The sequence below is a fragment of the Nocardiopsis alborubida genome, assembly GCF_012396365.1.
Lineage (GTDB): Bacteria > Actinomycetota > Actinomycetes > Streptosporangiales > Streptosporangiaceae > Nocardiopsis > Nocardiopsis alborubida.
Genome location: NZ_JAAXPG010000007.1, coordinates 109,882 through 219,921, shown reverse-complemented (window position 1 = coordinate 219,921; position 110,040 = coordinate 109,882). Strand labels below are relative to the sequence as shown.

Sequence of the window (110,040 nt, the reverse complement as noted above, 5' to 3'; positions counted from 1 at the left end):
GGCGCCGCGGCGGCCAGCACGGAGCGCGCACTGCGCCTGCGCTGCAACTGGCTGCCGGACTCCGCGGCACAGGGGTGAGGGCTGCCCGGCCGGGCGGCGGGTTCGGGCGGGGGCCCACCGCCGCGGTACGCGGCGGCCGCCGACCGGGAGCCGGGCGCGGGCCGCGTGAGCGGCTAGTCTCCCTCGCCGTTGGCCTTCTTGCCGGTGTTCAGGCCGAAGGCGACACCGAAGCACAGACCCAGGGCCACACCCAGTGCCAGGTTGTCCATGAGCATGCCGAAGGAGACGCCGAAGCAGACGCCGAGCGCCAGTCCCAGTCCGAGGTTGTTCTTCTTGTCCATATATCCCCTTTGTGGCCTTGTGTCGGTTCTTGGACGCGGGGACGCCGTCCACGGTTCCCCGCTGACGGGACTCCGGTTCACTGCGGTGGCTCCAGGGGTGCGGCGACGTGTTTGCGGGCGCTGTCGTAGATGATCTGGCTGCGGAAGCTGGCCACCTCGCGGCGCTGGGTGAGCCGGTCGATGAGGAAGCTGTGCAGCGCGTCCAGGGAGGGCACGGACACGTGCACCAGGAAGTCCTGCTCCCCCGCCACGACGTAGACGGCCAGCACCTCCGGCAGGGCGAACATCGCACCCTTGAAGCCCTCGATGACCTGGCGGCTGGGCGGGCGCAGCTGCACCGACACGAAGGCCTCCACCTCCCGGTTGAGCGCGGCCGGGTCGATGTCGGCGTGGTAGCCCCGGATGACCCCGCGCCGGTGCAGCAGACGCACGCGCTCCAGACAGGTGGAGGGGGCCACACCGAGCTTGTGTGCGAGGGCGCGGTTGGTCTGCCGCGCGTCCTGCTGGAGTTCGCGCACGATCGCCGAATCAAGTTCGTCCATGGCCTCCACGGTAGCCCCTTGCTCGAATAGTGTTCGGTGATGGGACCACGAGTGCGCTCGTATGCCTAGATTCTGCACCGTTCACAAGGCATATGAACGGGGTAACCATGGGGATGTCCACCAAGATCGTCGTCGTCCTGCGCGAGGGCCTGGAGCCCGCGCTGGCCGCCAACGCGGGGGTGGTGCTCGGCCTGGCGCTGGGCGGACGAATGGAGAACTCGCTGGCCGCGGACGGCAAGGACGCGGGCGGCGGGGTGCACGCCGGGCTCAACCCGCACCCGGTGCCGACCCTGGTGGCCTCGGCGGAGCAGCTGCGCGAGCTCAAGGCCGGGGCCGACGAACGGGACCTGACGGTGGTGGGCTTCAACGAGGTGGCCCGCCGCTCCCGCGACTACGTGGAGTACCTGGACGCCCTCGCGGTCACCGAGCCGCAGGACGTGGAGTACGTGGGGGTGGCCGTCTTCGGGGCGCGCAACGCCGTCAACAAGCTCACCGGGAAGCTGGCGCTGATGCGCTGAGGGCCGCCGGTTCCCACGTGACGGGGGAAGGGGCGCGGGCAGGGGAGCCCGCGCCCCCTCACTTCGCGGGGGGAGGGCGGTGCCGGGCGGGACCACCGGCGGCCGCGTGTGCCTGTCGTGTCCGTGCGGCCGGGGAACCCGTGGAGTCCGGCGGACGGTCGGGGCCCGCAGGAGGGCGCGCTTTCCGAGATGATCACGCGCCCCCGGTGAGCTCCTCCAGCTCCCGGTAGGAGGCCACGGTGCGCAGCTGCTGATCGGTGAGGCGGTTGAGCCGGGCCTTGGCCGCCCGCGCCTGCGCCCCGGTCGGCAGGAAGCCCCGGTGGATCTCGGGCAGCCCCAGTTCCCAGCCGCACACCACCGTGGCCGGGTAGCGGTACCACTGGCGCACGACCACCGAGCCGACCCGGATCGCGTGTTCGTTGCCCGGGGGCACGGCCGGTCGGTCGACTTCCCTGCCCAGGTAGCGGTGTCCGTCGGCCAGGTCACAGGGCCCGCAGCCCCGTTCACCCGAGCCCAGCGCCCGCCCGCACCCGGGGCACACCAGGCGGTCCATGGCCGCGTCCACCACCCGCCAGGGGAACTGTCCGGGGTCGGAGAGCACGAGTTCGGCCAGATCGCGTTCCGCGTCGCTGCTCGGCTCGGCGTCCCACTCGGCGCACGCCTCGGCCCAGGCGCGTCCGGTCTCCGCGCGGATGAGGTCCATCGTCTCGGCCAGCTCCCGGCTGCGCCAGCCGTCGCGGGCGGGTGTCATACCTCGGACGCTAACCCGGCGCACGTGGTCGACGCGACGGGTTTTCCGGCTCGCGCGGGTGTTGGGGCGAGAAGGACTGCTACAGGATCTGACGGAAGAGGTCACAGAGCGTGCCCTCCGGCGACCTGTAGAACCTGTCCGGTGACCCACCGTGCCTGGTGGGAGGCCAGGTACACCACCGCGTCAGCGATGTCCTCCGGCTCACCGACCCTGCCCATCGGCACGAGCTCCTCCACCTGAGCCAGGAGGTCTTCGTCTATCCAGCCGGTCTGAACAGGCCCCGGGGCGACGGCGTTCACCCGGATGCCTCGGGCCGCCAGGTCCAGGGCGGTGGACCTGGTGAGCGCTTCCAGCGCACCCTTGGACGTCCCGTAGCCGGTCTGGCCGGGGAAGGCCCGTGCGGCGTCGGTGGTGATGTTGACGACGCACAACGGGTCGTCTCCACGGTGGAGCCGTGCCGCCTCGGAGGTGAGGAGCGCGGGAGCGATGGCGTTCACCCGGTAGTGACGGTCCAACGACGCGGGGGTCAGAGTGTCGATGGTGTCCGGCGTCTCGCAGTGGGCGGCGTTGTTGACGAGGACGTTGACCGTGCCGACCCGGGCTGCGACGTCACGCACCAGTCGTGATGCCGCCTCCGGTTCGGACAGGTCGGCGCTGACGGCGAAGGAGCCGTTGCCGAGTTCCTCCGCGAGCTTGTCCGCCTCCTCTGCGGCGGGAGTGATGTGCGCCCATTCAGTGTTCGTTGGAGCGGGCGGGTCCTGGGCGAGGTAGTGGATCGCAACGCGTGCCCCCTGGACTGCGAAAGCGCGGCTGATCGCCGCGCCGATGTTGCCGGAACCGCCAGTCACCAGGACGTTTCGGCCGTCAAGGCGAGTATCGATCATCGTGTCTCCGTAGTGGTTGTGCCATCCGGATGCGCGGACGACGGCTGTGAGCGCTCGTCGTGCGGGCGGAGGCCCACGGGCAGGGTCGGGAGAGGCGTACCACGGACGAGATGGCGAAGGCCGCGCGTGAGGAGCGCGGAGGCAGGCAACGAACACAAGCGTCCTGATCCGGGGCAGGGTTCACCCCACGGGGCTGCACGCCGCGCACGTGGGGACCGACACTCTCAGGAACGCATGCGGGCAGGGTACACAAGCCGCCCCTGTTCAACGAGTTGTTCTACGCGGGGTCAGCCGCTCTGGTGGGGGCCGCACAGGGCCGTCGCGGCGGCGTTGGGCGCTTCCCGGTCCTCGACGCCGGAGCGGGAACGCGATCGCGAGGAACCCAGGTGACCGAGAAGACTCCGCGGAGCACCGCCCCCCTCAGAGCTGGAAGGTGTCGCCTGGCATATCAGCAGCTTCGGTGACGGTGGCGGCGGCAGCTGCGTCGAGGCCGGTCCCCTCAACGACGGTTCCGGGCGGGTCGCGGTCCGCCACGGCCACTTCCCCAACGGCACCGCCATCGTCTGCACCCGCGCTGGATGGGAGGCCTTCACCCGGGGCGTCCGCTCCGGGGAGTTCGACTTCCACCAGTAACGGACGTTCCCTCCCCCGGCGTGACCACTATCGGGAACCGCGTTCGGGGCCGAAGGTCCACACGCGTCCCGTGTTGCGGCCGTCCCTGCGGGTCGGCTCTCCCAGGAGCGCGGTGAGACCGTTCTCGACGCGGGCCAGCAGATCCCGTCCGAACACGCACAGGGTGTTCTCCCAAGGGTGCCCGAACGTGCCCATCCGCAGGTCACGTGTGGTGTAGATGTAGTAGTCCCCGTCAGGGAAAACCTGGCCGGGGACCTCGGGTTGACCGGGGCCGCCGACACGACGCGGGTCGAACCGGTAGCCCGTGTGGTTCCAGTCCAACCAGTACAGGGACTCGTCGGAGCGTGCGAGGGCGAGCACCTCGGGAACGACGACCTGTTCCAGTTCAGGGCCGTCGGGCCTGTCCAGGAACCAGGTGGCCGAATCCACGGGTTCACGGATCCCGGGATACACCTCGATGCTGGGATTGAAGGAGAACCGCTCGTAGAAGCGGTCCCATAGGTCGTCGTGGTCGGGATCGAACAGAAGCTGCCGCACCGGGCGCTCCACGGCCGGAGCCCCCGCCGGGGACCAGTGGTAGGAGCGGACGGTCGTCACCTCATGGAAGCCCGAACCGAGGTACATCCGCCGCAGCTCACCATCCGCTTCGGCGGTGACGAAGCGAATTCCGGCGTTGACCCATCCCCAAGTGAGAGGTCGCGTCGCGCGGGTCCACTTCACCATGTCGCTGAGCAGAGCTGGACACGGAGCGGTCATACCCTCCACCGTGGCGAACGGGGTGCCGGTGAGGGCCTGGAACCAGGCCACGGCGTGAACGTGCTCTGCCTCCACCAGCTTCAGTGAAACTTCCTGGAACCGTATCCCGTCCCTCATCTGCTCGAGGAGCGGACGCTTGTGCGGTTCGCCCGCCTCGGCCAGACGCAGCGCCTGCGCGTCGTAGTGACGGGTTCCGGCGAGGAGAAGGTGCCCCGGAGGCGGGTCCACGTCGGGAATGGCGTCCAGCGGAGCGACCAGGACCGAGCGCTCCCACTCGGGAGTGAATCCGGCTGCGAGCAGGGCTTCGGCCAGGCCCGGACTGTCGTGGGAGTGCACACGCCATTCGACCGGTTCCGTCCTCCTGTCGGCCTCCTTCTGCTGGCCTCGGACAAGATCGGCCAGGTCGGTGCCCCTGATGTCGGTGTGGTCGATCACCACGTGTGTACCGTGATGTGCGCTCACCAGCGGCCCCTTGCGTTCCACGACCACTCCGAGCGGTGGATGTTCGGGGACGTGTCCGCGTACGTGGGTGTCGTAGGCGGCCAGTAGCTCGCCGGGGTCCACAGCCACGCGTTCGCTGGTCACGGCTGCACCTCGGTCACCGCATAGCCCGGCACGGACGGCCGGCGGACCGTCAACACCACCGACTCCTCCTCCGAGATCCAGGAGTGATCGGTTCCGCGCCCCCACACGACGTAGTCCCCCTGGTGTTCCAGGACGACGTCACGGTCGGGAAGCTCGACGCGGAAGCGCCCGCCGATGAGTACCAGGAGAGCGGTCCGCTGCTCACCCTCCACCCACTGCTTCCTCGTGTCCCCACGGGGGTGGACGCCCCATTTGATCTCCACCGATTCGCTGTGTCGGGGGTCATCGGCGTCCTTGAAGTGCCCGAGAAGCCATCCCCGGTCCAGTGCCGCGTCCTTGCCCGCATTACCCACGTACACACCGTTGTTCACACGGATGGACGCTAGCAGTCACTCCGGTTGTGGGAGCGTCCCGCTCGGGGAGTTCGGCTTCCACCAGTAGGCAGCACCCTCGACCCTGATACGGCCTCTGGCGGGGACCGTGCTCGGGGCCGAAGGTCCACACGCGTCCCGTGTCGCTGCCGTTCCCTGTGCTCCGGAAACCGCCCACCTCCGCTGTCCGTGCCGGTTCGACCAGTACGGGCAGCGGAGGCGGTGAGGTCGCATCAAGCGACGGCGGTTCCCTCGAGTTCGACCATCAGGGTGGGGACCGCCAGCCGCGTCACCCCGAGCATCGTGGTGGTCGGCGCGACCCCGGCCGCGCCCAACCGCGACGCCAGCACGCCGTAGTGCTGGAAGAGCAGGTCGACGTCGGTGGTGTAGACGTTGAGCCGGACCAGGTTCACGAGGGACATGCCGGCCTCGCCGAGGACGGCCTCCAGGTTCTCCAGGCTCAGCGCCAACTGCGCCGCCATGTCATCGGCGTGCCGGGGCTCGCCGTCACCGCTCATCGCGGTCTGCCCGGAGCAGTACAGGGTCCGGGTGTTGCCAGAGACGGTCTCGCCCTGGTTGTAACCCATCCCCACCGACCACGTCCACGGGTTGACCACCGTTCGCTCCATCGCCACATCAGCTCCGTCCGGTTCATCGACAGGCACGTACGTCCATCGGCTCGGCAGCCGCGTTCTTCGACGTCGTGCTGACAAGCCTCCCGGCAAACCACGACATCCTGTGTCATGTATTCCGGTAGGTTTTTCGTATGCGCGCTGACCGGCTGGTCTCACTGGTTCTGCTGCTGCGCCAGCACGGCCGGCTGTCCGCGGCCGCGCTGGCCCGCGAGCTGGAGGTGTCCACCCGCACCGTGCTGCGCGACATCGAGGCGCTGTCCACGGCCGGTGTCCCGGTCTACGCCGAACGCGGGCGGCACGGCGGTTTCGCGTTGCTACCCGGTTTCCAGACGGAGCTCACCGGCTTGAACCACGACGAGGCGCTCGCCCTGCTGGTCGCCGGATCGCGGCGAGGCGCGCAGGCGTTCGGCCTCGGGGCGGCGCTGGCCTCGGCCATGCGCAAGGTGGTCGACGCCCTGCCCGAAGCTGATCGGACCACCGCGGCCGGCGCCGCCCAGCGGTTGCTCATCGACCCGGAGACCGATCTCCTCTCGCGTCGACCGACCGTCGAGGAGGTTCCCGACACCGTGGTGGCCGCGGTCCGGCGCGCGGTGTTCGCCGGGCACAGACTGCGCATCCACTACGCGGCTGTGGATCAGGACCCGAAGTGGCGCACCGTGGACCCGGTCGGCCTGGTCACCGTACGGGAGCAGGGCTACCTGCTGGCCACGAGGTCGGGCCAGGACCGCACCTACAGGCTGTCCCGGGTCCTGGCCGCCGAGGAACTCCCCGAACCCGCGCAGCGGCCGGACCGGGTCGACCTGGACCGGGTCTGGCAGGAGCGCAGCACGCGGTTCCGGACCGGCGGCGACCAGGTCACCGTGCTGGCGCGGGCGGCATCGGAACGGCGGGAGGAGCTGGTGGGTACCGCGTTGGCCGGCCGCGCCGAAGAAGCCGATGCGGACGGCTGGCTGCGGCTGGAGCTGACCTTCCAGGACGCGAGACACGCCGAATGGGCACTGTGGCAGCTCGCCACGGACGCGGAGGTCCTGGACCCCCAGTGGTTGCGCACCTCCCTGCGCGACCGCGCCGTCGCGATCGCCACCTGCTACGGAGTCTCGTTCTGACCGGCCGACCCGCGGTGGGGAGGGTCCGGCGGGATTCCGCCGGACCCTCCCGCCACGTCGGCCGGCGGGGTCAGCCGCCGTCGTGTGCGGCCGACTGACCGACCAGGCGTGACGCGGACGACCCCGGGGCCAATGTGAGCCGCTCCCACGAGGCGACGTCGCGCTGGAGCTGACGGTCGTGGGTGGCGAGCACCACCGCCGCCCCGGTGGCCCCGAGCCCCTCGGTGAGCTCGTCGACGAGGGCGATCGAGAGGTGGTTCGTCGGCTCGTCCAGCAGCAGCACGTGCGGCCGGGACGCCAGCGCCAGGGCCAGGTCGAGCCTGCGCTGCTGCCCCATGGACAGCTCACGCAACGGCTTGTTGGCGTCCGCCGACGAGAGCAGCCCCAGAGAACTCAGTGGGACCGCCTCGCCCTCCCGGAGGACTCCCCCGCTGACGAGCCGCCCCAGGTGGGCGGCGAACACCTCCCGCGCGCGGCGCGGACCCGCCTGCGGCGACTCCTGCGTCAGCAGCTGCACCCGGGCGGTGCGCGCGGTGCGCACACCGCCGCCGGTCGGCTCGATCCGCCCGGCGAGCACCGCCAGCAGCGTCGACTTGCCCGCCCCGTTGGCCCCGGTGACCACCAGCCGCGAACCGGAGTCGAGGGCGACCGTGACCGGCTGGTCCAGACGCCCCGCGACGGTGACCTCGTCGGCCCGGACCAGGGTCACGCCGGGCAGCGCCGACAGCTCCGGCATCCGGAACCGCAGCGGGGGCGGCGGCATGGTGACCGCGTGCGCCTCCAGGTCGTCGCGCCGCCGGTGGACGGAGCGCACGAGCCCGGGGGCGCGGGTCGCCCGCTGGTGCTTGCCGGTGCCCTTGTCCGGTCGCCAGCCGCTGACCAGCCGGTTCTGCGCCTCGGACAGGTCCTGGGTGAGGCGGGCGTGCTCGGCCTGCTGCTGCTCGTACTCGGCCGCCCAGCGTTCGCGTTCGGCGCGCCGTCCCTCCTGGTACCCGGCGAAACCCCCGCCGTAGACGCGGGGCCCGCCGTCGCGGCTCGGGTCGAGGTCGAGCATCGTCGTGGCCACGTCCGAGAGCAGGGCGCGGTCGTGGCTGACGAGCACCACGCCGTTGCCGTGCCCGCGCAGTTGGGCGGTCAGGAAGTCGAGCCCGGCGGCGTCGAGGTGGTTCGTGGGCTCGTCCAACAGAAGGAAGTCGTGCGAGGCGCCCAGCAGACAGGCCAGCCGTACGCGGTAGCGCTGGCCCACCGAGAGCTCCGCCAGCGGCCGCGACCGGTCGGTGACGGCGCCCAGGTTCTCCAGGGCGAGGTCGACGCGCCGGTCGGCGTCCCAGGCGTCCAGCACCTCGGCGGCGTTCAGGGCCGCCGCGTACTCCTCGGCGGCCAGGGGATCGCCCTCGGCCAGCCCTTCTGCGCTGGCGTCGAGCGCGGCCAGGGCCGCGCGGGCGTCGGCGAGTTCGATGTCGACCAGGTCCCCGACGGTGCGGCCGCCGGTCGCCCGCATCTCCTGTTCGGCGACGCCGAGGGTGCCGATGCGCCGCACGGTCCCGGCGTCGGGTTCGAGCGCACCGGCGAGGATGTGCAGCAGCGTGGACTTGCCGCGGCCGTTCTCGCCCACGACTCCCCAGCGGGATCGTGGTGTGACGGTCATGTCGACGCCGGAGAGGACCGTGCGGCCGCCGCGGTCGATGTGGATTCCGCTGGCGGTCAGTTGTGCCCGCTCACCGGCGGGCAGCACGGGTTTGGGGTTGAGGGTTGCCACTGTTCCTCCGAACAGAGCTCCGCCCGGCGCGATGGCGGCGGGGTGTGCGGGAGCTCTTCGAGCTGACGGAAAGACCCGGAAGCGGGTCGGTGTACACGTCGGGCACCCGCGGCCACGTGGAGGTGGGGCGGGAGCTCAGGCTCGGATCAGAGGTACAGAGGTAGATGCACGAGTCCACGGTAGCAAACCGGTCAGCGCGAACGGAAAGGGTTTACCGCGGGCGCCCGTTCCGCGTCCCGCATGGCGGCGCTGTCCGGGGCTTCACCGTCCAGCGGATGGCCGCGGAGCTCCGCGACCGCGAGGGCCTGCCCCGTCCTCCGCGCCCGGCTCTTCGGGGAAGCGCCGTCTGGAAGAAGACGGGTTCCTGGAGGGCGACGACGCTCCTGTGTAAACGTCATACCGTCCTGGTAGGACTTTCCGGTCGACCTTGTGTACCGCAGAGGGAGCAGAAGACCGTGGCCGCTGCCAGCCAGTCCACCAACAAGCGAACAGTCGAGCGCTACATCGACGGGTTCAACAAGTCCGACCACGAGCAGATCCTGTCGTGCCTGACCGACGACATCGAGTGGACCGTGTTCGGCCACTACCGGATCACCGGCAAGGAAGCCTACGACGCCAACATCGAGGGACCCGACCCGGTCGGCGTTCCCCCGAAGGTGAGGGTCACGAGGATGGTCGAGGAGGACGGCGTCATCATGGCGGAGATGACCCTTGAAGCGCTCCAGAAGGACGGCAGCGTGATGCGCGCCGCGATGGGCGAGGTGTTCGTGATGCGCGACGGGCTGATCCGCGAGCGCCGGGCCTACGTCGTGCCGCTGACCGAGAACGACTACAAGTGAGGGATCGCCGCGTCGGAGGACCAGCTGCGCCCGCCTCGCGGTAGCGGGCCGAGCCCCGGATTCGTGCGTCAGAAGGTGAAGGCGCCCCACAGCTATGCCCATATGCGGGCCCGCGGTTCCACCACGGGATCCCGGGTGGGCCTCCAGCCCCCGTTCTCCTCATGTGTTTGCTTACCCGGAACGCCGAAGGAGGGCAAAGCGTCTAAAGGTGGACACAAGGAAGGGGTCGTCTGTGAACGGCAAACATCGCGCGTCGGGTACGGGGGTCGCGCTCGGTCTCGCCCTCGGAATCGTCCTGGGCACGGTCTTCGACAACCTGGCGCTGGGGATCGTGTTCGGGGCTCTCCTGGGAGCCGCGGCCGGAGCGACGGGCGGGGCGCTCGGCTCGAAGCGCTCGAACGGCTGAACCCGGGAAGGCTTCCCCTCCGTGTGCGGCCTGAGACCGCTCCTCGGTTCTTCACGGCGTCGGGAGGACTGGACGCCGGTGGCGCCCTGGCGGCGACACAGCGCTGACCGGCACGAGGGCGGAACCGCTGTGCGCGGTGTTCGGCACCGATCGGAACGGCGCCCTGTGATCCTCGGCCACGATGGGGTGTCAGCTGTTGGTTCGGGTTCCTGTCCGGTCTCCGGGAAGGGGCGGGTGGCACGTGAACGGCTAGTGCCACCACGCCCCTGACCATCACGGTCACCAGGAGCGCGGTTCACCACAGTGGTTCCGCATACCACGGATTCGGGTGCTGAAACCCGTGGATAAGAGTGCTGGAACAGGCATTCCAGGTGTCGCAGTCTGTCTTACCCACCAGGGAGATCATGCTGTCCGCAGCGTGCTGACATGTCCTCCTTTGTTCTTAAAGAGGCCCCTGAACAGCTGGAATGCCAGGTGGGCGTACATGGTGACCGAATCCTTCGTGTGGGCATGCGTCTGGCACGGGAAATGCCCGTCGCAAAACGAAAGGATGTGCTCATGCCTGTTCCCGCTGAGGAGATGGGATACCTGTCCGAGGAGGACTGGCAGAAGCTGGCCAGGACGCTCAACGCCAACCCCGAACGCCTCAAGAGCGAGTACAGCGAGGCCATCTCCGCGCACCTGCGCAACCCCCAGCCCGTGGTGTTGAAGGAGCAGCGCAACGCCCCGGCCCCGCCCAACGCACCCTCCTTCGACTTCAGCAGGACCTTCGAGGCGACCATCGTCCCGGGCGTGCTGGCTCTGCGGGTCGTGGTCTCGGCCTCGACCGGCAACAACTGGTCCGCCCACGTCAAGGTCAGCGCGCTGGTCTTCGGCACGGAGCTGGGCAGCGTCGAGGCCAACCTCTCCGCGGTCAACCCCTACGTCGAGATCCACCCCAGCGTCCTGCTGGCCAAGGCCGACCTGAGGATCGGCTTCTCCGGTGAGCGGCTGTGCTTCTTCGTGCAGGGACAGGCCTGCTACTGGGCGCTGAGCTGGCACTGCACTTCGGTGGACGCCCACAACCTGTTCTGCCTGCGCTCCTGAGGCGCAGGCCCGGACCGGGGGAGCACAGGCGTTCCTGTGCTCTTCCAGTCCGGGCCCGGCCGTGGAAGCGTCCTGCCTGCGCCGGGTCGCCGTAGCGGCGGTCGGGGCGGGGCGCCGGCGGCCCCCGCGTGGAGAAGGCGCCGTGCGGGGGCCGCTTGTGAGTCCCTGCAGCGGCGGACGTCCTCACCCCCGGCCGGTGGCGTACAGGTACAGCAGCGCGTTCATGGAGGTGCCGCTCACCAGCTGGCGCCGCCTGACCAGCTCGGGGACCCGGTCCAGCGCCACCCACTCCACGCGCTCGGCCTCCCAGGGGTCCTGGGGCTCGCCGACCCTCTCGGCCGTTTCGGCGACGAAGATGTGGTGCTCGCTGTCGGTCAGCCCACTGGAGGGTTGGGTGTAGACCAGCGGGCGCAGCGGCCCCGGCCGCCACCCGGTCTCCTCCAGCACCTCGCGCGCGGCCGCCCGCTCGGGGTCCTCCCCCGGCTGCACACCGCCCATGGGGATCTCGTAACCCCAGGTGTCGGTGATGAACCGGTGCCGCCACAGCAGCAGAGCCCGGCCCTGCGCGTCGAGCACCACGGCACCGGCGCCGGGCGGTCTGCGGACGAGCCGGTGGTCGAACCGGTGCCCGTCTGGCAGTTCGACGTCCGCGGCCCGCACGTCGATCCACGGATCGGTGTACAGGGGCTTCTCGGAGTGGACGGTCCAGCGCACGAGCGGCCCTTTCCGTTGGCGGGGAGCGGAACCACCAGACTCGCATGCCCCCGCGTCCGCGTGGGGCTGGCGTCACCGAGCCGCAAAGCGACCCCATCGACCTGCACGGCTCCTCGCGCGCGAAGCCGTCGTCATCGCCCTGTCCGCGTCCACCGGCCGCAGCGCGGCGGGACTGTGCGGGTCTCCCTGTCCGGCGACCGCTGTGGTCCAGGCGCGCCCGGACCGGACTGTTGTCACGGTCACGTTCGCGCTGGTCCCGCCGGCGGCGGCGCACCGGCGATGCGGAAAACGGGCCCATACCGCCTGACCAGGGGGTTGCCTGGGCTTGGTGTTGTCTTTCCCACCCGCCCCAAGTGGTTTCAAACACTTTTCAAAGCCCTGACCAGCGCATACGTTGCACGGGTGAACTTTATGCGATCGATACCCAAGCTGACGTTTACCGCGACCTCCAGCCTGCTCATCACCGGCGGGCTCCTCCTGGCCGGACCGGGCGCCGCCGCCGCGGACACGCCCTCGGACAAGGAGCTCGCCGCCACCCTCAACGACAAGCTGAACGACGACATGGCCGGTCACATGACCGAGGAGCACGTCGAGAACGCCCGCGCGATGGTCGATGCGGCTAAGGACCGCGACCTGGGCGAGGACGCCGCCGCCGTGGCGGTGGCCACCTCCATCGTCGAGACCCACCTGGACAACCTCGACTGGGGCGACCGCGACAGCGTCGGCCTGTTCCAGCAGCGCGACCACTACGGCTCGCATGAGGACCGGCTCGACCCCACCTGGGCCACCAACGCCTTCTTCGACGAGCTTGAGCGCGTCCACCCCGACGGCAGCTGGGACGACGACCCGATGGGCCAGGTCGCCCAGGACGTCCAGCGCTCGGCCTACCCCGACCGGTACCAGCACCAGGTCGACGACGCCGAGACCATCGTGGACCACCTCTGGTAACAGACCGTTCCTGAACTGACAGTGGAGCGTGCGAACCCCGCTCTCGCATGCTCATCCGGCGGAGGCCTCGCGCAGGTACACGCTCAGCCCCTCGGCGTGGGCGTCGACGGTGGCGGTGAAGCGCTCGTCGTCCGCGTACAGCTGCCCCAGTCCCCGGTGGATGCAGGTGGTGCAGTCGTAGAACCAGCGGGTGATGTAGGCGCGGTGCCGCTCGGCCAGGTCCATCACGGCGGGGCTGTCGGGAGCCTGACCGTCGTTCATGGCCCCGGCCAGGGCCAGGTAGATCTCCTCGCCCTCGGCGTTGATCCGCTCCCAGTCGGCCTTGGTGTAGGAGCTCGCCCTGCGCTGGGACCGGGTGTAGGCCTCGCTGCCGCCCCAGCGCTGGCGGGCCTCCTCGGAGTGGGCGTCCACGTCGAAGTCGCCGAAGAGTTCGAGGCGTTCGGCGGCGGTCAGGTTGAGTTGCATGGTGTCGGCCTCCATCAGGCGTTCGATGCCGCGCGCCATCGTGCGCAGGCGTTCGATGCGTTCGGTCACCAGCCGGTGCTGACGGGCCAGGTGGGCGCGGGTGTCGGCGGCGGGGTCGTCGAGCAGGACAGCGATCCGGTCCAGGCCGAAGCCCAGTTCCCGGTAGGTCAGGATCTGCCGGAGCCGTTCGAGGTCCCCGTCGCTGTAGCTGCGGTAGCCCGACGGGGTGCGTCCGGCGGGAACGAGCAGTCCGATCCGGTCGTAGTGGTGCAGGGTCCGGACGGTCTGTCCGCTCATCCGGGCGACCTCGCCGACGGTGTGTCCCATCTGTCCTGGTGCTTCCTCGCTGGTGGTGACGTGTGCCCGAAGCTAGGGCCTGACGCCGCGTCAGGGTCAACCACTTTCCTCGGCCGTGATCGCCACGGGAGGTCTGCGGCGGTCCTCCGTTGGCTCTCCCCGGCATGAACGCGGTCCAGGCGGTGTCCGAATGCTCCGACGTCCCCCCCGTGCCGAAGCGCGCACTCTCGGGTGGGGCGTCGCTGGGGCCGCCGAACGGGATCTCCAGGAAGGTGCGGGAGCGCGGCGTCCGGTGGCGTCCCGCCCTGATTGCGCCTGCGCGTCCTCCACCTGATCCTACCCATCGGTAACATATGGGCATGAGCCCTGACCCCACCACTGACGGCTTCCGGTTCGACCGGGACACCCGTGTCGAGAAGCTGGCCGACGGCGAGTTCGCCGCCACCCTCACCGACGCCTGGACCACCTTCACCTCCCACCCCAACGGGGGCTACGTCCTGGGCGCCGCCCTCAACGCGCTGCGCCAGAACCTGAGCCAGCCCGACCCCCTGGCCGTCTCGGCGTTCTTCCTGCGCCCCGCGGCCCCCGGCGAGGCCACCGCGCGCACCGAGGTGGTGCGCGAGGGACGCCGCACCGCCACCGGCCAGGTCCGCCTGGAGCAGGGCGGCAAGGAGATCGTGCGCGCCACCGCCACCTACGGCGACCTGTCCCCCGACCCCTCGGCCCGGGTCCTGGCCCTGGACGAGCCCCCGCACCTGCCCGCCCCCGAGGACTGCCCGGTCCCGCCCGAGTTCGACAACCCCGAGGGCCTGGGCATCGCGCGCAGCGTCGAGTACCGCTACCCCGGGCGGCCGGGCTGGCTGGACGGCCGCAAGGACGGCCGCCCGCACGCCGAGTTCTGGATGCGCTTCGCCGACGGGCGCGAGCCCGACACCCACGCGCTGGTCTCGATGGTGGACTTCGCTCCCCCGGCCGTGCTGGAGATCGGCGAGTTCGCCACGATCACCGTCGAGCTGAGCGTGCACGTGCGCGCCAGGCCCGCCCCGGGGTGGCTGGCCTGCCGGGTGTTCACCAAGCACGTCTCCGGCGGCCTGCACGAGGAGGACATGGAGATCTGGGACGGCACGGGCACCCTGGTCGCCCAGTGCCGCCAGCTGGCCATGCTCCTGTAGCCGCCGTCCCCCACACGGCGAAGGACCCGCGGGGCCCCGGCGAGACACGAAAGCCCCCGCGCGACGCTTGAATTCCAGCGGCCGTTGCACGGGGGCTTTTCGCTGCCTTTTTCGGTTTTCCCTTCAAGTGCTTGTGCCACATGGTGAGTTGGCGCGTTTCCCGCCTTCGGGGTGGTTCGAAATTTCATAAGAGACATGGAGGATCGCACCGCGAAGATGGGAAGTGCGCAGCATGTTCGGTTGCGCATCGGTGGATGCGCGACGAAAGGAAAACAAATAATGGCACGCGGGTCGATGAAAACTCTCGGAACCCTGGCGGCCGCCGCGGGCCGGCCGGGCGCCGGGTGTTCGGTGGGTGACGGAAAGGACGCGGCGTGACCACGGCGGCTCCCGCGCAACGGAGGTGTCGCGCGGGAGCCGTTTTCTCCGCCTGCTTTCGTCGCCGCGATTCCCGGTGCCGAGGAGGGGGCCGGATTCGGCGGGACCGGTGGCCGGGCCGCTGACCCCCGCCTCTCCCGCGCCCGGGTCAGACCACCGCGCGGAAGTGCGTGGTCAGGCGCTGGTCCTCGTCCAGGATGTGGAAGGCCACCCCCGGAGGCTGGTCGCGGTTGGCCGCGGGCTCGCCCTCCCAGGGCATGCGCAGCGTCCACGTCACGCCGGGCGCCAACAGCAGGGGCCGCCCGGCGAAGGTGGTCGCCCCGCCGGTGTGGGCGTGCCCGACCAGGATCCCCGCCACCCGGGGGTGGGCCCGCAGCAGTCCGGCCAGGTCGTCGGCGTTGTCCAGCCGCATGGAGTCGGGCAGCGGGTGGTGGACCCGCACGGGCGGGTGGTGCAGGGCCAGCAGGGCGGGCCGGTCGTCGGGCAGGGCGCCCAGCGTCTCGTTGATCCACACCAGGGTGGCCGTGTCCAGGTGGCCGCCGTCCTTGCCCGGAAGCGTCGAGTCGCAGGCCAGCACCGCCGCACCGCCCACCTCGTACACCTGGTTGAACGGTGCGGCGGACGGCTCCTGCCCCAGCAGCGACCCGCGCATCCGCTCGCGGTCGTCGTGGTTTCCGGGGCAGACCAGCACCGGGAAGGGCAGGTCCAGCAGCCGGGCCGCCTCGCGGTACTCCTCGGCGCTGGCGTGGTCGGCGATGTCGCCGGTGACCAGGAGCGCGTCCGGTGCCTGGGCGAGGCCGCGCAGGTACTCCACGGTCCGGGCGGCGCGCCCGGTGGTGCGGTCGGTCCCGTCCAGGTGCAGGTCACTGATGTGGGCGAGCAGGAGCGTCATGGCCGTCCTTCGTCGGTCGCGGGTGCGTCACGCCCTCCGGGACCGCGCGGACCTGCCGGTTCCGCCGCCGGGAGTGCGCGGAACCCGTGTGACCGGGAACCCCCTCGGCTCCCGGTCCGCGCCCGCCCCAGGCCGTTGACCGGCCGTTTCCCGTCGGGTGAGACGAGGCTATTGCGCACGCCGCGAGCGGGACAGGGTGGTTGTCCATCCTCGGTCGGCGGCCGCGCTCCCGGAAACCGGGCGACCACAACAATCTCTGTGTTCAAAACGACCAGAAGATTTACCGGCCGGCAAACCGTGGGTCATGCTCTCGAAACCGGTGCGGATGCGACCGGCGCCACGGAGCGGTGTAACGGCCGCCACGCTCCCGCCTCGGGCGGTCCGTCGGCCCGCGAGCGCCCGCCCGCACCGCGGACCGGCAGCAACGGAGAGAGCCACCCCATGAGTATCCAGCGCATTCTGCGCGTCGGCGGCGCGGTCGCCGCGGCCGTCGTCATCGGCGCCGCGGCGGTCAACGCCTCGTCAACCGGCGGCGACGGCGCCGAGGCCGTACGCAGCCGACTGACCACGATCGTGCCCGCCGCGCCCGGCGGCGGCTGGGACCTGGTGGGGCGCGAGGCGCAGAACGCCTTCCGCGAGGGGGAGATCGTCGCCAACAACCAGGTGGTCAACGTTCCCGGCGCGGGCGGCACCATCGGCCTGGCCCAGGCGGTCCGCCAGGAGGGCCGGGCCAACATGCTGATGGTGACCGGCACGGTCATGATCGGCAGCATCATCGTCAACAACTCCTCGCACGACCTGCAGGACGTCACCCCCATCGCCCGGCTGGCCGACGACTACGAGGTGGTCGTGGTCCCCGACGACTCCCCGTACCAGGACATGGGCGACCTGGCCGAGGCCTGGCGCGAGGACCCGGGCGGGATGGCGATCGGCGGCGGATCCCTGGGCGGCACCGACCACCTGCTGGCCGGGCTGGTCGCCTCCGACGTCGGCGTCGACCCCCAGGACGTCAACTACATCGCCTTCTCCGGCGGCGGTGAGGCGCTGACCTCGCTGCTGTCGGGCAGTGTCGACGTCGGCATCAGCGGCTACAACGAGTTCAGCGACCAGATCGAGGCGGGCAACGTGCGCGCCCTGGGCGTCTCCGCGCACGAGCGCGTCGAGGGCATCGACGTCCCCACCCTGGCCGAGCAGGACATCGACGCGGTCCTGCCCAACTGGCGGGGGTTCGTGGCCCCGGCCGGCATCACCGAGGAGGAGCGCGCCGAGCTGACCGCGATCGTCACCGAGATGCACGACACCCCCGAGTGGACGCAGACCCTGGAGCGCAACCGCTGGGACGACACCTTCCAGACCGGCGAGGAGTTCGAGGAGTTCCTCGCCCTGGAGACCGAGCGCATCACCACCATCACCGAGGAACTGGGCCTGTCTTGAGTACCGACGCCACCACCCCCACCCGGGCGACGGAGCCCGCCGCCCCGCCGCCCCGCCCCTCCTGGTGGCGGGGCAGGTCCGAGCTACTGGTCGCCGCCCTGGTGCTGGGCATCGCCGGGTTCATCGCCGTGCAGACCGCCGCCATGCCGGTGCCGCCGGGCACCGAACCGCCCGGTCCGCGCTTCTTCCCCACCCTGGTCGCGATCTTCATGGGCGTCACGGGCACCGCCCTGGCCGTGCAGGTCCTCCTGCGCCCGGCCCGCACCGCCGAGGCGCCGGCCACCGGGGAGAACGCCGACGCCGCCACCGCCGACACCGACGGGAGCGCCCCGGCCGGTGAGGCGGGGCCCGTGCGCATCGACTGGCGCTGCCTGGGGATCGTCGTCGCCTCGCTGACGGTGTTCATCCTGCTGCTCCAGCCGGTGGGCTGGCTGCTGTCCGCGGCGCTGCTGTTCTTCGGCGTGGCCTACGCCCTGGGCAGCCGCCGGTACCTGTTCGACGCCGTGCTGTCGCTGGTGTTCTCCTCCGTCATCCAGCTCGCCTTCGTCGCCGGTCTGGGCCTGAACCTGCCGGCCGGAATCCTCGGGGGCATCTTCTAAATGGACGTTCTCACCAACCTCATGGCGGGGTTCGCCAACGCGCTGAGCCCCGAGTACCTCTTCCTGGCGCTGCTGGGCGTCATGCTCGGCACGGCCGTGGGCGTGGTACCCGGCCTGGGCTCCTCCATGGCCGTCGCGCTCCTGCTGCCGATCACCTTCCACCTCGACCCCACCGGCGCGTTCATCATGTTCGCCGGTGTGTACTACGGCGGGCTGTTCGGTGACTCCACCGCCGCCATCCTGATGAACACGCCGGGGCAGGCCTCGGCCATCGCCACCGCCATCGAGGGCCACAAGATGGCCAAGCGCGGGCGGGCACCGCAGGCGCTGGCCACGGCGGCGATCGGCGCGTTCATCGGCGCGATCGTGTCCACGGCTCTGGTGGCGTTCTTCTCACCGGTCATCGTGCAGCTGGCGCTGCAGTTCGGCCCCGCCGAGTACTTCGCGCTCACCGTCTTCGCGTTCGTGGCCACCTCCGCGGTGGTCTCGGACTCGGCCGTGCGCGGCCTGATCGCCCTGGGTATCGGCCTGGCCATCTCGATGGTGGGCATCGACGGCCTCAGCGGCGCCGAGCGCTTCACCCTGGGTGTGCCCCAGCTCTTCGAGGGCTTCAGCATCATCACGGTGACCGTGGCGCTGCTGGCGATCGGCGAGGTGCTGCACGTGGCCGCCACCGCCCACGCGGGCGACGCGGCCAGCGGCGGCCTGCGGCGCACCGGCACTCCCTGGCTGAGCCGACGCGACCTGCGGCGCACCCTTCCGGCCTGGATGCGCGGAACCCTGTTCGGTCTGCCGTTCGGGTCCATCCCGGCCGGTGGATCGGAGATCCCGACCTTCCTGGCCTTCGGCAGCGAGCGCAAGCTCGCCGCGCGGCGGGCCCGGCGCGGCAAGGGCGAGGACGAGTTCGGCAACGGCGCCATCGAGGGCGTGGCCGCGCCGGAGGCGGCCGCCAGCGCCACCGCCGGAACCGCGATGGGCACCCTGCTGGGTCTGGGCCTGCCCACGTCGGCGACCGCCGCGATCATGCTGGCCGCGTTCCAGCAGTACGGCATGCAGCCCGGTCCGCTGCTGTTCGAGCGCGACGGCGACCTGGTCTGGGCGCTGCTGGCCAGCCTGTTCATCGGCAGCGTCATGCTGCTCATCCTGAACCTGCCCTTCGCGCCGCTGTGGGCGAAGCTGCTGCTGGTCCCCAAGCCGTACATGTACGCCGGGATCGCCGTGTTCTCGTCCCTGGGCGTGTACGCGGCCGCGTCCTCCATGGTGGACCTGTGGCTGATGCTGATCCTGGGCCTGGTGGCTCTGCTGATGCGTCGCTTCGACATCCCGCTGGCCCCGGTGCTGATCGCGGTCGTCCTCGGACCGGTGGCCGAGACGGAGCTGCGCCGCGCCCTGGCCGTGGGGCAGGGCGAGGTGTCGGTGCTCGTGGACAGCGGGATCACCCTGGGCATCTACGGGCTGCTGCTGACGATCGGCCTGATCGTGGCCGTCGGCCGACTGCGCGCCCGGCGGGCCGCGCGTAAGGACCACACCCCGGTGGAGGCGGGCCGCGGCTGACCCCGGCCAGGCCCCCTCGGGCGCGGCGGCACGGACCACTCCCCCGTGCCGCCGCGCCGTTCCTGTTCATGCCCGTGCCCGGTCGGCAGCCGACCGGTGTCCTTCCGGGTCCGCGCGCCCGGCGAGGGGCACCGCCTCCGAACAGGCCTCGTACCGTCCCCGTATCGGGGCGGGGCCGGAACCGCGGCCGGCTCCGGCCTCAGGGAGTTCCGCGGGTCGTGGCCGCGGGCTCGTCCTCCCGTGGGCGCACGCCCGCGATCGCGATGTCCAGCAGGCGGCCCGCCTGCGCTTCGTCGGGGTGGTCCTCGGTGGCGAGCGAGATGGCGCTGACGAGCGCGACCAGGTCCTCGGCGCGCACATCGGGGCGCACCGCCCGTGCCCGACGGGCGTGCTCCAGGAGTTCACCGGCCGCGACGGTGATCGTCGCCGCGCAGCCGCCGTCGCGCTCCAGCAGGTCGGCGTCGCGGCCGTCCCGCAGCAGCGAGGCGGCCAGACCGCGGCTGGACTCGGCGTAGGCGTTGAGGTCCCGCAGCCAGGCGAAGAGGGCGGGTCCGGGCCCGCTGGTGCGGGCGTGCTCCCGCGCCCTCGCGCAGAGCGCTTCGACGCGGTCGTGGAAGACCGCCTCCAGCAGGCGTCGGCGGGAGGGGAAGTGCCGGTGCAGGGTCGCCGATCCCACCCCGGCCCGGCGGGCGATCTCCTCCAGCGAGGCATCGACGCCGTGGGCCGCGAACGCCTCCTCGGCCCTGGCGACGATGCGTTCGTAGTTGCGCCGGGCGTCGGCGCGCAAGGGCTTCCGCACCGCGCTCTCGACCACCGTGACCTCCTGCGCTTGCTAAGTGGGGCTCCTCTCCGGTTATCTTAGCGGAACGAAGTGGGGGGCCACCCCACTTTCTTGTCGAGAGACCGGGGAGAACGACCATGCGCGCTGTGCGGTACGACCGATTCGGCCCGCCCGAGGTGTTGCGCGTCGACGAGGTGCCCACGCCGAGCCCGGGAGAGGGCGAGGTGCTCGTCGAGGTGCACGCCGCGAGCGTGGACGCGGCTGAGCTCGCCTTCCGCTCGGGCAGGATGCGCGGGGTCACCCGCGCACGGTTCCCCCGGAGCGTGGGCGTCGACTTCACGGGCCGCGTCGCGTCCGTGGGCGCCGGAGTGCGCGCCTGGCGGGCGGGGGACGCGGTGTGGGGGCTCATGCCGCACTTCGTCTTCGGGTCCGTCGCCGACCACGTCGTCGTCCCCGAGCGGCGGCTCGCCAGCGCGCCCGGGAACCTCGGCCTCCTGGAGGCCGCCGCCCTTCCGGGGGCGGGCACCACCGCCCTGACCGCGCTGACGGACAAGGCCCGCCTCGCGCCCGGTGAACGGCTCCTGGTCCGCGGCGCCACCGGAGGCGTCGGCAACGTCGCGGTGCAGCTGGGCAAGGCGCTCGGCGCCGAGGTCACCGCCCTCGCCGGGGCCCGCAACCTCGACTGGATCCGGGGACTCGGCGCCGACGAGGCCCTGGACTACCGCACGACCCGGCCGCAGGACCTCGGCCGCTTCGACGTCATCGTCGACCTGGTCGGCACCGACCTCGGCGCCTACCAGGCGCGGCTGCACCGGCGCGGGCGCATGGTCGCGCTCGCCTTCGACCCGGACCGCGTCCTCAGATCCCTGCTCGGCACCGGGCTCCGGGCCGCCGTGCGGCCCGGCCGGACCAAGCTCTTCAGCAACAACCCGTCGGCGGAGCGCATCGCCGAACTCACCCGGGCCGTCGAGGAGGGGAGGATCCGCCCCATGGTCGACACGGTCCTCCCGATGGCCGACATCGCGGAGGCCCACCGCAGACTGGAGGCGGGCGGCGTCCGCGGGAAGTACGTCATCGACGTGCGGCGCCCCTAGCGGCGACGCGGCGGGCCGCGCCCGTCGGCGGCGGTGGAGCTAGGACGGTTCCTTCGCGGGGCGGGTCCGCCCACGGCCGTCCGCGCGGGCCCCGGTCCCCCGTGCGGCGCGGCGCCGCCGCAGCACGCCCTGGCGGGGCGAGAACAGGTAGGCCAGGGTGAAGGCCGCCGACTGGGCCAGCACGATCGCCCCGCCGGTGGACACGTTCAGGTGGAAGCTGAGGAACACCCCCGCCGCGGCCGCCGCCGCGGCCACCGCCGCGGAGATGACCAGCATCCGCTCGAAGCGGTCGGTGAGCAGGTAGGCGGTCGCCCCGGGGACGATGACCATGGCCACGACCAGGATGATCCCCACCGCCTGGAGGGCCACCACCACCGTGACCGACAGCAGTCCCAGCAGCAGGGTCTCCAGCAGCCGGGGGTTGATGCCCACCGCGTGCGCGTGCACCGGGTCGAAGGCGTACAGGGTCAGGTCGCGGTGCTTGTACCAGACCACCGCCAGCACCACCCCGGCCAGGACGAGCACCTGCCAGATGTCGGTGTCGGACACCCCCAGCACGTTGCCGAACAGGATGTGCCCCAGGTCGGTCTGGCTGGGCACGCGCGAGACCAGGACCAGGCCCAGGGCGAACATGGCCGTGAAGACCACGCCGATGACGGCGTCCTCCTTGACCCGGGAGGTGCGGTTGACCACCCCGATCAGGGCGACCGACCCGGCGCCGAAGACCAGCGCGCCCACGGCGAAGGGCAGACCGAACAGGTAGGACAGCACCACCCCGGGCAGGACGGCGTGGGAGACGGCGTCGCCCATCAGCGACCAGCCCACCAGCGTCATCCAGCACGACAGGACGGCGCACGCCACCCCGGCGACCACGCTGACCAGCAGGGCGCGGCGGACGAAGTCGAAGCCCAGGGGCACCGTGAACCACTCCGCGACCGCGGTCAGCGCGTCCATGCCGTTCCCTCCTCGTCGGTGTGGATCCCGAAGGCCTCCATGAGGGTCTCCGGGCGCAGGACCTCCTCGGGGGCGCCGTGCGCGACGACGCGCCGCTGGAGCAGCACCGCCTCGTCGCACAGGGCGGGCACCTGGGCCAGGTCGTGGGTGGAAACCAGCAGGGTGTGGCCCTCGCCGCGCAGTTGCAGCAGCAGTTCGGTGATGCGCCCCTCCGAGCGCTTGTCGATCCCGGCGAAGGGCTCGTCGAGCAGGAGCACGTCGGCGCCTTGGGCGATGGCGCGGGCCACGAAGGCGCGTTTGCGCTGGCCGCCGGAGAGCGCGCCGATCTGGCGGTCGGCCAGGTCGCCCAGGTGGGTGCGGTCCAGGGCGTGCTCGACCGCCTCCCGGTCGGCGGGGCGGGGGCGTCGCCGCTGTCCCATGCGCCCGTAGCGGCCCATCATCACCACGTCGCGCACGCGTACCGGGAAGGCCCAGTCGACCTGCTCGGACTGGGGCACGTAGCCCACCAGCCCGCGGCGGCGGGCGGCGGCCCCGGTGTGTCCGAGGATCCGCACCCGACCCCCGTCGGTCGGGACGAGGCCGAGCACGGTCTTGAACAGGGTGGACTTGCCCGACCCGTTGGTGCCCAGCAGGCCGCAGACGCGGCCGGGGGCCACGGACAGGCTCACGCCGTCCAGTGCCAGGACGTCGCCGTAGCGGACGGTGGCGTCGGTGACCTCGATGGCGGCGTTCACCGATCCTCCCCCCGCAGCCCGGCCACGATGGCCTCGGCGTCGTGGCGCAGCAGGTCCAGGTAGGTGGGGACGGGGCCGCCCTCCTCGGACAGGGAGTCGACGTAGAGGGTCCGGCCCATGGCGGCGCCGGTCTCGCGCGCCACCGAGCGCTGGGAGCCGTCGTTGACGGTGCTCTCGCAGAAGACGGCGGGCACCTGGTTGTCGCGGACGAACTCGGTGACGGCGGCGGTCTGCCGGGGGGTGCCCTGGGTCTCGGCGTTGACCGGCCACAGGTACATCTCGGTCAGTCCAGCGTCGCGTGCCAGGTAGGAGAAGGCGCCCTCACAGGTGACCAGGGCCCGGGAGCTGTCGGGGACCCCGGCGAGTTCGTCCTCCAGGTAGTCGCCGACCTCGCTGATCTCGTCCTTGTAGGCCTCGGCCGCCTCGGCGTAGACCTGCTCGCCCCCGGGGTCGAGTTCGGTGAGGGCGTCGCGGATGTTGTCGACGTAGACGGGGGCGTTGTCGGGGGACATCCAGGCGTGGGGGTTGGGCTGGCCCTCGTACTCCCCCGCGGAGACGGGGATGGTCTCGACGCCGTCGCTGAGCACGGCGGTGGGGGCCTGCACGCGTTCGGTGAACTGGCTGAACCAGGCCTCCAGACCGAGCCCGTTCTCCAGGATCAGGTCGGCGTCCTGGCCGCGGACGAGGTCGTCGGGGGTGGGTTCGTAGCCGTGGATCTCGGCTCCGGGCCGGGTGAGCGAGGCGACCTCCACGCGCCCGTCGGCGACGTTGCGTGCCATGTCCGCCAGAACGGTGAACGTGGTCAGGACCAGGAGCCGTCCGTCGTCGCGCTCCTGTCCGGCGGAGGAGGAGCAGGCGGTCAGGCCCAGGACAAGGGCGAGGGAGGCGGCGGGGAGCCTCGCCGACCAGGAATGTGAAGAAGCCTCATCTTGAAAGTTCGGCACGCCTAACTTTTTATCACAACAGGGCCAAACTACACATCGCGGCGTGCGCGTCGCGATCGCGGGTCATCGGCCGGGGACCCGGATCCCGCACCCTGGGCGCCGCGCCACCCGTGTGGTCGGAGCCGACGCACCGGCGCGGCGGGCCCCGTGGACCTCGCTACCCGGACGGAGGGCACGGACACGCGACCGCGTCGGGCCGTCCGACCGATCACTGACGAGCGCGCTGCTCAGTCTCCAGGTCGGCCAGGGCCGCCCGGGCCGCGGCGCTCCAGCGCGGCGACCCGGCCCCGGCGGCCACGCGCAGGGCCAGCCGGTAGTGCTCCGCGGCCCGCTCCCGGCACCCGAGCGCGCGGTCGAGGTCGCCGAGCTGGTACGCGACCGGCCCCAGGGTCACCAGGCCGCTGCCCGCACCGGCCAGCTCCCCCGCGGCGGGTGAGAGCAGGCGGTGGGCGCGCTCCATCGCGGAGCGGTCGCCGACGGCGGTGGCGGCCCGGGCGGCCAGGCAGGTCAGAACCTCCCTGAGCAGGCCGGGCGGCGCGTCGGGCGGCGGGGGCGCGGACTCCGGGGAGGCCAGGGCGTCGGCCCAGGCGAGGTAGGGCCCCCAGTCCTGGCGCGGGTCCACCGGTACGGGCTCGTCGCCCTGGAGGCGCAGGCACAGCAGCGCCAGGGGCAGGACGCCCTGTTCCACCCCCGGCATGCCGGTGTCGGCGAGCCGCACGCTCGCGGCCCGGTAGGCGGCCTCGGCCTCCTCGGCGGATCCCCGCACGGCCGTGCGCAGCGCCTCGTACCACCGGGTGAACACCCCCACCAGCGGAATCCCGTGGCGCGAGCCCAGCCGGTCGGCGCTGACCGCGTGGGCGTCGGCGGCGCCGAAGTCGGCGAGCGCGGAGTACGCCTGGACCAGGACGAGGTGGCCGAGCACCTCGAAGGTCACCAGGCCGTGACGGGAGGCCAGATCGACCAGCTCCGCACCGATCTCCACGCGGCGCGGGGCCCGCCCCGCGTCCTGGAAGGACTGCATGAAGCGGGCGTTGAGCGCCAGGCACAGCAGAGCCGGGTCGCCGAGCCCGCGGGCGGACTCCTCGGCCTGGCGGGCGGCGTCCGGCCCCCGTCCGGTGGCGGTCCCGCGCAGTTCCAGGGCCAGGGCGCACAGCAGGCGGGCGCGCTGCTCCCGACGGTCCTCGGGCAGGGCGGCCAGGGTGCGCTCGGCGGCTCCGGCCACCTGGCGGGCCAGCGCCTCGTCGTCGTTGCGCGGCCACAGGGCTGGCACGTCGAAGGCGGTGATGACCTGCGCCGTCAGCTCCACGTCGCCCAGTCCCTCGGCCGCGGCGACCGCCCGGGCGCGGTGGCGGCGGGCCTCCTCCAGACGACCGGTGACGGCCAGCGCCCGCACCATGCCCATGACCGCCTCCAGACGTTCACGGACCCGCTCCTGACCGGAGCGGTCGTGGGCGGCGACGGCCTCACGCCACAGCCGGGCCGCCTCGTGCGGGGCGAAGCGCTCCTCTGCCCGCAGGGCCGCGGCGCGCGCGTGGTGTGCGGCCCGGGCGGCAGCGGCACGGGTGCCCGCACGGCCGAAGTGGTGGGCGAGCACGTCGGCCCGGTCGGGGTGCAGCGCCTCGACGGCCTCGGCCACCGCCGTGTGCCAGTGCGCCCGGCGCGGTCGGGAGAGGTCCTGGTAGAGGGTGTCGCGCACCAGCACGTGCGCGAAGCGCAGGCCGGGGGCGCCGTCGGGCTCGTCCGGTTCCGCGCGGTCGGTGAGGAAGCCCGCGTCCAGCGCCTCGTCCAGGGCGTCGAGCAGGGCGCCCCCGTCCGGGGACAGGGCCGACAGGACGTCGGGGTCGACGTCGCGGCCGATCACGGCGGCCTGCCGCAGCAGGGTCCGGGCCCCGGGCGTCAGGGAGTCCAGGCGGTGGCGGATGACGTCGCGCACCCCGGCGGGGACCGTGTCGAGCGCGGCGCCGTCCCCGTCGGACAGCAGCCGGGCCAGCTCACGGACGAAGAAGGGGTTGCCGCCGCTGCGCCGGTGGACGGTGCGCAGGGCCCGCCTGCCGACGTCGTGGCCGACCAGGGCCCGGACGAGTGCGTCGGTCGCCTCCTCGCTCAGCCCGCCCAGGTAGGCACGGGCCGGTTCGCCGGGGGCGAGCCGGGCCAGGGCCGCGGTCAGCGCGGGGAGGACCTCGCCGGTCCGGTAGGTCCCCACGAGCAGCACCGGCCCGGGGAGCGGTTCGGCGGCCAGGAAGGTGAACAGCTCCAGGGTCTCCTCCGCCGCCCGGTGCAGGTCGTCGAAGACCAGGAGGACGGGGCCGCGCCGCGAGGCCGAGGCGAGGAGGCGGAAGGCCCGGCGCAGGACGCCGAACCGGGCCGCCGCGGGGTCCGTGCTGGTGGTCCCCGGCGCTGTGGTGTCGTCGTCCCGGTCCGGAGCAGTGGTGCTGCTGGGCGCTGTGGTACCCGTGGTGTCATGTTCGGTGTTCGCGGACGCCGCCAGCACGGCGGCGATCTGCGTCCAGGGCCAGACCGCGGGCGCACCCTCGTGCTCGGGGCCGCGCCCCCAGGCCGTGGTCCACCCGCGCCCGGCCAGCCGCCGCGCGAGCTCCTCGGCCAGGACCGTCTTGCCCGCCCCGGCGTCACCGGAGACCAGCGCGACCCGGGCCGGAGCGTGCGGCGCGGCGGAGGCCGCGGCCTCCGCCAGCAGTTCCAGCTCCCGGGCCCGGCCCACGAAGGGCCGCCGAACGCGTTCGGGCGCGCTCTCCGCCCGTGCCGGAACCGTGGTGGCGGCACGCGGGGTGAGGTGGGGCGCCTGGGCCAGGACGTCGGCCTCCAGGCGCCGCAGTCCGGGGCCGGGGTCCACCCCCAACTCGTCCGCCAGGGTCCGGCGGGCCCGGCGCAGCACGGCCAGCGCGTCGCCCTGGCGGCCGGAGCGGTACAGGGCCAGCGCCCACTGCCGCCAGGCGTTCTCACGCAGGGGGTGGGCCAGGGCATGGGTCTCCAGGGCGGGCACGGCGTCGCCCGCCCGGCCCAGCGCCAGGAGCGCCTCGGCGTGCCGCTCCACCGCCAGCAGCCGCAGCCCCTCCAGCCGGTCGGCCTCGGCCCGCGCCCAGGGGTAGGCGGTGAACTCGGCGTAGGCGGGCCCCCGCCACCACCCGAGGGCCTCCTCCAGCCCGTCCAGCGCCGCACCGGGCCGGTCCTCGGCGAGCAGCGCGCCGCCGCGGGCAACGGCCGCTGCGAAGCACCGGGCGTCGACCGCGTCGGGGCCGGCCCGCAGCGCGTAGCCCGGCGGCGCGGTCACCAGCAGCCGGGCGGGCCGCCGCGCGGGCCGGTCCGGCTCCAGGGACCGGCGCAGCGCGGAGACGAAGGTGCGCACCGCCGCCACGGAGCCCTCGGTGGGTGTCTCCCACAGGTCGTCCACGAGGCGGTCGACGGGCACGGCGCGGCCCTCGGCGACCAGGAGCCGGGCCAGGACCGCGCGGTGCCGCGGCCCCTTGAGAGCGAGCGGTCCGTGCGCGCCGACGGCCTCCAGGGGGCCCAGCACGCGGAAGAACACCGCCGTCGCCGCCGTCGCCTCCCCCGTCATGGGAGCAAATCTATCCGGCCGTCCGCACCGGCCGGGGCCGCCGACGCCCCTGCTCAGCCGTTGCTCATCGGCTGCTCATCGACGCCCGGCAGGCTCGTGGACGACCGAGTTCCCCGGCGACCGCCGGGGACCCGACTTCGAACCACCGGAGGAGACCACCGTGGAACCGAGGATCCAGGGATTCGACTACCAGCGCGTGCCCGTCGCCGAGGGCGTGGCGCTCAACGCCGCCGTCGGCGGGTCGGGCAGCCCCCTCGTGCTGCTGCACGGCTTTCCCCAGACCCACCTGATGTGGCGCCACGTCGCGGCCGACCTGGCCGCCGACCACACCGTCATCTGCCCGGACCTGCGCGGCTACGGCGACAGCGACAAACCCGCCGACACGGACGGGAACGCCTACGCCAAGCGCACGATGGCCACCGACGTCGTCGCCCTGGCCCGCGCCCTGGGCCACGAACGCTTCGCCCTGGCGGGCCACGACCGGGGCGCCCTGGTCGCGATCCGCGCGGGGCTGGACCACCCCGAGGCCGTCACCCACCTGGCCTCGCTCGACGTGCTGCCGACCCTGGACATGTGGGAGGTGATGCGCGGGGCCTCGGCCGCGGTGGGCTTCCACCTGTACCTCATGGCACAGCTGCCCGGCCTTCCCGAGCAGCTGATCGGCGCCAGCCCGGACGCGTTCTTCGGGCACTTCCTGGACATCTGGACACGCGACCCCGAGGCGATCCCCGCCGAGGTGCGCGCCGCCTACCTGAGGGCCTCCCGCGATGCCGTGACCTCGATCGTGGCCGACTACCGGGCCTCGGCCGGGATCGACGTCGAGCACGACGAGGCCGACCGCGCGGCCGGGCGGCGCCTGGCCATGCCGGTGTCGGTACTCCAGCAGGACTGGGGTGCGGCGCTGGGCTACGACGCCGCCGCGGTGTGGCGGGCCTGGGCGCCCGACCTGCACCACAGCACGGTGACCTGTGGTCACTTCATGGCCGAGGAGGCCCCGGCCGAGGTGGTCGGGGCGCTGCGCGACCTCCTGGCCCGGTAGGCGGGCCGCGGGGCGGCGACGCGCGTCCGGGTGCTACACCGCGGCCCGCGGAGCCGGCGACCCGGGGTGGAACCGCTCGGCGCGGTCGCGCGTGGTGTACGTGTTCCAGTTCCCGGGTCCCGCTGACCCCACAGCAGGTGTACGGCGTCATGGGCAGACTCACCGGCACGTCCTGAGCCGGGCACCAGCCCCCGGGGAACGATCGGCCCGGGGCGGCGGGGCGTCGCTCCGCAGGCGGATCCGGGCTCTGTCAGAATTCCTCGGAAAAAGATCGGCGGACGTGTCGATCCGCGGCACCCCCCGTTCGACCTAGGGGTGAAAGGGCCCGAGAAGGGGCCCGCGGCATCCAGGGAGACAGAGCCATGAAGTACATGCTGATCATGCGCGCCACCGACGAGGCCTTCGCGGGGATGGGCGAGATCGACTTCGACGAGATGCTCGCGACCGTCGGCCGGTACAACGAGGAGATGATCAACGCCGGGGTGCTGGTCGCCGCGGAGGGCCTCGACGACGCCGCCGAGGGCGTGGTCGTCGACTACTCCTCCGAGCCGCCAGTGGTCACCGACGGCCCCTACGGCGAGACCAAGGAGCTGTTCGGCGGGTTCTACATCCTCAGCGTGGCCTCCAAGGAGGAGGCCGTGGAGTGGGCCAAGCGGTCGCCGATGACCGGTCCCGGTTTCAAGACCGAGATCCGCCGGGTCACCACGATCGACGAGTTCCCGCAGGACAACGAGTGGATCCAGAAGGAGCGGTCGTGGCGCGAGGCCACCGGCCAGCTCTGAGCGGACCGACCGGAGATGGCTGACCCCACCGGCCGCGAGGCCGTAGCCGCCGTCTGGCGGATCGACTCGGCGCGGATCGTCGGCGCGCTCGCGCGCTACACCGGCGACTTCGCGCTGGCCGAGGACCTGGGACAGGAGGCGCTGGCCGAGGCGCTGGTGACCTGGCCGCGCGAGGGCGTGCCCCGCAACCCCGCGGGGTGGCTGCTCACCGTCGGCCGCCGCCGCGCGATCGACGCCTTCCGCCGGCGTTCCGCCCTGGACGACAGGTACGCCGTCCTCGCCCGTGACCTGGGCGAGGGCGGCGCCGCCTCGGGCAGCACGCCCGCCGACCCCGCCCGGGAGGCCGAGGACGTGCTGTGGGATCCGGACCGGATCGACGACGACGTGCTCGCGCTCATGTTCACCGCCTGCCACCCCGTGCTGTCGCGGGAGGCCAGGGTGGCGCTCACCCTGCGCGTGGTCGGCGGTCTGACCAGCGACGAGATCGCCAGGGCGTTCCTGGTGCCGACCGCCACCGTGCAGGCCCGGATCACCCGGGCCAAGAAGACCCTCGGGGCGGCCAGGGTGCCCTTCGAGGTGCCCCCGGCCCAGGAGCGGGCCCAGCGGCTCGGCTCGGTGCTCAACGTGGTCTACCTGATCTTCACCGAGGGCTCCTCGGCCAGCTCCGGCGGCGACCTGCTCCGGCTCGACCTCGCGGGTGAGGCCCAGCGCCTGGCCCGGGTGCTGGCCCGGCTGGTCCCCGACCACCCGAGGTCCACGGCCTGCTGGCGCTGCTGGAGCTGACCGCGGCGCGCTTCCCCGCCCGCACCGGGGCGGACGGGCGGCCGGTGCTGCTGGAGCACCAGGACCGGCGCCGCTGGGACCGCGCCGCGATCCGCCGGGGGCGGGCCGCCCTGGCCCGCGCGGGGAGGGCCGGTCGGGGGCTGGGCGCCTACGGCCTCCAGGCCGCGATCGCCGAGTGCCACGCGCTCGCCCCCTCGGTGGAGGAGACGGACTGGGAGCGGATCGTGCTGCTCTACGAGGCGCTCGGCCGACTGGCGCCCTCCCCGGTGGTGGACCTCAACCGGGCGGTGGCGGTCTCCATGTCCCGGGGGCCGGCCGCGGCGCTGCGGGTCGTGGACGAGTTGGCGGCGGCCGGGGCGCTGGCGGACTCCCACCTGCTTCCGAGCGTGCGCGGGGAACTGCTCGTGCGCCTGGGACGCACCGGTGAGGCGCGCAGCGAACTGGAGCTGGCCGTGCGCCGGTGTGGCAACGAGCGCGAGCGGGAGGTGCTGGAGCGCAAACTCGCCGAGCTGGACTGACCGTTCCGCGCCCCCGGGGACGCCGCGCCGCGGCCGCACCGGCCCCGGGGCTCGGGCGCGGCGGGCTGACCAGGGACGGGGCTCCCACCAGGCCGGAGCACCGCCGTACCTCAGTACTATGGTCGCTCCGCTCGCATGGAAAACCGCTGTCCCTGCGGGCTTTTCGACGTCCATGGGGTCACGACGGCCCGCACCGCAAGGGAGTCCGATGGGGGCCGAGCCGCACCGCACACTGCGTGGCCGTTACCAGCTGCTGGCCGAGATCGGCCGGGGCGGGATGGGCCGGGTCTGGCGGGCCCACGACAGCGAGCTCAACCGCGTCGTCGCGGTCAAGGAGATCCTCCTGGGGCCGGGCCTGGACGACCACGAGCGCGACCGGATGGCCGCCAGGGCCCGGCGCGAGGCGCAGGCCACCGCGATGGGCGGACACCCCAACATCGTCACCGTGCACGACATCGTCCAGGACGACGGTCGCCCGTGGATCGTCATGGAGTTCCTCAGCGGGCGCTCCCTGCACGCGCTGGTCCGCCAGGAGGGCCCGCGCGGCGCCCGCGTGACCGCCCAGTGGGGGCTCGCCCTGCTCAGCGCGCTGACCACCGCGCACGCGCAGGGGATCACGCACCGCGACGTCAAACCCGAGAACGTCATGGTCACCGACAGCGGGCGGGTGGTGCTCACCGACTTCGGCATCGCCACCATCGCCGACACCTCCTCCGTCACCCAGACGGCCGGGGTGATGGGCTCTCCCGCCTACCTGGCCCCCGAGCGGCTGGCGATGAGCCCGGCGACCCCCGCGAGCGACCTGTGGTCGCTGGGCGCGACCCTGTACTGCGCGGCCACCGGCAACTCCCCCTTCCGCCGCGAGGGCATCCCCGCGACGCTGCACGCCGTCACCTCCGAGGAGCCGCCCGACGTCCTGGGCCGGGGCCCGCTGGCCCAGGCGGTGCGGGGCCTGCTGGTGAAGGACCCGGCCGGGCGGATCGACGCCGACCGCTGCCGGGCGCTGCTGGCCGCGGAGGGAAGCGCCGCCGCCACGGCCTTCACCGCGCCCTCGGCCACGACCGTGTCCGTGCCGACGCGGCCGGGGACCGCCCCCACGCGTGAGGTCCCCCCGGGACCGGTGCCCGTGCGGCCCGGGACCCCGGGGCCGGTTCCGCAGGCCCCCGCGGCGTTCCCGACCCAGACGACGGTCACGACGGCGCCGGGGCCGCAGCGGGGCGGGCGGCTGTCCTGGCCGATGGTGGTGCTCACCCTGGGCCTGGCCTCGCTGGTCGCGGTGGCGGCGCTGGTGGTGGTACTCGACCCGTGGGACTCCGACACCAGTGTGGCGGCCTCAGGGGCGGGGACCGGGGACCCGGGCTCCGAGGAGCCCTCCGACCCCGGCGCCGGCGAGCAGGAGGCCGGGACCGGGGACGGAAACGAGGAGGGCGCCCCCGAGGAGACCGGGGCGCCCCAGGAGGGCGGCGCCGACGGCGACCCCGTGCCCGGGACGACCTGGACCGAGGACCCCGAGGGCTTCGGTCTGCGGACCCCCGAGGGCTGGATCCGCCGAGTGGACGGCAGCAGCGTCTTCTACGAGTCCCCCGCCGACGCCAGCTACCTCCAGATCGACATGGCCGAGCACCCCACCGACGACGAGTACCAGCACGTCCTGGACCAGGAGCAGGGCGTGTACGACTCGGGGCGGCTGCCGGGCTACGAGCGGGTGCGGATCACGGACGTCACCGGCGACACCGGCTTCCACTCGGCCGCCGAGTGGGAGTTCACCTGGCAGGACGAGGCCGGCGAGACGCGCCGCGTGCTGACCCGCAACATCGCGGCGGCACCCGGGGTGTACTACACGCTGGCCTGGGCCTCCACCGACGCCTCGTGGGCCGCCCAGGACGCCCAGCGCACCGCCGCCATGGAGTCCTTCGTCCCGGCCTGAGCCGGTACCGGTCCGCCTCGGCTTCGGACCCCCGGGAGCGGGCCGTGCGAAGGGCCGGTGTTCGAAGGACAGCGCCACCACGCCCGTTCTCGAAGGACGCGGCGTTCGCTGTGCCTACTGGCCGCTCACTCGTTCGGTCGCCCCGTCTTCGGAGGCGGGCCCCTTCCTGGGCGGCGGGGTGGACGGGTGCTTCGCGGAGGAGAACTGTCCCGTGGCGATCAGGACCACGACGAGCGCGAGCGGCACGATCCACCCGCTCCAGCCCAGGACCGTGGCCTGCGTGGTGTCGACGTGCTCGCCCGCCTTCACGAAGAGGAGGTAGGTCCCGCCCGCCCCGTTGAACGCGGCGTGCGCGAGGGCCGCGGGCCACACGGACCCCGACCGCAGCCGCAGCCAGCCGAAGACCGCGCCGACCAGAACGCACATGGCGACCATCGCGGTCAGGCCGAGCCAGCCCGGCGCGTCTGGGTAGTTGTACCCGAGGAGGATGAGCGGGGCGTGCCAGAGGCCCCAGATCACGCCCGAGACCAGCAGGGCTGGGAGCGTGCCGAGCGGCATCAGTCTCGGGAGCAGCCACCCCCGCCACCCGAGTTCCTCGCCCAGCGCCGGGATGAGGTTGACGAACGCCGCCACGGGCAGTGCGGCGAGCTGGATGGCGATCAGCGCGCCGACCGGGAGCGGGATCTCGGCCGCTCCGGCGTCGCCCGCCTGCCCGGCGAGGGCCTGCTGGAACCCGGAGAGGCCGGCGAAGTCGGCCGGATAGACCCCCAACAGCGCGCCGACCGGGAGCGCCGCCAAAACGAGCGCGATGGGCACGACGACCCCCAGCGCCGCGTAGCCGAGTAGTCTCCGGGCCGGCCTCAACGGCCACAGTCCGAGCGTCCACGCCTTCTGCCTCGGCCGCTCCACGAGGAACACGACGACGAGGGCGGCGATCGCGGGGGTCATCATCATGGCGGTGGCCACGAGCGGGAACCAGGGGCTGGCGAGTCCGCCGCCGAACCAGAGCGGGAGCGCGACGAGCCAGGCGAGTGCGAACGCCAGGGCGGTGAACACGCCGATGGAGCGCAGGTCGCGGCCGCTCACACGGGATCCGCCTCGGGTCGTGGCCGTCCTCGACACGTTGGGGGACTCGTCGGTCACGACGGCTTCCCTTCGAGGATGTGCAGACCGGCCACGGTGTGGTCGTCGCGGAACGCGATGCGTGCCGTGTAGTCGCCCGCCTCGAACGAGAGCGGCGTGTTCGTGACCGTCACGTCGCCGGCACGGGCGGCCTCCGGCTCTCCACGCTCCTCGAAGGCTCCCGCCAGACCGATGATCTGCGCCCACGCGGCCGCGAGCGCGTCCTGCGACAGGCCGTCGCGCATGGCCGGATCGAACCGCTCGGTGACGTGCGACCATCGCCCGGACGCGAGGTCCTCGATCACCGAGGCGGCCAGTTCAGCGGCGCCGGGGAGCGGTGTGGTGTTCATGGGTTCTCCTGTTCTGGGATCGATCGGTTTGCCGTAGCGCTGAAACGCCGCCTGCCTGCTCACGCCGAGCGCGTCACCGATGACCTGCCACGTGACGCCGTCCTGGCGCGCCTGCCCCACGACGGCGCGCACGACGTCGTCGGCGGCCGCACGCATGCTCACGGCACGCCCCAGCGAGTCGGCCCAGTCGTCGTCCCTCGTCAGGACGCGCGCGGCGAGGAACGCTTCCGTGCGCGCCTTCAGGACACGCAGCGCCTCTGTCAATTTTTCTTGCACATGTAAACTATAGGTTTACAAGCAGGCCGTGCGCAAGCGGGTGAGCGAGACCGGCTGCGGAAAACGGCGCCCCTCACCGGCACCCGAAGGATCTCGCGTTACGTGTGCCCCTTTTCGGCCTGTACCGACCGAACCCCGCCGCGGCCGCGCTCAGCTGTCCAGGTAGCGCAGCACCGCCAGCACCCGGCGGCTGTAGCCGGAGGCGTGCCCCAGCCCCAGCTTGTCGAAGATCGCGTTGACGTGCTTCTCCACCGCGCTCAGCGACACGTGCAGCCGCTCGGCTACCGAGGTGTTGCTCAGCCCCTGCGCCATGTGCTCCAGCACGTCGCGTTCGCGCGGGGTGAGCCGCGACAGCGGGTCGGTGTGGGTGGTGCGCGCCAGCAGCTGGCGCACCACCTCCGGATCGAAGGCCGCCCCGCCCGCGCGCACCCGCTCCAGGGCCTCCAGGAACTCCCCCACCTCCGACACCCGGTCCTTGAGCAGGTAGCCGACCCTGCCCGAGGCCCCGGCCAGCAGTTCGGCGGCGTAACGCTGTTCCACGTACTGCGACAGCACCAGCACCGCGACCCCCTCATGCTCGGCGCGGATGCGCAGCGCCGCCCGCAGCCCCTCGTCGGTGTGGGTGGGCGGCATCCGCACGTCCACCACGGCGGCGTCGGGCGCGTGCTCGGCGACCGCGGCCAGCAGTGCGTCGGCGTCGCCGACCGCCGCCGCCACCTCGTGCCCCTCCTCCTCCAACAACCGCACCAGGCCCTCCCTGAGCAGGACCGAGTCGTCAGCGATCACCAGGCGCATGGGGGCTCCGTATCGTGGTCAGGGGCAGCACGGCGCGTACCGTGGTCGGACCGCCCCGGGGACTGTGTACCGCCAGTGTGCCGTCCAGGGCCCGCACCCGCCTGGCCAGGCCGGTCAGTCCGCCGCCCGCCGGGTCGGCGCCGCCGCGCCCGTCGTCGAGCACCCGCAGGTCCAGGGCGCCGTCGGCGTCGTCCAGGTGCACGATCACCGCCCCGGCCCCGGCGTGCTTGACGGCGTTGGTGATGGCCTCGCGCGCCACGAAGTACACCGCCGTGGCCAGTTCGCGGGGCGGCGGGGACGACAGGTCCGCGCGCACCTCCACCGGCAGCGGGCTGCGTTCGGCCACCTCGGTCAGCGCGGACTCCAGGCCCAAGGTGTCCAGGGCGGTGGGGTAGACCCGCCAGGCCACCTCCCGCAGCTCGTCCAGCAGCACCCGGGTCTCGGTGTGCGCCTGGCGGACCAGCCGCGCCGCGCGTTCGGGGTCGTGGCCGCGCTGGGCCCGTCCCAGCAGCATGGCCAGCGCCACCACGCGCTGCTGGACCCCGTCGTGCAGGTCGCGTTCGATGCGCCGCCGCTCCTCGTCCACCGCCCGCACGATGCCCGACCGGGTGGAGGTCAGCTCGTCGATGCGCCGGTGCAGCAGGTCCTCGTCGCTGGGGCCCACCAGGCGACGGGCCAGGGCGCGGTCGACGGCCGAGGCCAGCGCCACCACCAGCCACGTCGCCGCCAGGACGAGCAGACCCATGAGCAGGCCCACGTTGATACTGGAGACGTGCATCCTCGCACCGGGCATCAGCACGGGAACGTTGGTGCCGCTTCCGGTGAACAGCTCCAGTGCGGCCCCGCCGACGAAGACCGCCACCAGCAGCAGCGCCGTGGGCGCCAGGTAGCCGCACACCAGCGCCACCGGAAGGCGCAGCAGCAGATAGGCCACGCGCGGGGCGGCTTCGGGTCGCGGGTCTACGGTGCCGCCTCCCGTCCACCGGGCCAGGCGTGCCAGATCCGCGTCGCCCAGACGCACCGCCCACCGGGTCACCGCGCCCCGGAACCGGGGCCGGGCCCTGGAGGGCAGGAACGGGGCGCACACCAGTGCCGCGGCCGCCGCGAGGACCCACACCAGTGTGAGCGCGGCGGTGCACAGCCCCAGCAGGGTGCCCGTCAGCTCGCGCCCGGCCCGTGCCAGCGGCGCGGCCGCCGCCCGCGCCCAGGCGCGGGGGCCGTCCCCGTCCCCGACCCACTCGGGCATCCGCCCTCCTCCCTCTTCCCGTCCGACCGTCCGCACCCGCCGCTTCAGGCGTCCCTGAGCCGGAGCACCAGGGCGCCCGCCGTCAGGCTCGCCGCGGTCCAGCACACGAGCACCGCACCGCCCGCGGCGGGCGTGAGCGCGTGGTCGAACCGCCCGATCACGAAGGCGCTGTCCACGAAGGAGATCCCGGCGAAGAACGGCATGCGCCCGGCGAGGTAGAGGCCCACCTCACTGCCCATCAGCAACAACTTGACTTCCTCTTCCTCGTGAACGAGGGAGATTCCGACCGCCCCTTGGTGGGGCGGTCGGTGCTGCGCGCCTCGCGGCCGCAGCTGGTTCCTGCTTCATCGACATGGCATCCCAGAGGTCTCGGCAGGCTGGCACGGTTCACCCCGAAGGGTTAGTCCATCCGCGCGTGAGAATGTTCTGGGCCGCGTTGACGTCCGCATGAGCTGTGTGCCCGCACCTGCCGCAGCGAAAGACCGATTGGCTCTCTCGGTTCTCCACCGCGACGTATCCGCACGAGTGACAGGTCTGGGACGTGTACGCGGGATCAACCTCCACGATCCGACTCCCGGTGCGCCGGGCCGCGTTCTGACAGGCGAGCTTGAGGCCGTGCCACCCTTTGGCCAGGATCGCCCGGTTCAACCCCGCCTTCTGGCGCACGTTGACGCCCGGCGCCTCAACGGTGCCTTTCGCGGAAGCCGTCCTGTTCTTGGTTTGGAGCTTTTCCAGCACCACGACCGCGTTCTTGGCACACAGCGTGTGCGCGGTCTGGGCGGCCTTCGTCTTGGCCCGGTTGTTCGACCCCCGGCGTTGGCGGCACAGGCGTCGGCGCAGACGCTGTTCGCGCTCGCGTTCTTTCCGGGTTTGGAAGGTACGGTCGAGCAGGTCTCCATCGCTGGTGGCCACCGCCACCACCACACCCCGATCCACACCCACCGCGCTGTCGGGGCGCTCATGCTCCTCCGGAGTGGCCTGGCCGTCCTCGCACAGCAGCGACACGTACCAGTGGGCACCGTCGCGGGAGACGGTGGCCGAGCGGACCGTGCCTCGGGGTGCGCGCGACCAGCGAAAGCGCACCCATCCCAGTTTGGGCAGCTTGATGCGTCCCCACCTGCGGCTCAGGCGTTCGATGCTCATCCGTGTGCCGTCGGGGAAGCGGAAGGAGGGCTTCCACCGGTCCTTGGCACGCCATCGCACCTTGAACGTGCCGTGGTCCTTGCAGGCTCGGTCCAGGTCGCGAAGGGTCTGCTGGAGGATGTGGGAGGGGGCGGCCTTCAGCCAGGTCTCCTCGGTCTTGGCCTCGGCCAGTTCACGGGCCTGGAGGTGGTAGCCGCAGTAGGGCAGGCGCTGGCCGCGCTGCCAACGGGACACGGCCTCACGCCGCTGGTCCAGGCCGGTGTTCCACACCGCCCGACAGATATCGCCATAGACCTGACACAACTCGGCCTGCTCGTCAGTGAGCGCGAGCCGGTACCGAAACCCCGTCAACACAGTGTGCACACCTCCCCTCGAACCAACACACACCGTAGCCACGCCCTACGACATCGTGGCGGGGGCGGCTCACCCCGCCTTTGAAGGACTGGGGGTCTGCACCACAACGAAACCGATCACCGGGTGCGTCAGAAGGGTACCGACGGTGGCCGTCACGAAAGCAGTCCCCTCAGGGTGATCAAGTGCGGTCCTCGTCTCGTCGTTCGTGCGGCGGTGACCACGCTAGGAAAGGGGACCCCGGCCGGGCCATGGTGCGTACCGCCAGGTCGGGTGCGGTGCGCGCCAAAGCGGGAGTGGGTTTTCCTCAGGGCGGGGCCGAGGCGTCGGCGCCGGACCGGTGGGGCCGTTTCGTCCCCGAAGGCGTCCGGGCCCGGATAGCCTCGGTCCGTTCCCCGTTTGCAGGAGGTGCGCGGTGTCCCGGACCTGGACCGCGATCGACTTCGAGACCGCCAACCACGACCGCGGCAGCGCGTGCGCGGTCGGCCTGGTGCGGGTGCGCGACGGCGCGGTCGTGGACCGGTACACCACGCTGATCCGGCCGCCTAGGCAGGTGGACTTCTTCTCCCGCCACAACATCGCCGTGCACGGCATCACCGCGGCCGACGTCGCCGACGCCCCCTCCTGGGAACAGGCGCACGCGCGCATCGTGGAGTTCGCCGACGGCAGCCCCCTGGTGGCGCACAACGCCGCCTTCGACATGGGGGTGCTGCGCCAGGCCTGCGGGCACACCGGGCTGTCCCACCCGGCGTGGGAGTACGCGTGCACGCTGGCGCTGTCCCGGCGCACCTGGGGCGGGCTGCCCGACCACAAGCTGCCGACCGTGTGCGCCCACATCGGGCACCGGGTGACGCACCACCACCGCGCCGACGCCGACGCCGAGGCCGCCGCGCGCATCGTGATCGCCGCCATGGAGCGCTACGGCACCCCGTCGCTGGCCGACCTGGCCCGCGCCGCGCGGATGGACCTGCGCCGGGTGGAGGCCTCGGCCGGGAGCGCGGTGCCCGTCTCGGTCCCGGCCGCCGCCGTATCCGAGCCCGCCCTGTTCGCCGCGCCCGCCGTACCCGCCGCGCCCGAGGACCGGTTCGGCCGGTGGCAGCGCGACGCCCAGACGCCGCTGCCAGAGCCCTCCCCGGACGCCGACCCCACCGGGCCGCTGTACGGGCGCACCGTGTGCGTCTCCGGCGACCTGGAGTCCATGGACAAGCCCGAGGTGTGGCGGCGCGTGGCCGAGGCGGGCGGGCGGCCCGCCAAGAACGTCACCAAGAAGACCGACGTGCTCGTCCTCGGGGGGCACGGCGGCCCCGGCAAGACCGCCAAGCACCTGCGGGCCGAGACCTACCGCGAGCGCGGCCAGCGCATCGACCTGGTCACCGAGGCCGAACTGCTGGCCCTGCTGGGGATGACCACCGGCCCCTGACCGGCGCGCGCTTTCCGCTTCCGCGCCGGAGAGGAGGACCGGCCCCCGCCGGTACCGCACAAGGCGGCCGCCCGCGCCCCGGGAGGGACGCGGGCGGCCGCGTGGCGGTCGGTCAGACCCTCTCGTTCGGCGACGTGGGAAAGCGCAGGATCGCGCCGTTCTCCGCACTGGTGTGACCGTGGTCGAGTACCTCGCCGAAACCGGCGTCGGCCGCCATCGCCGAACGCAGCATCAGCGCGCTGGCCGGGGCCCGGAACGCCGAGTCGGGGTCGTCCAGGTCAGCCGGGTCCTTCGACACCAGCACCGGCTCTCCGGGCGAGCCCCACAGCTCGGGTTCGCCGTCACGGTCGGCGCCCAGCAGCAGGGTGCGCACCCGCGCCTCCGACAGCATCGGCAGGGTGGGCTCGGTGCCGCGCACCGCCTGGTCGTTGGCGAGCTTCTGGTGGTAGTCGGCGATGATGTCGTCGTGGCCGTCGATGACGAAGTCGCGCAGCGCCTCCGCCGCGGCCTCGTGCAGGCGCTCCTCGGCGTCGGGTCCGCCCCGCCCTCCGGGTACCAGCCTGATCGGGATGCTCAGCTTGCGCTCGCCCAGGTTGTCGCGCAGGTAGGCGATGGCCTCCTCGTCACCGCCGACGAAGATGACCTTGGCGTCCACCTCGGCGACGGCCTCGCGCACCTGCTGGGCGATCCGGGCGGTGTTCTCCCGCCAGGTCTCCATGGGGTAGTGCTTGCCGTCGAAGCGGCCGTTGTACCCGCTCAGGACTCCGGGCCCGCCCCGGCCCATCGGGTCGATGTTGCGCAGGTCGGCACCGGAGAAGTCCTTCTCGGAGGCCGGTCCGCTGGAGGGCTGGCCGGTGTAGGAGAACACCTTGGCGTTGACCCGGTCCAGCGCGACCAGGACGTAGGGCAGGTAGCGCCCCCGGTCGACGACCACGGGAAGGGGGTCGGGAACCGGCATGCGCAGGGCGCGGCTCTGCGCGGGCGGTTCGGAGAGCGTGTACGCGCCGAGCAGGCGCCCCTCGGAGGCGAACAGGGAGTGGCCGTGGCTGCCGAAGGCCCGGGAGGAGCCGTCCCTGACCGCCTGTTCCAACACGTCGAGGGTGGCCTTGTCGGTGCCCAGCGAGGAGAGCTCGTCCCGCAGGTGGCGCCAGCGCAGTTCGAGTTCCTTGCCGGCGTCGGTCCTGTCGCGGCTGGTGTCCAGGTGCACCGAGGCGACCGGAGCGTCGCTCTCGTACAGAGGTCGCAGAAAACCCAGGTCCATGTGTCCGCGGGGCGTGTGTCCCCGCCCCGCCCACCTCCTTCTCGGGGTCGGTCTGCGGGCCATCCTCGGGCCCATGATGCTTGCCTCGGGTCACGCCACGTCGGCGCAGACGCGCTTCTTGCCCAAGGATTTCCTGTCCTTGGACGGGTCCCCTACCCGAAGGACCGGAAGACATGGGTGGACAGGCATGGGTGAACGCACAGGAGAGGGTCCCCAACTGTCGGGTGCGGAGGGGACAGGCCTCCCTAACGTGGGTGGGGCCAAGAAGGAGGAGGGCACCATGCTGGACCGGCTCAACCGGGCCTTGGAGAAGGTCGAGGAGGACACCGGAGCGCCGGTGGACGTGGCGGAGATGGCGCGGATCGCGCTCACCTCCGAGCACCACCTGCGCCGCCTGTTCTCGGTGCTGGCGGGGATGCCCCTGTCGGAGTACGTGCGCCGGCGCAGGCTCACGCTCGCGGGGGCCGAGGTGCTCGGGGGCGGCGAGAGCCTGCTCGACATCGCGGTGCGCCACGGTTACGGGTCGGCCGAGGCCTTCGCCCGGGCGTTTCGCGCCATGCACGGCGTGGGGCCGGGCGAGGCCCGCAGGACCGGTGCGGTGCTCGCCTCCCAACCGCGGATGTCCTTCCGCCTGACCGTAGAAGGGAGTACCACCATGCGCTACCGGATCGTGGACAAGGAGGCCTTCCGCCTCGTGGGTCCCAAGGCACGGGTACCGATCGTCCACGAGGGCCGCAACCACGCCTTGGAGGAGTTCGTCAGGAGCCTGGACAAGGAGGTCCGAGCGCGCGTCGCGGAGCTCTCCGACCAGGAACCACGCGGTGTCCTGGGTGTCACCGCAGCCCTGTCCCCCGATCGTGAGGAGGGGAGCCGGATCGACTACTACGAGGCCGCGGCGACCTCCGCGCGGGGCGCGGAGGGCATGGAGACACTGGAGGTGCCGAGCGGTACCTGGGTGGTCTTTCCGAAGTCGGTGCCCGTGGCGGAGTGCCCCGAGGGATTGCAGCACATGTGGGCGGACGCCTTCGGCCAGTGGTTCCCCGCCAACACGGCCTACCGGGCCACCGAGGGGCCGGAGATCCTGAGGGTCTCCTACACCGAGGACGGCGCCACCGCCGAGGCCGAACTGTGGCTGCCCGTCGAGCGCGTCTGAGAGCGCCACGCGCCCCCGCGCCCCACGGCGCGGGGCCGCTGACCGCCGGTGTCCGCGGGCTCTGTGCCTGACGGCCACCGGCGGGACCGACCGCGGTGGTCCTAGACGCGGGTCCGGCAGCGGTCCAGGAACCGGCGCAGCACCTCGTTGAACCGCTCGGGCCGCTCCAGGTTGGGCAGGTGCCCGGCGCCCTCGATGATCTCGACGACCGAGTCCGGCACCAGCACGTGCATGGACTCGGTGAGACCGGGCGGGGTGAACACGTCGTGCTGGCCCCCCACCAGCAGGGTCGGCGCGGACACCCGGCGCAGCAGGGGCGCGTAGTCCTGGCGCCTGGCGCGGCCCAGCAGGGCGGCCGCCGCGCCCTCGGGCGGGGCCGCGTACATCATCGCGCGCACGTGGTCGGCCACCGCGGGCAGTTCGCGCACGTTGTCGGCGGTCATCATGCCCACGAGCATCTCGTCGCCGTAGCCGCGCATGCCCTCGGCGCGCAGCCGCTCGGCCAGCGCCACGCGGGCGGCCCTGCCCCGTTCGGTCTCGGCGCTGGGGTTGGTGGCGGCCAGGGTCAGCGAGTCGACGCGGTCGGGGAAGAGCCGGTACAGCTCCAGGGCGATCTGGCCGCCCATCGACAGCCCCACCACGCTCACCACGTCCAGGCCCAGGTGGTCCAGGAGCGCGTCCAGGTCGCGGGCGAAGGTGTCCATGTTGGTAGTCCCGGGGACGACGGTGCTGTTCCCGTACCCGCGCAGGTCGGGGGCGATCACCCGGTAACCGCGTCCCGCCAGAGCCCTGACCTGGGGTTCCCACATGGTGCGGTCGAAGGGGTGACCGTGGATCAGGAGGGTGGGGTACCCGGCCCCGCGGTCGGTGTAGGTGACGTTGATGCCGCGCACGGAGGCGATGCCCGAGCCGTCACTGCTTGCCGTGTTCGTCGTCTGATGTGCCACAGGAACCGATGCTATTCAGGCGTGCAAGAGCCCTGGCCACCGAGGGTCCCCCAGAGACGGGGCACGGTCGGGCCGTAGGTGGTCCCTCGACACCTACGGCCCGCGGGTACCGCGGCCCGCCGTCCTCGGGCGCGGTACGGCGTGGCGGGCGTGCGCCCGTCAGGCGGTGTCGGACGCGGAGCGCCCGACTACAGAGGAGACGCACGCGGACGCCGTCGGGTTCGGACGGGATTCAGCGGTCTGCCGCCTCCTTCCGGTCAGGGGACCGGCCGGACCGACGGGCCGCACGGGTCCCGCGCCCGCCGCGGCCCAGGACGAGCGCCGCCACCAGGTAGGGCGCCGCGAACAGGGCGAACGCCAGGGCGTGCCCGGTCATCGCGAAGACCCCCGCGTACAGCAGGTAGGAGGCCGTGGTGAGGGCGTCGGTGCCCAGCCCGGCCAGGGAGGTGACGGTGGCCCGGCTGGACCCGGTGATGCGGTCCTGGAGGCGGGCGTCGGCGACCACGCCCGCGGTCTGGCAGAGGCCGAAGCCCACGCCGATCAGCACCCATCCCGCCGGGCCGCCCAGCAGGGCTCCGGCGGCGATGGCGGGCGCTGCCAGGCCCACCAGGACGGCCAGGACCCGCACCGGCAGCCGGGAGGCGGGACCGGCCAGCAGCCCGCCCAGGGGCACGAAGACCCACACCACCAGGACAGCCACGGGGACGGTGGCGGTGGGGACGCCGGACTCGGCGACGAGCAGGGGGACGTACTCGTCCAGCATCTCCCAGAACGCGGTCACCGCGACCACCAGCACGATCGCGCCGCGCACCCGTCGGCTGGAGCGGGCCTCGGCCAGCCCGCCGCGCAGGGCGTCCAGGTAACCGGAGGGCCCCTCCTCCTCCGTCTGCGCCTCCGTGTCCTCGGACGTCGCGGCGGCGTCAGCGGACACGGAGCCGCCCGTGGCGGCGCGGTGCTCGGGCAGGGCCAGGGCCGCCAGGGCGCACAGTACGCAGGCGGTGACGCTGGCCGCGCCGACCGCCGCGTAGCCGCCGTGGGCCATGACGGGGATGGCCAGCAGGGTGGCGGCGCCGACGGCGGCCACGTCCAGGGCCCGGGTCACGCCCATGACCCGGGCGTAGCGGTCGGACGCGTCGCGGCGGGCGAGTTCGGTGTAGACGAGGGCTTCGAGGGCGCCCGAGGACAGGGCGCCGCCCGCACCCCACAGGACGAAGCCGAGTGCGAAGGTCCAGTAGCCGGGCCACAGCAGCCACAGCACGAACGCGCACGCGGCCAGGAGCGGCGCGGCGGCCAGCAGGTAGCGCCTCGGCACCACGTCGGCCCAGGCCCCGGCGGGTACGGACGCGAGGACCGAGGACAGTGACCAGAGCACGAACAGGGAGCTGATCTGGGCGACGGTCAGGCCGGTCTCGTCGAACAGCAGCGCGTACAGCGGGTAGAGGAGGACGAACTCCCCCAGGGCCGCGTAGGCGTACAGGGGTCGGGTCAGACGGGATGCACGCGTGCCGTGGGCACGCGGGGACAGAGTGGTCATGGAGGTCTTTCGGTCGAGCGGAGACGGGCACCGGGGCGGGGACCGCCCGGGGTGGACCGCGTGCTCGGACCGAGGACCGGCTGGGGACTTAATGTCGCTGGAACATGCCTCCAGGATAGGGGGGCGCCAGCCGCCGCGACAGGGGGTGTGGACAACCCGGCCACGGACGCCGTGCCGAGGGCGCGGGGCCGCCGCGCGGGCCGGAGCGCCCGTGTCCGCGGCCCCGCGCGCAGCCGTCAGTCCGCGCGGCCGGGGCCGGGGACGATGCGCTCGACCACGTCGGTCACCAGGTCGTGGAACCGGTCCTGGGAGAAGAGCTCGGGCAGGGTGAGCCGCTCCAGGATGAGCCAGTTCAGCGCCAGGTGGAGCAGGACGACGGTGGTCGCGTCGCCGGGCATGCCGGACTCGGTGTGGAAGGCGATGTTGGCGTCCATGTCGGCGCGGACGCGTTCGGTGAGCAGCTGGCGCAGCTCCGGTCGCCGGGTGGCCTCCAGGCGCAGTTCCAGCAGGGCCAGGTAGCCCGAGGGGAAGTCAGTGAGGCGCCCCACCACCTCGTGCATCAGCTCGGCGACCCTGTCGCGGTCGCGCGGTCCCGCCTGGGCCGCGGCGATCACGTTGCTGTCGGGGTCCAACCGCTCGTAGAAGCGGTGGCCGACCTGGGTGAGCAGGTCGTCGCGGTTGCTGAAGTAGTTGGACGCCGTGCCGTTGGGGACGGCCGCCTCGGTGTCCACGGCCCGGAAGGTCAGTCCTCGCGCGCCCTCGCGGGCGAGCACCTCGATGGCCGCGTCGAGCAGGGCCGCCCGGCGTGCCGGATTCTGCCTCATGTCAGATCTCTCCTCAGAACGAAGTTGACACCACTTCGAGCGTAGTACTATGTTCTTACCACTCCAAGCAGAGTACTACGAAGCGAGCAAATTTGAGAGGAAACCCCATGCGTGCCGATTCCCTCCGCCTGGACCTGACCGCCGCGCCGTCCGCCGGGGTCCGCCCGAAGGCCCTCCCGCCCTTCGCTCCTCCCCAGCCCCAGCCCCGGCGCAGGTACCGCGACGAGCGCCCCAAGCCCCGTTCGGTGCGGCGCGCCAGGCCGCTGCCCAAGCCGGGCGGTGTCCGCTGACCACCACCCCGACCGCCCCGCTGGAACCAGGAGGAACGCGTATGCGCAAGCTCGTGTACTACGTCGGTATGTCCATCGACGGCTACATCGCCGGACCCGAGGGCCAGATCGACTTCATGCCGGTGACCCGGGACGTCGTCGACCACATCGTCGAGCACTATCCCGACACCCTGCCCACGCACGTGCGGCGACAGCTGGGCGTGGACGTGCCCAACCCGAACTTCGCCGTCGGCGTGCAGGGGCGGGCCACCTACGAACCCGCTCTGGAGCTGGGCATCACCAGCCCCCACGCCCACCTGCGGCAGTACGTCGTGTCGGAGGGCCTCGTCAGCTCCGACCCGGAGGTGGAGGTCATCTCCTCCGACGCGGTCGACCGGATCCGCGAGCTGAAGTCCCAGGAGGGCGGAGAGGACGGGGACGTCTACCTCATGGGTGGAGGCCGTCTCGCCGGCGCCCTGCTGCCGGAGATCGACTCCCTGGTCATCAAGCTCTACCCGGTCGTCGCGGGGGACGGTGTCCCCCTGTTCCGGGCCGGGTTCTCCCCCACGCACTTCACGCTCACGGGGACCCGGGCCCTCTCCGGCGGCATGGTCGTCCTGACCTACGACCGCACGTGAGCATCCGGAGCCCCCGCCGGAGGGGTGCGGGTCAGATCCCGTGCAGCTCGCGGGCCCAGGCCTCCAGTCCGGCGGCGAACCCCTCCCGCTGCTCCGGCGAGAGCCGGTCGAAGGTCCGCAGCAGGGATTGGGCCCGGCTGGCCACGAACGCGCGCATGAGGTCGAGGTGCTCGTCGGCCAGCGATATCAGGGCGCGCCGCCGGTTGGCAGGGTCCTCGCGGCGCGTCACCAGCCCCACCCGGGTCAGGTCGCCGACCAGTTCGCTGACGGTGGAGGGGCCCACCCCCAGACGTGAGGAGAGCTCGCCCATCCCGAGTTCCTGGCCGTGGACGAGCTGGGACAGCACCGCGCCGTGCCGGGCGGTGAGGTGGTGGTCGGTGAACAGCCGCCGCAGTCCGGCGGGCATCTCGGCGTGGGCACGGCGGTAGTAGGTCTCGATGAGGGGCACGAAGCGCAGCGCCCCCTCCACCAGTTCGCGGTCCGGCACGCGTGTCTCGTCGGCCTCTTCCCGGCCCGCCCCCTGATCCATGCGCCGATGCTACCGGGGGTGTGACGTGGCCGTTCGGGGGTCAGTCGGCGACGCCGACGGCCCGGCGCACGGTGGCCGGGTCGTCCAGGACCCGCAGCAGCGCGTGTGCCAGGTCCGCGCGCGAGATCCGGTAACCGGAGGGCACGTTGCGGTCCAGGAGCAGGCGGTACTCCCCCGTGGCCGGGGTGTCGGTCAGCTGGGGCGGGCGCACGACGGTCCAGGCGGCGCCGCTGTCCTCCAGGGCGGCCTCCGTCCGCCCCAGGTCGAGGTAGACGTCGCGGAAGAGCCTGCCGATCAGCGGCATGAGCAGCCGCTGCGGCAGCGGTTCGCCCGGTTCCCTCGGACCGACGGGTGAGGCGCTGACCACGGCCAGGCGTGTGGCGCGATCGCCCTCCAGCGCGCTCAGCACCGCGTCGATCCAGGTGGTGGAGGGAAAACCGCCCTTGGCGCTCGCGGCCAGCGCAGAGACCACCGCGTCCGTCGCGGAGAGCAGGGAGCGCAACCGGTCGGGTTCGGGGGCGGGCATCCGGACCGTCTCCAGTCGCTCGTGGGCGACGGGCAGCCGCGCCGGATCGCGGACCAGGGCCGTGACCCGGTGCCCCGCGTCCAGGGCCTGGTCCACGACGTGGCGCCCGGTGCCTCCGGTGGCGCCCAGGACGGTGATGCGCATGCTGGCTCCTCGGGTGTCTGGAGGGTCTCCTGAGACACCATCATAGTTCGTATATCCGAAGTGTTCGTTCGGATTCGGTTTCCGGCGCGCGGGCGGACCGCAGTCTGCGGGCGGCGCGACGAGTTTTCCGGCCCTCCGGCGTGTTGCGGGCCTGACCTGCACCGCAACGGACCGTCACCTGTTAGTCACCCTAAGGGGTCCAACGTTCACCAACCGATGGTTGGGACGTTCCGTCCGCCATGGCCGGATAGAGCACGGTCCCCCGCCCGGCCCGACACGGGGTCGGGTTCCCCCGCGACCCGATCAGGAGACCGTCCATGCCGGGAACCCCCCGCACCCCCGCCCCCGTTCCCCTCCCCGCCACGACCGTCAGCAGCACCACCCGGCGCCAGGCCCTGGCCGGCGGCGCGGCCACCCTGGGCGCCGTCGCGCTGGGCACCGCCTGGAGTCCCGGCGTCCGGGCCGAAGCCTCCGTCCGCGCCGACGCCGCCGGGTCGGGCGGCATCGCCGAGCCCTTCACCCTGGGCGTCGCCTCCGGCGACCCCTTCCACAGCAGTGTCGTGCTCTGGACCCGCCTGGCCCCCAACCCCTTCGCCGAGGACGGACTGGGCGGCATGCCCGACCGGCGGGTGGAGGTCGAGTGGCAGGTGTCGGAGGACGAGGACTTCGGTCTCCTCTCCGCGTCCGGCACCGTGGAGACGGGCCCCGACGCCGCCCACTCGGTGCACGTGGAGGCGCAGGGACTGCGGCCCGGCGCCGAGTACTTCTACCGGTTCCGCGTGGGCACCGAGATCAGCCAGGTCGGCCGTACCAAGACCGCCCCGCCTCCCGGGATCCGCACGGACCGGTTCTCCTTCGCGTTCGCCAGCTGCCAGAGCTACGCTGCCGGGCACTACAACGCCCACGCGCACCTGGCCGAGGAGGACCTGGACCTGGTCGCCTTCCTGGGCGACTACATCTACGAGACGGGCGGCCAGGGGAGCCTGGGCCGGGGCCACCTCCCCGACCGGGAGGCCCGCACCCTGGCCGAGTACCGCGTCCGGCACGCCCAGTACAAGAGCGACGCCAACCTCCAGGCCGCGCACGCCGCCTTCCCGTGGGCGGTGGTCTTCGACGACCACGAACTGGAGAACAACTGGGCCGACGACCGTTCCAACGGTGAGGACGTCCCGGCCGAGGAGTTCCTGCGTCGGCGCGCCCAGGCGCTGAAGGCCTACTACGAGCACATGCCGCTGCGCTTCGCCCAGACGCCGGTCGGCCCCGACATGCAGCTCTACCGCAGACTGGTCTTCGGCGACCTGGTGGACATGCACCTGCTCGACACCCGCCAGTACCGCGACCCGCAGGTGTCCGACGCCGAGCGCGGCGACCCCTCGCGCACCCTGCTCGGCGCCGGGCAGAAACGGTGGCTGAGGGAGGGGCTGTCCTCGTCGCGGGCCCGCTGGAACGTGCTCGCCCAGCAGGTGTTCTTCTCCCAGCGCGACTTCGCCGAGGGGGAGGCGACCAACTTCAGCAACGACGCCTGGGACAACTACCTCGTGGACCGCGACGAGGTCCGCGACCAGCTGGCGCGCACGCGCAACGGGGTGGTGATCACCGGGGACGTGCACGCCAACTACGTGTGCGACGTCAAGGCCGACTTCGACGCCCCCGAGTCGCCGACGGTGGCCACCGAGCTGGTGGGCACGTCCGTCACCAGCGGCGGCGACGGTACCGAGCAGGCCCCCGGCGACGAGGTGCAGCTGCGGGAGAACCCCCACATCAGGTTCGTCAACCGCAAGCGGGGCTACGTGCGCAACGTCGTCACGCCCACCGAGTGGACGGCCGACTACCGCGTCGTGGACCGCGTGAGTGAGCCCGGCTCGCCCATCCGCGACCGGGCGCGGTTCGTGATCGGGGACGGCGTGGCGGGCGTGCGCGTCGAGGGATGAGCCTCGACGCGGGCCCGGGCGGCGGATGCGCGCCACCCGTCGCCCGGACCGGGTCGAGGCGACCGGCTCAGCGGCGCTGGATCTCAGTCAGGTCGATGTCGATGGGAAAGGGCCGGGAGGTCTTGAGGCGCTGCCGATGAACTGTGGGCCTGGCGTATCCGCCGGTGGGAGCGAGCTCATGAGCGAACACCACGGCTTCGCCCCGGTCCTGCTCGATCAACCAGAAGTTGGGGATACCGGCCTCGGCGTACAGCTGCGGTTTGCGCTCACGGTCACGCAGCTCCGATTCGGGAGAGACCACCTCGACCACGAGTTCCACCGCTTCGGCTGCGAACCAGGTCTGCTCCGTCCCCCCGGTCGCCTGGGTCTGCACCAGGACGAGATCGGGCTCGGGCCTTTGCCGCGGACCGAGTTTGAGGGTCATTTCCCTGCGCACGCGCAGGCGGTCGGGGGCCTGCTCGAACAGGCGAGTGTCCAGGACCGAGAGCACGACCGTGTGGAAGTTGCGTTGAGGGGTCACCAGTACCAGGCTTCCGTCGATGAGTTCGGTGTGCGGCGGAAGATCCGGGATGCTGTCCAGGTCGTCGGCGGTGAATCCCTCCGGAGGCGGGGTCAGCGGCTCGTACCGGGATCCGGTGGAGGACTGGCGTTCGGCCACAGGGGAAACGGGCATGTCGCTGCCTCCGGTCGTCGGATCGTTCTCGTCACCCACGGTAGCCACATCCTTCGGGTAGCGACGGCGTTTCCGGAAAGCTCCTACCCCTGGTCGTCGGGGCTGATCCACAGTGCCTCGGCGGCCACCAGGCCCAGGGCCTGGGAGCGCTCGGGGGCGCCCTCGTCGCGGCCCACGGTGATCTGCATCGACCCGGCGTAGGGGCGGCGCTCGGCCACCTCCACGCGCATCCCGATGCCGATCTCGATGTCGGCCAGGTAGCGCAGCAGGTCGGGGTCGGTGTCGTTGACGCGCACGATCACGCCGCTGACGCCCTTCTCCGCCTCTGACAGCAGCAGGCTCTCGCGCTCGACGATGTGGCCGTCGCGGGTGGGGATGGGGTCGCCGTGCGGGTCGACCACGGGATCGCCCAGGTGGTGGGCGATGCGGTCGACGAACTTGTCCGAGACCACGTGTTCGAGGATCTCGGCCTCGTCGTGCACCTCGTCCCAGGAGTAGCCCAGCTCGGCGACCAGGTAGGTCTCCAACAGACGGTGGCGGCGCAGCACCGACAGGGCCGCCTTGGTCCCGGGCTCGGTGAGGTTGACCGCGCCGTAGCGGCGGTGCTCCACCAGGCCCAGTTCGCTGAGTTTGCGCAGCATGCCCGACACCGAGGAATTGGACACCGACAGGCGCTCGGCCATGCGGGAGATGGTCACCGGCCCGGTGCCGCGTTCCTGGAGGTCGTAGATGACCTTCACGTAGTCCTCAACCGACGTGGACGGTCGTGTCGGTGCGTTGTCCATGACCACAACCGTATCGCGGACGACTCACCGGCCACCATGTGCGCACCAGCCCTGTGGACGATCCGAGCTGGCCGGAAGGGCACCCGGGCGTGGCCTGGGCGAACGGAGTTTGGTCGAATCGGAGCGTGGAACAGCACAGCACGTCCTCCTCCCCCCGGCCCCCGGACCGTCTGAAGCGCTGGAGCTCCGCGACCGAGCTGCCGCTGGTGTTCGCGGCCCTGGTGTTCATCGGCGCCTACGCCTGGCCCGCCGTAGACCCCGACCTGCCCCCGTACTGGGTGGAGCTGTGCGGGGTGCTCATCGCGGTCGTGTGGGTCGTCTTCGCCGTCGACTACACCGTACGCCTGTACCTGTCACCGGACCGGTGGACCTTCGTACGACAGAACCTGCTGGACCTGCTGATCGTGGTGCTGCCGGTGCTGCGCCCCCTGCACCTGGTCCGGCTCCTGACCGTCGTGTCCCTGCTGCACCGGCACATGTCGGTGTCCCTGCGCGGGCACGTACTGCTGTACACCGCGGGCATCACCGTCGTCATGCTCGTCATGGCCTCGGTGAGCGTCCTGCGCGCGGAGCAGGGCGCCCCGGACGCCAACATCACCACACTCGCCGACGCGTTCTGGTGGTCGCTGGTGACGGTGTCCACCGTCGGCTACGGGGACCTGTACCCGGTCACCGGCACGGGCCGCCTGATCGCCGCCTTCCTCTTCGTCATGGGCATCGGTCTGCTCGGCGTCATCACCGGAACGCTGTCCACGTGGCTGGTCCAGCGCGTGGATGACAGCAAGGAGACGCGTGAGCGGACCTTTGACGAGGACACCGCGCGGCAGCTGCGTGAACTCACCGAGCAGGTCCGCGAGCTGAGGGCCGAGCTGGGGCGCGCCGCCGCGCCGTCCGAGCCTGCGCCGCCGGAGAGCGGGCGGGCCGACCCGTGAACGACCGGCGTGCCGGGGCCCGGCGCGTCGTGCGGCGCCCGTCCGCTCCGCCGGAAAGGAGGGAACGCCTCCTCCCCCGGCGAGGGCGCTCACCCGCGCAGGGTCCTGTGGACGGCCTCAGGCGCGGCATCCCCGGGGGTCCGGACCCGGCGCGGGACGGCCGCGTGAGAGGACGCGTGTCCCCGCCGCGCTGATCTCGCGCACCTGCACCGACCCGCAGGCGCAGCGCACCCACACGGTGAGGCCGCGGCCGGTGGTGTGCCGGGACACGACCCGGAAGGGCTGGTCGTCGGGCCAGCCGCAGTGCGGGCAGACAGCGTTCATCGTGCACCTCCTCCTCGGTTCCGCCACCAGCTTCGCCCCCAGGACTGTTGAAGTCCAGGTTGATTCTGTGAAGGGAACCGTGAAGAATCACCTTCATGATCGACCTTCGGCGCCTGCGTATCCTGCGGGCCGTCGCCCACTACGGCACGGTCACCGCGGCGGCGGAGGCCCTGCACTTCACCCCCTCGGCCGCCTCCCAGCAGATCCGCCAGCTGGGACGGGAGCTGGGCGTCGCCCTCCTGGAGCCGAACGGCCGGGGCGTGCTGCTCACCCCGGCCGCGCGCAGCCTGCTGGGGCACGCCGACGCCATCCAGGCGCGGTGGGAGCAGGCCGAGACCGAGATGCTCGGGCTGGGCACCGAGCCCTCCGGAACCCTGCGGGTGGCGGCCTTCCCCACCGCGTTGTCGAGTCTGCTCGTGCCGATGGCCGCCGCCCTGCGCGCCGACCACCCGCGTCTGGACGTACGACTCCTGGAGGCCGAGCCCGGCGAGTGCATGGACCTGCTCTTCCGGGGCGACATCGACCTGACCGTCATCGAGGTCGCGCCGGGCTCCCCGCCGCCCACCGACGCCCGTTTCGACCAGGTGCCGCTGCTGGACGACGTGCTCGACCTTCTGGTGGCCGACGGTCACCGCCTCGCCGGGCGCGCGAGCGTGCCGCTGGAGGAGGTCGCCACCGAGACCTGGGTTCTGTCGCCGCCGGACACGACCTGTCGCGCGCACGCCGTGGTGGCGTGCGGCGCGGCGGGCTTCACGCCCCACGGGCCGCACCAGGCGCGGTCGTGGAGTTCGGTGGCTACCCTGGTCGCGCACGGCCTGGGGGTGGCGCTGGTGCCCCGTCTGGCCGACGTCTCCCCCGCCCTGCCGGTCACCCGGGTGCGCGTGGAGGGCCCCCGCGCACCGGTGCGCAAGCTGGTGACCTGTACCCGCAGGGGTTCGCGCGAGCACCCCTCGGTGACGGCGGCCGTGCGGGCACTGGAGCGGATCGCACCCGAGGCCACCGCCTGAGCCCGCGGCGGTCGTTCTTTCCCGGTAGCGACCTGCGACCACCGGCGGCTCGGTCGAATCCGCCCTCACCGCGTTGCGCGGGTGCGCCCCAGACCGTGGGCTCTTCGACGGGAGCGAGGAGGAGTACGCACGCCGTCACCGTGTTGCCCTGTTCCCGCCGCCGGCGGGAGAGTTCGCGTGGGAGGTCACTCCGGGCGGCGCGCGACCACCGAGAAGTTCAGCGGGATCCTGGGGGCGCCCTCGGGCAGCCGCCACCCCTGCGGGCACTCCACCAGGCCGGGAAAGGCGGGCCAGTCCATGAACGGGTGCTCCCCGAGCGCCTCGACGACCAGTCCGGCCTCCAGCAGCGCGCCCGTCACCTCCGCCAGGTCGTGGCGCCACTCGTGGTTGACGGTCTGGGTGATCGAGTCCGTGGGCCCGTCGGTGTAGGTGGCCGCGTCGTCGTAGACGTTGGCGCCCCCGCCGCTGAGGTAGTCACCGCTCACCTGCCACGGCTCGAAGTCCATGGCCCCCAGGATCGGGTGGTCGTCGCGGATCGCGAACACCCCGCCCGGTTCCAGCAGGTCGTGGATCGACCTGGCCCACGAGCGCAGCTCGGGCAGCCACACGATCGTCCCGGCGCTGGTCACGACCACCCCGAACGTGCGGTCGATGACCTGGGAGGCGGTGCGCGCGTCGCCCTCGACCCAGGTGACGTCCGCGCCGACGGCGTCGGCGATGCGCCGGGCGTGGGCCAGCGAGTTCGGCGACAGGTCCAGGCCGTGGACGTCCACGGCGCCCAGTTGGGCCCAGCAGACGGTGTCGGTGCCGATGTGGCACTGCAGGTGCAGCAGCGACCTGCCCGCCACCGTGCCGCCCTCCAGGTGGGGTGCGAGGACCGCGAGGTCGTTGCGTACGACCGATGAGAGGCGTGAGGGGTCCGCGATCAGCCCGTCGACGTCGTACATCGCCGACCGCGCGTGGACGTCGGCGCGCTGGTCCCAGTTCTCGCGGTTCTGGGAGACCGCCCTGTCGTACTCGCTCACGTCTGACCGCCTCGCTCCGTGTGCGCGGGAATGTGGTGCGCGCCAGCGGGCGGCGCCCGCCCCGCGCCGGCGTCCTGCCCGCCGGGGGACGGTGTTCCCCCGGCCACGGGACGCGCCGCCCGATGGTACAGCTCCGCGCGACCGCCCCGCCGGGATTTTCCGGGCGCCTACCGGCCCGCACACGCCTCCGGGAGGCGGCCCCGCCCCCGAGGCGTCAGCCCCTCAGTACCCCGGTCAGGCTGGTCAGCAGGCCGCGGGCGTGCCCTGGTGGTAGTACATCCGCCACGCGCCGTCCGCGTTCCGGCGCCACAGGGAGCTGCGCAGGACCCGCCCCCCGTCGGCCTCGGCGGTGTAGGTCAGGTGTACCAGGTCCGGGGCTAGCAGCCGCCCCACCATGTCGGTGACCCGCACCCGGCGCCGCCCCGTCCCGCCCGTGTCCGGGCCGTCCATGGCGGGCAGCTCGGCCAGCATCGTCTCCCGGTCCCAGTGCCTGCCCGACCTGCCCACCTCGGTGAACTCGGGGTCCAGCAGCTCCCCGGCGAGCCTGCGCGAGGCGCGCACGTGGGGCTCCAGCAGCCGCAGCTCCCCCTCGATCACCCGCTGGACCGCCTCTCCCGCCCCGCCCCCGGCTCCGTACATACCTCGTCCACCCGTCTGAGCTGTTCGACTACGGGGACAGTAACCAAGGTGGCCCCCGGTCACACCGCGGCGCCGTGTTCGCGGGCGGGGCGCAGGTGGTCCAACTCCCCCGGCCCGACCGGGTAGGGGCGCTCGGCGGGCAGCAGCCGGGTCGCCGCGACCGTGTTCCCTTCCTGGACCAGCGTGTGCACCCGGTGCGCGAGCGGGGTGACGTCGGTGATCGAGACGATCCACTCGTCCGCGTAGCGTCGCGCGGCCTCGCCCGCCAGCCCCAGCTGCAGGGAGCGGTGTTCCAGCGGGGTCAGGTACAGGTCGCGCTCGGGGTCCCACTGCACGCGGGTCGGCGCCTCGCGCAGCCGCGCGCGCCAGGCGTCCCGGTCGGGATGGACGGCGGGCGTGTGGTGCGACAAGCACGCGTTGCGCAGCGCCCACGCGAAACCCGCGCGGGTGATCTCCACCGCCAGCACGGTCTCCTGGTCCTTCTTGAGCCCCCACCCGCATCGATACATTGCCCACAGGAACGAGGGCTTGATCCAGGTCATGCGGTCGCGCTTCCAGGCGGAGGGGAAGCGCCCCTCACGCGCGGCGGGCAGCCCGAGGGAGGGGGCGTAGGCCTGGTAGACGGTGACCGTGGTGTCGGTGTGGAGCGCTCGGATCTGGTGCTTGGGGACGTCCATGGGGCTCAGCGTGCTGCCCCGCAACCGGTCGCGGCAAGCGGTTTTCCGCCCCTGACGGGGCCGTTCAGCGCGCGCGGGCGGGCACGTCGGCCTTGAGCAGCATCTCCTCGTACTCCTCCTCGGGGTCGGAGTCCAGCACGACCGCTCCGCCCGCGCCGATGGTCAGCTCGCCGCCGCTGAGCACCGCGGTGCGGATGACGATGCTGAGGTCGGCCGCGCCGGAGGAGGACACGTAGCCCAGCGCGCCGGAGTAGATCCCGCGCGCGGAGGTCTCCAGGCGGTCGAGGACGCGCATGGTGCGCTCCTTGGGCGCGCCGGTCATCGACCCTCCCGGGAAGCAGGCGCGGACCGCGTCCACGGCCGACACCCGCGGGCGCAGCGTGCCCCGCACGGTGGAGACCAACTGGTGCACGGTGGCGTAGGACTCGGTGTACATGAACGCGGGCACCTCGACGCTGCCGACCTCGCACACCCGCCCCAGGTCGTTGCGGAGCAGGTCGACGATCATGAGGTTCTCGGCGCGGGTCTTGGCGCCGGTGCGCAGATCGCGGGCCGCGCGCGCGTCGGCGTCCGGGTCGCTGTGGCGTGGCGCGGTGCCCTTGATGGGGCGGCTCTCGGCTGTGCGGTCGCCGTCCACGCGCAGGAAGCGCTCGGGCGAGGCGCTGAGCACGCTCGTGGGTCCCAGGCGCAGCAGGGCGGCGTAGGGCGCGGGGCTGGCGGCGCGCAGGCGGCGGTAGGAGTCCAGGTCTCCTCCGCCGTGGGGCAGGCGGACCCGGTTGGTCAGGCAGATCTCGTAGCTCTCCCCGGCCGTGAGCTCGGCCAGGCACTCCTTGACGTCGGCGACGTAGTCTTCGCGCGGGCGCTCCAGGAGGCGTGCCAGGTCGGCGGACGGGGCAGCGGCGGGCGCGGGCGCGGGCAGCCGTGGCAGGTCGGTGAGGGCGGCCAGGGTCGCGTCGAGCCAGGCGTCGCCGTCGGGGAGGTCGTCGGCGCACACCGCGTAGGTGCGGTTCCCGTGGTGGTCGACGGCCACGAACCGGTCGCAGCGCAGCCACACGGCGTCGGGTTCGGGCGAGGTGTGGGCGCTGTCGCCGCCGCAGTCGGCCTTGAGCTCGTAGCCGAGGTAGCCGACGTACCCTCCGGTGAAGTCGAAGGGCAGACCGGAGGGTGTGGGGCGGGGGACGCGGCGGCCGAGGGCGTCGAAGACGCTGCCGGGCTCGTGGTGCTCGGTGCCGTCCGCGGCGCGCACGGTGACGGGGCCGCCGACGCGGTAGGTGAGCACCTCGCCGGTGGCCGCACCGAGGAAGGAGAAGCGCGCGGGCCCCTCCGGGCGGGAGCTGTCCAGCCAGAACGCGTACTCGGCGTCGCCGTACAGGCGGGCGAAGGCGGCCTCGGTGTCCACGGCCAGGGGGAGTTCGCGCGTGCGGACGGTCGGGGCGGCCGCGGGGGCGGGGTCGGGGCGTTGGGTGTGCTCCGTCGTCGGGGTTTCCCCGCCCCGGGCGGCCGCGTCCCGGCCCGGGGACGGGTTCGGGTGCGCACCCGGGAGGGCGGTGTGCGGGCGGGCCAGGTCCAGGAAGTTCGCGACCAGTTCGGCGCCGTGCTCGCTGGCCACCGACTCGGGGTGGAACTGCACGCCCCAGCGGGGCAGCCTGCGGTGCTCCAGGCCCATGACCACGCCGTCCTCGGCCCAGGCGGTGGCCGTCAACGCCTCGGGCAGGGGCTCGGGAACGGCCAGGGAGTGGTAGCGCACGGCGGTGAGGTCCTGGGGCAGGCCCGCGAACAGGCCCGCGCCGGTGTGCCGGATCCGGGACAGGTGGCCGTGGCGGGGCTGGGGGGCCGAGACCACGTCGGCCCCGGCCAGGTGGGCGATGGCCTGGTGGCCCAGGCACACTCCCAGGACGGGCAGCCGGGTGTGGGACAGGAGTTCGGGGACGCGGCCCAGGTCACGGGGGTTCTGGGGGCGGCCCGGGCCCGGTGAGACGACCACGGCGTCCACGTCCGCCGGGTCGAGCCGGTCCCAGCGGGGATCGTCGTGGGTGAGCACCGCCGGGGTCCGGCCGATGACGCGCGCCAGGAGCTGGAAGAGGTTGTACGTGTATGAGTCGTGGTTGTCCACGAGGAGGACGCGCATAACCACCCTTTTCGTCCGGACCGCGACAATCCAGATTACGGTGATCCGGGCGGGCTGGTTGTCCACAGGCGCGAGGAATCCCTGGAGAAGGGATCCCGACACGGGTACACAAGAAAGGGGAAGAGCGGTTCTTCCAGGAGTGGGGAGCAGACGATGACCTACGTCATGGCAGCGGTCGTCACCGTGATCATGGTGGCGCTGGGCGTCTTCTTCGTCGTCACGGTGGCGTCCGTGGCGGGCGCGGCCCGTACCGACCCCACCCGCCCGGGAGGGCGCCGGTCCCCCGCCGCGCCCGCGCCGCAGGCGGTGGACGCGGCGGAGGAGGAGCTGCGGCTCAGATACGCGCGCGGCCAGATCGACCGCGAGGAGTTCCTCCAGCGCAGGATCGACCTGGAGCGCTGAGTCCTCAGCCCCGCATCTCCTCCAGGGTCTTGCCGCGGGTCTCCTTCACGAACCTCAACACGAAGAAGAACGACACCAGCGCGAAGAGCGCGTACATCAGGTACGTGCCGCTCAGGCTCCAGTCACGCAGGCTCGGGAAGCTCACGGTGATGAGCCAGTTGGTGAGCCACTGGGTCGCGGTGGCCACACCCATCGCCGCGGCGCGGATGCGCAGCGGGAACATCTCCCCCAGCAGCACCCACACGACCACGCCCCACGACAGCGCGAAGAAGAGCACGAACAGGCTGGCCGCGCCCAGGGCCACCGCGCCCCAGCCGAACGACAGCGTCACCTCCTCGCCCTGTACCACCGCGTGGCTGAAGGCGTAGGCGGCCAGCGCCAGCGCCACCGTCATCCCGGCCGAGCCCACCAACAGCAGCGGTTTGCGGCCCACCCGGTCCACCAGCAGGATCGCCACGAACGTACCCACGATGTTCACGATGGAGGTGAACAGGCTCAGCAGCAGCGAGGACGACTCGTCCACGCCCACCGACTGCCACAGCGAACTGGAGTAGTAGAAGATGACGTTGATCCCGACCAGCTGCTGGAACGCCGAGACGGCCATACCGATCCACACGATGGGCAGCAGACCGTAGCGGCCGGTCAGGTCGCTCAGCCTGGTCCGGACCTCCGAACCCAGCGCCTCACGGATCTCCCCGATGCGCTTGTCCACCCGCGCGGTTCCGCCGCCCTCCACGTCGGCCAGGATGCGCCGGGCGCGATCCGTCTGCCCCACGCGCACCAGGTAGCGGGGCGACTCGGGGATGAGCAGGCTCAGCCCCAGGTAGACCATGGCGGGCAGGACCTCGATGCCCAGCATCCACTGCCAGGCCTGGACCGGTCCCAGCATGCCGCTCGCGGTGCCGTCGGCGATCTGGGCGATGCCGTAGTTGACCAGCTGCGAGGCGGCGATGCCCAGCACGATGGCCAGCTGCTGCAACGACGCGAGGCGGCCCCGGTAGGCGGCGGGCGAGACCTCGGCGATGTAGGTCGGGGCGATCACCGAGGCCAGGCCGATGGCGACACCGCCCAGGATCCGCCAGGCGGTCAGGTCCCACACGTTGAAGGGCAGCGCCGAGCCGATGGCGCTGATCGCGAACAGCACACCGGCGATCTGCATGGTGCGGATACGGCCGATGCGGTCGGCCAGGGCGCCCGCGACCGCGGCGCCCACCACGCAGCCCAGGAGTGCGGAGGCGACCGTGAAGCCGAGCGTGGCCGGTCCCACGCCGAACCGTTCCTGGATGGCCGGTACCGCCCCGTTGATGACGGAGCTGTCGTAGCCGAACAGGAACCCTCCCATCGCCGCGGCCGCGGCGATCATCGTCACGTGGACGATGTTGGCCTCCCCCTCCGGAACCGACTCGTTCCCGGCCTGTCTGGCTCCGCTCACGTCCCTCGTCCTTCCTCCGTCGCACACTGGTCGTCCCCAGAGTGGACACGCCGGGGAGCCGAGGGTCACGGACAAAACGCCCATGGGCCAAAAGATGTCCATCGTTTGGCCCACAACGTGTATCGGTCACACGGCGGCCGACCGCGTACGATCTGGACGGGTTCCCGACGGTGCCGCGAGGAAGGTGTGTTCTGTTGACCGTGCTCTTCGACCTGTTCGGCGTCCTGGCCCGCCACCAGTCCGAGGAGGGCAAGGACCGGCTGGTCCGGGTCGCGGGCGCGCCCGCCCCGGCCTTCTGGGAGGCGTACTGGGCGCGGCGCCAGCCCTACGACCGCGCGGACGTGAGCGCCGCCGAGTACTGGCGCGGCGTGGGAGGCGACCTGGGCGCGCGCTTCGACGGGGAGCGGATCGCCGCGCTCGTCGAGGCCGACGTCGCCAGCTGGAGCGCCGTGGACGAGACCATGGTCGCCCTGGTCGAGGAGCTCGCGGCCTCCGGTCGGCGCCTCGGGCTGCTGTCCAACATCCCCGAGGAACTGGCCGCCCACTACGAGGCGCACCACCCCTGGCTCGGCAACTTCCACGTGCGCGCCTTCTCCTGCCGCATCCGCCGCGCCAAGCCCGAACCGGACGCCTACCGGTGGTGCCAGGAGGCCCTGGGCGTGGAGCCCGGGCGGATCCTCTTCGTCGACGACCGCGGGGAGAACGTCCGGGCGGCGGAGGCGCTGGGCATGGGCGGCCACGTGTTCACCGCCGCCGACGGGTTCCGCGAGAGCCTCGCGCGCTGGGAGTCCGCCCCGCGGAGCTGAGTCCCGCCCGCCGCACGGCCCGAGGCCCAGGTCAGGCCCTGTCCTCTGACGGGGTGTCCTCTCAGGCGAGGGCGGACCGCAAGACGCCGAAGTTCCCGGTCATCCACAGGGCCGTCAGCTTGACCTTGGCGATGCGCCAGCCGTTCGGGGTCCGGGTGAACCGGTTCGTGTAGTACCCGTACACCGTCTGGTCGCTGTCGCCCAGACCGTTGGGCAGGTGGTGGCTCGCCCGCACGTAGGCCACACACGTGGCGTCGTCGTCGCCGTCGAAGGTGATCATGTGGTTCGTGATCATGTGCTGCGTGGCCTTGAAGGACTCCATCCGCGGCGCGGTACCAGCGACCCACTCGTCGGCCGTTACGCGCGTGACCGGTTGGCCGAAGCCCTGGCTGAAGTCGACCTCGACCTCGTCGGTGAAGCAGGAGCGGAACAGCTCCCAGTCACGGGAGTCGGTTCCGGTGGCGTAACGGGTCTGGACCTCGCTGATCTCGGCTCGGTCCAGAAGACGCCGGAGTTCGGTGTCGTGCGGACTCTTTTCGTGTGCCCGCGTCCCGTGCGGCTGTGTTTCTCGCGGCTGTGTCATCGGATGTTCCTTTACTGGGCCGCGACGATGTCAACGGCGGCGGGATGCGTGAACGCTCGAACGCATGGAGCCGGAGGGGTTTTCAGGCAGCGCGAGGTGTCCTCAGCGGAAAGGCCACTCCGGTGAGCTCCTCGGAGACCTCCCACAGTCGGCGCGCGGCATCGACGTCACGCGCCTTCGCCGAGCGCCGGACCAGCTTCGGCGCGCCTCGGAGCCCCATGAGGCGACGGGGGCCGGCGTAGCCGTCACCGGCGACGTCCGCCGTGGCGGCGTAGAGCGTCGGCAGGGCGCCGTGTTCCGCGCTCTGCGTGACCAGGCCGATCAGCGCCTGGCTCGCCCGCAGCCACGGTTTCCGCCCCTCGGGCCTCATCAGGTTCGTGGCCGAGATTCCGGGATGCGCGGCTGTCGAGATCACGGGGGAACCGGCCCCGTCCAGGCGCCGTTGGAGCTCGGAGGCGAACAGGAGGTTGGCGAGCTTGGACTGCCCGTAGGCCGGATACTCCCGATAGGGCTTGCGCTCCCAGTTGGGGTCGGCGAAGTCGATCGAGCCGATCAGGTGCGCGAGCGAGGCCACCGTGACGACCCTCTCCCGAATCCGCGGCAGGAGCAGGTTCGTGAGTGCGAAGTGGCCGAGGTGGTTGGTCCCGAACTGCGACTCGAAACCGTCGGCGGTGCGGGACATCGGCGGGAGTGACAGACCGGCGTTGTTGACGAGCAGGTCAACGGGTTCGGTGAGCTGCCGCGCGAACGCCCGGACCGAGGACAGGTCGGCGAGGTCGAGCCCACGGACCTCGACGTCCCCGGTCATCGTCGCGGCGGCGGCGCGGCCCTTGTCGGGGTCGCGGACGGCGAGCAGGGTCCGCGCACCCCGCTCGGCGAGGACGCGAGCGGTCACGCGCCCGATGCCGCTGTTCGCGCCGGTGACGACGACGGTGCGACCGGCCATGGAAGGGACGTCTGCGAGGGAGAACGCTGGCATGGCCCCGAATGTAGCCACTGCAAACAATGATGTCAATGCAAACATCACGTGTTAGGGTGGCGGACGTGACCGAACCCGCCGGGCAGCGCCCCTACCACCACGGCAACCTCCGCAGCGCGATCCTCGACACGGCCGAGCGCCAGCTGCGCGAGCACGGAGCGGACCAGCTCTCCCTCCGGGATCTGGCCAGGGAGATCGGCGTGAGCCACGCCGCGCCGCGGCGGCACTTCGCCGACCGGCAGGCGCTCCTCGACGCACTGGCCGAGGCGGGTTTCGTCCAGTTGGGCAGCGCGCTGCGCACCGTGCTGGCGGAGGCGGGGGACGCGTTCGACGTGCGGGTGCACAAAGCCGTGCTGGCCTTCGCCCGTTTCGCCACCGAGAACGCCGCACTGCTCGAACTGATGAACTCCGGCAAACACCGGCCGGGAGCCACCCGGATCGCCGAGGCGGCCGAGGCGGCCTTCGGGCAGGTGAGCGAGCTGATCGAGGAGGGACAGGAGCACGGCGCGCTCGAACCCGGTGACCCCGAGCGCATCGGGATCATCCTGTACGCGACCGTGCAGGGCATCGCGATGATGGTCAACGGCAACATGATCGACGCGGAGAGGCTCGACGGGCTGATCGAGACCGCGGTCGAGCAGTTCCTGAGGGGCGCCAGCCCGCGCAGCCGGTAGTTCCCCGCGCTCCCTCCAGCCGCTGGCGCCGCACATCGCCGGCTCGGTGTTCCCGGGCGACTACCCCACCAGCGAGGGGCAGGCGGGCCGGGCCGGTCTGGAGATGATCGAGGACGCCGGTTTCACCGCGCGGGGCGCGGGCGAGCCCACCCTGCCCGGGGAGCACCACGATCTGCTCGGGCCGCGCCGGCGGGGCGCCGGAACCGCTCTTCCGCCCAGCGCCTGACACCGGCGCGACCCGAGGGCGCGGCGCGCTCCGTCCCCCGCGCCGCGCGGACCCGTCCCGGTCAGGAGCGCGGGACGGGCTGCTCGCCGTTCCAGATGGGGATCTGCTGGTAGTTCTGGGCCGCCTCGACGGCCAGCGCGTCCTCCTGCCGGTCGCGCACGCACTTGGCCAGGGTGAACGTGGACGTGATCACGTAGAGCAGGCCCAGGCCGAGGAAGGCCCGGATCCACAGGTCGACGGGGAGGTAGATGATCCCCGCGCCGACCCCGAGCGCCGCCGCGCCGAAGGACAGGGCGGACTGGAGGAAGAACTGCGGGGTGGAGCGGGGCTGGGGGGTGTAGGTGTTCATACGTCCATGCTGTCGGCTCCCCCGGCCACGCGCCTGAGTACCGCTACTCAACTCCCTGCCGGTTCCCGCCGGGCGCGGACGGGACCCTCACCGCACCCCCGGGGCGTGCCCCGACAGGCTCGGCCGCTCCGGGCCGGTTCCGCCGCCGGAGGGGAATCAGGCGGGGGCCATGGGACGGTCGGGCCGGAAGGGGGACAGATCCACTCCGGGGTCCTCCCCCATGGCCAGCCGGGCCGCGACCAGGCCCTGGAAGGGACCGAAGGTCAGTCCCTCACTGCCCAGGCCGGTCGCCACCACCACACCGGGCAGCCGCTCCACGGGCCCCAGCAGCTGCCGTCCGTCGTGCGTGCACGGCCGGAACCCCACCCGCGTCTCCACCACCGTGGCGTCCGCCAGTTCGGGCAGCACCTCGACCGCGGTGGAGAGGTTGTGCAGCAGGCCCGACGCCGTCACCCGCCGGTCGAACCCGGCCTCCGGTTCCCACGTGCCGCCGGTGACCACCCGGTCGGGGCCGAAGGCCGACACGAAGTACCCGCGCTCACCGAACCGCACCACCGGCCAGGCGCGGGTGCCGCGCCCCGGCAGCGCGAAGTGCGTCACCTGCCCGCGCACCGGGTGCACGGGCAGGTCCACACCGGCGGTGGCGAGCAGCCCGGCAGACCACGCGCCCGCGGCCACCACGACCACGGGCGCCTCCAGGGCCTCGCCGCCCACCCGCACACCGCTCACCCGGCGGCCGTCCCACAGCAGGCGCGACTCCCCCTTGAAGTAGCGCAGCCCCCGTTCCTCGGCCGCGTTGAACAGGGCGGCCCGCGCCGCCGCCCCGTTCAGGCGGGCCATGCCCTCCACGAACACCCCGCCGTAGGGCTCGGGCAGCAGCGGGAACCGCTCGCGCGGCTCGCCCGGGGCCAGGCGCTCCACCGCGCCCATCGTCGCGAACTCCGGGCGCTCGGACAGGGTGCGCATCAGGTCGAACCCGGCGTCGTCGCCCTCCCGGTCCACGGACATGCCCCCGACCACCTCGTAGCCGGTGGCCTGGCCGTCCTCGGCCAGCTCGGCCATCAACCGCGGGTAGTGCTCGGCCGCGCGGGCCTTGAAGTCCCACACCGGCTGCTCGTCCCACGGCAGCGGCCAGGGGAAGACCACCCCCAGCCCGGCGGCCGTGGCCTGCCCGGGGTGCGAGGCGTCGACCAACGCGGTGGACACGCCCTTCCTGGCCAGGTGGAACGCCGCGCTCGTCCCCACGATCCCGCCGCCGACAATGATCACGTCCATGACCACCACCCTGCCCCCGCCCGCTCCGGCGAACAAGCCGAACGACCCGCGTGCCGCGTCCGGGAAACGGGTACGGGTGCGCGATAGGTTGTGCTCTTCCCAGAACCCGGTGCCGCACCCCTGGAGGACGTGTACGTGGACGGATACACCTACTACGGGGTCGCCCTGATGCGCCGCCCCGGCCCCGACCTGGCACGGGGCATCGTCACCCACGTTCCCCGCACGGAGGTGGACCCGGTCCTGGCCGCGCGCCAGTACACGATCTACCAGGAGGCCCTAGCCTCGGCCGGGTGGCGGGTGTGTGAGGTCGAACCGGCGCCCGAGCACCCCGACGCGGTGTTCGTGGAGGACACCGTGGTGGTGTGCGAGGACCTGGCCGTCCTGACCCGCCCCGGCGCGCAGGAGCGCCGGGGAGAGGTGGAGGGGGTCGAGGCGGTGGCGCGCACGCTCGGCCTGCGGGTGGCGCGGATCGAGGCGCCCGGGACCCTGGACGGCGGCGACGTGCTCCAGGTGGGACCGACCGTCTACGTGGGGGTGGGCGGGCGCACCGACGCAGAGGGTGCCGCCCAGCTCGAACAGCTGCTCAAGCCGCTGGGCCGGGAGGTCGTGCGCGTGGGCCTGGGCGCGGCGCTGCACCTGAAGTCGGCGGTGACCGCGCTGCCCGACGGCACGCTCGTGGGCCTGCCCGAGCTGGTGGAGGCCGACGCGCTGCCCCCGGTGCGCCGGGCGACCGAGGAGCGGGGCGCGCACGTGCTGCCCCTGGGCGGGCGCGACGTGCTGGTCAGCGCCGCGGCGCACGAGACGATCCACCAGCTGAGCGCCGACCGGTGGCGGGTGCTGCCGGTGGACATCTCCGAGTTCGAGAAGCTGGAGGCGTGCGTGACCTGCCTGAGCGTCCTGATCCCCGACCGGGCCTGAGGGGGCGCGGACCGGCGGAGGAGGGCATGTCGTCCGGAAGGAGGCCCCCGGAGCAGCGAAGCCGACACCGGGCCTCCGGGGCCGGCCTGGTCCCGCCCTCCGAGGCCCGGTCGACCGCGCCTCTGCCGTGGGCAGAACCGGAACCCGCGGCCCCCGCTCGGTCGTTGGCCTGAGCGCAACCGACCGACACGACTCCGGGAGCCCGATGAGCGCCGTCCGACTGATCCGCAGCCAGACCCTGACCGACGCCGTGGAGTACGCCTACGCCGCCACGGCCCAGACGCCCGCGCGCGTGGTGTGGACCGCGGGCGCCTGCCCGCTCGACGAGGAGAGCCGCACCGTCGCGGTCGGCGACTACGCGGGCCAGGCCGAGCAGGTCATGCGCAACCTGCGCACCGCCCTGAACGACGCCGGTGCCGACCTGTCCGACGTCGTCAAGACCACGGTCTACGTCGCCTCCAGCCGCCAGGAGGACCTGGTGGCGGCCTGGAAGGTGGTGCGCGCGCACATGGGTGACCACGACGCGCCCGGGACCCTGCTCGGGGTGTCCGTGCTCGGCTACGACGACCAGCTGGTCGAGGTGGAGGCGGTCGCCGTGACCCGCTGAGGCGCCCCTCGCCGGACCCGGGTGTCCCACCCGACCGGCTGGTGCCAGGGGTGGAGGACCGAAACCGTCCTCCACCCCTGGGACACTGCGCTCATGAGAGCGACCTCCGCACGCCTGCTGCGCCTGCTGTCCCTGCTCCAGACCCGCAAGGACTGGCCGGGCGGCGAACTCGCCGACCGCCTCGAGGTGAGTCCGCGCACCGTACGCCGCGACGTCGACCGCCTCCGCGAACTGGGCTACCCCATCCAGGCCACCATGGGCACCGGGGGCGGATACCAGCTCGGCGCGGGCGCCGCCCTGCCGCCGCTGCTGCTGGACGACGACGAGGCCGTGGCGGTCGCGGTGGGGCTGCGTACCGCCGCCCAGGGCGGGGTGTCGGGGATCGAGGAGACCTCGGTGCGCGCCCTGGCCAAGCTGTTGCAGGTGCTGCCCTCGCGGCTGCGGCGCCGGGTGGACGCCCTGGGCGCCTTCACCGTCCCCATGCCCTCCGACGGGCCCACGGTCGACGCCGACGTGCTGGCGCTGGTGGCCGCCACCTGCCGGGACAGCGAACGGCTGCGCTTCGACTACGAGCGCCACGACGGCAGCGCCTCGCGCCGGGTGGTGGAGCCCCACCGGCTGGTCGCGCGCGGGCGGCGCTGGTACCTGGTGGCCTGGGACACCGAACGCGACGACTGGCGCACCTTCCGGGTGGACCGGATGCGCCCGCTCACACCGACCGGGCCGCGGGTGCCCCCGCGCGACCCGCCCGAGCAGGGGGTCGCCGCCTACCTCCGGGAGCGCATCGACGTGCACATGTGGCCCGTGCAGGCGCGGATCAGGCTGTTGGTCCCGGTGCGGGAGGCCGAGCGCACGGCGGCGGGCTTCGGACGGATCGAGCCGGTGGACGAGCACTCGTGCGTGCTGGTGTGCTCCGGGGACTCGCTGCTCCACATGGCCTGCTACCTGGGCATGCTCGACGTGGAGATGGAGGTGGAGGAGCCCGCCGAACTGCGCGAGCACATGTCGCGCCTCTCGGAGAGGTTCGGCCGCGCGGCGGCCTCGGGCTGAGCTCGCGCGTTCAGAGCCGGTGGACCTCGGTCAGATCGATGTCGACGGGGTAGGGGAACTCGACCTTGAGTCGGTCGTGGTGGATGCCGGTGGGCACGTAACAGGCCTTGGCCGGGTCCAGTTCGTACACGTACACCACGGGCGCGTTGTCGTTGTTCTCCACCCGCCAGAAGTGGGGGATACCCGCCTGGGCATAGAGCTGGGGCTTACGGTGCCGGTCCCGCTCCATGGACTCCTGCGACATCACCTCGACCGCAAGCGCCACCGCGTCCGCTGGGAAGGTGCTCTGCCGATTGTCCACCGCCTCGGCGTCCACGACCATGATGTCCGGCTCAGGGCGCTGGCGCGGGCCGAGCGTCACGGTCATCTCACGGCGCACACGATAGTGAGCCGGGATCGCGTGCCGTAGACCGATGGTGAGCAGGTCCATCACAACGCTGTGGAAGCCCATCTGAGGACTCACGAGGACGAGGCTCCCATCGATCAGTTCTGTGTGGGGAGGGAGGTCGGGCAGAGTGTCCAGGTCCTCGGCTCTGAATCCCCTGCTCGGGGGGATGAGCCAGTCCGGTACCGGCTGTGCGCACATACCCGCCTACCCGTCGTGGGAGTTCCCTGTGCGGTAATCGTAGCCCGCCCTGCCTCTGGTCGGGCGGAGTCCGCCCGAACGCGCGCCAAAACCACTACTTTAGGGAGTCGTTTACTTCCGGAGAGTAGTGAAAGTAGTGGTGCAGGTGACCGTCCACGACCACGGCCCCGAACTGCGCGACCTGAGCGCGCCGCCCACCGTCCGGGACCTGTGCCCCGGTTACCGCCTCGCCCGCTGGGACTCCCCCGCGACCCTGTCCCCGCCCTGCCGGGAACGCCTGCACCGCGTCCTGCGCGACCTGGCCGCACGGGCCTTCGGCGCCGACCACTCGTCCTACTGGCGCGCCCGGATCGACGCGGGGTTCTTCGACCAGGTCTCCTCCCTGGCGCTGATCCTGGGCCCCGACGGCTCCCCCGTGGGCTGGGGCGGCTACCACCGCCGCCGCTTCGCCTCCCGGCGCGCCGTGTACCTGGACGCGGCCGGTGTGGTCCCCGCCCACCGCCGCTCGGGCCTGTCCGCGGCCCTGATGACCCACTTCCTGACCCGCGAGGTCCTCACCCACCCGCTGCGGACCACCTACGTCGTCCTGCGCACCCGCCACCCGGCCGTCTACGCCGCGTGGCGCCAGAGCCTGGGCGACGCGCGCGTCTTCCCCAACGAGCTCCGGCCCCTCCCCGTTCGGGTCCGGCGCGTCGCGGGCGAGGCCGCCGAGTGGCTGGGCGACGGCCCCAACCTGGACCCCGACACGCTGCTCGTCCACGACGCCTACCGCGTGTTCGACGGCCGGATCTACGGCACCCGGCCCCGCAGCGGCCACCTCGCGCTCGACGACTACTTCGCCCACGAGGTCGGCCCCCGCGACGCCCTGCTGATGGTGGTCCGCATGAGCGTGCCCGCCCTGGCGCGGGCCACCGCCGGACGCCTCCTGCACGCGCGGCGGCGCCCGCAGGAAGGCGGGGACCTTCCCGCGGGCGCCGGGGAACCCGCGTATGGGACCGCTCCCAAGGGGGAGAGGGAGGGAGCGGCCGGGTTCATGCCAGGGGCACGGCCTTGACCGTGGACGGGCTGTAGACCAGGCCGCCCACGTCGCGGACCTGGTCCATGATCCGGGCCAGGCGCAGGCTCTCGGCCCAGGGCATGTCGGGGCTCTCCCGCTCACCGGCGGCCACGCACCGCGCGACCTCCTCGGCCTCGTACTCGTAGCCGTTGGCGCGGAAGGGGCGGGAGAACGCCTCCGGTTCGTGGCCGTCGCGGTGCAGCACCACGTCGGTGGCCATCCAGAAGCTCGGGATCTCCAGCCGCCCCCTCGTCCCGGCCAGCACCCCCCGGTTGGGCAGCGTGGTCTGCGAGGCGCAGGACAGCGAGCCGGTGCCCCCGTTCTCGCCGCGCACGAGCACCGTGGTGGCGGTGTCCACCATCCGGTCGGGCGACAGGTGGCGGGTGGCGCCCACCACGGTCAGCTCGCCCAGGTGCTGGGAGGCGAAGGCCAGCGGGTACACGCCCAGGTCGAGCAGGGCGCCGCCGCCCAGGTCGGCGTTGAAGAGTCGGTGGTCGGGGTCGTAGGGGGCGTTGAAGCCGAACTCGGCCGAGAGCCAGCGCACCTCGCCGATCGCGCCGTCCTCCACCAGTTCGCGGACCAGGCGGGAGGCGGGCAGGTAACGCGTCCACATCGCCTCCATCAGGAAGAGGCCGCCCTCGCGGGCCGCCTCGACCATCTGCGAGACCTGGAGGGCGTTCATCGCCATGGGCTTCTCGACCAGGACGTGTTTGCCCGCCCTGAGGCAGGTCAGGGTGTTGGGATGGTGCCAGGGGTGGGGGGTGGCCACGTAGACGGCGTCCACGTTCGGGCTCTGGGCCAGGTCCTCGTAGCTGCCGTGGCGTTCGGGGACGTCCCAGGCCCGGCCGAACTCCTCGGCCCGCTCCGGGGTGCGCGAGCCGACCGCGGTGAGCCGGGCCGTGGGGGTGGACCCGAGCGCCTCGGCGAAGGAGTGCGCGATGCCGCCGGTCCCGAGCACGCCCCAGCGCAGTACGCCGTTTTCATCTGTCATGGGAGCATCCTAAAAAACACGGCCATGTCGGGGTGCGGGCGGGGAAGGTACTCGGTTTCCCCGGCTCCGGACCGTACGGTGGCCAGGAGACGGGCGAGGGCGCCCGCAGGCCACGAACGGAGGGGGATATGTCGGACAACCCAGGCACTCTCGCCCAGAGGCTCGGGGTGCGCCCCGGCGACCGGTTGCTCGTCCTCAACGCCCCCGAGCGCTACCTGCGGCTGCTGGAGCCGCCCTCCGACATCCACATCGACCTGGGTCCCATCGAGGGCGCCGTCTACGACGACGTGCACCTGTTCGCCCTGGACCGGGGCACCGTGGGCCGCGAGGCGCCCCGCGTCCTGGACGTGGTGGGGCCGCACACCCGACTGTGGGCGTGCTATCCCCGGCGCGGCGGCACCATCATCACCGACCTGGCCGCGGACCGGGGCTGGGACCCGATCCTGGACTCGGGGTGGCGCGGTACCGCCCAGGTGCCGATCGACTCGGACTGGGCGGCACTGCGCTTCGAGCGCGCCGGAGCGGGTCGTCCTAACCCGTCGTGACGCTCAGGGTGCCGCTGACGGTGTCGGCCTGGATGCGGGCGTCCGCCTCCGAAGAGGTCTCCACGTCCACATGGCGTTGCCCGGACGCGGAATCCCCGGTGACCTCGTAGACGCCCTCGGGCACCCGCACGTCGATACCGCCGCTGACGCTCTCCAGGCTCAGCAGGTCGAAGGCGTCGTCGGTGACGACCCCGATGCCCCCCGATACCGTGGAGACCTGCGCCTCGGCGAAGCCCCCGCCCACCTGGACGCCCCCGCTGGTGGACTCGGCCACGACCGTCCGCGCGCTGAACCCGGACACGTCCACGTCACCGGACGTGCTCGTGGCCTGGAGGTTCTCACCCGTCCCCTCGGCGGTGATCCGACCGCTGACGGTCTCCGCGACCAGGGAACCCTCCACCCCGGTCACGTCGACCGTGCCGCCGATGGACTCGGCGGTGACGTCGCCGCTGTTGCCGTCCACCCTCACCTCGCCGCTGACGCTGCCCAGTTCCAGCTCGCCGTCGACGTTCTCCACGCTGATCCGGCCGCTGACCGTCTCCACGGTCACCGCGGTCCCCACCGGGACCGTGACCTCGTAGTCGATCCGGCAGCCGTCGAAGAACGGCAGGCCCAGGCAGCGGGCCTCCACCTGGAGGGCGCCGTCGTCCTCCTCGATGCCCTCCTCCGGTTCGGTGAGAGGGGTGCCGCGCAGGGTGCGGTCCACCTGCACACGCTCGGAACCGCCGGTGAGGACGACGTCGCCGCCGGTCTCGTTCTCGATCTCCACGGCCTGGGGCGCGTCGTAGGCGTCGCTGCGGCTGCCGCGGTCCACGCCGACGTTGCCCAGGACCGAGACGGCGGTCGCCACCACCACTCCCAGCACCAGCACCGCGCCCAGGAGCAGCCACGGGCCCACGCGGAACCCGCGCGGCTCCTTGCTCGACGAGGCGTACAGGCCCCGTGCCTTGAATGTCACTGTTCTTCCTTCCTTGCTGGGCTCTCGCCCCCTCTGATGTCCGCGGTCAGTCCCGGTCCGCGCCGCGCAGGTAGCGCAGCACGGCCTGCACCCTGCGGTGGTCGTGGTCGTCGTGGCCCAGGTCGAGCTTGGTGAAGATCGAGCGGATGTGCTTCTCCACGGCGCGTTCGGTGACGGTCAGCCGCGAGGCCACGCCCGCGTTGTTCAGCCCCTGCGCCATGAGCTCCAGCACCTCGGTCTCACGGGGGGTGAGCCGCGTCAGGGCGTTGTCCCGTCGGCGGCTGAGCAGCTGCGAGACCACCTCCGGGTCGATGGCGGCGCCTCCCCCGGCGACCCGGCGCAGCACCGACAGGAACTCGTCGATGTCGGCGACGCGGTCCTTGAGCAGGTAACCGACCTTGCTGGCCCCGCTGCCGAGCAGGTCGGCGGCGTAGCGGCTGACCACGTGCTGGGACAGCAGCAGGACCGCCACCTCCGGGTACTTCTGGCGGATGGCGATACCCGCCTGGATGCCCTCCTCGGAGTAGGTGGGCGGCATGCGGATGTCGACCAGGCACAGGTCCACGTCGGGGTGCTCCTCCACCGCCCGCATCAGCGCGTCGGCGTCGCCGACCTGCTCGACGATCTCCACCCCGGCGTCCTCCAGCAGACGGGCCATCCCGCTGCGCAGCAGCACCGAGTCCTCGGCGATGACCACCCTGGGCCCCCTCTCCTCAGGCTGGACGGGGTTCGCACCGGTGTACACGGTCATGCCTCCCAGGGGATGTCGGCGGTCAGGACGGTGCCCTCACCGGCCGGGCTGTGGATGGTCAGGACGCCGTCGACCGCGTCCACGCGGTCCAACAGGCCGTTCAGGCCCGTGCCCGCCCCGAGCTCGGCCCCTCCGGAGCCGTCGTCGGTGACGGTGAGCCGCAGCAGGTCGCCGCCGTTTCGGGCGGGGCGCGCCACCCGCTCCGCGGCCACGGTGACCCCGGTGGCGCCGGAGTGCTTGGCGACGTTGGCGAGCGCCTCGCAGGCCACGTAGTAGGCCACGCCCTCGGCGCGCGGGGAGGGGCGCTCCTCGAACTCGACGTCCACCCGCACGGGAACCGGGGCGCGTCCGGCGGCCACGGGCAGGGCCGCGCCCAGCCCGTGGTCGGTCAGGACCCGGGGGTGGAGCCCGCGCGCCACCTGGCGCAGCTCGTCCATGACCTCCCGGGACTCGCGCTGGGCCTCGGTGATCAGTTCCAGGGCCGTGTCGGGGTCGGTGGCCACGCGCGAGCGCGCCCGGGTCAGGGTCATGGTCAGGGCGAGCAGGCGCTGCTGGGCGCCGTCGTGCAGATCGCGTTCGATGCGGCGGCGCTCTGCCTCGGCGGCGTCGACCATGCGCAGGCGGCTGTCCTGGACGTGGAGCAGGCGGCGGCGGATGCGCACCTCGGGCGCCTCGAACAGCAGCCTGCGGTGCAACAGGACCTCGGTGGCGACCATGTAGGGGGCCAGGCGCAGCCCGACGAGGGCGCACAGCGGTCCGAACACGACCAGGACCAGGGGGCCGACCAGGTCCCCGGGAGAGCCCATCACCAGCACGAACACGATGCCGAGCAGGGCGCCCACGACCGACGCCCCGCCGCACACCACCAGCGCCACCACCACGCCCCCGGCCAGCAGGCCGTGGAACCCGGCGACGGTGCTGTAGACGACCGCCGACCAGGCGTCGCGGCCGAACACGAACCGCCAGGTGCGCACGAACGGCTTGTCGTGGGCCAGGGGGTCGGGCGGGCTGGTCTCCACGATCCCGAACACGGTGTCCAGCCGGTTGCGCTGGACCCGGCAGGACAGGCGGGCCGACAGGGTCGCCAGGGCCGGGAGGCCGACCAGGAAGGAGAGCGAGTCCGGGAGCATCCGGCCGGGGACCAGTCGGGACACCTCGGGCAGCCAGGGGCCGGAGACGGCGAAGCCGGCCCAGGTGGCCGAGACGACCAGCATGGACGCGGGCACCAGGTAGCACAGGGCCAGGGCCAGCGAGGTCATCAGGTGCAGGACCTCGACCACGCGCACGCGCCAGCCTGACCCGTAGGCTTCGGCCACGCGGGGCAGACCGGAGAGGGCGGTGAGGATCCCCCCTCTCCCGCCGTTCCTGGCGCTGGCGCGCGTGCTCTGACCGGTCACGCAACCAATCTAGATTCGGCGGCCGGAAGGCACGAACCCATCAGCACGTGGAGTGCCGGTGGTGCTGGCACCACTCGGAGCGGCCGGGCGGGAGAAGGACGGGTGCGGGGATGGACGGAACGGGAACGACGGCGGTGCGGCCGGTCCTGGCGGAGGTCGGCCGGATCAACATGATGTTCGCCGTGGAGACGGCCCCTCCCGGCCCGGGGTGGCTGCCGCTGGGAGGCCGCGAGGCGCTGGCGTCCCGCGTCCTCGCGGCCGAGGTGGAGCGTGTGCGCGAGCGCCTGGCGGAGTTGGCGGGCCAGCCGGACGCGGTGGTGGAGTGGCGGGTGGCGGCGTCGGTGTTCCAGCAGGGGCTGGCGACACGGCTGCTGTCGCCGGTGCTGGCGGCCGGGCTGTGCCACGGGGTGCTGGTGGACGCGGCGCGCTTCCACTGGGACCCGCGCCGGGAGGGACCGGTGGTGCTGCGCACCTCGCAGGACGGGGCCGCGGCGGCGACCGGCGGGACGGCGGAACTGGCCGACTGGGTCGAGCGCACGGTGGTCCTCGGCGTCCTGGCGCGCGCGGCACGGGGACTGGCGGGGGTGGGCGGGGTGGCGCCGGGGCTGCTGCGGGGCAACACCGCCGCCGCCCTGGCCGGGGCCGTGCGCGCCCTGGGCGCGGACCGGTCCGCGGTGCGCGCGCGGGCCGAGGAGGTGGCCGCGGACCTGCTGGGGCGTCCGTCCCTGGCCGGGACCGGCGGTTACACGGGGGTGGACGCCTCGGGGCTGGGGGTGTTCCGGCGCACCACGTGCTGTCTGTACTACCGGCTCCCGGGCGCGGGGTACTGCGGGGACTGCGCGTTGCGGTGAGACGCTGCTGGGTTTTCGCGTGAGGGGGCGGGCCGGTGAGCCTCAGGGACCCGCTGGACAGGGCCTCCGGGGCCGACGCGGACGCGTGCGGCGGCCCCGGAGGGCGGTGGTGCCGGTCAGGCGCGGACGGACCGCCAGGCGGACAGGGCGACACCGGCGGTGGCGAGCAGGACGCCGACGGTCGCCCAGGTGAAGGCGGTGCGGTAGCCCTCGACGGAGGCGGCGACGTCTCCGGAGGCGCCCGCGGCGACGGCCGCTCCGACGAGGACGGCCATGCCGGTGGCCCCGCCGAGCTGGTCGACCGAGCGCTGGACACCGGAGGCGACCCCCGCGTCCGCCTCGGTCACCCCGTGCAGGGCGGCGTTCTGCAGGGCGATCAGGCCGATGCCCATGCCGACGCCGACCAGGAGCATGCCGGGCATGGCGTCGGTCCACAGACTGCCGTCCACCGGCAGCCGCGACAGCCACGCGGTTCCGGACGCGGCCGACAGCAGGCCCGCGATCGCCGCCCCGGACAGGCCCAGGGCGCCGATGACCCGGCCGACCACGGTCGCCGAGACCAGGATCGCCGCGCAGAACGGCACGTACGCCAGCCCCGCCTGCATGGGGCTCATCCCCAGCACGTGCTGGAGGTAGAGCGTCACCAACAGGAAGGATGTCGACAGCGCCGCGCTGAGCAGCACCGTCGCCCCGTTGGCGACCAGCCTGGTGCGGTCGGCGAAGAAGGACAGCGGCACCAGCGGGTTGCGCGACCTGGCCTCGACCAGGACGAACAGCCCGATCGCCGCGGCGCCCGCGAGCACGGGGACGTACACCCGCGGCTCCGTCCAGGGGTGCTCCGCCGCCTGGAGCACCCCGTGCACCAGGGCCAGCGGACCGGTCGTCAGCAGCAGCCCGCCCAGGACGTCGGGACGGCGCCGTGCGGCACCGGTCGCGTCGGCCGTGGCCCGGCCCTCCGGTACCGCGCCGCGAACGCGGTCGGGCGCGACCAGCAGCGGGACCGCGACCAGGACCACGGCGACCACGGGGAGGTTGACCAGGAAGATCCACCGCCAGTGCAGCAGCTCGGTGATCACGCCGGACAGCAGCACCCCGCCCACCAGGCCGGAGCTGGAGATGGCGCCCCAGACACCGAGGGCCCTGGCGCGCTCCCGGGGGGCCGGGAAGAGCATGGCGATCAGCGACATCGCCGCAGGGGAGGCCAGCGCCTCACCGGCCCCCTGCCCGAAGCGGGCGGCCAGGAGCCAGGGCAGGTCCGGCGCCGCGCCCGCGACGAGCGAGGCCGCGCCGAACAGGGCGGCGCCCAGGAGCAGCATGCGCCGCCGCCCCAGCAGGTCGCAGACGCGCCCGCCGAGCAGCAGCAGGCCGCCGCCGACCAGCGTGTAACCGGCGACGACCCAGGTCAGGCCCTGCGGCCCGGCGTCCAGGTCGGCACCGATGGAGGGCAGGGCGATGTTGACGACCGTGACGTCCACGGCGATGAGGAACTGGAGCATCGACACCGCCGCGAGCGCCCACCAGCGGCGGGCAGCGGTGAGGCGCTCCCGGCGGCCTGGGCGCGCCTCGGGAGTTCGGAAGGAGTTCATGTGTGATGGCCGATCGGGTCGGACCCGCGTCGAGGCGGGCCGGGAAACGGAAGGGAAACCGTTTCGCCCGCGCGGTACGCCAAGCAGGCCCCGCCCGTCCTCCCAGGACGGGGCGCGGCGCTCGGCGGGCGCGGACGCCCGCCTACTCCGTGACTGCGACTGCCATCATGCGCGGCAGTCTAGACCCTGCCGCCGGGTCGGCGCACCCGAAATACCCGGCCGCTCCGTGAGCCGCCCCGGACCGGAGCTCTCAGCACGGTTCCTCGTCGCGGGGCTTCCCCGGCCCGCGGCGGCGGTCGCCCACCAGACCCGTCTCGTAGGCGGTGATCACCAGCTGCGCGCGGTCGCGCGCCGCGAGCTTGGCCCGCAGCCGCCCGATGTGCGTCTTGACCGTGGCCAGGCTCAGATGCAGGTGCTCGGCCAGTTCGGTGTTGGACAGGCCGCGGGCGATCAGCCCGAGGACCTCCAGCTCGCGGTCCGTGACGCCGTCGAGGGCGCGGGCCGGAGGGCGTCCCGACTCGGGGCGGCGCGTGAACTCGGAGATGAGCCGCCGGGTGACCGAGGGGGCCAGCAGGGCGTCCCCCGCGGCGACGACGGTGATGGCGTCCAGGACCCGCGACGGCGGCGTGTCCTTCAACAGGAAGCCCGCCGCGCCCGCGCGGAGGGCGGCGTAGACGTACTCGTCCAGGTCGAAGGTGGTGAGGATGAGGACGCGGACGCCCGCCGTCGCGGGGTCGGCGCAGATACGGCGGGTGGCCTCGATGCCGTCCAGCCCGGGCATGCGGATGTCCATGAGGACGACGTCGGGCTGTGCGCGGCGGGCGAGCTCCACGGCCTCGGCTCCGTCGGCGGCCTCGCCGACGGCGCTCAGCCCGGGGGTGTGGTCGACCAGGACGCGGAAGCTGCCGCGGACCATCGCCTGGTCGTCGGCGACGAGCACACGCGTGGCCCCGGTGCCCTCTCCGGCCCCCGTCGCCCGCGTCGGTCGGGTCACGGCGTGCTCTCCTGCCCGGTCGGCAGTCGTACGGCCACCGCGAAACCACCCTCCGGACGGGGGCCCGCGGTGAAACCGCCCCCGCACATCATCGCCCGTTCCCGCATGCCCAGGAGGCCGTGCCCGCCCCCCGTCGGCCCCCCGGACGGGCGAGGGGAGCCTTCCGGGGGCCCCTCGTCGACCACCTCGATGTCGACCGCCGCGCCGTCCGAGGCGACGGTCACCTCACACCGGGTCGGAGCCGCGTGCCGGATCGCGTTGGTCAGGGCCTCCTGCACGATCCGGTACACCATCAGGCGCGTGCCCTCCGGAACGTCCCGCATGCCGCGGACCGTCAGGCGCACGTCGACCCCGGCCCCGCGGGCGTCCCGCGCGAGTCCGTCGAGACCGTCCAGGCCCGGCGCCGGGGCCAGCGGGGCCTGTTCGGTGCGCAGCACCCCCAGGGCGCGGCGCATCTCCGTCAGAGCGGCCCTGCTGGTCTCCTCGATGTCCCTGAGCGCGCCCCGGGCCTCGCGCGGGTCGGCCTCCGCCACGTGGGCTGCCACGCCCGCTCTGACGGCGATCAGACCGAGGTTGTGCGAGACGACGTCGTGCAGGTCGCGGGCGATGCGCAGCCGTTCCCCGGTCAGCGCCCGCTCGGCCCGCCGCCGCTCCTCGGCCCGGTGGGAGCGCACGGCGGAGCCCGCCGCCCAGGCGCCGCCGACCACCAGCACCACCAGGGAGGCCAGGCCGACCGCGTCCTGCCGGTCCCCCGCCGGGGTGATGACCGCCTCCCCGGCGTACACCCCGGCGGCGGCCGTCGTCAGCGCGGCGACCAGGGCCGGGACCGAACGGCGGGCCGGCTCGGCCAGGCCCACCAGGTAGGCGGCCAGAGCCGCCGCGGTGTAGGGCTCCCTGGTCAGGTCCAGGAGGGTGGCGGCGGTGAGGGCGGCCAGTACCGTGCCCAGCACGGGCAGCGGCCAGCGGCGGCGGACCGCGACGGGCAGGCCCACGGCCGCGGCGACGGCCCAGAGGAGCCAGGCCGGGCCGTCGTAGGCCGGTTGCCCGTCAGCCGGGGACAGGTGCGCGAATCCGGCGTAGACCGCGGTCAGGACGAGGGCCGCCGCCAGGTCGGCGGCGTACGCGTGGCGGCTGGTGATGCGGTGCATCGCCCGACAGTATCGGCCCACCCCTCTCAGCCCGCCTGCCCGAAAGCGAACATCAGCCCCAGGGCGCCCAGCGTCACCAGGACCCAGAGCGCCACCGCTGAGCGGCGGGGCCGCGGTCCCTCACGCAGCAGAGCCAGCCCCAGCGGCAGCAGGGCGACGGCCAGGCCGGCCAGGGCCACCAGCGACCACGGTGTGGTGCCCTTCAGCACGCCCAGCGGCAGGGCCGCCGTCAGCGCGAGGGCGAACGCGCGGACCGGGCCCAGCACCCGTGTGCGCCAGGCGCCGAGCGCGAGCACGACCCAGCCGGACAGGACGGCGAGGTTCAGGACGGACAGGGCCTGGAAGGCCCCGTAGGTGTCGGAGACGATCCGCGTGGCGGTCGCGGCGCCCTCGGCGCCGACCAGCCGGAAGGCCATGTGGTCCGCTCCGGCGTGGAAGGTACGGGCGAACAGGCCGGACATCGCCAGCAGCCCGCCCCACAGCCCCCAACCCGGACCGCGTGCGCCGACGCGGGCGGCGAGCACGGCCACGGCGGGCCACAGCAGCAGGTTGCCGACCGCGAAGAGGGCGTACGCGGTGGTCATCAGGCCGGGGTGTCGCTCGTACGCGGCGAGCTGCCCGGGAAAGAAGAAGTCGAAGCGGACGCGCAGCAGGGCCCCGGCCAGCATCAGCAGGGGTCCCAGAACCATGGCGGCGCCGCCCACCCAGCGGCCGGGGAAGACGTCGGCGCGTTCCGCGGGGAGTACGCGGCCCGGGCCGCTCGCGGCGTGCGGGGTGCCGGGGGTGGTGCGTGGTGGAGGGGTCATGCCCCGACGATGCCCCGCGGGGCCCCTCCCCGGCGTCGGACCGGGGTCTGGATCCTGGCGTCAGACCCGGGTATGACCGGCGGGTCCGGCGCCCCGGCGTGCCGACAGGGTCCTTGCGGGGCGGGCGGCCCCGCGCTCCGAAAACGGCTGGACGGGCGGTGGCGTCCGAGCCAGAGTGACTGGATGACCACACCAGCCCTGCCTCCCCTGTTCCGCGACGCCGACTTCAACGGTCCGCTCTCCGACGCCCACGCCGCCAGGCTCATCCGGGACCTGGACTCCCTGGAGGGCAGGCGGATCGTCGACATCGGCTGCGGCTGGGCCGAACTGCTGCTGCGCGCCCTGGCCAGCGAACCGACCGCCACCGGGTTCGGTATCGACCTCGGTGAGGAGGCCGTGGAGCACGGGCGCGCCAACGCCCGGGCCCGCGGACTGGCGGACCGCGTCGAACTCGCGGTCGGCGACGCGGGCGCCTGGTCCGGTACGCACGCGGACGTGGTGGTCAACAACGGCGCCAGCCACGTGTGGGGCGGCGACCCGGTGACGCACACCGTCAACGCGCTGGAGGCGGTCGCCGACCTGCTCCGACCCGGCGGCCGGTTCCTGTTCGGCGAGTGCTTCTGGCTGCGCGAGCCGACGCCCACGGAACTGGAGGCCATGACCGGCATCCCCCGTGCCCAGTACCGGTCGCTGCCCGACCTGGTGGACCTCGCCCTCTCCCACGGCTTCCGGCTGCGGGCGCTGTCGCAGGCCACCCTGGAGGAGTGGGACGACTTCGAGTCCCGGCACTCCCGGGGGTGGGAGGAGTGGTTGGAGCGCAACCCCGACTCCCCCGACACCGACGAGGTCCGGTCCAGGGCGGACCGGCACCGGAACTTCTGGCTGCGCGGCACCCGCGAGACGATCGGCTTCGCCTACCTGTCCCTCGTCCGGGTCTGATCCCGGACGCGGCCGTCCGCGCCGCCGTCTCCCGGCGCGAACGGCCGCCGCGGGTCAGGCCGCGTCCGCGGCCCGACGGATCTCGGGCAGGTCGATCCGGCCCATCTTGAGCATGGCCTGCATGGCGCGCCCGGCCCGGCCGGGGTCGGGGTCGGCCAGCAGGTCGTCCAGTTCGGCCGGGAAGACCTGCCAGGAGAAGCCGAAGCGGTCCCTGAGCCAGCCGCACTGGCCCTCCTCGCCGCCCTCGCTGAGCTTCGCCCAGTAGTGGTCGGACTCCTCCTGGCTGTCGCAGATCACCTGGAGGGAGACCGCCTCGGAGAAGGTGAACTCCGGGCCGCCGTTGAGCGCGGTGATCTGCTGGCCGTCGATCTCGAAGTCCACGGTCAGCACCATGTCCGCGGGCCGGGGCCCCTCGGGGCCGAAGTGCCGGACCCGCAGGATGCGCGAGTTGTCGAACAGGCCCACGTAGAAGCGGGCCGCCTCCTCGGCGCGGGTGTCGAACCACAGGCAGGGAGCGATCTTGTTGATCCTGGTCATGGTCTGGTCCTCTCCGTGTACGGCGCGGTCCTGCGCGCGCCCGCCCTACCCGTGATGACGCGTCCGGGCGGCGGAACTCATCGGCCCCGGCGAGGTTTTTCCCAGGAGTTCCGTCTCTCTCGCCCGACCGTGCGCAGCCGTTCCCGCGGCTTCGGGAGAACCGCCTCCCAACAGGGGCACCCCATCCCCATCTCGCATGATGAGAATGAGATCTCAACCACAGAGATGTCGATGTAGGGTCCGAGGTGTTCGCTCCAGACTGCGACCCACGAGAGGACGTTCCATGACGCGCTACACCCACGGCCAGCACCCGACGGTCACCGACTCCTACCGCTGGCGCGACGCGGAGAACTCCGCCGCCTACGCCCTCGACCAGATGGTCCCCGGCCGCTCGCTGCTGGACGTGGGCTGCGGCCCGGGCAGCATCACCGCCGACCTCGCCCGCAGGGTCGCCCCCGGGCGGGTCACCGCCGTGGACGCCTCGGCCGAGGCCGTCGACATGGCCCGTGCCAGCGCGCGGGAGGCCGGGGTCGACAACGTCGAGTTCCGGGTCGGCGACGTCCACGACCTGGACCTGCCCGACGACACCTTCGACGTGGTCCACGCCCACCAGGTCCTCCAGCACGTGGCCGACCCGGTCCGGGCCCTGACCGAGATGCGCCGCGTGGCCAGGCCGGGCGGGGTCGTGGCCGCCTGCGACAGCGACTACTCCGCTATGTACTGGTACCCGCGCCTGCCCGAGCTGGACGCGTGGATGGACCTCTACCAGCGCGTCGCGCGCTCCAACGGCGGTGAGCCCGACGCGGGGCGGCGCATGGCCTCCTGGGCCCGCGAGGCCGGGTTCGAGGACGTCACCTACGTGGCCGAGGTGTGGAACCACTCCTCCCCCGAGCGCCGCACCTGGTGGGGAGGTATGTGGTCCAGGCGGATCCTGGAGTCGGACATGGGCCGCCAGGCGGTCGCGGAGGGCCACGCCACCCGGGAGGAGCTGGAGCGCATCTCGGCGGGCTGGACGGCCTGGAGCCAGGACCCCGACGGGGTGTTCGTGGTCCCGCGCGGCGCGATCCTGTGCCGGGCCTGACCCGCCCTGGGGGTTCGGGGTCCGGGTGCGCGCCGTCCGCCGCGCCCGGGCCCCGCGCCGACACCGCTCCCGGTCGTTGGCGGTGCGGCGCGCGGCGATCTATCTTCGACGTATCTCGAAGAGTGGACGCCCGCACAGTCCCCGCTGGAGGGAGCACCATGTCCGACCTGCCGATCGGCTACTGGCTCAAGCACCTGGACCGGCTCATCGAGAACGACCTGGACCGGGTCCTGGCAGCGGAGTCGCTGGGGCGCCGCCACTGGCAGGTGCTCAACTCCCTGCACACCGACCCCGGCACGATCGCCGACCTGGACCGCAGGCTCGCCGCGTTCCTGGACGAGGGTGAGTACAGCGTCACCCCGGTGGTCGAGGAGCTGCGCCAGCGCGGCTGGGTGGAGGGCCTGGTCTCCCTGAACCTCAGTACGGCGGGCGAGTCCGCGCACGAGGCCCTCTTCGCCAGGGTGAGCGACTCCCGCCGCCGTACCTCTCGGGGGATCAGCGACGAGGAGTACCGGACCGCGGTCAACGTGCTGGAGCGGATGTCGGCCAACCTCGAACAGGGGTGACGCGGCCGGGCCCCGGGTCGGCCGCGCCCTCACCGGTCAGGGGGCGGGCAGTTCCCGGGTGAGCTCGACGAAGGCCAGATCAGCACGCTTGGGCAGACCGAAAGTCGTGTCACCGTAGGGGAAGGGCTCGGTCTTGCCGGTGTTGGTGTAGCCGCGCCGTTCGTACCAGGCGATCAGCTCCGGGCGCTGCTTGAGCACCTTCATCCGCATCAGGCCGCAGCCCCACTCGCGCACCGCGGTGTCCTCGGCCTCGGCCAGGACCCGCTTGCCCAGGCCCCCGCCCTGGATGCCGGGCCGTACGGAGAACATGCCGAAGTAGGCGCCGTTGACGCCGCGCTGGAGCTCGCAGCAGGCCACGATCCGCCCCTCGGCCTCGGCGACCAGCACGATCGTGTTGGTGCGCCCCAGCAGTTCGGTCATGCCCTCGGCGTCCACGCGCTGGCCGTCGAGCAGGTCGGCCTCGGTGGTCCAGCCCTCCTTGGAGGAGTCGCCGCGGTAACAGGAGTTGACCAGCTCGACGAGCGCGGGGACGTCATCGGCGACGGCGCTCCTGTAGGCCAGGTCGGTCCAGGGCCCCGAATCCGTCTCACTGCTGGTGGTCACACGCATCTCCCCCGTTGGTTCCGGCCGCTGGCACTCCCAGTATCGGCCACCGGACACAGCGAAGAACACGGGCCCCTGGGGCAAGAGGGACTCAAGGGGCGGCTGGAACACGGAGGCGGAGGAACTCCGCGGGAGGGGAGCCCGGCGCCGTGCGGACGCGGGGGGGCACCACCGACCCCGTGGTCCGTGGTGGTTTCCGTGGTCAGCACGGAGGCGCCGCGCACCCCCGCCGGGAGAGGCTGTGGACACGGAGGTCGACACGGCCGCACACACCGGGCCGGCCGCGGCCCGCAACCGAGGGAGTGACCATGACCAGCACCGCCAACGGCACGTACGAGGGGTTCTCGGCCGAGGAGCGGGCCGCGATGAAGGACCACGCCCGGGAGCAGAAGAAGGCGGCGCGGCGCGCCTCGCGAGCGGAGAAGGCGGCGGAGGCGGAGCGCGACGTGCTCGCCAAGATCGCGGAGATGCGGGACCCGGACCGGGCCATGGCCGAGCGCGTCCACGCCGTCGTCACGGCCAACGCCCCGGCCCTCGCACCGAAGCTCTGGTACGGGATGCCCGCCTACGCGCTGGACGGCAAGGTCGTCTGCCACTTCCAGAGCGCGGCCAAGTTCGGGACGCGCTACGCGACGCTCGGGTTCAGCGACCTGGCCCGGCTGGACGAGGGCACGATGTGGGCGACCGGTTTCGCCCTGACCGAGGTGACGGACGAGACGGAGGCGCGCATCGCCGAGCTGGTGAGGCACGCGGTGAGCTGAGGCGCGGCCACCGGCCCCCGCGCGCTCACCGGCCGGGTACGAGGCCGAGGCCGGTGAGCGCGGCCTCGCCGGCGGCGGTGTGCCCGCCTCCGGCGAGCACCAGCGTGCGCGCCGCCTGGTAGCGGCAACCGGCCGCGTCGAACGCCGCGGCGGCGGCGAGCTGCCCCGCCGGGTCGCCGTCGAGCAGCGCCTCCGCGCGGTCCACCTGGGCGCTGGCGACCGGGTTGCCGGTGACCACGGCCCGGGCGGAGGCGATCCGCTCCCGGGCCCGCGGGTGCCCGGCGAGCACCGCCGCCTCCGCCCTGAGCGCCACGTACCAGTGCAGCCAGACCCAGCACACCCACTTCCACACCCGGGCCGGCTCCGGTTCGACGCGCTCCAGGGCCGACTCCGCGTCCCCGTGGTGGAGCAGGACCATGGTGTCGAAGACCGCGCCGTAGCCCAGGCGGTGGTCGGCCTCGGACCCGGCCCGGTCGACGATCGCGAGCCAGGCCGCCCGTGCGTCGTGGTCGCCGCGCAGGCCGTGGACCATCGCGACCGACGCGGCCGCGGGCCCCAGCGAGCGCGTCCGCGGTCGGCCGTTCTGCTCCCACGCGTCGAGGAACCGCGTGCTGCCGGTGAGCACCCCGTCGACGTCGCCGCTGAACGCGTCCGCCACCAGGAGCCAGGACGTCGCGCTGTGGCCCGCCTCGGCCAGCAGCGGGTGGTCGGCGAGCTGCCTGCCCCACCGGCGGGCCTCCGGCAGCCGGCCCACGCCGAGGGAGGTTCCGGCGGCCATGGCGAGGGCGTCCATCAGCTCGTGCGTACTGGCCGGGGTCGGCGGACGCGAGGCCAGGAGGTCGACCCTGCGCCGGGAGGCGGCCGCACCGGCGAAGGCGTTTCCGGCCCAGCTCTGGGCGCCCGAGAGCGCGTCGAGGGCGGCCGACTCGGCCACCGGATCGCCCGCGCCACGGGCGAGCGCGACCGCCCGCTCGGCGCTCTCGACCGTCTCCTGGGCGGTGTTGTCCGGGTCCCCCTGGACCGCGCCGAACGCATCCGCGACCACCGCCGCCTCGGCCAGCGCGACGGCGGCCCGGGCGGCCGGGGCGTCGTCGGACAGCTCCCGCGCCCGCGCGAGCATGTCCCTCACCTCCTCCCCGGCGGGAAGCCGCGTGAACGAACTGGAGAACCGGTACGCGACGGTGGCGGCGGCCGCCAGGTCGCGGCCCGCGCCCGCGGTGTCCCCGGCCCGGCGGGCGGCGTGCGCGGCGGCGCGGTGCAGGCGGTACATGTCGTCGTCGAGACCGCGGCATCCGGCCACCGCGGCGGCCTGGCGCAGCGCGTCGGCGACGGCGCCGGTGGCGGCGAGCCGCGCCGCCTGCTCGAACCGCTGCTGGGCCTCGCCGAGCAGGGTGCGGGTGAAGGACAGCTCGGCCACGGCACGGGCGAGCCGGTGGGCGTCCGCACGCTGTTCGGGCTGGTCGCAGGCCCAGGTGAGGGCGGCCCGCATGTCCTCCGCCACGGCGTCGAACCGGGCGCGCCAGTCCGCGCCCGCGGTCGCGGTGAGGTCAGCCGCGCCGACCAGGCACCAGTCCAGGTGTCGGGAGCGGACGCGCGTCAGCTCGCCGGTGTCGGCGAGCCGCTCCGCCCCGTACTGGCGGATGGTCTCCAGCGCGTGGTAGCGGGTGCCGGTCGCGGACGGTGTCACGGAGAGCAGGCTGTGCTCGGCGAGTCTGCCGAGCCCGTCGACGACCGCGCTCGGGTCCAGCGGGGCGAACCCGGCGACCTCGGCGGCGGCCTCGGGGGTGAACGGCGCGACGAACACCGACACCCGGCGCAGCAGGGCCCGGTCCTGCGGCTCCAGCAGGTCGTGGCTCCAGTCCAGCACCGCCCGCACCGACCGGTGCCTGTCGTCGGCCCGGGATCCGCCCGTGAGGACCCGAAGCTGGTCGGAGAGCCCGGCGGTGAGGCCGTCCAGTCCCAGCGTCGAGCACCGCGCCGCCGCCAGTTCGATGGCCAGGGCCATGCCGCCGAGCCGTTCGCAGACGGCCACGACATCCTCGCTCGCGGCGGGCCCATGAGGCCAGCCGCCCACGGCCGCCCGGTCCATGAACAGGGCAACCGCGTCCGACTCCTCGCCGCCGTCCCGCGACAGCGGCGGGACCGGCAAAACCCGCTCGAACGGCACCATCAGCCGGGCCCGGCTCGTCACCAGCACCCGCAACCGAGGGCAGGCCACCAGCAGCCGTTCCAGGAACGGGGTCACCCCGTCGCGCACGTGTTCGCAGTTGTCGAGCACCAGCAGGGCCCGGCGGTCCGCCAGCGAGGCTAGGACCGTGTCGTCGATGCCGCTTCCGGGCTGCTCGCCCACGCCCACGGCCGCCGCGACCGCGGCCCCCACGCGGCCCGGCTCGGTGACCGGGACCAGGTCGACGAACCAGACCCCGTCGGCGAAGTCGTCGGCCACGTCCGCCGCCACGGCCAGCGACAGGCGCGTCTTGCCCACCCCGCCCGGGCCGACCACGGTCACCAGCCGGTGCGATGTCACCGCTCCGGCCAGTTCCCCGCGCTCGCGGACCCGGCCGACGAACGATGTCAGCGGCGCGGGCAGGGCGGGCGCCGATCGCCGGTGCTCGGCGCGCGCGGAGGCGGTCGCGTGCCGGGCGAGCGCCCGCCGGTCCGGCAGCGCCAGTTTGCGCAGGAGCGAGGAGACGTGCGACTCGACGGTGCGCACCGACAGGACCAGGCGCGCGGCGATCTCCGCGTTGCTGAGGTGCTCTCCGAGGAGGGCGAGTACTTCGGCTTCCCGAGCCGAAACCACTGGACTGGACACCGAACTCATCTGTTTGTCGGGCGTGGACACCCCGTCCTTCAGGGCGGGAAGGAAACGCCCCCTCCTTTCTGTCGCTTTCTGTTGGACTCGGCTCACGCGACCATGGAGCGGTCGCTACGGTGCGTGCCATGACCAGGAAGAGCGTGAAACGGGCGTTCAAGTACCGTTTCTACCCGACCGCTGCGCAGGCGGCCGATCTGTCGCGCACGTTCGGGTGCGTGCGCCTGGTCTGCAACCGTGCTCTGGCCGAACGCACCAGCGCCGCGTACGGGCGGGCTGCTCCCAGACCTCGGCGATGCTGACCGCCTGGAAGAGGACGCAGGATCTGTCCTTCCTCACCGAGTTCTCCTGTGTCCCGCTCCAGCAGACGCTGCGTCACCTGCACACCGCCTTTCGTGATTTCTTCGACCGCCTCGCGAAGTATCCGCGGTTCAGGTCGCGCGAGAAGCCGCGTGCCTCGGTGGAGTACACCGCGAGCGCGTTCCGCCACCGCGACGGGCAGCTGACCCTGGCCCAGATGGCCCAACCGCTGGGCATCGTGTGGTCGCGCCCCCTGCCCGAAGGGGCAAGGCCGTCCACGGTGACGGTCTCGCGTGACGCGGCCGGGCACTGGTTCGTCTCGGTCCTGTGCGGGGACAGCGTCGAGCAGATCCCGGCCGTCAACGACACGGTCGGTGTCGACGCCGAAATCACCTCCGTGGTGGCGTTGTCGACGGGGGAGGAGGTGGCCAGCCCCCGCCACGAGCAACGCGACCGTGCGAAGTTGGCCCGGGCGCAGCGGGCGCTGGCCCGTAAGGCCAGGGGCAGCGCGAATCGGGACAGGGCCCGCCGGAAGGCGGCGCGGGCGTGCGCCCGCATCACCGACCGCAGGCGCGACTTTCCGCACAAGCTCACCTCTCGACTCGTCCGCGAGAACCAAGTGGTCGTGATCGAGGACCTGACGGTACGCAACCTGGTCAAGAACAGGAGGCTGTCCCGGGCGATCTCGGGCGAGGCCCCGGCCTCGAACCACCGGTAGGCGGTTCCGCGATCTCCTGCCTGCGGGCAGGAGAGGAAGCCGATATGGGTGGTGGTTTCCGTGGTCGGCACGGAGGCGGTCCGCGCCCTGGCCGGGGGAGGCTGGGACCACGGCGATCGCACCCGGCCGAACCCGCCGGGCCGACCGCGAACCACGACCACGGGGAGTGACAGTGACCAGCTCTCACGCGCAAGAGACCACGACGGCGCCGCGTGCGGTGGGCGACCGGCCCCGCTCCGGCGCCCGGCGCCGCCGCGACACCGAGGAGCGGCTCGTCCGCGACGTCGACGTCTGGGTGGCCAGCGCCTCGAAGGACGGCGCGCCCCACCTGGTGCCGCTGTCCTTCGACTGGGACGGCGAGTCTCTGTTGGTGGCCACCGCGGCGGACAGCCCCACCGGCAGGAACCTGGCCGCCACCCGGACCGTCCGGCTGGGGCTGGGCGGCACCCGCGACGTGACCATGATCGACGGCCGGGTCGAGGTCCTCGGGATCGACGCGCTGACGCGGGAGCGGGGCGACCGGTTCGCCGAGCGGACGGGCTTCGACCCGCGCGCGCTGTCCGCCCCCTACCTCTGGTTCCGCATCACGCCGCGCCGTGTCCAGGCCTGGCGCGAGGTGAACGAGATGTCCGGGCGCGAGTTGATGCGTGACGGCCGCTGGCTGGTCTGACGCACCGCCCGGCCCGAGCCCGTCCCGGCGTGAGGTCCCCGGAGCCCGGGGTGCGGGTGCGGCCGAGCGGGGGCCGCGGTGGGCCGTTTCGCCTCCTCCGGACGCCGACCGCTCAGGAGGCCTGGTGGTGCCGCCAGGCCTCCTCTGTGCGGGCCAGGAAGGCGCGCAGCTCCCGCCGGGCCCCCTCGGTGCCCTTCATGCCCGGGGTGACCATCAGCTGGAGGGCGAGCCCGTCCACCTGGGTGTGCAGGTACCCGGACCACTCCTCGACCCACGGGTCGGGGTGGGGCTGGAAGGGGTCCTCCACCGGCTGCCCGGTGAGGGCGCCGACCAGGAGCCGGTAGAGCCTGCGCTGGCTGTTCCAGCGCTGCTCCCGGTCGCGGTCGTGCTCCCCCAGCAGCCCGGCGGCCTCCCAGGCGCGGTACTCCGCGCGGCGCGTCGCGTCCAGGGGCAGGAGCTGTTCGGCGTACTCGGCCATGCGGTCCAGGAGCGGGGTGTTCGGGTCCTGGGTACCGTTCAGGGCCGTCACGCGCGCGGTGACGCGCTCCTCGGACAGGTTCATGGCGAAGACGAGCAGGTCCTCGCGCGTCTGGAAGTAGTGGCGCAGGGCTCCGGGGGACCAGCCCGCCTCGGCGGCGACGGAGCGGATGGACACGGCGGCCGGGCCGGACTCGGCGATGACCCGCCACAGGGCCTCGGCCAGCTCCCGGCGGCGCTGTTCGTGGTCGACGATCTTGGGCACCTCCCCTTTCTAGCACAACTGTGTTATTTTATTTGACACAGACGTGTGAAAACGAGAGCTGGGGAGAACCCGATGCCGTCCCTGGAAGTGCTGCTGCCGGTCGCCGGACTGGCGCTGCTGGACACCCTGAGCCCCGCCACCATCGGGGTCTCGCTGTACGTGTTACTCAGCGGGGCGCGGTCGGTGGCCCGTCCCCTCTTCGCCTACCTGGGCACCGTCGCCGCCTTCTACTTCGCCCTGGGATGCGCGCTCATGCTCGGCCTCGGCTTCGTGTTCGAGGCCCTGGACGACCTCGCCGACAGCCCCGTCCTGGGTTGGGCGATGGTGGTGCTGGGCGGGGGCATGCTCGCCTACGCCCTGTTCATGCCGAGCGGGCCGCGTCGGCAGCGCAGGCCCGCCTCGCTGCGCACCGGCGCCATGGTCGCGCTGGGCCTGGCCACCGGCCTGCTGGAGGGCGGCACCGCGCTGCCCTACTTCGGCGCGATCGGCATCATGACCACCGCCGGGCTCTCCGCCGCGGCCTGGGTGCCCCTGCTCGCCGCCTACAACGTCGTCATGGTGCTGCCGCCGATCCTGCTCTACCTGGTCCACCGCGCCTTCGGCGAGCGGATGCGGCCCCGGATGGAGCGCTGGCGGGCCAAGATCGAGTCCGGTTCCCGCGAGGCCATGGGCTGGATCATCGGCATCGTCGGCTTCCTGGTCCTGCGGCACGGGCTGTGGCTCGCGGGGCTCTTCGACGGAATCGTCAGCTTCGGGCCCGTCACCCTCGAGGCCTCCGCACTCCTGGGCGGTCTGTGACCGGGGCCCGCGGCGCGGCGGCGCCAACGCGGGGTGGAGCCAGCACCACCCCCGGTCCGCACCCGTACCGCCCTGACTCCGGGCTCGGACGGGCGTAACTTCGGGGCCATGGACACGACCCGCAACCCCGTCGCCCGACTCCTGGCCGACACCCGCTACACCCTCCTGGGCCTGCCGACGGCCCTCATCGCCTTCGTGGTCGTCCTGACGGGTCTGGCCGCCGGGGCGGGCACCGCCGTCGTCGTGGCGGGCCTGTTCCTGATGACGGGCACCCTGTACGCCGCACGCGGGTTCGCCCACGTCGAACGCATCCGCCTGGCCGACCTGGGACGCCGACCGGTGGTGCGCCGCCCCTACCGCTCCCCCGCCCCCGGAGCCGGTCCCCTGCGCCGGGCCCTGACCCCGCTGGCCTGCCCGCAGAGCTGGCTGGACGCCCTGCACGCGCTGGTGCTCCTGCCCGTGGCCGTGGTCGGCTTCTGCCTCACCGTCACCTGGTGGGCGGGCGCCCTGGCCGGGCTGCTCCAGCCGCTGTGGGGCTGGTCGTTGTACACCATTCCCGGTTACACCGACGTGGGCGCCTACCTGGCGCCCGAGTCCCCGGCGCTGGCGACCACGGTGGTGCACATGCTCGCCGGAGTGCTGTTCGCCCTCACCCTGCCCCTGGTGGCGCGCGCCTGCGCCCACGCCCAGGCCACGCTGGGCCGCGCCCTGCTGCTGTCCCCCGAGGACCCCCACGTGGGCGTGTACACCGCGGCGCCCCGCCACGAGGAGCCCGCGCAGTACCACGAACAGGCGCGGTACCACGGACAGGACGCCGCGCCCGTGGCCACGGGCGTGTGAGGTCCGCGGCGGCGTCGTCAGGGGCCGCTGCCCGAGGCACCGGCCGGGCCCGCGTGACCGCGCCGCTCAGGACCGCTTCCGCTCCCCGTACAGGTCCGAGAGCAGCGCCACGGCCGCGAAGGTGGCCGGGTGCGGGTCGTGGCGCCGCCAGAGCACCCGGACCGGGACTCGCGGGGCGTCGCCCACCAGACGGAAGGCGATGCCGTCGCGCCGGTACTGGGTCACGGTGCTCTCCGCGGTGATCCCGACGCTGCGCCCGGTCGCTATCCCGGCCAACCAGTCGTCGATGTCGTTGACGTGCTCCAGTGCCGGGTGCGCCCGCTCGGGCCACAGTTCGGCGGTGGTGGTGCCCGTTCGGCGGTCGACGAGCACGTGGCGGTCGGCGATCTCGGCCAGGCGGATGGAGCGGCGCCGGACCCAGGGATCGTCGGAGGCCATCGCGCAGTAACGGCGCTCCCACCCGACCAGGGCGCTGTCGAAGCGGCGTTCGTCGAAGGCGGCGCGGACCACGGCCAGGTCGCACAGCCCCTCCGCCAGCCCGCCGGTGGGCGAGTTGGTCCGCACCAGGTGCAGGTCCACGTCGGGGTGGCGGACAGCCCAGAGCCGCTGGAACTCGGCGGTGTGGCGGCCCACGGCCGACCACGCGTGCCCCAGGCGCAGGCGGCTGTGCCCGGTGCTGGCCTCGCGCACCAGGTTGTCGGCCTCGGCCAGCACCGCCCGTGCCCGTGCCAGGACCTGCACGCCCGCCGTGGTGGGGGCCACGTCGCGGCTGGTGCGGTGCAGCAGTCGCACGCCCAGGAAGCGTTCCAGGGCGGCGAGGTTGCGCGAGACGGCCGCCTGGGAGGTGCCCAGTTCGAGGGCGGCGTCGGTGAAGCTCCCGGTGTCGACGATGGCGACCAGGCAGCGCAGGTGACGCAGCTCCATGTCCATACGCACAGCGTATAGACGGCCTGCCACATGCATTTTGCGTATGCGCCGCCGGGCCGCATGCTCGCCCCATGGAGACCTCGACGGGAACGGCGCGGCAGGCGGCCGCCTCCGGATCGGATCCGGGCGCACGCGGGCGACTGGCCGGGACGCTGGTGATGCTGTGCGGCGGGATGTCCAACCAGCTGGGCGCCTCCACGGCCGCGCTGGCCTTTCCGGTGATCGGCCCGGCCGGTGTGGTGGCCGTGCGTCAGTGGGTCGCGGGACTGGTGCTGATGTCGCTGGGACGTCCTCGGCTGCGCTCCCTGACCTGGTCGCAGTGGTGGCCGGTGCTGTCCATGGCGGTGGTCTTCGCGACCATGAACCTGACCCTGTACCTCGCCGTCGACCGGATCGGCCTGGGCCTGGCCGTGACCCTGGAGTTCCTCGGTCCCCTGACCGTGGCACTGGCCGCCTCACGCCGGCGGGTGGACCTGGGGTGCGCCCTGGCGGCCGGGGGCGCGGTGGCCGTACTGATGCGCCCGCAGCCCAGCGGCGACCACCTGGGCATGGCGCTGGCCCTGGTGGCCGCCGCCTGCTGGGCCGGTTACATCCTGCTCAACCGCACGGTGGGGCGGCGGGTGGCGGGCATCGAGGGCTCGGCCGCGGCCGCCGGGGTCTCCGCGCTGCTGTTCGTGCCGGTCGGGGCGTGGGTACTGGCGCACCATCCGCCCACTCCCGCCGCCCTGGCCTGTGCCGCGGCGGCGGGGGTGCTGTCCTCGACCGTGCCGTTCCTGGGGGACCTGTTCGCCCTGCGCCGGGTCCCGGCCCGCTTCTTCGGCCTGTTCATGAGCGTGCACCCGGTGATGGCCGCCCTGGCGGGGCTGGTGGTGCTGGGCCAGGAGTTGGACGGTGTGGACTGGGCGGCGATCGGTGCGGTGGTGGCAGCCAACGCCGTCAGCGCCCTGACCGCGGGGAGCGCGAGGAGACCCGGGAGACCGGTGCGGCCGCCCGGCAGGGGGCCGGGCAGCCGCACCGCTCGGGGCAGGACGGCCCGCGGAGCCGCTCACCCGGCTAGAGAGGACCCGACACCAGGAACATGAGGCCGACGAACGTTCCGATGAAGACGAAGCCGAGGCCGATGACGACCATGACCGCGCGGGGTCCGCATCCCCAGGTGTGGGCCTCGGGCACGGAGAAGCGCACTGGGGCCCCGGGATCGTACCTGACCCGCGCGCTCTGTCCCGCTACAGGGCGGTAGGAGGTGCTGGAGCGCCGGTAGCGCCGATGCACCTCGCGCCCGTCACCGGTCGAGAAGTGCACGGTGAACGGGTGGGTGTACACGCGGCGGCGGTTCACCGTGGCGTTGCTGGCCTCCCTCCAGGCGTCGGTGACGGTCCCGTCGGCCTCTCCGGTGCAGCCCCGGCCGCCCGCGCGGTCGCGCACCGAGGACACGGTCGCGGAGAGGAGCATGCCGAGGCCGACGACGGTGAACAGGAACGGTAGGTACCTGAAGAGGCCGCCGCCGCCCTCAAAGGTCAGGGCCAGCGCGACGACGACCGCGGTGAAGGCGGGCACGGCGAGCATCGACAGGACCGCGGAGGCGATCGCCTTTCCGCCGCCGGGGCGGCGCCCGGGACGGAGCGGGTAGTGGTCGGCCGCCGAGCCGGGGAGGGCGGCGCTCTCCACCCGGACGAGCCTCGGGTCCTCGGTTGAGTGAAGCAGTTCGACCGGGGTGCCCTCGCGGACGAGGTAGCCGCCCAACCCGGAGGCGTCGACCGCTTCCCGCTCCCGGCCGTCGGCGTTGCGGAAGGCCACGGTGACGGTGTGGCCTCGGGGGCTCCGGGAAAGGGGGTTGTTAGCTGTTGGATCGGGAAGCCACTCAAACGCACACGAGGGCACAGGAGTGAGCCTCTACTGCTGTTGGAAAGCGGTGTGTGGTGTGTGCCCCCACCCCGGTAGAGGGCCCGCCGGGGAAAGTCCGTCCGAGGAGTTCGTTGATTCTCCGGACAAGCACCCCTGAACCTGGCTACGGTCGTATCGAACACAGCAACGAAACCGGCAGGGTCAGGAGGCAAGGCGAGATGACAGGTACCGGCACGCGGCGGTTGCGGACCCTCGCCGACCCGTTCCTGGCCCCCACACCGACCGGGGTGAGCGTGCGTGACCGGCTCAAGGACCTCACACCAAAGGACGAGACGGTGCTGCGGGCCGTGGGCGCACACCTGGGCTCGCTCGCCTCCACAGACCTGGCCGCACGATGCGCGGACGGCACCAGCCACGGCAAGGACTCCTGGGCGGCCCGCAAACGGGAGCTGACCCCTGTCTCGTCCTCACGGTGGGCCGGAGCCCTGACCAAGTCCTCCAACGAGCAGTGGGCGCTGGCCCGCCGCAGCCACCTGGACCGGGCCGGGCTCACCCAGGCCCAGTGACGGGCTCGGTGGGAGGCCGAGCGCTTCTTCCTGTCCGCTGATGGTGAGTCCGGCAAACGCTACGGCAACGAGACCATCCGCATCACCCCTGAGGGGCAGGTCTCGATCAGGTTGCCCGCTCCGCTGGCGCATCTGGCCAACGCGCCCCGTGGCCGGTACGTGCTCTCGGGTCGGGTGGCCTTCGCCCACCGGGGCACGGAGTGGGCTGATCGGGTCGAGGCCGACGGGGCGGTGGCCTACCGCCTCCACCTGGATGCGGATCGGGGTCGGTGGTATGTGAGCGCGTCCTGGACCCCCGCCCCTGTCCCACAGGTGCCGTGGGAGGCGGCGCTGGCCCGCGGGGTGGTCGGGGTGGACGCCAACGTCGACCACCTGGCCGCCTGGCGACTCGACACCCACGGCAACCCGATCGGGAACCCGCGCCGGTTCGCCTTCGAGTTGTCCGGGAACTCCCAGCACCGGGACGCGCAGGTACGTCATGCCCTGTCCCGGCTGCTGCGCTGGGCCACCGCACAAGGTGTGCGGGCCATCGCGGTGGAGGACCTGGACTTCTCCGCGGACAAGTCCAGGGAAAAGCACGGACGGCGGAAACGCTTCCGGCAGTTGATCAGTGGTTTTCCCACCGCTCGGCTGCGGTCCCGGTTGGTGTCGATGGCCCACACCCTGGGGGTGGCGGTCATCGCCGTGTACCCGGCGTTTGCCTTCGGCGGGGGGTGGGGTGCCCAGCACTGGCAACAACCCCTGTCCACCACAACCAGGAAGGTCTCCCGGCACGATGCTGCGAGCATCGCGGTCGGGCGGCGCGCCCAGGGCCACCCGGTCCGGCGACGGACGGCACCGCCCCCACACCACCAGGGTGATGGTGTGGGGCATCGGACCATCCAGGCCGCATCGGGGAGTTCTGGGCGTGAGGGAAACCGCCCACCCGTCACGGAGCGTGCACGCGATGCGCGTGGCCGGACGGGGCAGGAACGCGGTGACCCAGCCCATCCAGCACCGTTCGGGATGGGTGCGGTACCAGTGTGACCCCCTGGGGTCACTTCTGATCACTGTTCAGGAACGGTGCACGGATGTGACGACTCCCCGCGCGCGCACGCCGGTTCGGTCCAGGAGGCGGGCGTCCCGCCGGGTCCGCAGGGCCGCCGACAGGTCCTTGAGGCCGGAGTGGACCGAGTACGCGGAGAAGAGGACGAGGAGGAGCAGCGCGAGGAGTCCTTGGGGGTCCACGGGGTCGTTCTACCAGAGCATCGACAGCCGCAGAAGAGGGCTACGGAGGCCGGATCCGGTCACCGGAGCGACGGTTCACAGGCGTCGGCCGCGGGTGTCCCACTTCCCCGCGCAGCGGCCCCCGGGCGGTGGAGGGTGACGGGCGGGCGTGGTGGCTTGACCTCAATATTTGTTGAGGTCCTACGGTTCATGGCATCAACCCCGACAGATCCGGTGGACGACCATGAGTATGGAAATGGCCGCGTGGAACTCGATGTACCACGCCATGCACGCCCGCGAGGACCAGCGACCCTTCTCCCTGCCCGTCCTGCGCCGGATCGCCTCCTTCGCCCGGCCCCACGCGCGCCAGCTGGTCTGGTTCGTGGCCCTGAGCGTGGTCACCGCCGTCCTGACCGTGGCCTCCCCGCTCCTGGCCGGACGGGTCGTCACCACCATCACCGACGGCGGCCCGCTGGAACCCGTGCTGTTCCTGGCCGGGCTCATCGCCGCCGTCGCGCTCCTCGAAGCCGCCCTGGGGCTGGTGGTGCGCTGGCTCTCCTCCCGGGTCGGCGAGGGGCTCATCCTGGACCTGCGCACCACCGTCTACGACCACGTCCAGCGCATGCCGGTCGCCTTCTTCACCCGTACACGAACCGGAGCCCTGGTCAGCCGCCTCAACAACGACGTCATCGGTGCCCAGCGCGCCTTCAGCGACGTGCTCTCCGGGGTGCTCAGCAACCTGGTCACCCTGGTCCTGGCCCTGGGCGTCATGCTCGCCCTGTCCTGGCAGATCACCCTGCTCGCACTCGTGCTGCTGCCGCTGTTCGTGGTGCCCGCCCGCCGTATGGGCGCGCGCCTGGCCAGGATCGAGCGCGAGCGCACCGTCCACAACGCCGCCATGGGCACCCAGATGACCGAGCGCTTCTCCGCGCCCGGCGCCACCCTGGTCAAGCTCTTCGGCCGACCCGAGGAGGAGTCGGCCGAGTTCGCCCGCCGCGCCGGACGGGTCCGCGACATCGGCGTGCGCACCGCGATGGTCCAGGAGGTCTTCTTCACCGCCCTGACCCTGGTCTCCGCGCTCGCCCTGGCCCTGGTCTACGGCCTGGGCGGGTTCTACGCCCTGACCGGCCGCCTGGACGCGGGCACCGTGGTGTCCATGGGCATGCTCCTCACCCGCCTGTACGCCCCGCTCACCTCCCTGGCCAGCGCCCGTGTGGAGGTGATGAGCGCCCTGGTCAGCTTCAGCCGGGTCTTCGAGATCCTGGACCTGCGGCCCCTGGTGGAGGAGCGGGAGGAGGCCCGCGAGGTCCCCTCCGGGCCGGTGTCGGTGGAGTTCGACGACGTCTCCTTCTCCTACCCCTCCGCGGACAGGGTGTCACTGGCCTCCCTGGAGGACGTCGCCGTCCTGGACACCGCCGAGCAGCGCGAGGTCCTGCACGGGGTGTCCTTCCGGATCGAACCCGGGCAGACGGTCGCCCTGGTGGGCTCCTCCGGCGCGGGCAAGTCCACCATCGCCCAGCTGGCCCCGCGCCTGTACGACGTGGACTCGGGCGCCGTGCGCCTGGCGGGGACGGACGTGCGCGACCTGTCCTTCGCCTCCGTGCGCGCCACCCTGGGCATGGTCACCCAGGACGGTCACCTGTTCCACGAGACCGTCCGCGCCAACCTCTCGCTGGCCCGCCCCGGGGCCACCGAGGAGGAGCTGTGGGACGCGCTGCGCCGCGCCCGCCTGGACCAGCTCGTCGCCGCCCTGCCCGACGGGCTGGACACGGTGGTCGGCGAGCGCGGGTACCGCTTCTCCGGCGGCGAGCGCCAGCGCCTGACCATCGCCCGCCTGCTGGTGGCAGGACCCGAGGTGGTCATCCTCGACGAGGCCACCTCGGCCCTGGACTCCACCTCCGAGGCTGCGGTGCAGGCCGCCCTGGCCGAGGCCCTGGAGGGGCGGACCGCGCTGGTCATCGCCCACCGGCTCTCCACCGTCCGCGCCGCCGACGCCATCCTGGTCGTGGAGGCCGGGCGGATCGTGGAGCGCGGGACCCACACCGAACTGCTGGCCCGGGGCGGCCGCTACGCCGAGCTGTACCGGACCCAGTTCGCCGCGGACGGCGCCGCGGACGACGCCGCGGCGGTCCCGGCCGGACAGGCGGTGTCCTAGGGAAGCCGCGGGGAGGGCTCCGGCCGGAGCCCTCCCCGCACCCCGGACGGGCGCCCCGGAGAGGGGCCGCGCCGCCGGCACAGACCCCGTCCCCCGGTGGCGCCACACCGGGGGACGGTTCTCCGTTTGTACGGGTCAGGGTTGGCGCGGGCTTCCCGAGCAGCTCGTACGGTGCCGCGGCGCTCCGGTCGCGGCGGCCCTCGGCGACGGTCCGGGACCGCTCCCGGGGCCGGGGCGGATCAGATGTGGCGCACCACGCGGGCCGGGTTGCCGACGGCCACCACGTTGGCGGGCAGGTCGCGCACGACCACCGCTCCGGCGCCCACCACGGTGTTCTCCCCGATCGTCACGCCGGGGCAGACGATGACCCCGCCGCCCAGCCACACGTTGTCGCCGATGGTGATCGGCTCGGCCGCCTCCCACTTGTCGCGCCGCTGCTCGGGGTCCACGGGATGGGTGGGGGTGAGCAGCTGTACGTTCGGTCCGATCTGTACGTCCGCGCCGATGCTGATCGGGGCCACGTCCAGCATCACCGCGCCGCAGTTGACGAACGTGCGCGCGCCGATGCTGATCATGGAGCCGTAGTCCACCCGCAGCGGCGGCCGGACCCAGGCGTCCTCGCCGAGCTCGCCCACCAGGTCGGCCAGGAGCTTCCGGCGGTCCGGGTCGTCGACGGAGGCGTTGTTGAACGCCTCCGCGCGCCTCTCCGCACGGACGAGGTCGGCCTGGAGGACGGGGTCGTCCGCCTGGTAGAGCTCACCGGCGAGCATGCGTTCCTTCTGGCTGGTCACCACGGTCCCTTCGTTTCGGTTGGGCTCCGACCCTAGCCCGACGCACACGGGGGCCGGGGCCCGTCTCCGGTTTTCGCGGAGGCGGGCCCCGACCGGTCCCTCAGAGGATCCGCCGGACCCGGGGAAGCGCCCGGACCGCCGCGGCCAGCGCCCAGCAGGCCGGGACCGCGAGCGCTCCCACACCGAGGAACTTCACGAGCGCGTCGGCCTCCCAGCCGCTCAGGGCCACGCCCAGCCCGACCAGCACCAGCGGGTGCAGGACGTACACGGCGAAGGCGTTGTCGGACAGCCAGCGCGTGAGGCGGTTGCTCCCGCTCGCGAAGCGCCGGAAACCCACCAGGAGCGTGAGCACCGCGCCCGCGGCCAGGACCGACTCGGCCGTGATCTGCGCCAGCGCCTGCCACGTGCCCGGGACCTGCGCGGCCTCGCCCAGCAGAACAGTGGCCGCCGCTCCCGCCGTCAGGCCCGTCAGGGCCAGAGCCGCGCCGCACCACCCGGCGGCGCCGGGCAGCCGGGCCAGCCAGTTGCCCCGGTAGGCCAGCACGCCCAGGACGAACAGGGTGACGTACTGGGGCAGGTAGCCGGGGCTGGGCAGACCCACGACCGGCCAGTACGGGGCCGGGGCCAGGTAGCGCCAGGCGAAGGTGACCAGGGCCAGGCCCAGGACGAGGGCCGCGACGGGCGCCGCCCAGCGCAGCGGAGCGGTGTCGGCGGGGCGCGCGGTGGGCTCGACCGCCAGGCCCCGCCGCCGGTCGTGGCGCTCGCGCAGGCCGCGCACGGCCACGTAGGCCAGGGTCATGACCAGCAGGACCTCCACGAACCACATGGGCCCGGGATCGTAGGTCACGACCAGGAACAGCCAGAACGGCAGCTCGCCGCCCCCGGCCGCGAACATCTCGGCCGCGGGCGCGTAGTTGGGGATCATCAGGAACGGGCGGACGAGCAGGACGAACAGCAGGAAGGGCGCACCCAGGCGCACCAGGCGCTCGCGGACCAGCCCGCGCCCGCCCCGGCGGTCGGCCGCCCCCGGCACGAAGTAGCCCGCGAGCAGGAAGAACAGCCCCATGAAGTAGGTCTGGTTGAGGAAGACGAACAGGTCGAGCAGGCCGCCGGAGGGGTCCTGGGCCGGTTCGAGGTAGAACCACACCGGGATGTTGCCGTAGGTGAGCGCGACGTGGTGCAGTACGACCAGCACGGTCAGCGCGACCCGCAGGTTGTCGACGTGGTGCAGGCGCCCGCGCGCGGGTGGCGCGGGGTCCGGGAGAAGCGGTGGGCTGGCGTGCTGCGTCATGGCGTCCTCGTCACTCGGTTGGGGGTGGGGAGCGGTCGGCGCGGGTGGCGCGCACGAGCAGTTCGCCCAGCTCGCGGGCGTGCGCCATGAGGTCGTGGCCGGGATGGGCGCTCCAGTAGGCGAACATCGCGTCGATCGCCGTCTGCTGGGTCACCGCCATCACCCGCACGTCGAAGTCGCGGAACTCGCCGCTCTCCTGTCCGGACCGGTACAGGCCCTCCAGGGACTCGTAGAGCACGTCGGACTCCGCCGCCCCGTAGCGCGGGGAGCCGTCCGCCTTGCGCGCGTGGGTGAAGATCTGCGCCAGCGCGGCCATGCGCTCGGGATGGGACAGCGCGTACTCGGCCACACCGCGCACGTGGGCGCGCAGCATGTCGGCGGCGCTGGTCTGCTCCAGCATCCCGGGGAGGACGGACTCGGCGATCTCGGTGTAGACGTCGGTCACCACCTGGTCCATCAGCTCGTCCTTTCCGGCGAAGTGGTAGGAGATCACGCCCTTGCTGATCCCGGCCGTGCGCGCGATCCGCGCCAGGGAGGAGTTGGGGTAGCCCGTCTCTGCGATGGTCTCGACCGCCGCCGCGGTGATCTGCGCCCTGCGGGCCTCCTCGATGAAGGACCGCTTCTGTCCACCTGGTTTATTTTCTGACCGCATGGCCAGAATCTAGCACGCACGGCCAGGAAGCTATCGGGGATGCCCCTGACCCGACCCCGGGCCGCCACCCATCCGCCCCGGGGGCCGTCCCCGCCCCCTCCTCCGGGGCGTGGACGGAGTCGGGCGCGCCACTTCGGCACCGTCGCCGACCTGCCGTCCCTGTCCTGGCTCGCTCCCGGACGCGACGAGGCCTTCGAGGGCATCCGGCAGCTCGCCCCGGAGGTCGTCGGGGACATGCTCTCCTCGGACGGGGAGGAGCCGCCGGGGGCGATCCGCGCGGCCTGCGGATAGCACCGCCGGGACGAACGACGGTGCCCGCGCCCCCGGAGGGACACGGGCACCACGACCAGGGTCGGACGACCTCAGTCCAGGCAGAACTCGTTGCCCTCGGGGTCGGCCATCACGATGAAGCCGGTCTCCATCGGCGGCTCCGGCTCGTGGCGGCGCACCCGCGTCGCCCCCAGCGCCAGAAGCCGCGCGCACTCGGCCTCCAGCGCCGCCATCCGCTCCTCCCCCAGCAGCCCGGGTGCCACGCGCACGTCGAGGTGGAGGCGGTTCTTGGTGACCTTGTCCTCCGGCACCCGCTGGAAGAACAGCCGCGGGCCGTTCCCCTCGGGGTCCTCGATGGCCGACCTCGTGTTGCGCTGGTCCTCGGGCACGCCCACCTGCGCCAGGAAGGCGTCCCACGCGGCCAGCGGATCGGCGCCCTCGGGCAGGTCGGCCCCGGGCGGTCCGGGGTGGACGTAGCCCAGCACGTCGCGCCAGAAGGACGACAGCGCCCGGGGGTCGTGGGCGTCGAAGGTGATCTGGACGTCGAGGCTCATCGGTTCGCTCCGTTCGCGGCTGCCGCCGTGTGCAGGTAGAGGTCGCGCAGCAGGCAGACCTCGGACAGATGATGGATCAGCTCGCGGTGGATGTGCAGCACCAGGTCCGCCATGGGCGCCTCGGGGTAGGGCTCCTTGGCGCCGACCGGGGTCCGCAGCGCGGCCGCGTCGAGGCCGCGCACCCCGGCGAGCCAGACGTCGACCTGGGCCTGGAGCTGGTCCAGCGCGGCGGACGCGCTTCCGGCGTACTCCCAGGTCTCGTACGAGGCCGCCGGTGCGCCGAAGTGCGACGCGTTGCGCATGGCGAGCACGCCGACGATGACGTGACCGAGCCGCCAGGCGATCGTGGTGAAGGGCGCGGGGTCCGGCTCCGGGAAGGCGAAGTCGATCGTGAAGTCCCCCGAACCGCCCTGCACGGGCGCCGTCGAGCTGCCGCGCGGCCGCACGTTCCAGGAGCGGGAGTCCGGTACCGGCGACCAGAAGTACTCGTCGTCGGTGAGGCCCTCGAAGCGGGGCCGGATGTGGTGGTTCCAGTGGAACTCCCACTGCTCGCGCAGGGTCTGGTTCCAGTCGGGTTCTGTGGTGTCCATGCGGCCACTCTGGCACCACTGGCGGACAGGATCGGTCCGCTATCTCTGGCAGGGTGGGACGCATGGACACGGCAGGCGGCGACGAACGCGGTACGACGGAACGGGTGCTCACGCTGCTCGGACTGTTGCAGCGGCGCCGGGTCTGGACCGGCCCCGAACTCGCCGACCGGCTCGGGGTCACGCCGCGCACGGTGCGGCGCGACGTCGACCGCCTGCGCGCGCTCGGCTATCCGGTGCACGCCAGCCAGGGGGTCGGCGGCGGTTACCAGCTCGGCCCGGGCAAGGATCTGCCGCCGCTGCTGCTGGACGACGAGGAGGCGATCGCCACCGTGGTCTCGCTGCTCGCCGGCGCGGGCGGCGCGGACGGGGTGGACGGCGGCGCGGGCGACGCCGCGCTGCGGGCGCTGACCAAGCTCGACCGCGTGCTGCCCACCCGGTTGCGCGACGAGGTGCGCGCGCTCTCCGGCTCGGTGGAGTCCTTCGGCTCGGGTCGCACGCAGGTCGACCCGGAGGTGCTCATGACACTGGCCAGGGCCTGCCGCGACGAGGTCGAGGCCGGTTTCGACTACCCGTCCAGGAGCGGGGTGCGACGGCGGCGGGTCGAGCCCCACCGCCTGGTCGCCTCCGAACGGCGCTGGTACCTGCTCGCCTTCGACCTGGACCGCGACGACTGGCGCAGCTTCCGCGTCGACCGGATGAGCGGTGTGGCCGCGCGGACCTGGCGCTTCCGCCCCCGCGCGGCCCCCGACGCGGCGGCGTACGTGCAGGAGGGCGTGGCCAGCCGGGTCTACCCGCGTCAGGCGCGCTTCCTCGTGCACGCGGCGGCCGAGACGGTGCGCGCGCAGATCCCCGCGTCGGCGGCGGTCGTGCGGGGCCGGGGCGGCGGGCGCTGCGAGGTGGTCAGCGGCGGCCACGACCTGGACTTCGTGCTGATGCACGTGCTCCTGTTGGGACACGACTTCGAGGTGCTCGACCCGCCGGAGCTGGCGGGGCGCTGCCGCGTGCTGGCGCGAAGACTGCTGTCGGCCGGTGCGGCGGCCCCCGCCGGGCTGGGCAGCGAGGAACCCGGACCCTGAGCGGTCGGCCGTGAGCTGAGCGGCCCGTGCCCTGGCTCCACGTTCCTACGCGCGTCTCGGGGCGGCGCAGTAGGCCCCCAGCACCGCCGCGCCCCACACCGCCTGCGCCGCGAGCAGCGGCACGGTCACCCCGGAGACGAACGCCAAAAGCGCGGGCAGACACCCGAGCACGGCGAGGTCGGCGCCGGTCAGCGCCCACACCACCGGCCCCAGCGGCACCGGGCCCAGGGGTGTGTCCACGACGGGCATCGTGTGCTCGACGGGACGGCGCCGGGCCAGCCGCAGCGCCCCCGCCGCCAGCGCCGGAGCGCACAGCAACCCCAGAGGCCACCAGAGCCCTCCGAAGCCCGCGAGGCCCAGCCCGGCCAGCGCGAGGGTCAGCCACAGGCCGCCGAGCAGGGCGGGCAGCACCGCCCGCGCCGCCATGAGCGCGCGCGGACCGGTACCCAGCAACCGCGCCAGCGCCGCGTCCCCGGCGTCCCGGCGCGCCCCCGCGGTACCCGTCGCGGCGACCGCCAACGCGCCCGCGGCGAGCACGACCAGCGCACCCGCCTCCCCGGTGCCCGCACGGGCGGCCAGCACGGGCAGAATGGTCGCCGACGCCACCAGCGCCAGGATCCCCGGCCTTCGCGCCAGCCGCCGCCAGTCCAGCCAGGCCACCGCGGCCGCACCGCGCAGCCGCGACGGCCACGCCCGAGAGCGCAGCACGCGTGAGCGCCAGTGCGCGTCCTCGGCGATCCAGGACAGCGAACCCGGGTCCATGACCAGGAACGCGCCCGCCGCGAGTTCCGCCCGGGACGAGGCCTCCAGGACAGCGCGGGCCGGGATGTGCGCCAGGGTCCGCCAGGCCCGCCACGCCACAGCGGCGGCCACCCCGGCCGAAGCGCACGCCGCCGCGCTCCACGCGGACACGGGAGCCGACGCGATGCCCACGAGCACCCCGCGCCCGGGCCCCGCGCTCATCACCATCACGGCGGCCGCCGCGACCACGAGGGCCACGAGCAGCGCGGTCAGCCGGTCGTCCCAGGGCTGCGCCGCCTGCGCCAGCACGGCCGTCGCCGTCCCGCCCAGCGTCCACGACACGCCCAGCACCACGGCCGCCAGCAGCCGGAGCGCCAGCGCGTCGGGAGCGCCGAGCGCACTCAGCAGCGCCAGGCCGAGGACCGCGCCGCCAGCGGCGCACACCAGGGCCAGGACCAGCAGCGCGGGTGCCAGCACCCCGCGGCGCGGCAGCGGAGAGAGCACCAGCCACGCCGCGTCCGCCGCCGACACCGCCACCGGCCCGACCGTGCGCGCCAGCCTCAGGGAGGCCGCCAGCAGCAGCGCGGTCAGCGCCAGGCCCGCGCCCGCCCGCGCAGGATCGACCGCGCCGGGCACGGCCGCCACCGCGCGGCCGATCACCGGAGACACCGTCACCACCAGCAGCCCCAGGGCCAGCAGGATGACGTAGCGGTCGGACCAGCTGCGGTGTCGGCGGTTGCGGGCCCGCGCGAACGCCCGGACCTGTGCCGCTCCCGTCCGCGTCGCCCCCGTCTGGGCCGCCCCGTTCACGCGGCGGCCTCCAGGGCGACATGGCGGGCGTCCTCGGCGAACCGCGGGTCGTGCGTCACCATCACCACCGTGCCGCCGTCCGCGGCGTACTCGGCGAGCAGCCCCGCGAGCCGCCCCCGGAAGGCGGCGTCGAGTCCGCGTTCGGGCTCGTCCAGCAGCAGCAACCGACTCGGCCGCAGCAGCGCCATGGCCAGGGACAGCCGCTGGCGCTGCCCGGTCGACAGCGACGACGGGGCCCGGTCCGCGCAGCCGGACAGCTCGAACAGCTCCACGGCCGCCGCCACCTCCAGCCGTCCGGGGCCGTGCACGGCGCGCATCAGCTCCAGGTGCTCGCGCACGGTCAGCCCCGGATACCAGGTGGGCTCGTCACCGACCAGGGCGACCTCGCGCCAGAACCCGGGTTCGTCCACGGGCGGTCGGCCCAGCACACTGACCTCGCCCGCGGTCCGCTGGAGCCCAGCGAGGCAGCGCAGCAGGGTGGTCTTGCCGACGCCGTTGGCGCCGAGCACCGCGACCACCTCCCCGGGCGCGACCGTGAGGTCGACTCCGCGCAGGACCGGGACGCCGCCCAGTTCCACGTCCACGTCACGGGCCACGATGATCGGTTCGCTCACCGGCTCAGCCTAGGACGTGGGCGACGCGCCGGGGCCACCGCGCCCGGCCGCCACCCCGCTGCCAGTCCGTTTCCGTTCCCGAGACGGGAGCGGCACGGACGCGACCGCGCCACCCCCGCCGGTGCCCGAGTTTCCGGGTCGGAGATCCGAGGGGACTGGAGTCGCCCGGTCCCGTCGGGGAGCACCACGTCCGGCCGCCGGGACGGAGGGCACGGTACGCCCGTCCCGGCACGAAGCCGTGCCGGGACGGGCGTGGGGACGGGGCGCGGCTGTCCCCGCCGCACGCGCCTGCCCTCAGAGCGCGTGCCCGTCGCAGCTCAGACCCTCCTGGGCCACATCGGTCAGTGCCCCAGGTAGGACCGCAGGTGGCGGGCGGTGAGGGTGTCGCCCTCCGCCACCAGCTGGGCGGGGCTGCCCTCGAACACGACCCGGCCGCCGTCGTGCCCGGCGCCCGGACCCAGGTCGATGACGTGGTCGGCGTGCGCCATCACCGCCTGGTGGTGCTCGATCACCACCACCGTGTTGCCGTCGTCCACCAACCGGTCCAGCAGCGCCAGCAGCCGGTCCACGTCGGCCAGGTGCAGGCCGGTGGTCGGCTCGTCCATCACGTACACCGCCCCGTCGCGGGCCATGTTGATGGCCAGTTTCAGGCGCTGGCGCTCACCGCCCGACAGGGTGGTCAGCGGCTGGCCCAGCCCCAGGTAGCCCAGGCCCACGTCGTGCAGCCGGTCCAGGATGGTGCGGGCGTTGCCACCGGGGAAGAACTCCCGCGCCTCCACCACCGACATCGCCAGCACCTCGCTGATGTCCTTGCCGCGCAGCTTGTGCGTGAGCACCTCGGCCCGGAACCGCTTGCCCTCGCAGTGCTCGCAGGGTGAGGAGACCCCGGCCATCATCGCCAGGTCGGTGTAGATGACCCCGGCGCCCTTGCACTCGGGGCAGGCACCCTCGGAGTTGGCGCTGAACAGCGACGCCTTGACGTCGTTGGCGCGGGCGAAGGCGGTGCGGATCGGATCCAGCAGCCCGGTGTAGGTGGCCGGGTTGGAGCGCCGCGACCCCTTGATCGCCGACTGGTCGACCACCACCACGCCCTCGCGCCCGGGCAGGGCGCCGTGGATGAGCGAGCTCTTGCCCGATCCCGCCACGCCGGTGACCACCGTGAGCACCCCGGTCGGGATGTCCACGCTGACGTCCTTGAGGTTGTGCGAGTTCGCGCCGGTGATGGAGATGTGCCCCCGGGGCGCGCGCACCTTCTCGCGCAGGGTGGCCCGGTGGTCCAGGTGGTCGCCGGTGAGCGTTCCCGAGGCCCGCAGCCCGGCCACGTCCCCGGTGTAGGTGACGCGCCCGCCCGAGGGTCCGGCACCGGGCCCCAGGTCCACGACGTGGTCGGCGATGGCGATCGTCTCGGGCTTGTGCTCGACCACCAGCACCGTGTTGCCCTTGTCGCGCAGGCTCAGCAGCAGGTTGTTCATCCGCTCGATGTCGTGCGGGTGCAGGCCCACGGTCGGCTCGTCGAAGACGTAGGTCACGTCGCTGAGGCTGGAACCCAGGTGGCGCACCATCTTGACCCGCTGCGCCTCCCCGCCCGAGAGCGTGCCCGACTCCCGGTCCAGGCTCAGATAGCCCAGCCCCACCTGCACCAGGGACTCCAGGGTGTGGCCGAGGTTGTCCAGCAGGGGTTTGACCGAGGGCTCGTCCAGGGAGCGCACGAACCCGGCCAGCTCGTCCACCTGCATGGCCGAGCACTCGGTGATGGTGCGCCCGGCGACCCTGACCGCCCGGGCCCGGGCGTTGAGGCGGGCGCCGTCGCACTCGGGGCAGGTGGAGAAGGTCACCGCGCGGTCGGCGAAGGCGCGCACGGCCGTCTGCATCTTCTCGCGGTCCTTGGCCAGGTAGGTGCGCCTGATCTTGGGGACCAGCCCCTCGTAGGAGAAGGAGTTGGTGCCCACCTTGACCTTGGTGACGGGCAGGTGCAGCAGGGTGTGCCACTCCTCTTCGGTGTAGTCGGCCACCCTCTTGTCGGCGTCCAGCAGGCCCGAGTTGACGAACACCTGCCAGTACCAGCTGCCCACGCCGTAGCCGGGGACGGTGATCGCGCCCTCGTTCAGGGACAGGTCGCGGTCGACGAGTTCGTCCACGTCGATCTGGTTGGTGCGCCCCAGCCCCTCGCACTCACCGCACATGCCCTCGGAGCTGTTGAAGCTGAAGGCGCTGGAGGGCTCCAGACGCGGGGTGCCCACCCGGCTGAAGACGATCCGCAGCATGGCGGCGGCGTCGGTGGCCGTGCCGACGGTGGAGCGGGAGTTGGCGCCCATCCGCTCCTGGTCGACGATGATCGCCGCGCTGAGGTTGCGCAGGCTGTCCACGTCGGGCCGTCCCAGGCTGGGCATGAACGACTGCACGAAGGTCGTGTAGGTCTCGTTGATCAGGCGCTGGGACTCGGCGGCGATCGTTCCGAAGACCAGGGAGGACTTGCCCGAGCCGGACAGGCCGGTGAAGACGCTCAGCCTCCGTTTGGGGATGTCCACCGAGACGTCGGCGAGGTTGTTCTCCCGGGCTCCCCGGACCTGGATGGTGTCGTGGGTGTCCGCTGTGGTGGGGTGGGAAGACACACTGCTCCTCAGGAGTCCTTATGGCGTAAGCTGATGGCTGGAGAACGTTAGTTTATAGCGTAAGGAGATGCAAGTGGTGGTCTACGCCGGGCAGGGTGACGCCCGTCGCACCATGGAGCTGCTGTGGCGCTCGCGCGGCGGGGACAGCGCCCGGACGGCACCCGGCCCCAAACCCGAGCTCAGCGTGGACCTGGTGGTGGAGACCGCCATCGCCCTCGCCGACGCGGAGGGGATGCAGGCGCTGTCCATGCGCGCGGTGGGCCAGCGCCTGGGGCGCACCGCCATGTCGCTCTACACCTACGTGGCCAGCAAGAACGAACTCGTGGAGCTGATGTACGACCACGCCTTCGCGGAACTGGCCGACGCCGCCGAGGCCGACGCCGAACCGGACTGGCGCACGGCTACGACATCCTGGGCCACCCGGCTGTGGGACTTCTACCTGAGGCACCCCTGGACCCTGGAGGTCTCCCAGGCCCGCCCGGTACTGGGCCCCAACGAGTACCGGCTGTTCGAGTCGCTGGCCGCGGTGCTGCACCGCGCCGGACTGGGACCCACGCAGATCCGCAGCGCCTACGGCAACCTGTTCACCCTCGTACGCGGGCCCGTGCAGATCGCCTCGGAGTCGCGCCGCGCCCCGGAGGTCACGGGCGTGGCCGAGGAGGCGTGGTGGTACGAGCGCTCCGCGCAGCTGGACCGGGTCGCCCCGGACTTCGACCAGCGCTTCCCCGTGCTGACCCTGCTGTCGGAGCAGGGAGCGTTCAGCAACGAGGACCAGAGCGAGCCCTACCTGGAGCAGGAGGCGTGGGAGACCTTCCGGTTCGGGCTGAACGCGCTGCTGGACGGGCTCCAGGCCAGCATCGCCCTGCGCGGGTGAGCGTGCCGGCCGCCCTTCCCTGGAGGGTGGACGGGGTGACCGGCGCGGTTGGGCGCCGGTCGACCGGAGTCAGAGAACCACCAGGGAGGCGGCCACCGGCGCCGCGTACACCAGCGGGAACGGGATGTGCGCGTAGGAGCGCGCCCGGACCACCGTGACGACGGCCCCGGTGAAGTACAGGACCAGGCCGATCCCCGCCAGCACGCCGACGACCGGGACGAACAGGCCCACCAGCAGGCCCGCCGCCCCCGCGGCCTTGGCCGCGCCGAGCCAGGGCCACCAGGAGCGGGGGACGCCGTACTCGGTCAGGGGCTGCACGACCCACGGGGCGCGCAGGAAGACCGATCCGGCGGAGAAGGCCGCCAGGGCGGCGCCGAGCAGGGTGAGGACGATGTGGGCGGTGGACATCAGCGATGCTCCTCGTCGGGAGGGCACCGGCCTGCCCGGCCGGGTGCCTTCGGGCTTGTCACCCCCTCGACCCCGCCCGGCGCACGGGTGTGACAGCTTCGCGGCAGAAGTTCTCGGCGCGGGTCCGCGGTACGGGTTCCCGGTACGGACGCCGGTCAGCACGGTCGGGCGAAGGTGATGATCTCCGCGCTGGCGTCGGTGAGCGGGCTGCGGTCCCAGTAGCCGTACTGCGCGCTCACCTCCAGCCCGGCCTCGGCCAGGAAGCCGTTCAGGGCGTCGGCGTCCAGGAAGCGCAGCGTGCTGCGGCTGCTCCGGGGCCCGTCCCAGCCCTCGACGCCGTAGTCGGAGGTGAAGGTGACCAGATCGCCCTCCACGCTCTCCAGCCGGTGGACACAGGTGGCCTTGCGCCCTCCGGGCCGTCCACGGTGCGCACCCGCTCAGGGGTCCACGCCTCCCAGCCCCGCGCGGCCGGGTTGCGGGTCTCGAACACGAACCGGCCGTCCTCGGTCAGGGCCCGGCGCACCGCCGCCAGGAACTCCCGCAACCCGTCGTCGGTGAGGAACACCTGGAAGGCGTGCCCGGTCATGACGACCAGGTCGAACTCAGCCTCGTAGGGACCGCCCGCCTCCCCGTCGTAGGGGCCGTGAACCAGGTCTCCGAGGGTCCACTCGACGTCGTCGCGGTCGCGCCGCCCGACCTCCAGCATCGCGTCGGCCGGGTCGAGGCCGACCAGGCGCCCGGTGTGGCCGCGCTCGCGCGCCACCCGCTGGAGCTTGCCCGTCCCGCAGCCCACGTCCAGGACGGAGCGGGCGTCCATGACCAGGTCGAGGTAGAAGTCGTCCTGGGGTGAGCACCGCCAGAAGTTGAAGTAGTCGTAGAGCTCGGCCAGGTCCGGTTGGGAGAAGTGTCGGTCGACCATCGGGCCATTGTGGCCGCCCGCTCCCCCGCCGTCACCGGGTTTTCCGCGCCCGCTCCGGCCCGGACCGCGTGCGGGCATCAGGGCTCCTCGACGGTGTCGGACCAGGTCACCAACCCGTACCGGTAGGCGAACACGGCGGCCTGCACCCGACTCGCCACCCCGAGCTTGGTCAGGATGCGGGCCACGTGCACCTTGGCGGTGCCCGGTGTGATCCCCAGCTCACGGCCTATGAGCGCGTTCCCGTGCCCCCGCGCGACCAGGCGCAGCACCTCGCGCTCCCGGTCGGTGAGCTCCTGGGCCCGGTGCGGCGGGGTCCGCGGCGAGGTCCGCGCGAACCGGTCGACCAGCCGGGGCGTCACACGCGGGTCGATCACCCCCTCGCCGCGCGCCGCCGCGCGCACCGCCGTCACGTACAGCTCCGGTTCGCTCTCCTTCAGCAGGAACCCCACGGCTCCCGCCTGTAGCGCTCCGAACAGGTACTCGTCCAGGTCGAAGGTGGTCAGCATGATCGTGGGCGGCGCCGGGTCCAGCCGGGCCAGATCCCGGGCCGCCGCCACCCCGTCCATGCCCGGCATACGGATGTCGGTGAGGACCACGTCCGGCCGCAGCCGTCGTGCCATGGCGACCAGTTCGATGCCGTGCGCGGCAGCACCCACCACGGTCACGTCCGGAGCCGCCCCGAAGAGCAGTCGCAGCCCCTCCCGCGCGGCGGGCTGGTCGTCGGCGACCAGAAGTCGGATCACGTCCGCGCGTCCCTTCCGTTCCCGGCTGGCGCCACGGGGAGCACCGCCCGCACTCGCCAGCCCCCGCCCGACCCGAATCCGGCCTCGACGCGGCCGCCCAGCTCCTCGGCGCGTTCGCGCATCCCCCGCAGTCCCAGGCCGGTCGCCGCGATGCCCCGGCCGGTGACGGCCCCGGGTGGAGGGATGCCGTCGTCGACCACGCTCACCAGCAGACCGGCGGTGCCCTGCCGGGCCAGGCGCACGGTCACGTGCCGGGCCGACGAATGCCGCAGCGCGTTGCCCAGGGCCTCCTGCACGATCCGGTAGACGCCCTCCGCCACCTGCGGGTGGACCTGCTCGTCCATACCCGGAGGCAGCACCAGGTCCACGGCCAGGCCGATCCCCTCCACCGCCTCCACCAACCGCGGCAGATCCGCCAACCGCACCTCCGGCGGCGGGGGCTCGTCCCAGCGCTCCTCGCGCAGGGGCTCCAGCAGCTCCCGCATCTCTCCCACCGCCCTCCCGGCGGCGTCGGCGATCGCCGACAGCACCCGGTCCGGGTCGGCCTGCGGCCCGCGCAGCGACTCGCGTCCGCCCACGGCCAGCAGCCGGATCGCGCTCAGGTGGTGCCCGGC

Annotated in this window: 112 protein-coding genes and 4 pseudogenes (1 of these 116 only partly in view); 48 read left to right on the top strand and 68 right to left on the bottom strand. The window is 73.0% G+C overall.

Annotated features, from left to right (window positions below; genetic code table 11):
• Positions 1–173: 173 nt before the first annotated feature.
• Positions 174–341, bottom strand: a complete 168-nt coding sequence (locus HGB44_RS09955; RefSeq protein ID WP_168443997.1) for a hypothetical protein — start codon at positions 339–341, stop codon at positions 174–176.
• Between the two features lie 77 nt (positions 342–418).
• Complete coding sequence (locus HGB44_RS09950) at positions 419–883, bottom strand: Lrp/AsnC family transcriptional regulator (protein WP_036552214.1); 465 nt, start codon at positions 881–883, stop codon at positions 419–421.
• Between the two features lie 107 nt (positions 884–990).
• On the opposite strand from HGB44_RS09950, the gene HGB44_RS09945 reads away from it, so the two are divergent.
• Positions 991–1,401, top strand: a complete 411-nt coding sequence (locus HGB44_RS09945) for a DUF2000 domain-containing protein (protein ID WP_017565862.1) — start codon at positions 991–993, stop codon at positions 1,399–1,401.
• A 193-nt stretch (positions 1,402–1,594) separates the two neighbouring features.
• Here HGB44_RS09945 and HGB44_RS09940 read toward each other — a convergent pair whose 3' ends face one another.
• Positions 1,595–2,152, bottom strand: a complete 558-nt coding sequence (locus HGB44_RS09940) for a hypothetical protein (RefSeq protein WP_061080440.1) — start codon at positions 2,150–2,152, stop codon at positions 1,595–1,597.
• Positions 2,153–2,253: 101 nt separating this feature from the next.
• Positions 2,254–3,036 (bottom strand): SDR family NAD(P)-dependent oxidoreductase, encoded by a 783-nt coding sequence (locus tag HGB44_RS09935; RefSeq protein WP_061080439.1) that lies wholly within the window; start codon positions 3,034–3,036, stop codon positions 2,254–2,256.
• A 426-nt stretch (positions 3,037–3,462) separates the two neighbouring features.
• Between HGB44_RS09935 and HGB44_RS09930 the strand changes: the two genes are divergently transcribed.
• Positions 3,463–3,669, top strand: a complete 207-nt coding sequence (locus HGB44_RS09930; protein WP_082768350.1) for a DUF397 domain-containing protein — start codon at positions 3,463–3,465, stop codon at positions 3,667–3,669.
• Positions 3,670–3,696: 27 nt separating this feature from the next.
• Here the strand turns inward: HGB44_RS09930 and HGB44_RS31580 are convergent, their stop codons facing one another.
• The 3 genes from HGB44_RS31580 to HGB44_RS09915 all read right to left on the bottom strand — a co-directional run bounded on the left by HGB44_RS31580 (position 3,697) and on the right by HGB44_RS09915 (position 6,010).
• Positions 3,697–5,010, bottom strand: a complete 1,314-nt coding sequence (locus HGB44_RS31580) for a DUF2716 domain-containing protein (RefSeq protein WP_061080438.1) — start codon at positions 5,008–5,010, stop codon at positions 3,697–3,699.
• Positions 5,007–5,381, bottom strand: a complete 375-nt coding sequence (locus HGB44_RS09920) for a cupin domain-containing protein (RefSeq protein WP_061080437.1) — start codon at positions 5,379–5,381, stop codon at positions 5,007–5,009. Before HGB44_RS09920 ends, HGB44_RS31580 begins: the two co-directional genes overlap by 4 nt.
• Before the next feature lie 233 nt (positions 5,382–5,614).
• Complete coding sequence (locus HGB44_RS09915; RefSeq protein ID WP_061080436.1) at positions 5,615–6,010, bottom strand: RidA family protein; 396 nt, start codon at positions 6,008–6,010, stop codon at positions 5,615–5,617.
• Between the two features lie 137 nt (positions 6,011–6,147).
• Between HGB44_RS09915 and HGB44_RS09910 the strand changes: the two genes are divergently transcribed.
• Positions 6,148–7,122 (top strand): helix-turn-helix transcriptional regulator, encoded by a 975-nt coding sequence (locus HGB44_RS09910; RefSeq protein ID WP_061080435.1) that lies wholly within the window; start codon positions 6,148–6,150, stop codon positions 7,120–7,122.
• Between the two features lie 70 nt (positions 7,123–7,192).
• Here HGB44_RS09910 and HGB44_RS09905 read toward each other — a convergent pair whose 3' ends face one another.
• Positions 7,193–8,881: an ABC-F family ATP-binding cassette domain-containing protein gene (locus tag HGB44_RS09905; RefSeq protein WP_061080434.1), complete on the bottom strand. Its 1,689-nt coding sequence runs from the start codon at positions 8,879–8,881 to the stop codon at positions 7,193–7,195.
• A 455-nt stretch (positions 8,882–9,336) separates the two neighbouring features.
• Here HGB44_RS09905 and HGB44_RS09900 point away from each other — a divergent pair, with 455 nt between their 5' ends.
• From HGB44_RS09900 to HGB44_RS09890, 3 genes are all read left to right on the top strand, one after another.
• The gene (locus HGB44_RS09900) at positions 9,337–9,720 is read left to right on the top strand and encodes a nuclear transport factor 2 family protein (RefSeq protein ID WP_061080433.1); all 384 of its coding nucleotides are present in this window, start codon (positions 9,337–9,339) and stop codon (positions 9,718–9,720) included.
• Between the two features lie 232 nt (positions 9,721–9,952).
• The gene (locus HGB44_RS09895; RefSeq protein WP_168443996.1) at positions 9,953–10,126 is read left to right on the top strand and encodes a hypothetical protein; all 174 of its coding nucleotides are present in this window, start codon (positions 9,953–9,955) and stop codon (positions 10,124–10,126) included.
• 558 nt (positions 10,127–10,684) lie between these two features.
• Complete coding sequence (locus HGB44_RS09890) at positions 10,685–11,212, top strand: hypothetical protein (protein WP_168443995.1); 528 nt, start codon at positions 10,685–10,687, stop codon at positions 11,210–11,212.
• Positions 11,213–11,395: 183 nt separating this feature from the next.
• On the opposite strand, the gene HGB44_RS09885 is transcribed toward HGB44_RS09890, so the two are convergent.
• The gene (locus tag HGB44_RS09885) at positions 11,396–11,926 is read right to left on the bottom strand and encodes an NUDIX hydrolase (protein ID WP_061080431.1); all 531 of its coding nucleotides are present in this window, start codon (positions 11,924–11,926) and stop codon (positions 11,396–11,398) included.
• 411 nt (positions 11,927–12,337) lie between these two features.
• Between HGB44_RS09885 and HGB44_RS09880 the strand changes: the two genes are divergently transcribed.
• Positions 12,338–12,874, top strand: coding sequence for a hypothetical protein (locus HGB44_RS09880; RefSeq protein WP_061080430.1), 537 nt, complete (start codon positions 12,338–12,340; stop codon positions 12,872–12,874).
• 51 nt (positions 12,875–12,925) lie between these two features.
• On the opposite strand, the gene HGB44_RS09875 is transcribed toward HGB44_RS09880, so the two are convergent.
• The gene (locus HGB44_RS09875; RefSeq protein WP_168443994.1) at positions 12,926–13,666 is read right to left on the bottom strand and encodes a MerR family transcriptional regulator; all 741 of its coding nucleotides are present in this window, start codon (positions 13,664–13,666) and stop codon (positions 12,926–12,928) included.
• A gap of 329 nt (positions 13,667–13,995) precedes the next feature.
• On the opposite strand from HGB44_RS09875, the gene HGB44_RS09870 reads away from it, so the two are divergent.
• Positions 13,996–14,808, top strand: coding sequence for a thioesterase family protein (locus tag HGB44_RS09870; protein WP_061080479.1), 813 nt, complete (start codon positions 13,996–13,998; stop codon positions 14,806–14,808).
• A gap of 526 nt (positions 14,809–15,334) precedes the next feature.
• Here HGB44_RS09870 and HGB44_RS09865 read toward each other — a convergent pair.
• Complete coding sequence (locus tag HGB44_RS09865; RefSeq protein ID WP_061080428.1) at positions 15,335–16,078, bottom strand: metallophosphoesterase; 744 nt, start codon at positions 16,076–16,078, stop codon at positions 15,335–15,337.
• A 441-nt stretch (positions 16,079–16,519) separates the two neighbouring features.
• Between HGB44_RS09865 and HGB44_RS09860 the strand changes: the two genes are divergently transcribed.
• The 3 genes from HGB44_RS09860 to HGB44_RS09850 are packed head-to-tail and all read left to right on the top strand — an operon-like array spanning position 16,520 to position 19,665.
• A complete protein-coding gene (locus tag HGB44_RS09860) occupies positions 16,520–17,512 on the top strand; it encodes a Bug family tripartite tricarboxylate transporter substrate binding protein (RefSeq protein ID WP_061080427.1) in 993 nt (330 codons plus the stop codon).
• On the top strand, positions 17,509–18,111 hold the full coding sequence (locus HGB44_RS09855) for a tripartite tricarboxylate transporter TctB family protein (protein WP_061080426.1): 603 nt from the start codon (positions 17,509–17,511) through the stop codon (positions 18,109–18,111). The genes HGB44_RS09860 and HGB44_RS09855 overlap by 4 nt, the downstream gene beginning before the upstream one ends.
• Positions 18,112–19,665, top strand: coding sequence for a tripartite tricarboxylate transporter permease (locus tag HGB44_RS09850; RefSeq protein WP_061080425.1), 1,554 nt, complete (start codon positions 18,112–18,114; stop codon positions 19,663–19,665).
• Between the two features lie 199 nt (positions 19,666–19,864).
• On the opposite strand, the gene HGB44_RS09845 is transcribed toward HGB44_RS09850, so the two are convergent.
• Positions 19,865–20,479 (bottom strand): TetR/AcrR family transcriptional regulator, encoded by a 615-nt coding sequence (locus HGB44_RS09845; RefSeq protein ID WP_061083484.1) that lies wholly within the window; start codon positions 20,477–20,479, stop codon positions 19,865–19,867.
• 104 nt (positions 20,480–20,583) lie between these two features.
• Here HGB44_RS09845 and HGB44_RS09840 point away from each other — a divergent pair, with 104 nt between their 5' ends.
• A complete protein-coding gene (locus HGB44_RS09840; RefSeq protein ID WP_061083485.1) occupies positions 20,584–21,540 on the top strand; it encodes an NAD(P)-dependent alcohol dehydrogenase in 957 nt (318 codons plus the stop codon).
• 39 nt (positions 21,541–21,579) lie between these two features.
• Here HGB44_RS09840 and HGB44_RS09835 read toward each other — a convergent pair whose 3' ends face one another.
• From HGB44_RS09835 to HGB44_RS32415, 4 genes are all read right to left on the bottom strand, one after another.
• Complete coding sequence (locus tag HGB44_RS09835; RefSeq protein ID WP_061083486.1) at positions 21,580–22,494, bottom strand: metal ABC transporter permease; 915 nt, start codon at positions 22,492–22,494, stop codon at positions 21,580–21,582.
• Positions 22,482–23,228: a metal ABC transporter ATP-binding protein gene (locus HGB44_RS09830; RefSeq protein ID WP_061083487.1), complete on the bottom strand. Its 747-nt coding sequence runs from the start codon at positions 23,226–23,228 to the stop codon at positions 22,482–22,484. The genes HGB44_RS09835 and HGB44_RS09830 overlap by 13 nt, the downstream gene beginning before the upstream one ends.
• Entirely contained in the window at positions 23,225–24,172 is a 948-nt protein-coding gene (locus HGB44_RS09825) for a metal ABC transporter substrate-binding protein (RefSeq protein WP_061083488.1), read from the bottom strand. Before HGB44_RS09825 ends, HGB44_RS09830 begins: the two co-directional genes overlap by 4 nt.
• A 208-nt stretch (positions 24,173–24,380) precedes the next feature.
• On the bottom strand, positions 24,381–27,746 hold the full coding sequence (locus tag HGB44_RS32415; protein WP_061083489.1) for an AfsR/SARP family transcriptional regulator: 3,366 nt from the start codon (positions 27,744–27,746) through the stop codon (positions 24,381–24,383).
• A gap of 160 nt (positions 27,747–27,906) precedes the next feature.
• Here HGB44_RS32415 and HGB44_RS09815 point away from each other — a divergent pair, with 160 nt between their 5' ends.
• The 4 genes and pseudogenes from HGB44_RS09815 to HGB44_RS09800 all read left to right on the top strand — a co-directional run bounded on the left by HGB44_RS09815 (position 27,907) and on the right by HGB44_RS09800 (position 32,795).
• Positions 27,907–28,785 (top strand): alpha/beta fold hydrolase, encoded by an 879-nt coding sequence (locus tag HGB44_RS09815; protein ID WP_061083490.1) that lies wholly within the window; start codon positions 27,907–27,909, stop codon positions 28,783–28,785.
• A gap of 362 nt (positions 28,786–29,147) precedes the next feature.
• A complete protein-coding gene (locus HGB44_RS09810; RefSeq protein ID WP_061083491.1) occupies positions 29,148–29,567 on the top strand; it encodes a YciI family protein in 420 nt (139 codons plus the stop codon).
• Positions 29,568–29,582: 15 nt separating this feature from the next.
• Positions 29,583–30,868 (top strand): annotated as a pseudogene (locus HGB44_RS09805) (RNA polymerase sigma factor).
• Between the two features lie 208 nt (positions 30,869–31,076).
• Positions 31,077–32,795: a serine/threonine-protein kinase gene (locus tag HGB44_RS09800; protein WP_061083492.1), complete on the top strand. Its 1,719-nt coding sequence runs from the start codon at positions 31,077–31,079 to the stop codon at positions 32,793–32,795.
• A gap of 114 nt (positions 32,796–32,909) precedes the next feature.
• Here the strand turns inward: HGB44_RS09800 and HGB44_RS09795 are convergent, their stop codons facing one another.
• From HGB44_RS09795 to HGB44_RS09770, 6 genes are all read right to left on the bottom strand, one after another.
• On the bottom strand, positions 32,910–33,881 hold the full coding sequence (locus HGB44_RS09795) for a CPBP family intramembrane glutamic endopeptidase (RefSeq protein ID WP_061083497.1): 972 nt from the start codon (positions 33,879–33,881) through the stop codon (positions 32,910–32,912).
• A 53-nt stretch (positions 33,882–33,934) separates the two neighbouring features.
• Complete coding sequence (locus tag HGB44_RS09790; RefSeq protein ID WP_231972662.1) at positions 33,935–34,543, bottom strand: DUF3887 domain-containing protein; 609 nt, start codon at positions 34,541–34,543, stop codon at positions 33,935–33,937.
• A 150-nt stretch (positions 34,544–34,693) separates the two neighbouring features.
• Positions 34,694–35,338, bottom strand: a complete 645-nt coding sequence (locus tag HGB44_RS09785; protein ID WP_061083494.1) for a response regulator — start codon at positions 35,336–35,338, stop codon at positions 34,694–34,696.
• A complete protein-coding gene (locus tag HGB44_RS09780) occupies positions 35,319–36,584 on the bottom strand; it encodes a sensor histidine kinase (RefSeq protein WP_061083495.1) in 1,266 nt (421 codons plus the stop codon). Before HGB44_RS09780 ends, HGB44_RS09785 begins: the two co-directional genes overlap by 20 nt.
• A gap of 44 nt (positions 36,585–36,628) precedes the next feature.
• Positions 36,629–36,823: a hypothetical protein gene (locus HGB44_RS09775; RefSeq protein ID WP_233458638.1), complete on the bottom strand. Its 195-nt coding sequence runs from the start codon at positions 36,821–36,823 to the stop codon at positions 36,629–36,631.
• Positions 36,824–36,971: 148 nt separating this feature from the next.
• Positions 36,972–38,081, bottom strand: a complete 1,110-nt coding sequence (locus tag HGB44_RS09770; protein WP_168443999.1) for an RNA-guided endonuclease InsQ/TnpB family protein — start codon at positions 38,079–38,081, stop codon at positions 36,972–36,974.
• 412 nt (positions 38,082–38,493) lie between these two features.
• Between HGB44_RS09770 and HGB44_RS09765 the strand changes: the two genes are divergently transcribed.
• Positions 38,494–39,498, top strand: a complete 1,005-nt coding sequence (locus HGB44_RS09765; RefSeq protein WP_061083762.1) for an exonuclease domain-containing protein — start codon at positions 38,494–38,496, stop codon at positions 39,496–39,498.
• Between the two features lie 112 nt (positions 39,499–39,610).
• Here HGB44_RS09765 and HGB44_RS09760 read toward each other — a convergent pair whose 3' ends face one another.
• The gene (locus HGB44_RS09760) at positions 39,611–40,759 is read right to left on the bottom strand and encodes a baeRF2 domain-containing protein (protein ID WP_061079815.1); all 1,149 of its coding nucleotides are present in this window, start codon (positions 40,757–40,759) and stop codon (positions 39,611–39,613) included.
• 280 nt (positions 40,760–41,039) lie between these two features.
• On the opposite strand from HGB44_RS09760, the gene HGB44_RS09755 reads away from it, so the two are divergent.
• Entirely contained in the window at positions 41,040–41,912 is an 873-nt protein-coding gene (locus HGB44_RS09755) for a helix-turn-helix domain-containing protein (protein WP_061079827.1), read from the top strand.
• Between the two features lie 101 nt (positions 41,913–42,013).
• Here the strand turns inward: HGB44_RS09755 and HGB44_RS09750 are convergent, their stop codons facing one another.
• From HGB44_RS09750 to HGB44_RS09740, 3 genes are all read right to left on the bottom strand, one after another.
• The gene (locus HGB44_RS09750) at positions 42,014–42,805 is read right to left on the bottom strand and encodes an alpha/beta fold hydrolase (RefSeq protein WP_061079814.1); all 792 of its coding nucleotides are present in this window, start codon (positions 42,803–42,805) and stop codon (positions 42,014–42,016) included.
• 286 nt (positions 42,806–43,091) lie between these two features.
• Positions 43,092–44,393 (bottom strand): MFS transporter, encoded by a 1,302-nt coding sequence (locus HGB44_RS09745; RefSeq protein ID WP_061079813.1) that lies wholly within the window; start codon positions 44,391–44,393, stop codon positions 43,092–43,094.
• Between the two features lie 236 nt (positions 44,394–44,629).
• The gene (locus HGB44_RS09740) at positions 44,630–45,217 is read right to left on the bottom strand and encodes a TetR/AcrR family transcriptional regulator (RefSeq protein ID WP_061079812.1); all 588 of its coding nucleotides are present in this window, start codon (positions 45,215–45,217) and stop codon (positions 44,630–44,632) included.
• Between the two features lie 107 nt (positions 45,218–45,324).
• On the opposite strand from HGB44_RS09740, the gene HGB44_RS09735 reads away from it, so the two are divergent.
• Positions 45,325–45,507: a hypothetical protein gene (locus tag HGB44_RS09735; RefSeq protein WP_061079811.1), complete on the top strand. Its 183-nt coding sequence runs from the start codon at positions 45,325–45,327 to the stop codon at positions 45,505–45,507.
• Between the two features lie 41 nt (positions 45,508–45,548).
• A complete protein-coding gene (locus tag HGB44_RS09730) occupies positions 45,549–46,124 on the top strand; it encodes a dihydrofolate reductase family protein (RefSeq protein ID WP_061079810.1) in 576 nt (191 codons plus the stop codon).
• A gap of 31 nt (positions 46,125–46,155) precedes the next feature.
• On the opposite strand, the gene HGB44_RS09725 is transcribed toward HGB44_RS09730, so the two are convergent.
• Positions 46,156–46,653: a MarR family winged helix-turn-helix transcriptional regulator gene (locus HGB44_RS09725; protein WP_061079809.1), complete on the bottom strand. Its 498-nt coding sequence runs from the start codon at positions 46,651–46,653 to the stop codon at positions 46,156–46,158.
• Positions 46,654–46,693: 40 nt separating this feature from the next.
• Positions 46,694–47,323, bottom strand: coding sequence for an NAD(P)-dependent oxidoreductase (locus tag HGB44_RS09720; protein ID WP_061079808.1), 630 nt, complete (start codon positions 47,321–47,323; stop codon positions 46,694–46,696).
• Positions 47,324–47,640: 317 nt separating this feature from the next.
• Between HGB44_RS09720 and HGB44_RS09715 the strand changes: the two genes are divergently transcribed.
• On the top strand, positions 47,641–49,254 hold the full coding sequence (locus tag HGB44_RS09715; RefSeq protein WP_061079807.1) for an alkaline phosphatase D family protein: 1,614 nt from the start codon (positions 47,641–47,643) through the stop codon (positions 49,252–49,254).
• 67 nt (positions 49,255–49,321) lie between these two features.
• On the opposite strand, the gene HGB44_RS09710 is transcribed toward HGB44_RS09715, so the two are convergent.
• Together HGB44_RS09710 and HGB44_RS09705 are read right to left on the bottom strand one after the other, a co-directional pair.
• The gene (locus HGB44_RS09710; RefSeq protein WP_061079826.1) at positions 49,322–49,927 is read right to left on the bottom strand and encodes a Uma2 family endonuclease; all 606 of its coding nucleotides are present in this window, start codon (positions 49,925–49,927) and stop codon (positions 49,322–49,324) included.
• A gap of 83 nt (positions 49,928–50,010) precedes the next feature.
• Complete coding sequence (locus HGB44_RS09705) at positions 50,011–50,712, bottom strand: metal-dependent transcriptional regulator (protein ID WP_082768285.1); 702 nt, start codon at positions 50,710–50,712, stop codon at positions 50,011–50,013.
• Positions 50,713–50,837: 125 nt separating this feature from the next.
• On the opposite strand from HGB44_RS09705, the gene HGB44_RS09700 reads away from it, so the two are divergent.
• Complete coding sequence (locus tag HGB44_RS09700; RefSeq protein ID WP_061079805.1) at positions 50,838–51,644, top strand: potassium channel family protein; 807 nt, start codon at positions 50,838–50,840, stop codon at positions 51,642–51,644.
• Between the two features lie 117 nt (positions 51,645–51,761).
• On the opposite strand, the gene HGB44_RS09695 is transcribed toward HGB44_RS09700, so the two are convergent.
• Positions 51,762–51,968: a hypothetical protein gene (locus tag HGB44_RS09695; RefSeq protein WP_061079804.1), complete on the bottom strand. Its 207-nt coding sequence runs from the start codon at positions 51,966–51,968 to the stop codon at positions 51,762–51,764.
• Between the two features lie 95 nt (positions 51,969–52,063).
• On the opposite strand from HGB44_RS09695, the gene HGB44_RS09690 reads away from it, so the two are divergent.
• Positions 52,064–52,975 (top strand): LysR family transcriptional regulator, encoded by a 912-nt coding sequence (locus HGB44_RS09690; RefSeq protein ID WP_061079803.1) that lies wholly within the window; start codon positions 52,064–52,066, stop codon positions 52,973–52,975.
• A gap of 185 nt (positions 52,976–53,160) precedes the next feature.
• Here the strand turns inward: HGB44_RS09690 and HGB44_RS09685 are convergent, their stop codons facing one another.
• The 4 genes from HGB44_RS09685 to pabB all read right to left on the bottom strand — a co-directional run bounded on the left by HGB44_RS09685 (position 53,161) and on the right by pabB (position 57,444).
• Positions 53,161–54,000, bottom strand: coding sequence for a class I SAM-dependent methyltransferase (locus HGB44_RS09685; RefSeq protein WP_061079802.1), 840 nt, complete (start codon positions 53,998–54,000; stop codon positions 53,161–53,163).
• Positions 54,001–54,243: 243 nt separating this feature from the next.
• Positions 54,244–54,639 carry a nuclear transport factor 2 family protein gene (locus HGB44_RS09680; protein WP_061079801.1) on the bottom strand — a complete coding sequence of 132 codons (396 nt, stop codon included), beginning with the start codon at positions 54,637–54,639 and terminating at the stop codon, positions 54,244–54,246.
• A 59-nt stretch (positions 54,640–54,698) separates the two neighbouring features.
• Positions 54,699–55,316 (bottom strand): DUF4291 domain-containing protein, encoded by a 618-nt coding sequence (locus HGB44_RS09675; RefSeq protein WP_061079800.1) that lies wholly within the window; start codon positions 55,314–55,316, stop codon positions 54,699–54,701.
• Between the two features lie 64 nt (positions 55,317–55,380).
• Positions 55,381–57,444, bottom strand: coding sequence for an aminodeoxychorismate synthase component I (gene pabB, locus HGB44_RS09670; protein ID WP_061079799.1), 2,064 nt, complete (start codon positions 57,442–57,444; stop codon positions 55,381–55,383).
• Positions 57,445–57,597: 153 nt separating this feature from the next.
• Between pabB and HGB44_RS09665 the strand changes: the two genes are divergently transcribed.
• On the top strand, positions 57,598–57,846 hold the full coding sequence (locus HGB44_RS09665; RefSeq protein WP_061079798.1) for an SHOCT domain-containing protein: 249 nt from the start codon (positions 57,598–57,600) through the stop codon (positions 57,844–57,846).
• Between the two features lie 4 nt (positions 57,847–57,850).
• Here the strand turns inward: HGB44_RS09665 and HGB44_RS09660 are convergent, their stop codons facing one another.
• Positions 57,851–59,278, bottom strand: coding sequence for a sugar porter family MFS transporter (locus tag HGB44_RS09660; RefSeq protein ID WP_061079797.1), 1,428 nt, complete (start codon positions 59,276–59,278; stop codon positions 57,851–57,853).
• 194 nt (positions 59,279–59,472) lie between these two features.
• On the opposite strand from HGB44_RS09660, the gene HGB44_RS09655 reads away from it, so the two are divergent.
• Complete coding sequence (locus tag HGB44_RS09655) at positions 59,473–60,084, top strand: HAD family hydrolase (RefSeq protein ID WP_061079796.1); 612 nt, start codon at positions 59,473–59,475, stop codon at positions 60,082–60,084.
• Between the two features lie 61 nt (positions 60,085–60,145).
• Here HGB44_RS09655 and HGB44_RS09650 read toward each other — a convergent pair whose 3' ends face one another.
• Positions 60,146–60,667: a nuclear transport factor 2 family protein gene (locus HGB44_RS09650; protein WP_061079795.1), complete on the bottom strand. Its 522-nt coding sequence runs from the start codon at positions 60,665–60,667 to the stop codon at positions 60,146–60,148.
• A gap of 82 nt (positions 60,668–60,749) precedes the next feature.
• Positions 60,750–61,646: an oxidoreductase gene (locus tag HGB44_RS09645; RefSeq protein ID WP_061079794.1), complete on the bottom strand. Its 897-nt coding sequence runs from the start codon at positions 61,644–61,646 to the stop codon at positions 60,750–60,752.
• 65 nt (positions 61,647–61,711) lie between these two features.
• Between HGB44_RS09645 and HGB44_RS09640 the strand changes: the two genes are divergently transcribed.
• Positions 61,712–62,320, top strand: coding sequence for a TetR/AcrR family transcriptional regulator (locus HGB44_RS09640; RefSeq protein WP_231972369.1), 609 nt, complete (start codon positions 61,712–61,714; stop codon positions 62,318–62,320).
• 7 nt (positions 62,321–62,327) lie between these two features.
• Positions 62,328–62,546: pseudogene (locus HGB44_RS09635) on the top strand (biotin synthase BioB); the annotation flags it as partial.
• A 61-nt stretch (positions 62,547–62,607) separates the two neighbouring features.
• On the opposite strand, the gene HGB44_RS09630 reads toward HGB44_RS09635, so the two are convergent.
• Positions 62,608–62,895 (bottom strand): YiaA/YiaB family inner membrane protein, encoded by a 288-nt coding sequence (locus HGB44_RS09630; protein ID WP_061079791.1) that lies wholly within the window; start codon positions 62,893–62,895, stop codon positions 62,608–62,610.
• A gap of 156 nt (positions 62,896–63,051) precedes the next feature.
• Positions 63,052–64,170, bottom strand: a complete 1,119-nt coding sequence (locus HGB44_RS09625) for an NAD(P)/FAD-dependent oxidoreductase (RefSeq protein ID WP_061079825.1) — start codon at positions 64,168–64,170, stop codon at positions 63,052–63,054.
• Between the two features lie 135 nt (positions 64,171–64,305).
• Between HGB44_RS09625 and ddaH the strand changes: the two genes are divergently transcribed.
• From ddaH to HGB44_RS09610, 3 genes are all read left to right on the top strand, one after another.
• Positions 64,306–65,088: a dimethylargininase gene (gene ddaH / locus HGB44_RS09620; RefSeq protein WP_061079824.1), complete on the top strand. Its 783-nt coding sequence runs from the start codon at positions 64,306–64,308 to the stop codon at positions 65,086–65,088.
• 205 nt (positions 65,089–65,293) lie between these two features.
• A complete protein-coding gene (locus tag HGB44_RS09615) occupies positions 65,294–65,695 on the top strand; it encodes a RidA family protein (protein WP_061079790.1) in 402 nt (133 codons plus the stop codon).
• A 93-nt stretch (positions 65,696–65,788) separates the two neighbouring features.
• Positions 65,789–66,745, top strand: a complete 957-nt coding sequence (locus tag HGB44_RS09610) for a helix-turn-helix transcriptional regulator (protein ID WP_061079789.1) — start codon at positions 65,789–65,791, stop codon at positions 66,743–66,745.
• A 10-nt stretch (positions 66,746–66,755) separates the two neighbouring features.
• On the opposite strand, the gene HGB44_RS09605 is transcribed toward HGB44_RS09610, so the two are convergent.
• The gene (locus HGB44_RS09605; RefSeq protein ID WP_061079788.1) at positions 66,756–67,331 is read right to left on the bottom strand and encodes a Uma2 family endonuclease; all 576 of its coding nucleotides are present in this window, start codon (positions 67,329–67,331) and stop codon (positions 66,756–66,758) included.
• Between the two features lie 136 nt (positions 67,332–67,467).
• On the opposite strand from HGB44_RS09605, the gene HGB44_RS09600 reads away from it, so the two are divergent.
• Positions 67,468–68,385 carry a GNAT family N-acetyltransferase gene (locus HGB44_RS09600; RefSeq protein WP_061079787.1) on the top strand — a complete coding sequence of 306 codons (918 nt, stop codon included), beginning with the start codon at positions 67,468–67,470 and terminating at the stop codon, positions 68,383–68,385.
• Here the strand turns inward: HGB44_RS09600 and HGB44_RS09595 are convergent.
• Positions 68,363–69,379, bottom strand: a complete 1,017-nt coding sequence (locus HGB44_RS09595) for a Gfo/Idh/MocA family protein (RefSeq protein WP_061079786.1) — start codon at positions 69,377–69,379, stop codon at positions 68,363–68,365. The genes HGB44_RS09600 and HGB44_RS09595 overlap by 23 nt on opposite strands.
• A gap of 128 nt (positions 69,380–69,507) precedes the next feature.
• On the opposite strand from HGB44_RS09595, the gene HGB44_RS09590 reads away from it, so the two are divergent.
• Positions 69,508–69,924 carry a hypothetical protein gene (locus HGB44_RS09590; protein WP_061079785.1) on the top strand — a complete coding sequence of 139 codons (417 nt, stop codon included), beginning with the start codon at positions 69,508–69,510 and terminating at the stop codon, positions 69,922–69,924.
• Here the strand turns inward: HGB44_RS09590 and HGB44_RS09585 are convergent.
• From HGB44_RS09585 to HGB44_RS09575, 3 genes are read right to left on the bottom strand one after another with little or no spacing between them, the layout of a single operon-like run.
• A complete protein-coding gene (locus tag HGB44_RS09585; RefSeq protein ID WP_061079784.1) occupies positions 69,911–70,882 on the bottom strand; it encodes a DUF4097 family beta strand repeat-containing protein in 972 nt (323 codons plus the stop codon). The two genes, HGB44_RS09590 and HGB44_RS09585, sit on opposite strands and share 14 nt — an antisense overlap.
• Positions 70,883–70,928: 46 nt before the next feature.
• Positions 70,929–71,633, bottom strand: coding sequence for a response regulator transcription factor (locus tag HGB44_RS09580; RefSeq protein WP_061079783.1), 705 nt, complete (start codon positions 71,631–71,633; stop codon positions 70,929–70,931).
• Positions 71,630–72,949: a sensor histidine kinase gene (locus HGB44_RS09575; protein ID WP_061079823.1), complete on the bottom strand. Its 1,320-nt coding sequence runs from the start codon at positions 72,947–72,949 to the stop codon at positions 71,630–71,632. The genes HGB44_RS09580 and HGB44_RS09575 overlap by 4 nt, the downstream gene beginning before the upstream one ends.
• Before the next feature lie 191 nt (positions 72,950–73,140).
• Between HGB44_RS09575 and HGB44_RS09570 the strand changes: the two genes are divergently transcribed.
• Complete coding sequence (locus tag HGB44_RS09570; RefSeq protein ID WP_061079782.1) at positions 73,141–73,881, top strand: (2Fe-2S)-binding protein; 741 nt, start codon at positions 73,141–73,143, stop codon at positions 73,879–73,881.
• A 116-nt stretch (positions 73,882–73,997) separates the two neighbouring features.
• On the opposite strand, the gene HGB44_RS09565 is transcribed toward HGB44_RS09570, so the two are convergent.
• From HGB44_RS09565 to HGB44_RS09550, 4 genes are all read right to left on the bottom strand, one after another.
• On the bottom strand, positions 73,998–75,467 hold the full coding sequence (locus HGB44_RS09565; protein ID WP_231972367.1) for an MFS transporter: 1,470 nt from the start codon (positions 75,465–75,467) through the stop codon (positions 73,998–74,000).
• A gap of 250 nt (positions 75,468–75,717) precedes the next feature.
• Positions 75,718–76,461 carry a response regulator transcription factor gene (locus HGB44_RS09560; protein WP_082768282.1) on the bottom strand — a complete coding sequence of 248 codons (744 nt, stop codon included), beginning with the start codon at positions 76,459–76,461 and terminating at the stop codon, positions 75,718–75,720.
• Positions 76,458–77,609: a sensor histidine kinase gene (locus HGB44_RS09555; RefSeq protein ID WP_061079780.1), complete on the bottom strand. Its 1,152-nt coding sequence runs from the start codon at positions 77,607–77,609 to the stop codon at positions 76,458–76,460. Before HGB44_RS09555 ends, HGB44_RS09560 begins: the two co-directional genes overlap by 4 nt.
• A 26-nt stretch (positions 77,610–77,635) precedes the next feature.
• Positions 77,636–78,415 (bottom strand): hypothetical protein, encoded by a 780-nt coding sequence (locus tag HGB44_RS09550; protein WP_061079779.1) that lies wholly within the window; start codon positions 78,413–78,415, stop codon positions 77,636–77,638.
• Positions 78,416–78,598: 183 nt separating this feature from the next.
• Here HGB44_RS09550 and HGB44_RS09545 point away from each other — a divergent pair, with 183 nt between their 5' ends.
• On the top strand, positions 78,599–79,354 hold the full coding sequence (locus HGB44_RS09545; RefSeq protein ID WP_061079778.1) for an SAM-dependent methyltransferase: 756 nt from the start codon (positions 78,599–78,601) through the stop codon (positions 79,352–79,354).
• Between the two features lie 54 nt (positions 79,355–79,408).
• Here the strand turns inward: HGB44_RS09545 and HGB44_RS09540 are convergent, their stop codons facing one another.
• Complete coding sequence (locus tag HGB44_RS09540) at positions 79,409–79,891, bottom strand: VOC family protein (RefSeq protein WP_061079777.1); 483 nt, start codon at positions 79,889–79,891, stop codon at positions 79,409–79,411.
• A gap of 283 nt (positions 79,892–80,174) precedes the next feature.
• Between HGB44_RS09540 and HGB44_RS09535 the strand changes: the two genes are divergently transcribed.
• Complete coding sequence (locus tag HGB44_RS09535; protein ID WP_061079776.1) at positions 80,175–80,972, top strand: class I SAM-dependent methyltransferase; 798 nt, start codon at positions 80,175–80,177, stop codon at positions 80,970–80,972.
• Between the two features lie 158 nt (positions 80,973–81,130).
• The gene (locus HGB44_RS09530) at positions 81,131–81,538 is read left to right on the top strand and encodes a MarR family winged helix-turn-helix transcriptional regulator (protein ID WP_061079775.1); all 408 of its coding nucleotides are present in this window, start codon (positions 81,131–81,133) and stop codon (positions 81,536–81,538) included.
• Positions 81,539–81,574: 36 nt separating this feature from the next.
• Here HGB44_RS09530 and HGB44_RS09525 read toward each other — a convergent pair whose 3' ends face one another.
• Positions 81,575–82,147, bottom strand: coding sequence for a GNAT family N-acetyltransferase (locus tag HGB44_RS09525; protein WP_061079774.1), 573 nt, complete (start codon positions 82,145–82,147; stop codon positions 81,575–81,577).
• Positions 82,148–82,449: 302 nt separating this feature from the next.
• On the opposite strand from HGB44_RS09525, the gene HGB44_RS09520 reads away from it, so the two are divergent.
• Positions 82,450–82,902 (top strand): iron chaperone, encoded by a 453-nt coding sequence (locus HGB44_RS09520; protein ID WP_061079773.1) that lies wholly within the window; start codon positions 82,450–82,452, stop codon positions 82,900–82,902.
• Between the two features lie 25 nt (positions 82,903–82,927).
• Here the strand turns inward: HGB44_RS09520 and HGB44_RS09515 are convergent, their stop codons facing one another.
• Positions 82,928–85,723, bottom strand: coding sequence for an ATP-binding protein (locus HGB44_RS09515; protein WP_210751421.1), 2,796 nt, complete (start codon positions 85,721–85,723; stop codon positions 82,928–82,930).
• Positions 85,724–85,842: 119 nt separating this feature from the next.
• Here HGB44_RS09515 and HGB44_RS09510 point away from each other — a divergent pair.
• A pseudogene (locus HGB44_RS09510) lies at positions 85,843–86,711 on the top strand (RNA-guided endonuclease InsQ/TnpB family protein); the annotation flags it as partial.
• Between the two features lie 193 nt (positions 86,712–86,904).
• Positions 86,905–87,402 carry a pyridoxamine 5'-phosphate oxidase family protein gene (locus tag HGB44_RS09505; RefSeq protein ID WP_061079772.1) on the top strand — a complete coding sequence of 166 codons (498 nt, stop codon included), beginning with the start codon at positions 86,905–86,907 and terminating at the stop codon, positions 87,400–87,402.
• Positions 87,403–87,514: 112 nt separating this feature from the next.
• Here the strand turns inward: HGB44_RS09505 and HGB44_RS09500 are convergent, their stop codons facing one another.
• Positions 87,515–88,144, bottom strand: coding sequence for a TetR/AcrR family transcriptional regulator (locus HGB44_RS09500; RefSeq protein WP_061079771.1), 630 nt, complete (start codon positions 88,142–88,144; stop codon positions 87,515–87,517).
• A gap of 72 nt (positions 88,145–88,216) precedes the next feature.
• Here HGB44_RS09500 and HGB44_RS09495 point away from each other — a divergent pair, with 72 nt between their 5' ends.
• Positions 88,217–88,942, top strand: coding sequence for a GAP family protein (locus tag HGB44_RS09495; protein ID WP_061079770.1), 726 nt, complete (start codon positions 88,217–88,219; stop codon positions 88,940–88,942).
• A gap of 108 nt (positions 88,943–89,050) precedes the next feature.
• Positions 89,051–89,782: a sensor domain-containing protein gene (locus tag HGB44_RS09490; protein ID WP_061079769.1), complete on the top strand. Its 732-nt coding sequence runs from the start codon at positions 89,051–89,053 to the stop codon at positions 89,780–89,782.
• Between the two features lie 66 nt (positions 89,783–89,848).
• Here HGB44_RS09490 and HGB44_RS09485 read toward each other — a convergent pair whose 3' ends face one another.
• Complete coding sequence (locus tag HGB44_RS09485; protein WP_061079768.1) at positions 89,849–90,712, bottom strand: LysR family transcriptional regulator; 864 nt, start codon at positions 90,710–90,712, stop codon at positions 89,849–89,851.
• A 68-nt stretch (positions 90,713–90,780) separates the two neighbouring features.
• Between HGB44_RS09485 and HGB44_RS09480 the strand changes: the two genes are divergently transcribed.
• Complete coding sequence (locus HGB44_RS09480) at positions 90,781–91,791, top strand: EamA family transporter (protein ID WP_082768280.1); 1,011 nt, start codon at positions 90,781–90,783, stop codon at positions 91,789–91,791.
• On the opposite strand, the gene HGB44_RS09475 is transcribed toward HGB44_RS09480, so the two are convergent.
• The gene (locus tag HGB44_RS09475; RefSeq protein ID WP_231972366.1) at positions 91,763–92,506 is read right to left on the bottom strand and encodes a DUF3592 domain-containing protein; all 744 of its coding nucleotides are present in this window, start codon (positions 92,504–92,506) and stop codon (positions 91,763–91,765) included. The genes HGB44_RS09480 and HGB44_RS09475 overlap by 29 nt on opposite strands.
• Before the next feature lie 266 nt (positions 92,507–92,772).
• Between HGB44_RS09475 and HGB44_RS31895 the strand changes: the two genes are divergently transcribed.
• Positions 92,773–93,120: a hypothetical protein gene (locus HGB44_RS31895; protein WP_231972365.1), complete on the top strand. Its 348-nt coding sequence runs from the start codon at positions 92,773–92,775 to the stop codon at positions 93,118–93,120.
• Positions 93,121–93,471: 351 nt separating this feature from the next.
• Positions 93,472–94,146 (top strand): hypothetical protein, encoded by a 675-nt coding sequence (locus HGB44_RS31890; RefSeq protein WP_231972364.1) that lies wholly within the window; start codon positions 93,472–93,474, stop codon positions 94,144–94,146.
• A 27-nt stretch (positions 94,147–94,173) separates the two neighbouring features.
• On the opposite strand, the gene HGB44_RS09465 is transcribed toward HGB44_RS31890, so the two are convergent.
• The gene (locus tag HGB44_RS09465) at positions 94,174–94,347 is read right to left on the bottom strand and encodes a hypothetical protein (protein WP_168443986.1); all 174 of its coding nucleotides are present in this window, start codon (positions 94,345–94,347) and stop codon (positions 94,174–94,176) included.
• Between the two features lie 223 nt (positions 94,348–94,570).
• Here HGB44_RS09465 and HGB44_RS09460 point away from each other — a divergent pair, with 223 nt between their 5' ends.
• The gene (locus tag HGB44_RS09460) at positions 94,571–96,481 is read left to right on the top strand and encodes an ABC transporter ATP-binding protein (protein WP_061079767.1); all 1,911 of its coding nucleotides are present in this window, start codon (positions 94,571–94,573) and stop codon (positions 96,479–96,481) included.
• Positions 96,482–96,720: 239 nt separating this feature from the next.
• On the opposite strand, the gene HGB44_RS09455 is transcribed toward HGB44_RS09460, so the two are convergent.
• The 3 genes from HGB44_RS09455 to HGB44_RS09445 form a co-directional block, all read right to left on the bottom strand.
• Positions 96,721–97,251 carry a sugar O-acetyltransferase gene (locus HGB44_RS09455; RefSeq protein ID WP_061079820.1) on the bottom strand — a complete coding sequence of 177 codons (531 nt, stop codon included), beginning with the start codon at positions 97,249–97,251 and terminating at the stop codon, positions 96,721–96,723.
• A 121-nt stretch (positions 97,252–97,372) separates the two neighbouring features.
• Complete coding sequence (locus HGB44_RS09450) at positions 97,373–98,563, bottom strand: acyltransferase family protein (protein ID WP_061079766.1); 1,191 nt, start codon at positions 98,561–98,563, stop codon at positions 97,373–97,375.
• 10 nt (positions 98,564–98,573) lie between these two features.
• The gene (locus HGB44_RS09445; protein ID WP_061079765.1) at positions 98,574–99,215 is read right to left on the bottom strand and encodes a TetR/AcrR family transcriptional regulator; all 642 of its coding nucleotides are present in this window, start codon (positions 99,213–99,215) and stop codon (positions 98,574–98,576) included.
• A gap of 39 nt (positions 99,216–99,254) precedes the next feature.
• Between HGB44_RS09445 and HGB44_RS31575 the strand changes: the two genes are divergently transcribed.
• Positions 99,255–99,506: a hypothetical protein gene (locus HGB44_RS31575; protein ID WP_061079764.1), complete on the top strand. Its 252-nt coding sequence runs from the start codon at positions 99,255–99,257 to the stop codon at positions 99,504–99,506.
• 71 nt (positions 99,507–99,577) lie between these two features.
• On the opposite strand, the gene HGB44_RS09435 is transcribed toward HGB44_RS31575, so the two are convergent.
• Complete coding sequence (locus HGB44_RS09435) at positions 99,578–100,039, bottom strand: VOC family protein (RefSeq protein WP_061079763.1); 462 nt, start codon at positions 100,037–100,039, stop codon at positions 99,578–99,580.
• Positions 100,036–100,629 (bottom strand): DinB family protein, encoded by a 594-nt coding sequence (locus HGB44_RS09430; protein WP_061079762.1) that lies wholly within the window; start codon positions 100,627–100,629, stop codon positions 100,036–100,038. Before HGB44_RS09430 ends, HGB44_RS09435 begins: the two co-directional genes overlap by 4 nt.
• Positions 100,630–100,691: 62 nt before the next feature.
• Here HGB44_RS09430 and HGB44_RS09425 point away from each other — a divergent pair, with 62 nt between their 5' ends.
• On the top strand, positions 100,692–101,705 hold the full coding sequence (locus HGB44_RS09425) for a helix-turn-helix transcriptional regulator (RefSeq protein ID WP_061079761.1): 1,014 nt from the start codon (positions 100,692–100,694) through the stop codon (positions 101,703–101,705).
• A 45-nt stretch (positions 101,706–101,750) separates the two neighbouring features.
• Here the strand turns inward: HGB44_RS09425 and HGB44_RS09420 are convergent, their stop codons facing one another.
• From HGB44_RS09420 to HGB44_RS09410, 3 genes are all read right to left on the bottom strand, one after another.
• On the bottom strand, positions 101,751–103,256 hold the full coding sequence (locus HGB44_RS09420) for a DUF6297 family protein (RefSeq protein WP_061079760.1): 1,506 nt from the start codon (positions 103,254–103,256) through the stop codon (positions 101,751–101,753).
• A complete protein-coding gene (gene ccmA / locus HGB44_RS09415) occupies positions 103,253–103,870 on the bottom strand; it encodes a heme ABC exporter ATP-binding protein CcmA (RefSeq protein WP_061079759.1) in 618 nt (205 codons plus the stop codon). Before ccmA ends, HGB44_RS09420 begins: the two co-directional genes overlap by 4 nt.
• Positions 103,871–104,211: 341 nt before the next feature.
• The gene (locus HGB44_RS09410) at positions 104,212–106,482 is read right to left on the bottom strand and encodes an ATP-binding cassette domain-containing protein (protein ID WP_061079758.1); all 2,271 of its coding nucleotides are present in this window, start codon (positions 106,480–106,482) and stop codon (positions 104,212–104,214) included.
• A 73-nt stretch (positions 106,483–106,555) separates the two neighbouring features.
• On the opposite strand from HGB44_RS09410, the gene HGB44_RS09405 reads away from it, so the two are divergent.
• Entirely contained in the window at positions 106,556–107,356 is an 801-nt protein-coding gene (locus HGB44_RS09405) for a TetR/AcrR family transcriptional regulator (protein ID WP_061079757.1), read from the top strand.
• 69 nt (positions 107,357–107,425) lie between these two features.
• Here HGB44_RS09405 and HGB44_RS09400 read toward each other — a convergent pair whose 3' ends face one another.
• From HGB44_RS09400 to HGB44_RS09385, 4 genes and pseudogenes are all read right to left on the bottom strand, one after another.
• The gene (locus HGB44_RS09400; protein WP_061079756.1) at positions 107,426–107,764 is read right to left on the bottom strand and encodes a DoxX family protein; all 339 of its coding nucleotides are present in this window, start codon (positions 107,762–107,764) and stop codon (positions 107,426–107,428) included.
• A 155-nt stretch (positions 107,765–107,919) separates the two neighbouring features.
• A pseudogene (locus HGB44_RS09395) lies at positions 107,920–108,683 on the bottom strand (class I SAM-dependent methyltransferase).
• A gap of 77 nt (positions 108,684–108,760) precedes the next feature.
• On the bottom strand, positions 108,761–109,426 hold the full coding sequence (locus HGB44_RS09390; RefSeq protein WP_061079755.1) for a response regulator: 666 nt from the start codon (positions 109,424–109,426) through the stop codon (positions 108,761–108,763).
• A protein-coding gene (locus HGB44_RS09385) for a sensor histidine kinase (RefSeq protein WP_210751397.1) crosses the window boundary here: on the bottom strand, positions 109,423–110,040 show its 3' portion. It continues 633 nt past the right edge of the window; 618 of the gene's 1,251 nt are visible here — the last part of the coding sequence; its start codon lies beyond the right edge, outside the window — the gene reads right to left on this strand; it ends in the stop codon at positions 109,423–109,425. Before HGB44_RS09385 ends, HGB44_RS09390 begins: the two co-directional genes overlap by 4 nt.

Bases quoted from the DNA above. Each gene is read 5' to 3' on its own strand.
- HGB44_RS09690 (WP_061079803.1), top strand. From the start codon at position 52,064: ATGATCGACCTTCGGCGCCTGCGTATCCTGCGGGCCGTCGCCCACTAC.
- HGB44_RS09430 (WP_061079762.1), bottom strand. From the start codon at position 100,629: ATGGACACCACAGAACCCGACTGGAACCAGACCCTGCGCGAGCAGTGG.
- HGB44_RS09695 (WP_061079804.1), bottom strand. From the start codon at position 51,968: ATGAACGCTGTCTGCCCGCACTGCGGCTGGCCCGACGACCAGCCCTTC.
- HGB44_RS09645 (WP_061079794.1), bottom strand. From the start codon at position 61,646: ATGCCAGCGTTCTCCCTCGCAGACGTCCCTTCCATGGCCGGTCGCACC.
- HGB44_RS09565 (WP_231972367.1), bottom strand. From the start codon at position 75,467: ATGAACTCCTTCCGAACTCCCGAGGCGCGCCCAGGCCGCCGGGAGCGC.
- HGB44_RS09530 (WP_061079775.1), top strand. From the start codon at position 81,131: ATGTCCGACCTGCCGATCGGCTACTGGCTCAAGCACCTGGACCGGCTC.
- HGB44_RS09495 (WP_061079770.1), top strand. From the start codon at position 88,217: ATGCCGTCCCTGGAAGTGCTGCTGCCGGTCGCCGGACTGGCGCTGCTG.
- HGB44_RS09630 (WP_061079791.1), bottom strand. From the start codon at position 62,895: ATGAACACCTACACCCCCCAGCCCCGCTCCACCCCGCAGTTCTTCCTC.
- HGB44_RS09755 (WP_061079827.1), top strand. From the start codon at position 41,040: ATGCTGGACCGGCTCAACCGGGCCTTGGAGAAGGTCGAGGAGGACACC.
- HGB44_RS09455 (WP_061079820.1), bottom strand. From the start codon at position 97,251: ATGCTCGCCGGTGAGCTCTACCAGGCGGACGACCCCGTCCTCCAGGCC.
- HGB44_RS09615 (WP_061079790.1), top strand. From the start codon at position 65,294: ATGAGCGCCGTCCGACTGATCCGCAGCCAGACCCTGACCGACGCCGTG.
- HGB44_RS09480 (WP_082768280.1), top strand. From the start codon at position 90,781: ATGGAGACCTCGACGGGAACGGCGCGGCAGGCGGCCGCCTCCGGATCG.
- HGB44_RS09840 (WP_061083485.1), top strand. From the start codon at position 20,584: ATGCGCGCTGTGCGGTACGACCGATTCGGCCCGCCCGAGGTGTTGCGC.
- HGB44_RS09705 (WP_082768285.1), bottom strand. From the start codon at position 50,712: ATGGACAACGCACCGACACGACCGTCCACGTCGGTTGAGGACTACGTG.
- HGB44_RS09875 (WP_168443994.1), bottom strand. From the start codon at position 13,666: ATGGGACACACCGTCGGCGAGGTCGCCCGGATGAGCGGACAGACCGTC.
- HGB44_RS09485 (WP_061079768.1), bottom strand. From the start codon at position 90,712: ATGGACATGGAGCTGCGTCACCTGCGCTGCCTGGTCGCCATCGTCGAC.
- HGB44_RS09460 (WP_061079767.1), top strand. From the start codon at position 94,571: ATGAGTATGGAAATGGCCGCGTGGAACTCGATGTACCACGCCATGCAC.
- HGB44_RS09605 (WP_061079788.1), bottom strand. From the start codon at position 67,331: ATGTGCGCACAGCCGGTACCGGACTGGCTCATCCCCCCGAGCAGGGGA.
- HGB44_RS09775 (WP_233458638.1), bottom strand. From the start codon at position 36,823: ATGGGCAGTGAGGTGGGCCTCTACCTCGCCGGGCGCATGCCGTTCTTC.
- HGB44_RS09450 (WP_061079766.1), bottom strand. From the start codon at position 98,563: ATGACGCAGCACGCCAGCCCACCGCTTCTCCCGGACCCCGCGCCACCC.
- HGB44_RS09860 (WP_061080427.1), top strand. From the start codon at position 16,520: ATGAGTATCCAGCGCATTCTGCGCGTCGGCGGCGCGGTCGCCGCGGCC.
- HGB44_RS09730 (WP_061079810.1), top strand. From the start codon at position 45,549: ATGCGCAAGCTCGTGTACTACGTCGGTATGTCCATCGACGGCTACATC.
- HGB44_RS09785 (WP_061083494.1), bottom strand. From the start codon at position 35,338: ATGCGCCTGGTGATCGCTGACGACTCGGTCCTGCTCAGGGAGGGCCTG.
- HGB44_RS09595 (WP_061079786.1), bottom strand. From the start codon at position 69,379: ATGACAGATGAAAACGGCGTACTGCGCTGGGGCGTGCTCGGGACCGGC.
- HGB44_RS09910 (WP_061080435.1), top strand. From the start codon at position 6,148: ATGCGCGCTGACCGGCTGGTCTCACTGGTTCTGCTGCTGCGCCAGCAC.
- HGB44_RS09800 (WP_061083492.1), top strand. From the start codon at position 31,077: ATGGGGGCCGAGCCGCACCGCACACTGCGTGGCCGTTACCAGCTGCTG.
- HGB44_RS31575 (WP_061079764.1), top strand. From the start codon at position 99,255: ATGCCCCTGACCCGACCCCGGGCCGCCACCCATCCGCCCCGGGGGCCG.
- HGB44_RS09870 (WP_061080479.1), top strand. From the start codon at position 13,996: ATGAGCCCTGACCCCACCACTGACGGCTTCCGGTTCGACCGGGACACC.
- HGB44_RS09625 (WP_061079825.1), bottom strand. From the start codon at position 64,170: ATGGACGTGATCATTGTCGGCGGCGGGATCGTGGGGACGAGCGCGGCG.
- HGB44_RS09745 (WP_061079813.1), bottom strand. From the start codon at position 44,393: ATGACCACTCTGTCCCCGCGTGCCCACGGCACGCGTGCATCCCGTCTG.
- HGB44_RS09555 (WP_061079780.1), bottom strand. From the start codon at position 77,609: ATGCACCGCATCACCAGCCGCCACGCGTACGCCGCCGACCTGGCGGCG.
- HGB44_RS09570 (WP_061079782.1), top strand. From the start codon at position 73,141: ATGGACGGAACGGGAACGACGGCGGTGCGGCCGGTCCTGGCGGAGGTC.
- HGB44_RS09580 (WP_061079783.1), bottom strand. From the start codon at position 71,633: ATGACCGTGTACACCGGTGCGAACCCCGTCCAGCCTGAGGAGAGGGGG.
- HGB44_RS09650 (WP_061079795.1), bottom strand. From the start codon at position 60,667: ATGACACAGCCGCGAGAAACACAGCCGCACGGGACGCGGGCACACGAA.
- HGB44_RS32415 (WP_061083489.1), bottom strand. From the start codon at position 27,746: ATGACGGGGGAGGCGACGGCGGCGACGGCGGTGTTCTTCCGCGTGCTG.
- HGB44_RS09665 (WP_061079798.1), top strand. From the start codon at position 57,598: ATGACCTACGTCATGGCAGCGGTCGTCACCGTGATCATGGTGGCGCTG.
- HGB44_RS09935 (WP_061080439.1), bottom strand. From the start codon at position 3,036: ATGATCGATACTCGCCTTGACGGCCGAAACGTCCTGGTGACTGGCGGT.
- HGB44_RS09915 (WP_061080436.1), bottom strand. From the start codon at position 6,010: ATGGAGCGAACGGTGGTCAACCCGTGGACGTGGTCGGTGGGGATGGGT.
- HGB44_RS09955 (WP_168443997.1), bottom strand. From the start codon at position 341: ATGGACAAGAAGAACAACCTCGGACTGGGACTGGCGCTCGGCGTCTGC.
- HGB44_RS09400 (WP_061079756.1), bottom strand. From the start codon at position 107,764: ATGTCCACCGCCCACATCGTCCTCACCCTGCTCGGCGCCGCCCTGGCG.
- HGB44_RS09550 (WP_061079779.1), bottom strand. From the start codon at position 78,415: ATGACCCCTCCACCACGCACCACCCCCGGCACCCCGCACGCCGCGAGC.
- HGB44_RS09520 (WP_061079773.1), top strand. From the start codon at position 82,450: ATGACCAGCACCGCCAACGGCACGTACGAGGGGTTCTCGGCCGAGGAG.
- HGB44_RS09740 (WP_061079812.1), bottom strand. From the start codon at position 45,217: ATGAGGCAGAATCCGGCACGCCGGGCGGCCCTGCTCGACGCGGCCATC.
- HGB44_RS09940 (WP_061080440.1), bottom strand. From the start codon at position 2,152: ATGACACCCGCCCGCGACGGCTGGCGCAGCCGGGAGCTGGCCGAGACG.
- HGB44_RS09490 (WP_061079769.1), top strand. From the start codon at position 89,051: ATGGACACGACCCGCAACCCCGTCGCCCGACTCCTGGCCGACACCCGC.
- HGB44_RS09760 (WP_061079815.1), bottom strand. From the start codon at position 40,759: ATGGACCTGGGTTTTCTGCGACCTCTGTACGAGAGCGACGCTCCGGTC.
- HGB44_RS09945 (WP_017565862.1), top strand. From the start codon at position 991: ATGGGGATGTCCACCAAGATCGTCGTCGTCCTGCGCGAGGGCCTGGAG.
- HGB44_RS09850 (WP_061080425.1), top strand. From the start codon at position 18,112: ATGGACGTTCTCACCAACCTCATGGCGGGGTTCGCCAACGCGCTGAGC.
- HGB44_RS09780 (WP_061083495.1), bottom strand. From the start codon at position 36,584: ATGCCCGAGTGGGTCGGGGACGGGGACGGCCCCCGCGCCTGGGCGCGG.
- HGB44_RS09610 (WP_061079789.1), top strand. From the start codon at position 65,789: ATGAGAGCGACCTCCGCACGCCTGCTGCGCCTGCTGTCCCTGCTCCAG.
- HGB44_RS09735 (WP_061079811.1), top strand. From the start codon at position 45,325: ATGCGTGCCGATTCCCTCCGCCTGGACCTGACCGCCGCGCCGTCCGCC.
- HGB44_RS09720 (WP_061079808.1), bottom strand. From the start codon at position 47,323: ATGCGCATCACCGTCCTGGGCGCCACCGGAGGCACCGGGCGCCACGTC.
- HGB44_RS09835 (WP_061083486.1), bottom strand. From the start codon at position 22,494: ATGGACGCGCTGACCGCGGTCGCGGAGTGGTTCACGGTGCCCCTGGGC.
- pabB (WP_061079799.1), bottom strand. From the start codon at position 57,444: ATGCGCGTCCTCCTCGTGGACAACCACGACTCATACACGTACAACCTC.
- HGB44_RS09515 (WP_210751421.1), bottom strand. From the start codon at position 85,723: ATGAGTTCGGTGTCCAGTCCAGTGGTTTCGGCTCGGGAAGCCGAAGTA.
- HGB44_RS09890 (WP_168443995.1), top strand. From the start codon at position 10,685: ATGCCTGTTCCCGCTGAGGAGATGGGATACCTGTCCGAGGAGGACTGG.
- HGB44_RS09810 (WP_061083491.1), top strand. From the start codon at position 29,148: ATGAAGTACATGCTGATCATGCGCGCCACCGACGAGGCCTTCGCGGGG.
- HGB44_RS09525 (WP_061079774.1), bottom strand. From the start codon at position 82,147: ATGCGTGTGACCACCAGCAGTGAGACGGATTCGGGGCCCTGGACCGAC.
- HGB44_RS09590 (WP_061079785.1), top strand. From the start codon at position 69,508: ATGTCGGACAACCCAGGCACTCTCGCCCAGAGGCTCGGGGTGCGCCCC.
- HGB44_RS09865 (WP_061080428.1), bottom strand. From the start codon at position 16,078: ATGACGCTCCTGCTCGCCCACATCAGTGACCTGCACCTGGACGGGACC.
- HGB44_RS09680 (WP_061079801.1), bottom strand. From the start codon at position 54,639: ATGTACGGAGCCGGGGGCGGGGCGGGAGAGGCGGTCCAGCGGGTGATC.
- HGB44_RS09675 (WP_061079800.1), bottom strand. From the start codon at position 55,316: ATGGACGTCCCCAAGCACCAGATCCGAGCGCTCCACACCGACACCACG.
- HGB44_RS09535 (WP_061079776.1), top strand. From the start codon at position 80,175: ATGACGCGCTACACCCACGGCCAGCACCCGACGGTCACCGACTCCTAC.
- HGB44_RS09545 (WP_061079778.1), top strand. From the start codon at position 78,599: ATGACCACACCAGCCCTGCCTCCCCTGTTCCGCGACGCCGACTTCAAC.
- HGB44_RS09725 (WP_061079809.1), bottom strand. From the start codon at position 46,653: ATGGATCAGGGGGCGGGCCGGGAAGAGGCCGACGAGACACGCGTGCCG.
- HGB44_RS09950 (WP_036552214.1), bottom strand. From the start codon at position 883: ATGGACGAACTTGATTCGGCGATCGTGCGCGAACTCCAGCAGGACGCG.
- HGB44_RS09715 (WP_061079807.1), top strand. From the start codon at position 47,641: ATGCCGGGAACCCCCCGCACCCCCGCCCCCGTTCCCCTCCCCGCCACG.
- HGB44_RS09880 (WP_061080430.1), top strand. From the start codon at position 12,338: ATGCGATCGATACCCAAGCTGACGTTTACCGCGACCTCCAGCCTGCTC.
- HGB44_RS09435 (WP_061079763.1), bottom strand. From the start codon at position 100,039: ATGAGCCTCGACGTCCAGATCACCTTCGACGCCCACGACCCCCGGGCG.
- HGB44_RS09445 (WP_061079765.1), bottom strand. From the start codon at position 99,215: ATGCGGTCAGAAAATAAACCAGGTGGACAGAAGCGGTCCTTCATCGAG.
- HGB44_RS09425 (WP_061079761.1), top strand. From the start codon at position 100,692: ATGGACACGGCAGGCGGCGACGAACGCGGTACGACGGAACGGGTGCTC.
- HGB44_RS09710 (WP_061079826.1), bottom strand. From the start codon at position 49,927: ATGCCCGTTTCCCCTGTGGCCGAACGCCAGTCCTCCACCGGATCCCGG.
- HGB44_RS31895 (WP_231972365.1), top strand. From the start codon at position 92,773: ATGACAGGTACCGGCACGCGGCGGTTGCGGACCCTCGCCGACCCGTTC.
- HGB44_RS09540 (WP_061079777.1), bottom strand. From the start codon at position 79,891: ATGACCAGGATCAACAAGATCGCTCCCTGCCTGTGGTTCGACACCCGC.